This window comes from Streptomyces sp. NPDC094143 (genome assembly GCF_040303825.1).
Taxonomy (GTDB): domain Bacteria; phylum Actinomycetota; class Actinomycetes; order Streptomycetales; family Streptomycetaceae; genus Streptomyces.
Map to the genome: position 1 here is coordinate 48,447 of NZ_JBEOTZ010000017.1, position 113,608 is coordinate 162,054.

The window sequence follows — 113,608 nt, forward strand, 5'->3', positions numbered from 1 at the left end:
CGGCGGTGGTGTCGAGGTGGTGGAAGCCGTGGGCGCGCATGTTCTCGTCGGCCGCGGCCGTCCAGTCCACGGCCGCCTGGAGCACGAACTTCGGCACGAACGTCACCATCGCCATGCCGCCGTTGGCGGGCAGTCGCTCCAGGACGTCGTCCGGGACGTTGCGGGGGTGGTCGCACACGGCCCGCGCGGAGGAGTGGGAGAAGATCACCGGGGCCGAACTCGTGTCGAGCGCGTCCCGCATGGTCGTCGCCGCCACGTGGGAGAGGTCGACGAGCATGCCGAGCCGGTTCATCTCCCGCACGACCTCGCGGCCGAACGCGGTCAGGCCGCCGGCCCGCGGCGCGTCGGTCGCGGAGTCCGCCCAGTCGACGTTGTCGTTGTGGGTGAGCGTCAGATAGCGCACGCCGAGGCCGTACAGGCCGCGCAGGGTGCCGAGGGAGTTGGCGATGGAGTGGCCGCCCTCCGCGCCCATGAGCGAGGCGATCCGCCCCTCGCGGCGCGCGGTCTCCATGTCGGCGGCCGTCAGCGCGGGCCGCAGGTCCGCCGGGTGGCGGGCCATCAGCTGCCGCACGCAGTCGATCTGCTCCAGCGTGGCCGCGACCGGATCGGGCGCGTCCGTGCGGACGTACACCGACCAGTACTGCGCACCGACCCCGCCGGCCCGCAGCCGCGGCAGGTCGGTGTGCAGGTGCTCGCTCTGGTCGACGGCGACGTCCCGGGCGTCGAGGTCGTAGCGGACCTGCTCGCGCAGCGCCCAGGGCAGGTCGTTGTGCCCGTCGACGACCGGGAACTCGCTCAGGAGTTCCCGGGCCGCCTCCCGGGACGTCACCGCCGTCACTTCCCCGCGCCGAAGCCGAAGCCGCCCGTGCCCTCGACCTTGGAGCGCAGGCGCTTGCCCTTCTCGGTGGCCTGGTCGTTCAGCTCCTGCTGGAACTCGCGCATCCGCGTGCGCAGGTCCTCGTCGTGCGCGGCGAGGATGCGGGCCGCCAGCAGACCGGCGTTGCGGGCACCGGCGACCGAGACCGTGGCGACCGGGACGCCGGCCGGCATCTGCACGATCGACAGGAGGCTGTCCATGCCGTCGAGGTACTTCAGCGGCACGGGCACTCCGATGACCGGCAGCGGCGTCACCGAGGCGAGCATGCCGGGCAGGTGGGCGGCGCCGCCCGCCCCGGCGATGATCACCTTGAGCCCGCGGGCGTCGGCCTGCTCGCCGTAGGCGACCATCTCGCGCGGCATGCGGTGCGCGGAGACGACGTCGACCTCGTAGGCGATCTCGAACTCGTCGAGGGCCTTCGCGGCGGCCTCCATGACGGGCCAGTCGGAGTCCGACCCCATGACGATGCCAACAACAGGGCTCATTCGGTGATGGTGCCTCTCAGGTAGCCGGCAGCGTGACGGGCGCGCTCCAGCACGTCGTCCAGGTCGTCGCCGTAGGTGTTGACGTGACCGACCTTGCGGCCGGGCTTCACGTCCTTGCCGTACATGTGGATCTTGAGCTGCGGGTCGCGGGCCATGCAGTGCAGGTACGCGGAGTACATGTCCGGGAAGTCGCCGCCGAGGACGTTGACCATCACCGTCCACCGCGCGCGCGGGCGCGGGTCGCCCAGGGGCAGGTCCAGGACCGCGCGGACGTGGTTGGCGAACTGGCTGGTGACCGCGCCGTCCATCGACCAGTGGCCGGAGTTGTGCGGGCGCATCGCCAGCTCGTTGACGAGGATGCGGCCGTCGCGGGTCTGGAACAGCTCGACCGCGAGGTGGCCGACGACGCCGAGTTCCTTGGCGATGTTCAGCGCCATCTCGGAGGCCTGAAGGGCGAGGGCCTCGTCCAGGTCGGGCGCCGGGGCGATGACCGTGTCGCACACGCCGTTGACCTGCCGCGACTCCACGACCGGGTAGGCGACGGCCTGGCCGTGCGGGGAGCGGACGACGTTGGCGGCGAGCTCGCGGACGAAGTCGACCTTCTCCTCGGCCAGCACGGGGACCCCGGCCCGGAAGGGGTCGGCGGCCTCCTCGACGGAGCCGACGACCCACACGCCCTTGCCGTCGTAGCCGCCGCGGACGGTCTTCAGTACGACGGGGAAGCCGTCACCCTCGGCGGCGAAGGCCGCCACGTCCTGCGGATCGGACACGATCCGGTGCCGTGGGCAGGGCACGCCGATCGCGTCGAGCTTCGCGCGCATCACCCCCTTGTCCTGGGCGTGCACCAGCGCGTCCGGGCCGGGGCGCACGGGAATCCCGTCCGCCTCCAGCGCCCGGAGGTGCTCGGTGGGTACGTGTTCGTGATCGAAGGTGATCACATCGCACCCGCGCGCGAACTCCCGCAGCGTGTCGAGGTCGCGATAGTCGCCGACGACGACATCGCCCACGACCTGCGCGGCGGAGTCCTGCGGGGTGTCACTGAGGAGCTTGAACCTGATGCCGAGCGGGATGCCAGCCTCGTGCGTCATACGCGCGAGCTGGCCCCCGCCGACCATGCCGACTACCGGGAACGTCACGCCCCCCAGGGTATCGGCCGCGCCAGGGTGGCCGGTTTCCGGTCCCTCCCGCCCCGGTCCCGGACCGTCTCCGGCCGTCCACCGGCATCCACAGGAAGATCGCGCACGAGGGTGGTTAGCATGGCTGGGTTGACGCCAACCACGGACGGGGGCCTGCACGACCATGGGACATGGTGCTTCGCGGCTCCGGCGGCTCGTCCACGAGGTCGCCAAGTTCGGCGCGGTGGGCGGGGCCGGCGTGCTGGTCAACCTGCTCGTGTTCAACCTCGTACGGCACGTCACCGACCTGCCGGTGGTCCGTGCGAGCGTCATCGCGACCGTCGTCGCGATCGTCTTCAACTACGTCGGCTTCCGGTACTTCACCTACCGTGACCGCGACAAGTCCCGCCGCACGCGGGAGCTGACCCTGTTCCTGCTGTTCAGCGCGGTCGGGCTGGTCATCGAGAACGGCGTCCTGTACACGGCGACCTACGGCTTCGGCTGGGACACCCCGCTGCAGAACAACGTCTTCAAGTTCGTCGGCATCGGGATCGCCACGCTGTTCCGCTTCTGGTCGTACCGCACCTGGGTGTTCCGCGCGCTGCCCGCCCGGGAGGCCGTGCCGGACGCGGAGTCGATCCTGGAGCGGGAGCGCACCAGGCAGCGGGTGCCGTAGCCGGCCGGCGGGCGGTCGACGGGGCGGTCGGAGGGCCGGCCGGCGGACCGGTCAGCGGATCGTCGGCTCCTCGCCGCCGTCGGCCTGCTTCCGGACGGCCGTGCGGGACAGGAACAGGCCGAAGACCGGGGGCTTGGTCTGCAGCATCTCCAGCCGGCCGCCGTCGGCTTCCGCCAGGTCGCGGGCGACGGCGAGGCCGATGCCCGTGGAGTTGCGGCCGCTGATCGCGCGCTCGAAGATGCGGGCGCCCAGGTCGGCGGGGATGCCGGGGCCCTCGTCCGTGACCTCGATGACGGCCTGGTTGCCGGTGACGCGGGTGCGCAGCGCGACCGTGCCGCCGCCGTGCATCAGGGAGTTCTCGATCAGCGCGGCCAGCACCTGGGCGACCGCGCCGGGCGTGCCCACCGCCTGGAGGTGTCGTTTGCCGGAGCTGACGATGGCCCGGCCGGCGCTGCGGTAGGCGGGGCGCCACTCGGCGAGCTGCTGCTGGATGACCTCGTCGAGGTCGAAGGTGACGGCGGAGCCGGTGCGCGGGTCACGCGAGTTGGTCAGCAGCCGCTCCACGACGTCCGTGAGCCGCTCGACCTGCGTCAGCGCGATCGTCGCCTCCTCCTTCACGGTGTCCGGGTCGTCGGTGAGGGTGATCTCCTCCAGCCGCATGGACAGCGCCGTCAGCGGGGTGCGCAGCTGGTGGGAGGCGTCGGCGGCGAGCCGCCGCTCGGCGGTCAGCATGCGCGCGATGCGCTCGGCGGAGCCGTCCAGCACGTCCGCGACCCGGTCCAGCTCGGGCACGCCGTAGCGCTTGTGCCTCGGGCGCGGGTCGCCCGAGCCGAGCCGTTCGGCCGTCTCGGCGAGGTCGGTCAGCGGCGAGGCCAGCCGGTTGGCCTGGCGGACCGCCAGCAGCACCGCGGCCACCACCGCCAGCAGCGCCACCAGGGCGATGATCAGCAGGGTCCGGCCGACCTCCCGGGTCACCGAGGAGCGCGGCTCCTGGACGGTGACCGTCTCGCCCTCCTCGCCGGGCGCGGTCGCGCTGATGACGTCACCGGGGGGCTTGTCGCCGATCTCGATGGGCGCCTCGCCGGGGATCCGGATCACGGCGTAGTAGCGGTCCTGGGTGACCTGTTTGCGCAGCACCTCCGCGTCGACCTGCTGGGCGACGAAGAGCCGGCTGTCGACGATGCTGGCCAGCCGCACCGCCTCGGACTCCACCCGCTCCTGGGCGCTGTTGCTGATGGTCCGGGTCTCGACGATGACGAGCGAGACCCCGAACACGGCGATCACGACCAGCACCACGGCGAGCGTGGACTGGATCAGTCGGCGGCGCATGTCCTGTTATCCGATCACCGATTACCCGTGCTCCGCGGCTCAGCTCTTCTCGAAGCGGAAGCCCACACCGCGCACGGTGGCGATGTAGCGCGGGTTGGCCGCGTCGTCGCCGAGCTTCTTGCGCAGCCAGGAGATGTGCATGTCGAGGGTCTTGGTCGACGACCACCAGGTGGTGTCCCAGACCTCGCGCATCAGCTGGTCGCGGGTGACGACCCGGCCGGCGTCGCGCACCAGCACCCGCAGCAGGTCGAACTCCTTGGCGGTGAGCTGCAGCTCCTCCTCGCCCATCCAGGCGCGGTGCGACTCGACGTCGATGCGCACGCCGTGGGTGGCGGGCGGCTGCTGGGGCTCGGCGGCACCGCGCCGCAGCAGGGCCCGGACGCGGGCGAGCAACTCGGCCAGCCGGAACGGCTTCGTGACGTAGTCGTCGGCGCCCGCGTCGAGCCCGACGACCGTGTCCACCTCGTCGGCGCGCGCGGTCAGGATGAGAATGGGGATGCTGTGGCCTTCGCCACGCAGGCGGCGGGCCACCTCCAGTCCGTCCATGCCGGGCAGACCCAGGTCGAGCACGACCAAGTCGACGCCGCCCTGCATTCCGGCGTCGAGAGCGGCGGGTCCGTCCTCACGCACCTCGACCTCGTAGCCCTCCCGGCGCAGAGCACGGGCCAACGGCTCCGAGATGGACGCGTCGTCCTCGGCGAGCAGTACTCGGGTCATGTGGTGATGGTAGACCTGCGGGGCCCTGAGCCGGGGTGTGACCGGAAGCCTTGGTTCTTACCGGCTCCACACCGCTTTCTTACGCACCGAGGGAACCGGCACGGACCTGCACCTGTGGGGTGGGATCCTGGTAACGACCTTGGAAACGGGTCGTACGGTTCCCTTGTCACCTGTGATCCGTGTCTCAAGTCCTTCCATATGCGGCGGTGTCCTGCCGTATGGTGAATCGGCGCCTGTAGCACCATGGCGACCTTCGGAGGCAGTTCGCCCTGGAGGTCTCTTTTGTGTGCGGGCCGGTTCGTCGCCGGCCCCCCAAGTGAAACGACCTGTGGCCGGGCCTTGTCGTGCGGCGACGCGCGTAGAGGCGTGCGTCCCGGTGGCGACCGCCCACCGCTTCGTGATCGGAGCGGACCCCCCGCAGGCGTCGGGCGGACGGCCGTACGCACCGGTGCCGGCAACCCCCACCGGGCGCACCACCGCAGTCGCGGAAGGCGCGTCCCGAGCAGCAAGGAACCACCATGGCGTCCAGCCTGACGAAGGACTCGGCCCGCCCGGGCACCCCGGGCCCCGAGAGGACCTTCTTCGGCCACCCCCGCGGACTGGCCACCCTCTTCATGACCGAGATGTGGGAGCGGTTCAGCTTCTACGGCATGCGGGCCCTGCTCGTCGTCTACCTGCTCTCCGGCGGTCCGGACGCCAAGAAGGGCAGCATGGGCGGCGGTCTGGGCATGGACCTCGCCACGACGACGGCGATCTACTCGGTCTACCTGTCGATGGTGTACCTGCTCGCCATGCCCGGCGGCTGGCTCGGCGACCGGGTCTGGGGTCCGCGCAGGACGGTGGCGATCGCCGCGGTCACGATCATGGCGGGCCACCTGGTGCTGGCCCTGCCCGGCGGGCAGGCGCCCTTCTTCGCCGGTCTGGCGCTGGTCGCGCTCGGTTCCGGCCTGCTGAAGGCCAACATCTCCACGATGGTCGGCCACCTCTACGACGGGCCGGACGACCCGCGCCGTGACGGCGGCTTCACGATCTTCTACATGGGCATCAACATGGGTGCCTTCTTCGCGCCGCTGATCATCGGCACCGTCGGCCAGCAGGTCAGCTGGCACCTCGGCTTCGGTCTGGCCGCGGTCGGCATGGGCATCGGTCTGATCGCCTTCCTCCTCGGCACCCGCCACCTGAGCCCGCAGAGCAACGTCGTGCCCAAGCCGCTGGCCGCCGAGGAGCGCACCGCCTGGCTGCGCAAGGGCCTGCTGTGGCTGATCGCCGCGACCGTCTTCTACGGCGTCGTCGGCTTCACCGGTCACTTCACGCTCAACTGGGCGATGATCCCGCTCACCGTGATCGGCCTGGTCATCCCGGCCGGCGTGCTGATCCGCATCAAGCGGGACAAGGAACTCAGCGACGTCGAGCAGTCGAAGATGACCGGCTACATATGGTTCTTCGTCGCGGCGGCCGTGTTCTGGATGATCTACGACCAGGGCGGTTCCACGGTCCAGGCGTTCGGTGAGACCAAGGCCGCGGGCTCGCTGCTCGGCTTCGACTTCCCGTCCTCCTGGTACCAGTCGCTGAACCCGGTCTTCATCATGGCGCTGGCCCCGGTCTTCGCCTGGATCTGGCTGTGGCTGAACCGCAAGGGCAAGGAGCCGAGCACCGTCGCCAAGTTCGCCGCGGCGCTGTTCTTCATCGGCGTCTCGTTCTTCTTCTTCCTGCTGCCGCTGGGCATGGCCGACGGCGACACGCCGGTCAGCCCTATGTGGCTGGTGGGCATCTACCTGATCCAGACGGTCGGCGAGCTGTGCCTCTCACCGGTCGGCCTGTCGGTGACCACGAAGATGGCCCCGGCCAAGTACGCCAGCCAGATGATGGGCGTGTGGTTCCTCGCGGTCACGGCGGGCGACTCGGTGACGGGCCTGCTCTCCAACCCGGCCGTCGGCGGCGTGGACCTGAGCGGCACCGGCGCGGTCGCCGTGGAGGCCGTGCTGGCTGCCCTCGCCGGTATCGCGGTGTACATGTACCGCCGGAAGGTCAAGGCCCTGATGGGCGACGTCCACTGACGCCGGCCACCGGACCGTGACAAGGGCCGCCGCACCGTCGAGGCGCGGCGGCCCTTTCGCGCGCTCTTCGGGTTCCCCGCGCTGACTCATGACCTGCGGGTTCCCGGTGGGCCGGCGTCCGGGGCGCGCCCCACGGCAGGCTGACGGGCGCCGGGGCGCGACGGGTAGGCGCAGGCGGCGGGCGGGGCGGACCGCGTGACCGGGCTGCGAAGGCGGACGGTCCTCGGTTCACCCGTTCTGCCGTACAGAGGGCACTCACTCGGAGAGGGGAGATCCGTGGCCCGGAAGGAAGGAAGGAAGGAAGGAAGGAGAAGGAAGGAAGGAGCAGGCAGCAGGGAGGCCGGGCAGAAAGAAAGCCCCGGCAGCAGGGGAGCCTGGGCGAAACGAAGCCTGGAGCACATGAGCCCCCGAACCGCCGGGCCCTGGAGCACGCGGCCCGGGAACGGTACTGCCGGGAGCGGTACGGCCCGGCCCGGGGAACGGTAGGGCCCGGGATGAACGGGCCGGGTGGCGCGCGGGCCCGCCGTCAGGCCGGTGCGCCCAGTTCCGCCCACACCGTCTTGCCGCCGACTCCCGGGGTGCGCACGACGCCCCAGTCCAGGCACAGGCGCTGGACGATGAACATGCCGTGTCCGCCGGGGCGGCCCGCCCGGTGGGGTGTACGGGGTGCCGGCTGGCCGGTGCCGCGGTCGCTCACCTCTATGCGGATCACCTTGTTGTCGCAGGTGATCTGGAGCCGGTCCGGCCCCTCGGCGTGCAGACAGGCGTTGGTGACCAGCTCGGAGACCACGAGCAGGACGTCCTCGGCGGCGGCCCGCTGGTCGGCGGAGGCGGCGGGCAGCCAGCCCCACGCGTACAGCGCCTGGCGGGTGAAGTCGCGCGCGAGCGGGACGACCCCGCTCTCCCCCTCGAAGCTCAGCCGGCGCACCTGCCGGCCCCCCGGCGGCGCCGCGCCTCCGTCCTGCACGGCCATGCCCTCGCCGGCCGCTCCGGCCGCCGCCACGCCACCCTCGGACGCCCCGGAAGCGCCGCTGGGCTCCGGCCCGCGGTCGCCCGGCGAGTAAGGCCGGGTGGTGCTCATCAGCGCTTCACCTCACCGATTCACCAGTTCATGATTCAAAAGATTCAGTACACAGTCAGTCACGCGGTGCGCGGCACGCCCGGTTTCACAGCACCCCCGGTCACCCCGCGTCCGACAGGCTCAGGATGTCTCCTGCCCGGGCGGACCCGGGGAACACCCCTGTATTGCGCACGAAACCCGTGACGGGGGCAGGACACCGGTCACAGGGGTGCGTCAGGGGCGCGGCAGGCCGTGGCACGCCGGTCAGCCCGACTCGTCGCCGAGGGCCGCCTCAAGCGTGTCATGGACGCTGAAGACCGCATCCGCCCCGGTGATCTCGAACACGCGCGCCACCACCGGCTGCATCCCGGCGAGCGACACACCACCACCGGCGGCCTCGGCCTTCAGGCGCGCCCCGAGGAGCACGTTCAGCCCCGTGGAGTCGCAGAACTCAAGGCGCGCGCAGTCGATGACCAGGCGCTTGAATCCCTTGGCGAGGCAGTCCTCCAGTGGCTCGCGCAACAGATCGGCGGTGTGGTGATCCAACTCACCCGCCGGGGTCACGACGGCACTGGGGCCCTCTTCCCGCACCTCCACCAGAAGCCGGCCAGACTGTGCGCTGCCGACCGTCCCGCGGTCCATGCCGCCTCTCTCTCCCGACGTCGTGACTGTTGCTGACGCCCTCGAACACTACGCCTTCCTCACACACTCCGACACCCGAACAACCACGCACAAACGGACATATGCCCGCAGAGCGCACTTGCGGTCGGCTCACGGAAGCGGGTAGGCCTAGTAAGGACACGTAACCGACACGGCCGGCTTTGGAGGCGCCGCACACCGCAGTGCACGTACTGGCTCCGGCAGCCATATGCCGAGAACGATGGAGGACATCATGTCACCCCGGCTCGACGCATCGCGTACCCAGAAAGCGACGTCGGCACCCCCTCCGGAACATCTGGCACCCATCGAGCACGACGAGACGCTCGTCACACCCGACGACCTGCTCTCCGGACTTCCGGACATCCCCCCGTTCGAGGAAGTCGACGCGGTCGACGCGCGGGCCCTGTCCAAGACCCTCTTCGCGCGGCTGGAGTCGCTGGAGGAAGGGACGCGCGAGTACTCGTACGTCCGCAACACGCTCGTCGAACTGAACCTGGCGCTGGTCAAGTTCGCCGCCTCCCGGTTCCGCTCCCGCAGCGAGCCGATGGAGGACATCATCCAGGTCGGCACCATCGGCCTGATCAAGGCGATCGACCGTTTCGAGCTGTCCCGCGGTGTCGAGTTCCCCACGTTCGCGATGCCGACCATCATCGGCGAGATCAAGCGCTTCTTCCGTGACACCTCGTGGTCCGTGCGCGTGCCGCGCCGGCTCCAGGAGCTGCGGCTCGACCTGGCCAAGGCCGGTGACGAGCTGGCGCAGAAGCTGGACCGCGCCCCGACGGTGCACGAACTGGCCGAGCGCCTCGGTATCTCCAACGACGAGGTCGTCGAGGGCATGGCCGCGTCCAACGCCTACACCGCCTCCTCGCTGGACGCCCAGCCGGAGGAGGACGACTCCGAGGGCGCGCTCGCGGACCGCATCGGCTACGAGGACCACGGGCTCGAAGGCATCGAGTACGTCGAGTCGTTGAAGCCGCTGATCGCGGAACTCCCGCCGCGCGACCGGAAGATCCTGTCGCTGCGGTTCGTCGCCGGCATGACCCAGTCGGAGATCGGCGAGGAGCTGGGCATCTCGCAGATGCACGTCTCGCGGCTGCTGTCGCGGACGCTGGTGCGGCTGCGCAAGGGGCTGACGGTCGAGGAGTGATCCTCACCGGGTGATCGTGTCCTTCGGGGGCGGGCTCATGGCCCGCCCCCAGGCACGTGCGGCCGCCCTTTCCTCACGAGTTGAGGACCAGCGCGGCGGTCGGGACGAGCGGAGCCGTCAGGCTCAGCAGCCAGTAGGTGTGCGGGGCGAGGGCGGTCCGGCGCCGGAGCGGCGCGTTGGCGAGCCACCAGATCAGCCCGTACAGCGTGACGACGGGGACGACGATCACGAGCCAGAGGGCCATGCCGTCGTTCTCCGTGGGTTCCCGCGTGGTCCAGCCGAGCGACGCCAGCGGCCCGTTGACCGCGACGTACCACAGCAGCCAGAACGGCACCACGCCCGGGACGCCGAGCAGGAGGTTCACCAGGAGCGGTGCCGGCCAGTGCCATGCCATGCGTCGGTGACCTCTCACACGACGCGCTCTCCGCGCCGCCAGACCCCGCTCACCAGCGGCACACCCGGCCGGTAGGCGAGGTGGACGTGGCTCGGCGCGTCCAGGAGCACCAGGTCGGCGTAGGCGCCCGGGGTGAGGCGGCCGACGTCGGTGCGGCGCAGGGCCGCGGCGCCGCCCGCGGTGGCCGACCAGACGGCCTCGTCCGGGGTCATCCCCATGTCCCGTACGGCGAGCGCGACGCAGAACGGCACGGACGAGGTGAACGACGAGCCCGGGTTGCAGTCCGTGGACAGCGCGACCGTCGCACCCGCGTCCAGCAGCCGACGCGCGTCGGGCCAGGCGGCCCGCGTGGAGAACTCGGCGCCGGGCAGCAGCGTCGCGACCGTCCGGCTGCCCGCCAGGGCGTCCACGTCCGCGTCGGTGAGGTGGGTGCAGTGGTCGGCGCTGGCCGCGTCGAGTTCGACGGCGAGCTGCACGCCGGGGCCGTGGGAGAGCTGGTTGGCGTGGATGCGCGGGTGCAGCCCCCGGGCCCTGCCCGCGGTGAGGATCGCGCGGGCCTGGTCACCGTCGAAGGCGCCCTGCTCGCAGAAGACGTCGATCCAGCGGGCGTACGGCGCGCAGGCGTCGAGCATCTCGCCGATGACCAGGGCGACATAGCCGGCCGGGTCCTCGGCGAAGTCGGGCGGCACGATGTGGGCACCGAGGTAGGTGACCTCGTCGGTGTGGGCGGCGGCGATGCGCAGGGCGCGGGCCTCGTCCTTCACGGTCAGGCCGTAGCCGGACTTCGTCTCGAACGTGGTGGTGCCCTGGCGCAGGGCTTCGGCGAGGTAACGGGTGACGTTGGCCTCCAGTTCCCCGTCGCTCGCGGCCCGGGTGGCGGCGACCGTGGTGCGGATGCCGCCGGCGCTGTACGGGCGGCCCGACATGCGGGCGTTGAACTCCTGCGTCCGGTCGCCCGCGAAGACGAGGTGGGCGTGGGAGTCGACGAAGCCGGGGAGGACGGCCCGGCCGCCGGCGTCGACCCGATTGTCAGTGGCGGGTGCTTTGCTGTGATCACCGGTCCACACCACGCGGTCGCCCTCGATGACGACGGCCGCGTCCTGGACCAGTCCGAGGGGGGAACCGTCACCGAGGGAGGGGTCGTTGGTGACCAGGGCGGCGATGTTGGTGATGAGCGTGCTTGCGGTGCTCGCGGAGTGGGCGGGGCTGACGGTCGTCGCGTTGCTCATGGCGTCCTTGGTGGCCTGGTCGGCGGTGGGGTCGGGTGCGGGGGCGGGGCCGGGCCGCGCGGGCGGGTGGCCCGGGGTCATCCGCGCAGGGCTGCGACGGCGTCCGCGAGGGCGCGCGGCACGTCCGGGACGAGTACGTGGACCCCGTCCCGCACGACGTGCCGGCCTGCCACGACCGTATGCGACACGTCCGCTGCCGACGCGGCGAATACGGCCGTCTCGGCCCCGAGCCGCGGAAGCGGCCCTGCCGTCCTGACCGAGTCGAGGGCGATCGTGGTGAAGTCGGCGAGCGCGCCGGGCTCCAGGGCGCCCGCCTCGTCCCAGCCGAGGGCCGCGTGGCCGTCGGCCGAGGCCGCCCGCAGGAGGGCCGCCGCCGTCCAGTGACCTCGGGTGCGGGTGCGCAGGCGCTCGTTCAGCTCCATCGCCCGCGCCTCCTCGAACAGGTCGATCACGGCGTGGCTGTCGGAGCCGAGACAGAGCGGGGAGCCCTCGTTCTGCAGGGCGACGGCGGGCCCGGTGCCGTCGGCCAGGTCGCGCTCGGTGGTCGGGCACATGCAGGTGCCGGTGCCGCTGGAGCCGATGAGCGAGATGTCCTCGGCGGTGAGGTGGGTGTTGTGGACGCCGGTGGTGCGCGGCCCGAGCACGCCGTACCGGGCCAGCAGCTGCGTCGGGGTGCAGCCGTGCGCCTCGCGGCAGGCGTCGTTCTCGGCGGTCTGCTCGGACAGGTGCACGTGGAGCGGGGCCCGCCGCTCCTCGGCCCAGCGTGCGACGGTCTCCAGCTGTCCGGCGGGCACGGCCCGTACGGAGTGGATCGCCGCCCCGATCCGTGCGTGATCCCGTTCCTTGAGAAGTGCACAGCGTGCGGCCCAGGCGTCCGCGTCCCCGTCGGAGAAGCGGAGCTGGTGGCGGTTGGGCGGCTGCCCGAAACCGGAGGAGAGGTAGGCGGTGTCGAGGAGGGTGATGCGGATGCCGGCTTCGGCGGCGGCCGCGAGGAGGGCCTCGCCCATGGCGTTGGGGTCGGCGTACCGGGTGCCGTCCGGGGCGTGGTGCACGTAGTGGAACTCGCCGACGGACGTGATGCCGGCGAGGGCCATCTCGGCGTACACGGCCCGGGCGAGCGCGTGGTAGGTGTCCGGGGTCAGCCGGTCGGCCACGGAGTACATGACCTCGCGCCAGGTCCAGAAGGTGCCGGAGCCGACCTGGGCGGTGCCGCGCAGGGCGCGGTGGAAGGCGTGGCTGTGGGCGTTGGCCAGGCCGGGGAGGGTGAGGCCGCGCAGGGGCTCGGCGCCGGGGGGCGGGGCGGCCACTTCGGTCCGGACGGCGGTGATCCGGCCGTCGGCGGTGTCCAGGGCGACGCCCGGCTCGACGTGTGTGCCGAGCCAGGCGTGCTCCAGCCAGTAGGTGCGGCTCTGCTGGGCGGGCGTCACGGGCAGGCCAGTCCTTCCAGTACGTCGGCGAGGGCGAGCACTCCGGTCACGCAGTCGTCCTCGGCGGCGGACTCGGCCGGGGAGTGCGAGACGCCCGTGGGGTTGCGCACGAACAGCATGGCGGTCGGGACGCTTCCGGAGAGGATCCCGGCGTCGTGTCCCGCGCCGGTGCCCAGGACGGGGACGGTGAGCCCCGGGTCCCGGTCCTTGCCGAGAATGCGGGCGAGTTCGTCGCGCAGGGCGTGGTCGAACTCGACGACCGGGGTGAAGGACTCCCGGGTGACGGAGAGTTCGACGCCGTGGGCGGCGGCGTGTTCCCCGGCCGCCTTCCGCACCCCGGTGACCACGGCGTCCAGGCCGTCCTGGTCGGCGGCGCGCGAGTCGAGCCAGCCGCGCACCAGGGAGGGGATGGCGTTGACGCCGTTCGGCTCCACGGCGATCTTGCCGAAGGTGGCGACCGCTCCGGCCAGTTCGGCCTCACGGCGGGCGGCGAGCACCGTCTCGGCGTAGGCGAGCATGGGGTCGCGCCGGTCGGCGAGCCGGGTGGTGCCGGCGTGGTTGGCCTCACCGGCGAAGTCGAACCGCCACCGGCCGTGCGGCCAGATCGCGCTGGCGATGCCGACCGGGTCGCCGGACAGGTCCAGGGCCCGGCCCTGCTCGACGTGGAGTTCGACGAAGGCGCCGATGCGGGCGAGCCGTTCGGGGTCGGGCCCGATCGACTCGGGGTCGTACCCGGCGGCCTCCATGGCCCGGGGCAGGGTCGTCCCGTCCCCGTCGGTCAGCCGGTGGGCGTCCTCCACGGTGAGCTGCCCGGCCGTGAGCCGGGAGCCGACGCAGGCGAGCCCGAACCGGGCGCCCTCCTCGTCGCCGAAGTTGACGATGCCGAGGGGCCTGGTGAACTCCGCTCCCCTGCCGCGCAGTTCGTCGAGGGCGGCGAACGCCGACACGACGCCCAGGGGCCCGTCGAAGGCGCCGCCGTCGGGGACGGAGTCCAGGTGCGACCCGGTCACGACGGCGTCACCCCGGGCGGGGTCGCCGAGCCAGGCCCACTGGTTGCCGTTGCGGTCGGTCTCGTAGGTCAGCCCGCGGAACTCGGCCTGCTCCTTGAACCAGGCCCGGCAGTCCAGGTCGGCGCCGGTCCAGGCGAAGCGGCGGTAGCCGCCGGAGGCGGAGCTGCGGCCGATCGGCAGCAGCTCCGCCCACATGCTGTGGAAGGTCACGCCTGGTCACCCTCGCGCATCGGGATCCGGACACCGCGCTCGCCGGCGACCGACTCGGCGATGTCGTACCCGGCGTCGACGTGCCGGATGACGCCCATGCCGGGGTCGTTGGTGAGGACGCGGCGGATCTTCTCCCCGGCGAGCGGGGTGCCGTCGGCGACCGTCACCTGCCCGGCGTGGATCGAGCGGCCCATGCCGACGCCGCCGCCGTGGTGGATCGACACCCAGGACGCCCCGGAGGCGACGTTGACCATGGCGTTGAGCAGCGGCCAGTCGGCGATCGCGTCGGAGCCGTCCAGCATGGCCTCGGTCTCGCGGTAGGGGGAGGCGACGGAGCCGCAGTCGAGGTGGTCGCGGCCGATGACGACCGGGGCGGCCAGCTCGCCGCTCGCGACCATGTCGTTGAAGCGCTCCCCGGCCTTGTCGCGCTCGCCGTAGCCGAGCCAGCAGATGCGGGCGGGCAGGCCCTGGAAGTGGACCCGCTCCCCGGCCATCCTGATCCAGCGGGCCAGGGACTCGTTCTCCGGGAAGAGGTCGAGGATCGCCTTGTCGGTCTTGGCGATGTCGGAGGCCTCGCCGGACAGGGCCGCCCAGCGGAAGGGGCCCTTGCCCTCGCAGAACAGGGGGCGGATGTAGGCGGGGACGAAGCCGGGGAAGGCGAAGGCCCGGTCGTAGCCGGCCAGCCTGGCCTCGCCGCGGATGGAGTTGCCGTAGTCGAAGACCTCGGCGCCGGCGTCCTGGAAGCCGACCATGGCCTCGACGTGCCTGGCCATGGACTCGCGGGCGCGGGTGGTGAAGCCGGCCGGGTCCTTGGCGGCGTAGGAGGCCATCTCGTCGAAGTCGACGCCGAGCGGGAGGTAGGCCAGCGGGTCGTGCGCCGAGGTCTGGTCGGTGACGATGTCGACGGGCGCGCCCAGGGCGAGCAGCTGCGGGACGAGTTCGGCGGCGTTGCCGAGGACGCCGATGGACAGCGGGCGGCGGGCGTCGCGGGCCTCGGTCGCCAGCCGCAGGGCGTGGTCCAGGTCGTCGGCCTTCACGTCCAGGTAGCGGTGCTCGATGCGGCGCTCGATGGCGCGCGGGTCGCAGTCGATGCACAGGACGACACCGTCGTTCATCGTCACGGCGAGGGGCTGGGCGCCGCCCATGCCGCCGAGGCCGGCGGTGAGGGTGATCGTGCCGGCGAGGGAGCCGCCGAACTTCTTGGCGGCGACGGCGGCGAAGGTCTCGTAGGTGCCCTGGAGGATGCCCTGGGTGCCGATGTAGATCCAGGAGCCGGCGGTCATCTGGCCGTACATGGTCAGGCCGAGCTGTTCGAGGCGGCGGAACTCCTCCCAGTTGGCCCAGTCGCCGACGAGGTTGGAGTTGGCGATGAGGACGCGCGGGGCCCACTCGTGGGTCTGCATGACGCCGACCGGGCGGCCGGACTGGACGAGCATGGTCTCGTCCTGCTTGAGGCCCTTCAGCGTGCGCACCATCGCGTCGAAGGAGCGCCAGTCGCGGGCCGCCTTGCCGGTGCCGCCGTAGACGACGAGCTGGTCGGGGTGTTCGGCGACCTCCGGGTCGAGGTTGTTCTGCAGCATCCGCAGGGCGGCTTCCTGCTGCCATCCGAGGGCGCTCGGTTCTGTGCCGCGCGGCGCTCGGACGGGGCGGGGTCCGGACATGGTCTGCCTCCTGGTGGGGTCTCTCCCGGCGGATGTTGCTGCTCTATTCACATCCTGACCCTATGAATAGAGCTAGTCAATACGTCGGGAGGTCGGCACGGCCGTGGCGTGGATGTTTGGCTGGAAGCATGGGCGCACACATCGAGACGGAAGATCCCGACGGCACGGAGGGCACGGACGGCACGGAGGGCACCGGCGGTTCGGACGGCTCCGGGGCCGCGCGGGCGGCACGGCGGGACGAGGCGGTGCGGGCCGCGGTGGAGCAGGGGCTGCTGGGCCCGGACCGCCCCCTGGTGGGACTGCTGGACGTCGTCGGCATCCGGGAGTCGGCCGCGGAGCTGCGGGCGGCGTTCGAGGCGGTGACCGCGCCGGGCACACCCGTGCTGCACGCCTTCGCGGTGAAGGCCACCCCGCTGGTGCCGGTGCTGCGGCTGCTGCGCGAGGAGGGCGTCGGCGCGGAGGTGGCCAGCCCGGGCGAGCTGGCGCTGGCCCGGGCCGCGGGGGTGCCGGCGGGGATGACGGTGCTCGACTCGCCCGCGAAGACGCCGGCCGAGCTGCGCGAGGCGCTGGACCTGGGCATCGCGGTCAACGCCGACAACCCGCAGGAGCTGGACCGTATCGACGGGCTGATACGGACACGGCCCAGCCGCTCCCCCCTCGGTATCCGGGTGAACCCGCAGGTCGGCGGCGGCGCCATCGAGGCGCTGTCCACGGCGACGGCCACGTCCAAGTTCGGGGTGGCGCTGCGGGACGAGGGGGCGCGGGAGTGGGTCGTGCGGGCGTATCTGGACCGGCCGTGGCTGACCCGGCTGCACACGCACACCGGGTCCCAGGGGGTCCCGCTGTCCCTGATGGCACGGGGCGTGGCGGAGGCGTACGGGCTGGCGGAGGAGATCAACCGGCGGGCCGGACGGCGGCAGGTCGACACCCTCGACATCGGCGGCGGACTGCCGGTGAACTTCGCGTCGGACGCGACGACACCGACGTACGCGCAGTACGCGCGGATGCTGGCCGGGGAGGTGCCGGGGCTGTTCGACGGGCGGTACGGGCTCGTCACCGAGTTCGGGCGGTCGCTGCTGGCCAAGCACGGGACGGTGGTGGCCCGGGTCGAGTACGCGAAGACCTCCGGCGGGCGGGCGGTCGCCGTGACGCACGCCGGGGTGCAGGTGGCCACGCGGACGGTGTACGCGCCGGGGAGCTGGCCGCTGCGGATCGCGGCCTACGACGCGAAGGGCCGGGTGAAGGACGGGCCCGTGGTGGTGCAGGACGTCGCGGGGCCAGCCTGTTTCGCGGGGGACCTGCTGGCTCAGGGGCGGTCCATGCCGCTGCTGGAGCAGGGGGACTACGCGGCGGCACTGGACACGGGGGCGTACTACTTCGCCCACCACTACGGGTACAACTCGCTGCTGCGGCCCGGGGTGTACGGGTTCTGGGCCGGGGGGCGGTTCGCGGTGGTGCGGCGCGCGCAGACCGTGGAGGAGGTCGTCGCGGAGTCCGGTGGGGCGCAGGCGGACGCGCTGACGGAATCGCCGTAAGTGGTGCCGTGGGGCGCGGGGTGCGGGCCTCGTCGTGGCCGGTCGCGCAGTTCCCCGCGCCCCGGGGGGCGTGTCCTCGCCGTCGATCAGACGAGGGCCGGCGTCTTCCTGCGCGTTCCGCCGGGGGCCGGCGTCTTCCTTCGCGTTCCGCCGGGGGCCGCGTCGCCCGCCGCGATGCCCGTGCTGCGGAACGCCTTGACCCGCTTGCCCGTCGGGCGGGAGACCCCCGCGTGCAGCCAGTCCACGCGGACCCACAGCAACACCTCGTCCGCGCGCTCGCGACGGCCCAGCCACGCCGCCTTCAGCCACAGGCCCACCGCGCAGCCGGCCAGCAGCATGCCGCCCGCGGCGGGCAGCGCGAAGGAGGTGCCCAGGGCGGCCGGGAAGGCCGGCAGGAGCCACCAGCGGTGGGCGCGGCGCCAGTTGCGGGCCGTGACCGCGCGGTCCTGGAGCACGTCGTGCTTGCCGGCCCGGGCGGCCGAGGCGGCCAGGGCCGTGTAGCGCTTGCGGCGGGCGGTGGACACCACGGCCGCGGCCAGCAGGAAGAGGGCCGCTCCCGTCAGCACCCCGATGCGGCGGCCGGTGAGCCCCTCGGGCAGCAGGCCCAGTCCGGCCGTCAGCACTCCCAGCCACCACAGCGGGGCGGCACCCGCCCGTACGACGACGGCCACCCGGGCCAGTCCATGTCCTCCGCGCATGTCAGTCAGCCTCCGTCCGGTACCCGAAGCGTCTGAAGAGTGTTGTAGGAGAAGGACGTTAGCGGCGCAACGTGAGACGAGTCTGAGAATCGGGCGCGCTTCGTCAGTCGACGAACAGGCCCCGTGCCGCCGCCTTGGCGTCGAACTCCTCCAGGCGGGCCTGGGCCTCGGGCAGGTCGTCGCACATGGCCTCCAGCAGGACCCGGCCGAGCAGCATCGGGGCGCAGGCCGTGTCGAAGGCGAGGCCGGTGCCGACGGCGGCGGGGATGAGCAGGTCGGAGACCTTGGCGACGGGGGCGAAAGCGGAGTCGGCGACCGTGACGACGGTCAGACCGGTCTCCTTGGCGTGGGCGAGGGCGTCGACGACCTCACGCGGGTGCCGGGGCAGCGCGAAGCACAGCAGTGCGGAGGCGCCGGCGCGGACGGCGGCGTCGATGCGGTCGGCGAGCATCGTGCCGCCCTCGTTGAGCAGCCGCACGTCGGGATGGACCTTGGCGGCGAAGTAGGCGAAGCCGTGGGCCTGGGCGGCCGCCGCGCGCAGGCCGAGGACGGGCAGCGGGCGGGAGGCCGCGAGGAGCCGCCCGGCCCGCCGCACGGGCCCGGGGTCGGCCAGCGCCTCCGCCAGGTGCCGCAGGTTCTCGATCTCGGCCTCGACGGCCTGCTGGTACTCGTTGGCCGACCCGGCCTCCCCCGCGGGCTCCGCCGGGGCGACCTCGCGCAGGTGGCGGCGCAGGGCGGGGTAGCCGTCGAAGCCGAGGGCGACGGCGAAGCGCGTCACGGAGGGCTGGCTGACACCAGCCAGCTCGGCCAGCTCCACGCTCGACAGGAACGGCACGTCGGCGGCGCGGCGCACCATGCTGTGCGCGATGCGCCGCTGGGTCGGCGTCAGCCGGTGGCCCTCGAAGAGCGCCTGCAGCCGCGCGGCAGGGCTGTCGGTCGCGCTCATGGCGTGCTCCCCCTCGCCTATTCAGTAGCTGAGGATTCTGCATGAGCATATGCAGACCGGCAAGCGGCGTCCGGCGCTCCGACGCCGTCCGGCAGACCACCGGTCCGACAGGGGGGCTAACCCCAGTGCGGCCCCGGCCCCGGCTCCCTACCGTGGACGGCATGAGCGGAATCGACGCGCGGGACACCGAGCTGAAGAAGGAACTCGACGCCACGCTGCACGCCCGCAGGGAGCTGGGCGAGGAGTACGAGTCGGCGCTGGTCGACTCCTTCCTGGAGAAGGTCGACCAGCGCATCGACGGCGCGGTCGAGCGCCGGGTGCGCCGGCAGCTCGCCGAGCAGCAGATGCAGACGGCCCGGGACTCCCGGACGCCGGGGGCCACCGACTCCTGGGGCGAGCGCTTCGGCTTCGGAATCGTCTCCCTCGTCCTCGCGGTACCGCTGTCCGCCATCGGCGGCGGCGTGGCCCACCTGCCCGGCCTGCTCGCCGCCTGGGCGGGCATCGTCGGGGTGAACGTCGTGCAGGCGGCCCGCACCAACCCCGGCCTGTTCGGACGCCGCAAACCCTCCCAGGACAGCGGCTGGGATGACTGAAGGGCCCGCCGGCGGTCAGGCCTGCCGGGTCGGCAGTGCCACGATCTGCCGCAGGTTGACCCGGCGCGGCCGGCTCGTCACATAGGCCACGAGGTCGGCCAGTTCCTCGGCGGACAGCGCGCCCACCGCGTCCAGCATGCCCTCCACCTGCCGGGACAGCTCCGCGTCGGAGATGTGCGTGCGCAGCTCGCTCTCGACGAATCCGGGCTCGATGTTGGTGACCCGGACGTCCCGCGGCCCGAACTCGCCGCGCAGCGATTCCGACAGGTAGGTGACGGCCGCCTTGGTCGCGCCGTACACCGCGTAGTTGGGGAAGCTGACGTGCGCGGCGATCGACGAGATGTTCACGAGGTCGGCGGCACGGCCCGCCCGGGCCGCGCCCACCAGGTCGGCGGTGAAGGCACCGGTGATCCGCAGGACTCCGGCGACGTTGGTGTCGAGCATCCGCTGCCACTCGTCGGCGCGCCGGGCCTCCACGGGGTGCGGCAGCATCACGCCGGCGGCGTTCACCACCAGGTCGGCGGGCCCGTACTCGGCGTGGACGCGGTCGACGGCGTCGGCGACGGACGTCTCGTCGGTGACGTCGGCGGCGACCGCCAGGGCCTGTCCGCCGTCGGCCCGGATCTTCCCGGCGAGGGCCGCCAGGCGTTCCTCGCGCCGGGCGAGCAGCGCCACGCGTGCGCCCTCGGCGGCCAGGAGCGCCGCGACGGCCGCTCCGATGCCGCTCGCGGCTCCGGTGACGACGGCGGTGCGGCCGGCCAGGTTCTCGTACGCCATGGGAGTTCTCCTCGGTGGTGGCCGGGGCGTCTCCCCGGCTTCGCCCACCACCCTCGGCGCCACCGGCCGCCGTACCCAGGGTGACGCTTTTCCTGGGTCCGGCAGTACCAGGATCGCCGGGCCCGGGCCGCCTACGCTCGAAGCCATGGACGGAGAACTGGGAGACTTCCTGCGCTCGCGCCGCGCCCGGATCCGCCCGGAGGAGGTGGGGCTGCCCTGCTACGGCCGCCGCCGCGTCCCGGGGCTGCGCCGTGAGGAGGTGGCACAGCTGGCGGGGGTGAGCGTCGACTACTACGTGCGCCTGGAGCAGGGCAGAGGGCCCGGGGGTCCCGCCCGGACGAAGGCGGGGGGCGTCTCCGACGCCGTGCTGGACGCCATCGCGCGGGTGCTGCGGCTGGACGCGGCCGAGCGGGAGTACCTGCGGGCGGTGGCCCGGCCGCAGCGGCGGGGAGCCGGCGGACCGGCCGTGCCGGGGGTGCGCCCCGGGGTCCGGCTGATCCTGGACGGCATGGACCGCAACCCGGCCTACGTACTGGACCACCGGATGAACGTCCTCGCCTGGAACGCCCTCGCGGACGCCGTGCTCGGCTTCGACGGCACCGGCGTCGAGGACCGCAACCTGCCCCGCCGGACCTTCCTCGACCCCGCCGCCCGCGACCTCTACCCGGACTGGGCCGCGATCGCCGAGCAGACGGTCGCCCACCTCCGGCTGAAGGCGGGCCACCACCCGGGCGACGCCGCCCTGGGGCAGCTCGTCGGGGAACTGACCCGCGCCAGCGCGGACTTCCGCCGTCTGTGGGCCGACCACCTGGTCAAACCGTGCGACCACGGCGTGAAGCGGCTGCGCCACCCGGTCGCGGGCCTGCTGACCCTGCCGTACGAGACCCTCACCGTCCCGTCCGCACCCGACCAGACGATCGTGGCCTACGCCCCGGAACCGGGTTCGGAGACGGCGGAGCGCCTGGCGCTGCTGGCGAGCTGGGCGACGAGCCGCACGGGCTGATCCGCCCGGGAGGGCGGTGGCGGCGCAAGGAGATGCGCGGGGACCGCCGCACCCCCGTGAACGAGGGGCGGGACGACGGCGGTCCCCGCGAAGGACGCGGACCTGGTCAGGGCCGGGCCCCCGCGTCCGTGGCGTCGGTGGAGGTCCGGGAGCCGCTCCGGAGGTCCGTGACGCCTACGGCGCCGGCGGGGGCGGGGAGCCGCTCCCGCCCTGCCGACACCCACCAATGTGCAGGACCCGTGTTAAGCGGGTGCTGCGCGGACGTGACGCCCTCGTACCACTTCCGCGAAGTCCACGAAGATCGCGGACGTCACGACTTCACCCGGTACGGGGGCCGTTCACCGGGCGTTCGCCGTCACTTCCCGCCGCGGGCGAGGAAGGACAGCAGATCCTGCCGGCTCACCACGCCGGTCGGCTTGCCCTCGACCAGGACGATCGCCGCGTCCGCCTTGCCCAGCACGGCCATCAGGTCCGCGACCGGCTCACCGGAGCCGACCTGCGGCAGCGGGGCGGACATGTGCTTCTCCAGCGGGTCGTCGAGCGAGGCGCTCTTGCTGAACAGCGCGTCCAGCAGCTCGCGTTCGACCACGGATCCGACGACCTCGGCGGCCATCACGTCGGGGTGCCCGGCGCCCGGCTTGACGACCGGCATCTGCGAGACGCCGTACTCGCGCAGCACGTCGATGGCCTGACCGACCGTCTCCTCCGGGTGCATGTGGACGAGGGAGGGCATGCGGTCGCCCTCCTTGTCGTTCAGGACGTCGCCGACGCGGGCGCTCGGGCCCGTGTCCTCCAGGAAGCCGTAGTCGGCCATCCACTCGTCGTTGAAGATCTTGCTGAGGTAGCCGCGGCCGCTGTCCGGCAGCAGCACCACCACGACGTCGTCCTCGCCGAGCCGCGCGGCGACCTCCAGCGCGGCCACGACCGCCATGCCGCAGGAGCCGCCCACCAGCAGGCCCTCCTCCTTGGCCAGGCGGCGGGTCATCTGGAAGGAGTCCTTGTCGGACACGGCGACGATCTCGTCCGCGACGGTGCGGTCGTAGGCGGTGGGCCAGAAGTCCTCACCGACGCCCTCGACGAGGTACGGCCGGCCGGAGCCGCCGGAGTAGACGGAGCCCTCCGGGTCGGCGCCGATGACCTTGACCTTGCCGTCGCTGGCCTCCTTCAGGTAGCGGCCGGTGCCGGAGATGGTGCCGCCGGTGCCGACGCCCGTCACGAAGTGGGTGATCTTCCCCTCCGTCTGCTCCCACAGCTCGGGGCCCGTGGAGTGGTAGTGGGAGAGCGGGTTGTTCGGGTTGGAGTACTGGTCGGGCTTCCAGGCGCCGGGCGTCTCACGGACCAGCCGGTCGGAGACGTTGTAGTAGGAGTCCGGGTGCTCGGGGTCCACCGCGGTGGGGCACACCACGACCTCGGCGCCGTAGGCGCGCAGCACGTTGATCTTGTCGGTGCTCACCTTGTCGGGGCACACGAAGATGCACTTGTACCCCTTCTGCTGGGCCACGATGGCGAGCCCTACGCCGGTGTTGCCGCTGGTCGGCTCGACGATCGTGCCGCCGGGCTTGAGCGCGCCGCTCTCCTCCGCCGCCTCGATCATGCGCAGGGCGATGCGGTCCTTCACCGAACCGCCGGGGTTGAAGTACTCCACCTTGGCCAGGACGGTCGCCCTGATGCCCTTGGTCACGCTGTTGAGCCTCACCAGCGGGGTGTTGCCGACGAGACTGATCATCGAGTCGTGAAATCGCACCGTTGTCTCCGGATGCCGCAAAAGTTTCGGTCGTAGTGTGCCGCCAGCCTATGACCTCGCCGTCGCCCGTGACGGTCGTTCACTCCCCGTCGAGATTCGACGACCCCCTGTACGGGGCAAGCACTGGGTGTACGGGTTCGAGGAGGTGGCGGCGACGCATGTCGAACATGTCGAGGGCGAGGGTGGCCCGGCGGATCGCGGCCGGCGCCGCGTACGGCGGCGGCGGGATCGGTCTGGCCGGTGCGGCCACCGTGGGGCTGGTGCTGGCCGAGGTGCAGCTGGCCCGGCGCCGGGTGGGCAACGGCACATCGGGACACGTGCCGAACGCGGACGGGTTGTACGGCCGGACGTACGCCGTCTCCTCCGAGCTTCCGCCGCTGCGGCTGACCATGCTGGGTGATTCCACGGCCGCCGGCCAGGGCGTGCACCGGGCCGGGCAGACGCCGGGGGCGCTGCTCGCCTCGGGGGTAGCGGCGCTGGCCGAGCGCCCGGTGGAGCTGCGCACGGTGGCGCTGCCGGGGGCCCGGTCGGACGACCTGGACCGCCAGGTGGCCCTGGTGCTGGCCGGTCCCGGCCCGGTGCCCGACATCTGCGTGATCATGATCGGCGCCAACGACGTCACCCACCGCATGCCCCCGACCCGCTCGGTGCGCTGCCTGGCCTCGGCGGTACGGCGGCTGCGCACGGCCGGCGCGGAGGTCGTCGTGGGCACCTGTCCCGACCTGGGCACCATCGAGCCGGTCCGGCAACCGTTGCGCTGGCTGGCCAGACGGACCTCCCGCCAGCTGGCGGCCGCCCAGACGATCGGCGTCGTCGAGCAGGGCGGCCGCACGGTGTCCCTGGGCGACCTGCTGGGCCCCGAGTTCGCCGCGAACCCGCGGGAGCTGTTCGGCCCGGACTACTACCACCCCTCCGCCGAGGGCTACGCGACGGCGGCGATGGCGGTCCTGCCGACCGTCTGCGCCGCGCTCGGCCTCTGGCCGGCCGAGGAGGAGCGCCCGGACGCCTCCCGCCGCGAGGGCTTCCTGCCGGTGGCGCGGGCGGCCGCGGAGGCCGCCGCGGAAGCCGGTACGGAGGTCGCGGCGGCCATGCCGGCCGGCCCGCGCGGCCCGTGGGCCCTGCTGAAGCGCCGGCGCCGCCGGCGGTTGCCCGAGCAGGAACCGGCGCCCGCGACGCCCTCGGTCTGAAGGCGGGGCGGACCGTCGGCCAAGCAAGCGCTTGGAAACTGCGGCCAGGGTCACACCGCGACACCCGTGACCCGGCCCATACGTACGGGTAACTTCCCAGTCAGCCCTGCCCGACCACCCGGTACGTCAATGGAGCCGTGATGCCCGAAGCCGTGATCGTCTCAGCCGCCCGCTCCCCCATCGGCCGCGCCGTCAAGGGCTCCCTCAAGGACCTCCGCCCGGACGACCTCGCCGCCACGATCGTCCAGGCCGCCCTCGCCAAGGTCCCCGAGCTGGACCCGAAGGACATCGACGACCTGATGCTCGGCTGCGGTTTGCCCGGCGGCGAGCAGGGCCACAACCTCGGGCGCATCGTCGCCGTGCAGATGGGCATGGACCACCTGCCGGGCTGCACGATCACCCGCTACTGCTCGTCCTCCCTGCAGACCTCGCGCATGGCCCTGCACGCCATCAAGGCGGGCGAGGGCGACGTCTTCATCTCGGCGGGCGTCGAGATGGTCTCCCGCTACGCGCACGGCAGCTCCGACATGCCGGGCACCCACAACCCGCTCTTCGCCGAGGCCGAGGCCCGCACCGCCGAGACCGCCCAGTCCGAGGGCTCCACCTGGCACGACCCGCGCGAGGACGGCCTGCTGCCCGACCCGTACATCGCGATGGGCCAGACCGCCGAGAACCTGGCCCGCGCCAAGGGCGTCACCCGCCAGGACATGGACGAGTTCGGCGTCCGCTCGCAGAACCTCGCCGAGGAGGCCATCAAGAACGGCTTCTGGGAGCGCGAGATCACCCCGGTGACCCTGCCCGACGGCACGGTCGTCAGCAAGGACGACGGCCCCCGCGCGGGCGTCACCCTGGAGGGCGTGCAGGGCCTCAAGCCGGTCTTCCGCCCCGACGGCATGGTCACCGCCGGCAACTGCTGCCCGCTGAACGACGGCGCCGCCGCACTCGTGATCATGTCCGACACCAAGGCCCGCGAGCTCGGCCTCACCCCGCTCGCCCGGATCGTCTCGACCGGGGTCTCCGGCCTCTCCCCCGAGATCATGGGTCTCGGCCCGGTGGAGGCGAGCAAGCAGGCCCTGCGGCGGGCCGGGCTGACCATCGACGACATCGACCTGGTCGAGATCAACGAGGCCTTCGCCGCCCAGGTGATCCCCTCCTACCGGGACCTGGACATCCCGCTGGAGAAGCTGAACGTCAACGGCGGCGCCATCGCCGTCGGCCACCCCTTCGGCATGACCGGCGCCCGCATCACCACCACGCTCATCAACTCGCTGCAGTTCCACGACAAGCAGTTCGGCCTGGAGACGATGTGCGTCGGCGGCGGCCAGGGCATGGCCATGGTCATCGAGCGCCTCAGCTGAGCGGCGCACCGTAGCCGCATTACCACCGACCGTGAGGCCGTGGCCCAGAACCCGGGAAACTCCTGGGTTCTGGGCCGTTTTGTGATCCAATCTCCCCCAGGATGTGACCTATCTCCCTCTGCTCCGACAGAAGCCCAGGTCACAGCAGCCCCACCCCCTCCCCCGCGACCGAAGCCCTGTCCGTTTCGTGACGTTACGCACTGACAGTTGGTTAGTCCGCCCTTCAAGCTGATGTAGGAAGTCGGGGGTCGACTTTGAACCGGGAGTACGTCAGTGAGCGCCATGCCGATCGCGTTGCTGGTCACCACGGCCGCCACGGGCGCCGTGGGCGTCGCCGTCCTGCGCACCGTTCTGCAGCTGCGCCGGCAGGTCGCGGCCCTGCACACCGCGCTGGCCGAGAACCGCGCCGCCACCACCCGCGCCCTGCTGCCCGCCGCCCGTACCACCGCCGACACCGAGGAGATACGGGCTGCCGTGGCCGCGGCGCTGGCCGAGGAGCGGGAGCGCGAGCTGGCCGAGGCGCGGGCGTTCTGGGCCGCCCAGGAGGCCCGTGACGCCTCGGACGCGCCCTCCCTGCTGGGCCTGGGCGACACCGACCTGTTCCTGCCCCGGCAAGCCGATCTCGCGGGCCTGGAGCCGCTCGCCGAGTCCGGCGCGGACGCCGACGAGCCGAGCGTGCGGGACACGCCCTCCGAGTCCGCCGAGCTGGCCGCGGCCCGTCGCCGCCACCCCTCCCACCCGGACTTCGTGCCGAATCCGTCGCCCGTCGTGGGCGACCACGAGCGCACGGTGGCCACCCTGGAGGAGCTGGCCGCCTCCCGCGTCGAACTCACGGACGTCCGCCCGGGCCCTCTGGGCACGCTGGACGTGTACGTCTTCGCCGACGGCACGACCCTGTGCATGACCCCGGGCCACCGGGAGACGGCGGAGCGTCTGGCCGCCGCACTCCGGGCCGGGGTGACCCCGATCCTGCTGGGCGGCTCCGGCATCTCCGGCGCGTACACCCTGACGTTCGAGTGCGGCGAGGAGAACGTCTACATTTTGGCGGACCGGGTCATCGCGTCGGTTTGAGGGGCGCGGGGAACCGCGCGACCAGCCACGACAGGGCCGCACCCGCGAACGAAGCTCAGACCCCCGCCCGCTTCTGCGCCTCCTCCACCAACCGCACCGCCTCGTCGACCTCGGCATCGCCGGGAATCACCACCGCCAGATCATGCCCGGCAACGGTGATCTGGTCCGCCGCCGCGAACATCCCCGCGTCCGGCATCTCCCGGGGCTCGATGCCCTCCAGGACCTGCGCCCTGCGGGCCAGCTCGCGGGCCAGTCCGAGAGCCTCGGCGGCAGCGCCCCGCTGCAGCCGGCTCTGGGGCGCGGCCCTCAATCGATCGGCGAAGTGATCCACCGCACGGGTCAGAGGCGTCGTATCAACCACGCCGCGAGCGTACGCGTCGTACCGGGACTGTTGCCAACGGGCGAACACTCAGGCACGGTGACCTGAAGGACCGGCTTACATCCCAGCGTCCGGAGGCGCCGATGTCCCAAGTCTTCTCCGAAGAGACCCACCGCAACATGCTCGCCCGCATCCCCCACTGCACCGGTCGTGAGATCTCCGACTGGTTGCGCACCGTCGAAGAAGGCCCGGCACTCTTCCGCTTCGAGGAAAAGGTCAGCTGGCTCCGGCACGAACACAACCTGGCGTACGGCCACGCCAAGGCGATCATCCACGAGTACGACCTGAGGAGGGCCGCGCGCAAGCTGCTCTAGGCGCGCGCACCGCTCCGGGTCCGTACGCCCGGACGACGAAGGGCCCCGGCCGGAGCCGGGGCCCTTCGCGCACGACGGTGGAGGACTAGTCGCTGCTGTTGAGGATCGAGATGAGCCTCAGGAACTCCAGGTAGATCCAGACCAGCGTCAGCGTCAGGCCGAAGGCCGCGAGCCACGCCTCCTCGCGCGGGGCGCCGTAGGCGACGCCGTCCTCGACCTGCTTGAAGTCCAGGGCGAGGAAGCAGGCACCGAGGATGATGCCGATGATGCCGAAGACGACACCGAGGGCACCGCTGCGGAAGCCGAGGCCGTCACCGCCGCCGAACACCGCGAACAGCAGGTTCACGGTCATCAGCAGGATGAAGCCGAGCGCGGCCGCCATCACGAAGCCGTAGAAGCGCCGGTTGACGCGGATCCAGCCGGCCTTGTAGGCGATCAGCACACCGGCGAAGACCGCCATGGTGCCGATCACGGCCTGCATGGCGGCGCCGTCGGCGATGCGGTTGTCGACGATGTTGGACACCACGCCGAGGAAGACACCCTCGAACGCGGCGTACGTCAGGATCAGCGCCGGCGAGGCCTTGCGCTTGAAGGACTGGACGAACGCGAGGACCATGCCGATCAGCGCGGCGCCGATACCGATGCCGTAGCTGCGGCTGATGTTGGCGTCGTCGACCGGCAGCAGGGCCCAGGAGAGCGCCGCGGTGACGATGAGCACACCGAGCGTGGTCGCCGTGCGCAGGACGACGTCGTCGATGGTCATCCGGCCGGTGGTGACCGGGGCCTGCGGCGGCGCGCCGTGCTGCAGGTCCTGCTGGGCGTAAGGGTTCTGCGCGTACGGGTTCTGCGCGTACGGGTTGCCCGTCGGCTGCTGCGCGTACGGGTTGCCCTGCGTGGCGACAGCGGGACCCCCGGCCTGCGGCGCGGTGTTGAAGCCCGCGTAGCCGTTGTCGCGGCTGAACCCCCGTCGCGAGAAGACCGGGTTTCTGCTCCTCATTTCACTCCTCCATGGCCACACAACATGGCCTTGGCTCAAGAGTAATAGGTAGGCAAAGGAATGACCCTACTGCTTGGGGAGGATCTTTCCCTCGTCGTGCAGCGCAACACGCTACGCCGCTTCGTGATTCCCCCGACCGGAGGGGCTCATTCATCCCTGGTCGAGCGGGAACCCCGTGTAGGCCTCCGCGAAGTCCGTCTCGGCGGCGCGGGAGGAGGCGATCCGCTCCAGCCGGGCCAGCTGGAGCCGGTCCTCGAAGGGCGTGGCCCCGGGAAGGCGGTGCAGCAGGGTCGTCATGTCGTAGGAGAACCGCTCGGCCTGCCAGATCCGGCGCAGGCAGGTTCGCGAGTAGGCGTCGAGCAGCTCGGGTGAGCCGGTCTGTCGCTGGTGGACGAGGGCCCGGGCGAAGGTGACGACGTCGCCGACGGCGAGGTTCAGCCCTTTGGCGCCGGTCGGCGGGACGATGTGCGCGGCGTCCCCGGCGAGGAAGAGGCGGCCGTGGCGCATGGGCTCGTGGACGTAGGAGCGCATGGGGGTGACCGACTTCTGGGTGATCGGGCCGCGCTCCAGGCGCCAGTCGTCGGCGGTCTCGAAGCGGCGCTCCAGCTCGTCCCAGATCTCCTCGTCGCTCCACGCCCCGGCGTCGGTGCCGTCGGGCACCTGGAGGTAGAGGCGGGAGACGGACGGCGAGCGCATGGACAGCAGGGCGAAGCCGCGGTCGTGGCGGGCGTAGACCAGCTCGTCGTGCGAGGGCGGCACGTCGGCGAGGATGCCGAGCCAGCCGAAGGGGTACGTCCGTTCGAACACTCGGGTGAGCCCAGCGGGGATCGCCCGGCGGGACACGCCCCAGAAGCCGTCGCAGCCGACGACGTAGGAGCACTCCAGGACGTCCTCGCGGCCCTGATGCCGGAAGCGGACGCGCGGGGCGTCCGTGTCCGCGTCCTCGACGGCCAGCGCCTCGGCCTCGAAGAGCAGCGGCCCGCCCTGCGCCAGCCGCAGGGCGATGAGGTCCTTGCAGACCTCGGTCTGGGCGTAGACCGTCACGGACCGGCCGCCGGTGAGGCCGGGGAAGTCGACACGGTGGCGCTTGCGGTCGAAGCGGAGTTCGATGCCGTCGTGGCGCAGTCCCTCGCGGTCCATGCGCTCCCCGGCGCCGGCCGCGCGCAGCACGTCCACCGTGCCCTGCTCCAGGATCCCGGCACGCTGCCGCCGCTCGACGTAGGCGCGGTCGTGGCTCTCCAGGACGACCGCGTCGACGCCGGCGTTGTGCAGCAGCCGGGCGAGCAGGAGTCCGGCGGGTCCGGCTCCGATGATGCCGACGGTGGTGCGCATCGGGCGCCTTCTTCCTCGGGTCCGCAGGGCCCGGCTCCCGTGTTCGCGTAGTGAAGAATATTTCACTACTTTCTGATGTGAGTTTCTGACGGCATGGGACCGCTGTCAACGGGCATGCGGTGAACACTTCAACGAAGCATGCAGGGGTCGGAAGGTGCCCGGAGCCGGACTCGAACCGGCACGCCCGCGAAGGGGCAGCGAGGTTTAAGCTCGCCGTGTCTGCATTCCACCATCCGGGCAGGCCATGGGCTCCGCATCGAGGTTCCGAGACTATCGGGACGCATCCCCCGAACAGCGGACGGGCGGACCGATGTTGTCTTATTTTATTGACGTCTGAGGGTGCATCAGCCCGCGGAACGCGCCATCCGCACTTGCCAATAGCCTTACGCGCGCCGGTGGGCGGCGTATGCGGAATGACGGAATTTCACCGCTTGAACGAGGGCACTCCACCTGTTCTCGACACCCGGACGCAGCGGTTCCCGACAGAGGGGCTCTCCGGGGCCGTTCGTCATTCCCAGGTATGACACCGCCGCGCTCCGTCAGACCGAAGTCGGCCCCGAGAACCGGAACTACGGGTGACTACAGGGCGGCGTGGGACCCGGACGATGGAACACGTCCCTCCCGCACACCGCCGTCCGACAGGAGTCCCATCCCGTGACCACCGCATCCCTCGCCGACCGGGCCACCACCGTGGCCGCGCGCGCCACGGATCTGTCGAAGATCTACGGACAGGGTGAGACCCAGGTGGTCGCCCTGGACCAGGTCTCCATCGACTTCCGGCAGGCCGAGTTCACCGCGATCATGGGCCCCTCCGGTTCCGGCAAGTCGACCCTGATGCACTGCGTTGCCGGTCTCGACACCTTCTCCTCCGGGTCGGTGCGCATCGGCGAGACCGAGTTGGGCTCCCTGAAGGACAAGCAGCTGACCAAGCTGCGCCGGGACAAGATCGGCTTCATCTTCCAGGCGTTCAACCTGCTGCCGACCCTGACGGCCCTGGAGAACATCACCCTCCCGATGGACATCGCGGGCCGCAAGCCGGACAAGCAGTGGCTGGACTCCGTGATCGGCATGGTCGGCCTGGCCGACCGGCTGGGCCACCGGCCCGCCCAGCTCTCCGGCGGCCAGCAGCAGCGCGTCGCCGTGGCCCGGGCACTGGCCTCCCGGCCCGAGATCATCTTCGGGGACGAGCCCACCGGCAACCTCGACTCCCGCTCCGGCGCCGAGGTGCTGGGCTTCCTGCGCAACTCCGTGCGGGAGATGGGCCAGACGGTGGTCATGGTGACCCACGACCCGGTGGCCGCGGCCTACGCGGACCGGGTGGTCTTCCTGGCGGACGGCCGGATCGTCGACGAGATGCACCGGCCGACGGCCGAGACGGTCCTGGACCGCATGAAGGCGTTCGACGCCAAGGGCCGCACGAGCTGATCCCCCGCCAGGACCGACAGGACTGAGAAACGCCACCATGTTCCGTACCGCCTTGCGCAACGTCCTCGCGCACAAGGCCCGGTTGCTGATGACCGTGCTCGCCGTGATGCTCGGCGTCGCGTTCGTCTCCGGCACCCTGGTCTTCGCCGACACCCTCTCCCACGCCTTCCGCAACCAGTCGGCGAAGAGCTACGACGACGTCGCCGTCTCCGTCACCTCGCACGCCGACCCGGACAACCCCGAGCAGGAACCGGGCCTGACCGGCAAGTTCCTCGACGAGATCTCCGCCGTGGACGGCGTGGCCGGGGTGTACGGCCGCGTCGAGGGCTTCGCCGGGGTCGCCGACCCCGACGGCAAGCTCATCGGCGTCGGCTGGTCCAACAAGGGCTCCAACTTCGCCCCCGGCAAGGACGGCAAGGACGCCGCCTACACGTTCACCGACGGCTCCGGCCCGGTGAAGGACGACCAGATCGCCCTGGACGAGGAGTCCGCCGCCAAGGGCGAGTACAAGGTCGGTGACCGGGTGCGCGTAGCGACCAACGGCCCGGTGAAGGAGTACACCCTCAGCGGGGTGTTCACCACCGAGGACGGCGCCGTCAACGCCGGCGGCAGCCTGGTCCTCTTCGACACCGCCGTCGCCCAGAAGCAGTACCTGGCGCCGGGCTACTTCGAGAGCGTCACCGTCACCGCCGCCCCGGGCGCCGACGACGCGAGGATCCTGGACGCGGTCAAGCCGCTGCTGCCGGACACCGCCGAGGCGCAGACCGGCCAGGCGCTCGCCGACGAGCAGGCCGAGCAGATCGAGCAGGGCATGGGCAACCTCAAGCAGGTCCTGCTCGGCTTCGCGGGCATCGCGCTCTTCGTCGGGATCTTCCTGATCTCCAACACGTTCACGATGCTGGTCGCCCAGCGCACGAAGGAGATCGCCCTGATGCGCGCCGTCGGCGCGTCCCGCAGGCAGGTCACCCGCTCGGTGCTGGCCGAGGCCGCTCTGGTGGGCCTGGTCGCCTCGGCCGTCGGCTTCGCCCTCGGCATCGGCCTGGCGGTCGGGCTGCGCTCCGGCATGGCCGCGTTCGACATGAAGATGCCGGACGGTCCGCTGGTGCTGTCCGCCACGCCGGTGATCGCGGCGTTCGCGGTGGGCGTGCTGCTCACGATGCTCGCCGCCTGGCTGCCCGGCCGCCGGGCAGCGAAGATCCCGCCGGTGGCGGCCATGAACAGTGTCCACGCGGCGGCCACCACCAAGTCGCTGGTGCTGCGCAACTCCATCGGTGCGGCCGTCACCGCCCTCGGCGCGGCGGGGATCGTGGCGGGTGCCTCGACCGGCGGTGACGACGGCCGGATGTACATCGGGGCGGGCGCGTTCCTCGCGCTGATCGGCGTGATCATCCTGATCCCGCTGCTGTCCCGGCCCGTGATCGCGCTCGTCCGTCCGCTCCTCGTCGGTCCCTTCGGGGTGGCGGGCAAGCTCGCCGGCCAGAACGCGGTCCGCAACCCGCGCCGCACCGGGGCCACCGCCTCGGCCCTGGCGATCGGGCTGACGCTGGTGACCGGCCTGTCGGTGCTCGGCATCACGGTCGGCACGGCCATCGACAAGATGACCACCAACAACATCAAGGCCGACTACATGGTCTCCATGGCCAACGGCGGTGACCTCGACCGGTCGGCGCTGACGGCACTGCAGAAGGCCGAGGGCGTGTCGGCGGTCTCGCCGCAGCAGGACGCCTACTTCCAGGTCGACGGCAAGGACTACGTGTCCGCCTCGGCCGTCACCCCGGGCGACATCGGGAAGGTCCTGACCGTCGACGTCGTCAGCGGCACCGTGGATTCCCTCGCCCAGGGCCGGATCGCGGTCGCCGAGAAGACCGCGAAGAGCCGGGGCTGGAAGACCGGCGACAGCCTCCCCGTCACCTTCGGCGACGACCAGAAGGCCACGCTGACGGTCGGCGCCGTCTACAAGGACAGCGAGTTCCTCTCCCCCGTCCTCATCGACCGGAAGATCGTGGACCGGCATGAGACGAAGCCGTCCATCATGCAGATCTTCGTGAAGATCGACGGCGGCCAGACCGCGGCGAACGAACAGGTCCTCATCGACGCGCTGGGCGACAACCCGGCGATCACCGTGATGGACAAGCAGGACATCCGCGACGAGTTCGGCGGCGCCATCAGCACCCTGCTGAACGTCATGTACGGCCTGCTGGCGATGGCCCTGATCATCGCGGTGCTGGGCGTCGTGAACACCCTCGCGATGTCGGTCTTCGAACGGCAGCAGGAGATCGGCATGCTGCGCGCCATCGGCCTGGACCGGCGCCGGGTGAAGCGGATGGTCCGCCTGGAGGCCGTCGTCATCTCGGTGTTCGGCGCGGTGGTCGGCATCGGTCTCGGGGCGTTCCTCGGCTGGGCCGTCGGCGAGACCTTCGCCGACCAGATCCCGGGGTACGCGCTGGTCCTGCCCTGGGACCGGATCGGGATCTTCCTGGTGCTGGCCGGCCTGGTGGGCGTCCTGGCCGCGATGTGGCCGGCCCGCAACGCCGCCCGGCTGAACATGCTGAACGCGATCAAGGCCGAGTGACCTCGCGGCTCCTGTGAACGCCGAAGGGCCGGGCTCCGCCGTGACGGGCGCCCGGCCCTTCGGTCGTGCGCGGCTCAGTCCGCGGCGGGCACGCCCCAGGTGCGGGCCCGCAACGGCATCCCGGAGGTACCCGATTCCGGGGTCCGGACGGCCAGGACCTGGTTGACGCCGATGCGGTTGCGCTCGAAGGCCAGGGCGGAGGCGGCCATGTAGAGGCGCCAGACGCGGGCGCGGCCGGGGCTGGTGAGCTGGACGGCGCGCGCCCAGTCGGCCTCCAGCCGGGCCACCCACCGGCGCAGGGTGAGCGCGTAGTGCTCGCGGATCGACTCGACGTCGCGCACCTCGAACCCGGCGCGCTCCAGCAGCGCGACGGTGCTGCCGACGGGCTGGAGTTCACCGTCGGGGAAGACGTAGGAGTCGATGAACGCGTCGACGCGGTACGCCGTCTCGTCGCGCTGCGGGCGGCGGGCGATCTGGTGGTTCAGCAGGCGTCCGCCGGGCTTGAGCAGGTCGAACAGGGTGGCGGCGTACTCCAGGTAGCGGTCGGCGCCGACGTGTTCGGCCATGCCGATGGAGGAGATCGCGTCGTACGGCCCGTCGGGGACGTCGCGGTAGTCCTGGACGCGGATCTCGACCATGTCGGTGAGGCCCTCGTCGGCGACGCGCTTGCGGGCGTAGGCGGCCTGCTCCTGGGAGAGCGTGATGCCGATGACGCTCACGCCGTGCTCGCGGGCTGCGTGCACGGCCATCGAGCCCCAGCCGCAGCCCACGTCGAGCAGCCGCTGACCGGGCTTCAGGTCCAGCTTGCGGCAGACGAGTTCGAGCTTGTCGTGCTGGGCCTGTTCGAGGGTGGCGTCCGGGGCGGGCCAGTAGGCGCAGGAGTACACCATGGACGGGCCCAGGACGATCTCGTAGAAGTCGTTGCCGACGTCGTAGTGGTGGCTGATGGCGCGTCTGTCGGTGCGCTTGGTGTGCAGGTGGCGGCGGGGGCTGCGGGTCTCCTCGCGCGGCGGGGCGGGCGGCAGCGGGGAGCCGGCCAGCCGGACGAGTTCGCGTACCGCGGCACGGACCTCCGGCTCGCGCAGGGCCTGGGCGAGGGTGCGGGCGTCCTCGCCGCGCTCCCAGATCAGCCCGGACAGCAGGTCGAGGGTGGCGTAGAGGTCGCCCTCGATGTCGAGGTCGCCGGCCACCCAGGCGCGGGCCAGGCCCAGTTCGCCGGGCTTCCACAGCAGACGGCGCAGGGCTCGGCGGTTGCGTACGACCAGGGTGGGGGCGCCCGGCGGGCCCGCCTGCGAGCCGTCCCAGGCGCGGATGCGCACGGGAAGCGGTCCGTCCAGCACCTGTGCGAAGAGGCTCTGCAGCCGCTGCGCGGCGTCTGCCATGGTGTACACCTCCGATAGGGGTGTCCCCTGCTCGAGCGAGGTCGAGAGCTTGGGGAAGGGGATCCCGGAATGTCCGACACCACGTAAACACCTGCCGCCCGCCGTCGCAGTCCCCGGCACGCGTCATGACTGGGCAAAACCGCTTGTTCGCCCGCCCGGAGGCGCCGGGCGGAAAAACGCCGAAGGGCCCCTCGCACCACGGACGGCGAGGGGCCCTTCCAGGGCAGGGGTGGACCGGAGGTCAGGAGGCCTTGGCCTTCTCCTCGGTCTTCTCCTTCGGCGCGGCGGCGACCGGGGCCGGCTTGGCGGCCTCGTAGAACTCCTCGCGCGGCGTCTCGATGGCGCCGAGCGAGACGACCTCGCGCTTGAGGAACATGCCGAGGGTCCAGTCGGCGAAGACGCGGATCTTGCGGTTCCAGGTCGGCATCGCCAGGCCGTGGTAGCCACGGTGCATGTACCAGGCGAGACGGCCCTTGAGCTTGATCTTCATCTTGCCCATGACGATCATCGCGACGCCCTTGTGCAGGCCGAGGCCGGCCACCGCGCCCTTGTTGGCGTGCGCGTACTCCTTCTGCGGGAAGCCCCGCATGCCGGAGAGGACGTTGTCACCGAGCACCTTGGCCTGGCGCAGCGCGTGCTGGGCGTTCGGCGGGCACCAGGCGTTCTCGTTGCCCGCCTTGCGGGCGGCGAGGTCCGGGACCTGGGCGTTGTCGCCGGCGGCCCAGATGTAGTCGGTGCCCTGGACCTGGAGGGTCGGGGCGCAGTCGATGTGGCCGCGCGGACCGAGGGGCAGGCCGTAGCGGGCCAGGACCGGGTTGGGCTTGACGCCGGCGGTCCAGACGATGGTGTTGGAGTCGACCTCGAGGCCGTTCTTGAGCACCACGTGGCCGTCGACGCAGGAGTCCATGGAGGTCGACAGGTAGACCTCGACGCCGCGGCCCTCCAGGTGCTCCTTGCCGTACTTGCCGAGCTTGGGACCCACCTCGGGGAGGATCTTGTCGGCGGCGTCGACGAGGATGAAGCGCATGTCCTCGCGGGACACGTTCTTGTAGTACTTGGCCGCGTCGCGGGCCATGTCCTCGACCTCACCGATGGTCTCGGCACCGGCGAACCCGCCGCCCACGAAGACGAAGGTGAGCGCCTTGCGGCGGATCTCCTCGTCGGTGGTGGAGTCGGCCTTGTCCAGCTGCTCGAGGACGTGGTTGCGCAGGCCGATGGCCTCCTCGATGCCCTTCATGCCGATGCCCTGCTCGGCGAGGCCGGGGATCGGGAAGGTGCGGGAGACCGCGCCGAGCGCGACCACCAGGTAGTCGAAGGGCAGCTCGTAGGCCTCGCCGACCAGCGGGGAGACCGTGGCGACCTTGCGGTCCTGGTCGATGGTGGTGACCCGGCCGGTGAGGACCTCCGCCCTGGGCAGCACGCGTCGCAGCGGGACGACGACGTGGCGGGGGGAGATGTTGCCGGCGGCGGCTTCGGGGAGGAAGGGCTGGTAGGTCATGTACGACCGGGGGTCGACGACCGTGACGGTCGCCTCGCCGTAACGCATCTTCTTGAGGATGCGCCGAGCTGCGTACAGGCCTACGTACCCACCGCCTACTACGAGGATCCTGGGACGCTCCGTGGTGCTCATGCCATCGAGTATCCACCCGCCTCAGGGGGGTGGCTCGTGCGCCCCTTCACAAGGTTGTTCAAGGGGTGTGCTATCCTCCGCCGCCCGCGTGATCCACGTCATGGTGACAACCGGAACCGTTTGTGCACCGCCCGCCGTTGTCAATGCCGCGTGAGCTGCCTCTCTGGGTCTCGCGAGCCCCTGTGAGGGCCTCCTGGGCCTCGCTCGGGGGACCTTTCCGGCGCCCTCCATACCATGCTTCTGAACATGTTCAAAGGGCCGTTCGGCCCCCGGACGGGTCAACGGGACCCTTTGGATCGCCCGCACGGGCCGAATTCCTTGTGAAGAACTTCACGAACTTTCCCGACGGACTGTCGCCGGGGGGTTCCCGCAGGCCCCCCGGAGACGCTCATTCGTGATCCATGCCTGCTCAGAAGCGGGCCAGGCCACCGACCAGGCGATGCCGTCGAGGGTTTCCCGTGCACGCGTCTCCCGTACGCGACGACGTCCACGCCTGGCTGGTGTACACGGAAGCCGGGGAGGCGGAAGCGGTTCTGGCCGACGGCGGCCCACCGTCTCCATGGCCGAGCTGCTGGCGGACCTGTTCAGCGAGCGTGGTGCGAGCGTGGTGCGAGCGTGGTGAAGGCGCCGCGTGAAGTACGCCTTCCGGTTCACTGCTGCTGCACAGCGGCAGCTTCGGGCCATCAGCCGGCACGATGCCATGCGCATCCTGACCGCGTTGACCGCGCTCGGCGACGATCCGTACCGCGAGGACGCCGATGTCAAGAAGCTCACCGGCCCGTCCGGGCTCTACCGGCTCAGGGTCGGCATGCTCCAGGGTCGCCTACCAGATCAACGATGGTGAGCTCGTCAATTTCGTCGTCAAGGTAGGCGACCGGCGGGACGTGCACCGCAGCCCGTAGGCGGTCAGGCCAAAGACCAGGCGATGCCGTCCAGGATGTCGTGCTCGCTCACGACGACCTCCTCCGCGCCGATCCGCTCCATGATCGACAGCAGTACCAGGGCCCCCGCCCCGATCACGTCGACCCGGCCCGGGTGCATGGAGGGCACGGCCGCGCGCTCGGCGTGGGTGGAGCGCAGCAGCCACTCGGTGATCCCGCGGACCCGCTCCAGGGGGACCCGGGAGTGGTGGATGGCCTCCGAGTCGTACGCGGGCAGCTCCTGGGCGATCGCCGACACGGTCGTCACGGACCCGGCAAGACCCACCAGCGTCCGCGCCTCGCGCAGCGGGACCGTCTCCTCGGCCAGGTCGAGAGCGGCCTCGATGTCCGCCCGCATCGCGGCGATCTGCTCCTCCGACGGCGGGTCGCTCACCACCCCGGCCCGGACCAGGTGCCGCTCGGTCATGCGCACGCAGCCGACGTCCACCGAGCGGGCCGCCCGGACCCGGTCGTCACCGACGACGAACTCGGTCGAGCCACCGCCGATGTCCACGACCAGGTAGGGCGTAGGGAGGTGGTCGCTCCCGGCCAGCTCCTTGGTGGCGCCGGTGAAGGAGAACTCGGCCTCCTGGTCCCCGGTGATCACCTCCGGCTCGACGCCCAGGATGTCCAGCACGCCGCGCACGAACTCGTCCCGGTTCTCGGCGTCCCGGGATGCGGAGGTGGCCACGAACCGCAGCCGCTCCGCCCCGTGCTCCTTGAGGACCGCCGCGTACTCACGGCACGCCGCGAAGGTCCGCCGCAGCGCCTCGGGGGCGAGCCGGCCGGTGCGGTCGACGCCCTGCCCGAGCCGGACGATCGTCATCCGGCGGTCCAGGTCGACGAGCTCACCGGTGGCCGGGTCGGCGTCGGCGACCAGGAGCCGGATGGAGTTGGTACCGCAGTCCACGGCGGCGACACGGGTCACTGGGCGGCCTCCTCGGCACTCGTCACACAGGCACCCTTGCGCCACCACTGCGGCAGCATGGCCAGCGCCTCGTCGCCCAGCGGGTTCACCCCGGGCCCCGCGGCCAGCGAGTGCGCCACCAGCACGTGCAGGCACTTCACCCGGTCCGGCATGCCGCCCGCGCTCGGGAAGTTCTTCAGCTCCTCGATCTCGTCGCGGCGCCGGACGTAGTCCTCGTGCGCCGCCCGGTAGGCCGCCGCCAGCTCCGGGTCCGCGGCGAGGCGCTCGGTCATCTCCTTCATCACGCCGTTCGCCTCCAGCGTGCCGATGGCCGAGTTCGCCTTCGGGCACGTCAGGTAGTACAGCGTGGGGAACGGCGTGCCGTCGGGCAGCCGCGGGGCCGTCTCGACGACGTCGGGCTGTCCGCAGGGGCAGCGGTGCGCGATGGCCCGCAGGCCGCGCGGGGGCCGACCGAGCTGCTGCTTGAAGGCCTCGACGTCCGCGTCGGTGGGCTCGGTGCGCGGGGTGGTCGGCGGGGGCGTTTCCATGACTGTCTTCAGGCTGTCTTTCTGTGGATTGGGGTCACTGACGGGGGCTCGGGCCGCTGACGACCGACGTCGCTTCGCTCACCGGTCGGAGGCGTCGGCCTTGTCGACCCCGTCCCAGACGTTCGCGTACCAGGGGCGGTCGGCCGCCCCGAGGTCGGCGCGCGACTGCTTCGCCGCGTGCGGGTCGATCATGATGAAGCCCGTCTCCCCCGGCATGACGTAGTGCAACCGCTGCCGGATCTGCTGCTCGGCGTACGCGTCGTCCTGCCAGCGCGCCTTGAGGTCGCGCAGCCGTTCGACGCGCTCGCGGGCCTGCTGCTGCTCGCGCCGCAGGTCCTCGATCTCGGCGCGCTGGGAGACGTACTGCCGCATCGGGTAGGCCAGGGCCACGATCAGCGAGCACATCACCAGGGCGAGCAGCGCGGCCCGGCCGGTCAGCCGGGAGCGGCGGGCCTGCCGCTTGGTCTGGGAACGGTAGACCCGGGCCGCGGTCTGCTCGCCGAGCAGCCGGATCCTGGTCGCGGTGGAGAACCGGTCCCGGTCCTTCACGGCCATGTCTGTCCGCCTCCCGCTGCACCGTCATACGCGCGTACGTCCCCGGACACGGTACGGGACCGAGTACGGGGACGTACGTACGACGCTGCCTGTGACGGGCCGGGCCTTTCGGCGATCAGCCCTTGAAGCGCGGGAACGCGCTGCGGCCGGCGTACACCGCCGCGTCGTCGAGGATCTCCTCGATGCGCAGCAGCTGGTTGTACTTGGCGACGCGCTCGGAGCGGGCCGGGGCGCCGGTCTTGATCTGGCCGCAGTTGGTGGCGACGGCCAGGTCGGCGATGGTGACGTCCTCGGTCTCGCCGGAGCGGTGGGACATCATGCACTTGAAGCCGTTGCGCTGGGCCAGCTCGACGGCGTCCAGGGTCTCGGTGAGCGAGCCGATCTGGTTGACCTTGACCAGCAGGGCGTTGGCCGCGCCCTCCTCGATGCCGCGGGCGAGGCGCTCGGGGTTGGTGACGAACAGGTCGTCGCCGACGAGCTGGACCTTGTCACCGAGCTTGTCGGTGATGGTCTTCCAGCCCTCCCAGTCGTCCTCGAACAGCGGGTCCTCGATGGAGACGAGCGGGTACGCGTCGACGAGCTCCGCGTAGTACTCGGTCATCTCGGCCGCCGAGCGCTCCTTGCCCTCGAAGGTGTAGACGCCGTCCTTGTAGAACTCGGAGGCGGCGACGTCGAGCGCCAGGGCGATCTGCTCGCCGGGGGTGTAGCCGGCTTCCTTGATGGCTTCGAGGATGAGGTCGAGGGCCTCGCGGTTGGAGCCGAGGTTCGGGGCGAAGCCGCCCTCGTCGCCGAGGCCGGTGGCCAGGCCCTTGCTCTTCAGGACCTTCTTCAGCGTGTGGTAGACCTCGGCGCCCCAGCGCAGGGCCTCGGAGAAGGACTCCGCGCCGATCGGGGCGATCATGAACTCCTGGATGTCCACGTTGGAGTCGGCGTGCGAGCCGCCGTTCAGGATGTTCATCATCGGCACCGGCAGCAGGTGCGCGTTCGGGCCGCCCAGGTAGCGGAACAGCGGCAGGTCGCTGGCCTCGGAGGCGGCGTGGGCGACGGCGAGCGAGACGCCGAGGATGGCGTTGGCGCCGAGGGAGCCCTTGTTGTCGGTGGCGTCCAGGTCGAACATCGCCTGGTCGATCAGGCGCTGCTCGGTGGCGTCATAGCCGACCAGCTCCGGGCCGATCTGCTCGATGACCGCGAGGACGGCCTTCTCCACACCCTTGCCGAGGTAGCGGTTCGAGTCGCCGTCGCGGAGCTCGATGGCCTCGAAGGCGCCCGTGGAGGCGCCGGACGGGACGGCGGCACGGCCGGTGCTGCCGTCGTCGAGGCCGACCTCGACCTCGACCGTGGGGTTGCCTCGGGAGTCCAGGATTTCCCGGGCTACGACGACGTCGATGGACGGCACGAGCATCTCCTTCTTGATGTGACGCGGGTACGCGGGTCGCGTGGACCCGGCGAGGTGCGGGCCGGTGGCTCGCGACATGAGCCTAACCGGCTCCGGGCGATCGGCCACCGGGTCGCCCACCCCATGGACAGAACCGAGAGTAAATTGTTTCCGAACGGAACAAAGCCGGTTGCCGAAAAAACCCCGCCCCGGTGCGTACGGGGGACGACGCACCGGGACGGGGAGCCCGTGGGGACGGGGATGGGCCGCTGCCTACTTCAGGTGCAGCTGCTGGCCCGGGTAGATGAGGTTGGCGTCCTCGACGATGTCCTTGTTCAGCTGGAAGAGCTTCTCCCAGCCGCCCTTGACCTTCTCCTCGGCCGCGATCGTGCTCAGGGTGTCGCCCTTGACGACCTTGTACTCGCCGTCGCCCTTCTTGACCTTCTTGCCGGTCGGGGTGGTGACGGTCTTCTTGGCGGCCGGGCGCTCCTCGGAGCGGGAGGCCGGCTGCTGGGTCTCGCGGGTCTCGGTGCTCTGCTGGCTCTGGCTCTGGCTCTGGCCCTGGCTCTGCGAGGAGCTGCCGGAGTCGCTGGAGCCGCCACCGGTGTAGCCGGCGCTCGACAGGCCCTTGCCGCAGACCGGCCAGGCACCCTTGCCCTGGCCCGCGAGGACCTTCTCGGCGATCTCGATCTGCTGGGCCTTGGTGGCCTGGTCGGCGGTGGAGGCGTACTTCGTGCCGCCGTAGCCGGCCCAGGTGGAGGCGGAGAACTGCAGACCGCCGTAGTAGCCGTTGCCGGTGTTGATGGACCAGTTGCCGCCGGACTCGCACTGGGCGACGGCTTCCCACTCGGAGGCGGTGGCGGCGGAGGCGTTGCCGGCCGCCATCAGCGGGGCGGCGACGGCGGCACCGGTGACACCGGCGATGGCGATGGCGCGAGTGGCCTTGGACGGACGGCGGTGCGTGCCCTTACCGGAAAACAGCATGGAGAGATCCCCTCACCGACGCCTGCGAGGTGAGCTGTCGGGTTCGGGCCGGTTGAGTTGCCCGGCCGCGTCCCTCGCGGGACACGGCTTCACCCCAAGCCCTTCCGGCCAACCGGCCGGTCGGGCACCTACCTTGGGTCCCCCGCTCCTGCCTACGGCGCTTGACGCGACGACTGTTCCCGTGCGGCCGCTGGCAGGATTCGGCGTTGCGGCAGCCGGGGCTCGCGATGACGAGCGGTCACGACCGTAGACAGGTGATCGGCGGAATTTCAAAGACGATCAGGGCTTCTGAGATCTATCTCTCACCGCACTTATACGGGACATACGGCGCGAAACGTGACGCTAACTCACCCGGTTTCGCGGTGACTTAGGCCCTCGTTTCCGCACTGCCCGAAGGGCTACCCCTCGTCCGCTTCGCCCTCCACCGTGAGCGTCTGACCGGGCTGAACGGGGTCCGCGGCGTCGTCGGCGGTCTTCTCGTCCCCCGTGGCCGGCTCCTGCCATCCGCCGTCGACGGGGAGGGAGTCGGCGATGGACCAGGAACTGTCACCGACACCCACGATGTAGGCGCCTTCGGACGCCTCGCCGGCACTCGTGTCGCCGCGCGAGGCGTGCCGGCCCGAGGAACCGCTCTCACGGCCGCCCGCGGAGTCGGCGCTCTCGTCCGCACTGGGGCCGCGGTGACGGCCGGAGCCGGTGTCCGTGCGGTCCGAAGCGTCACCGGCCGACCGGGAGTTGCCGGAGGCGGCACCCCCGGGCGTGGCCGAGGCCGAGCCGTCCGACGTCCGGCCGGAAGGACGGGAGTCGGGCGACTTGTCGGACTTGGCGGAATCGTCCCGCGAAGTCGATGAGCCGTCAGGCGACGCCGAGCCGGACGGAGAAGGCGACGGGGACGTCGTGGACGCGGAAGGCGAGGAAGAGGAAGAGGAAGGGGACTCGGACGATCCCAGCGAGTCGAGCAGACCGGACGAGTTTGCCGGAGCGGATTCACCGGATTCACCGGACGAACCGGACTCCCCGGTCTCTCCCGACGCGCCCTGCTCGAGGCCGGAGAGCAGCCCGCAGGTGCGCCATGCGCCGACCCCCTGGTCGGCGAGGATTCTCTCCGCCACGGATATCTGCTGGGAGCGACTGGCGAGGTCGGCGCTCGGCGCGTAGTCCAGACCACCGTGGTTCTCCCAGTCCTCCTGGGACAGGGCGAGGCCGCCGTAGTAGCCGTTGCCGCTGTTCTGGCTCCAGGCACCACCCGTCTCGCAGTCCGCGACCCGGTCCCAGGTCGTGCCGTCGGCCGCGCTGGCGCCGGAGGCCCCGAGGAGGGGGATCGCGATGGCGGAGCCGGTCACTCCGGCCGCAACGAGGAGTGCCGGAGCCTGGCGGGGGCGGCGGTGCCGACCGTTCCCGGAGAGCATGCGGAGACCTTTCGCGAGACAGCAGTGACCCACGCGGCGCAGGGGTCCCCGGCCGCGCTGATGGGTGAACGTATCGGCACACGATCACTTGTCACAAGTTCATGCCGTGCAGATCACATGAAGATCACAAAGCTGAGGGCGTGTCACTTCGCGATCGGGGTGAACTCCACCGGCAGGGTGCGCAGCCCGCGCATGATGAGCCCGCCGCGCCATCTCAGCTCGGCCGGGTCCACCGCGAGGCGGAGGTCCGGGAGGCGGGTGAGGAGGGCGGCGAGCGCGGTCTGGCCCTCCAGGCGGGCGAGCGGGGCACCGAGGCAGTAGTGGATGCCGTGGCCGTAACCGAGGTGCTGGTTGTCACGGCGCGACAGGTCGAGCACGTCCGGGTCGGCGAACCGCTCCGGGTCCCGGTCCGCGGCGGCCAGGACGACCAGGACCGGGTCGCCCGCGTCGATCCGCTGCCCACCGATGGTGAGCGGCTGCGTGGCGAACCGCCAGGTGGCGAGCTCGACCGGCCCGTCGTAGCGCAGCAGTTCCTCCACGCCGGTCTCCAGCAGGCCGGTCTCCCCGGCGGCGAGGGAGGCCTGCAGGCGAGTGCGCTGCTCGGGGTGGGTGAGCAGGGCGAAGGTGCCGTTGCCGATGAGGTTGACCGTCGTCTCGAAACCGGCGAACAGCAGGATGAAGGCCATGGCCGCGGCCTCGTTCTCGGTGAGGTGCTCGCCGTGGTCGGAGGCGCGGATGAGGCCGGAGATGAGGTCCTCGCCCGGACCGGGCGCGGCGGGGAGCGCCTCCCGCTTGCGGTGGATGAGGTCGGCGAGGTAGCCGCGCATCTTCTTCACGGACCGCGCCACGCCGCCCCGCGGCCCGCCCTGGTGACGGATCATCATGCCCGCCCAGTCCCGGAAGTCGTCCTGGTCCTCGCGGGGGACGCCGAGCAGGTCGCAGATGGCGTAGATGGGCAGCGGAAAGGCGAACTCGTGAATGAGGTCGGCGCTCCCCCTGTCCGCGAACCCGTCGATGAGCCGGTCGGTGAGCTCCTGCACCCGCGGCGCGAACTCGGCGACCCGGCGGGGCGTGAACGCCTTGGACACGAGCCGCCGCAGCCGGGTGTGGTCCGGCGGGTCGATGTTGAGCAGGTGCGTCATCAGCTCGGCCTTGCGCTCCCCGGGGATGCCGGTCTTGCCCTTGGCGTGCGCGGGTTCGTCGTGGTGCGCCGGGTTCTTGGAGAGCCGGGGGTCGGCGAGGGTCTGCTTGGCGTCGGCGTAGCGCGTGACCAGCCAGGCTTCGACGCCGCTCGGGAGCCGTGTCCTGTGGACGGGGCTGTGCTCGCGGAGCCAGGCGTAGGCGGGGTAGGGGTCGCTCGCGAACTCCCAGGTGAACAGGGCGGGGGCGGGAGTGGGGGACGGAGCGGGCGGGCTGGGCTGGGGCTGGTCGGTCACCCTCCGACCGTATCCGGCCCGCTGCCGCTCCCCCGTGCCGGTCCGCTCAGCCCTCGGCCTGTCTGATCGCGTCCCGGTAGGCGCGGGCCGCCGCTCTCAGGGCCGCCTCCGGGTCCACGCCCTCCGCCTCCGCCCGGACGGCCAGGGCCAGGAGGTCGTAGCCGATGCCCTCCACGGGTGGGAGCGGTATGTCCAGGTTCGCCGTGCGGGCGCGGGACGCCAGCTTGGCGGCGAGGGCCAGGCCGGGCTGGCCCAGGGGGATGCCCTCGGTGACCGAGGTGCGCTGTTTCTCCACCGCCTTGGTGCGCAGCCAGTGGGCTTTGACCTCCTCGGGCGTGGTGGCCGTCGCGTCGCCGAAGACGTGCGGGTGGCGGTGGATCAGCTTGGCGACGATGCCGCCGGCCACGTCGTCGACGGAGAACGGCGCCTCGGGGTCCTCCTCCGCGATGCGGGCGTGGAAGACGACCTGGAGGAGGACGTCGCCGAGCTCCTCGCGCAGTTCGTCCCGGTCGCCCTCCTCGATCGCCTCGACGAGCTCGTACGCCTCCTCGATGCCGTACTTGGCCAGGCCCTTGTGGGTCTGCTGGGAGGACCAGGGGCACTCGGTCCGGATCCGGTCCATGACCTGCACGATGTCGAGCAGGCGGGCGCCCGGCAGGTCGTAGGAGGCGGGCAGCAGCTCCAGCTCCGGCATGGCGAGGCGGCCGGTGCCGGCGAGGCGGGCCAGACCGTCGGTCAGGGCCGGCTCGCCCTCGCCCGTCGCCACGACGACCACCGTGCGGCCGCCGGCGCAGGTGTCGACCAGTTCCTGGGCGGTGGGGGACGCCTCCTCGACCGCGATGCCCGCCTCGCGCAGATAGGGCAGCTGCGGATGCGCGCCGTCCGCGCACAGCACCCGGTCGGCCGCGTGCAGGGCCTGCCAGGCGGGCCAGGACAGCAGGCCGGGGGCGACGCGGTGGCTGGTGGTGAGCAGGACGATGCGGCCGGGGGCGGCGGCCGCGCCGGGGGCGGCCTGCCGGGGGCCCTGGGTGGGTTCGGGGCTGTTGGCGTTCACGGTTCGAAGCTATCCCACGGCGCCGACGGCGCCCGAAGTTGTCCACAGGCCCTGCGGGCGGCCGGGGAGTCGTCCGCGGACGGGCTCGGGCCGGGACGCGAGGGAGGCCCGTGCGTGCGGACCCGGGCCGGAGGCCCATGCGTGCGACCCCGGCCGGAGGCCCATGCGTGCGCCCCGGGGCCGAGGCCCATGCGTGAGATACCGGCCGGAGGCCCGTGCACGCGACCGGATCGGAGGCCCCTGGGACGGGGCGGGGTCGGGGCGCGGGGGCTACATGTTCTGTTGCGTCTGCGCCGTCGTCACGTCACGGACCCACGGCGTCTTGGCGTCGGCGCGGCTGCTCTTCTTGACGTCCCAGGTGCCGTACCGCGGGTTGAGGTCGACGTTCAGCTTCTCGGAGGCCTCGGACAGGGCCTTCCAGAACTCCGGGCGGGTGGTGTCCGTGCCTCGCTTCTCGGCGAGCTTCTGGGCCTCCAGCTGCAGGCGGAGGTTCTCCTCCAGGCGCTGCGGCGGGATGCCGTACCGCTGCAGCCAGGTCGTCTCCAGCGCCTCGGCACCGCCGGCCTGCTCCTCCAGGCCGGACCGCATCTCCTGGATCTCCTTGCGGCTGACGCTCACCCCGGCGTCCTCGGCGGCGCGGTGCAGCACCCGGTCGAGGACCATGGTGTGCAGGGTGTCGCGGGTGAGGGTGCCGGTCCTGGCGATGGCCTGCTGGTACTCGGCGTCGTTCTGCACGGCCGCCCGCTGGGCCGCGCGGACCTCGCCGACCCGCTCCTCCAGCTGGGAGACGGTGATCCGCTGCCCGCCGACCACGGCCGCCGCGCCGGGATGCGCGTCGTTGCCGCAGGCGGTGAGCAGGGGCGCCGCGGCGATCGCGGCGGTGAGGAGGAGCGCGGTGCGACGGCGGCGGTGCAAGGAGACCTCCCGAGGAGATTGTGCGGCGGTGCACAAAGTCTTGCGGTGATCGATGGTAGGCAGTGGCCAGGCTCTGGCCAACCCATTCGACCAACGATTCACCGGGACTTCCGGCACCGCCGCGCCAGTTCCGGCACTGCGGTCAGCCGCGGACCTGCCCCAGCCACTGCAGCGTCCTGCGGATCTCCGCGCCGAGGGGGTGGCCGGGGCCGTGGGTGCGCTCCACGTCGTGCAGCAGCCGGGCCAGCGTGTCGTGGGCGGCGCCGCGGTCGCCGAGGGCGAGCAGGAGGTGCCCGATGCGGCGGCGGACGTCGTGCGCGAGTTCGGGGCCGCCGGCGGCGACGTACTGGTTCTCGTAGTACGGCAGCACCGCACGGTACTCGGCGAGCGCCGCCGCCGGTTCACCCAGCTGTTCGAGGCACTGGGCGGCCTCGTAGCGGAAGCGGAGGGCCTGCGGGTCGGCCTGGCCGGCCTCGGCGGCGCGTTCGTCGGCGAGGCGGCGCAGTTCGGGCAGGGCGCGGCGGAACTGGCCGTCGTCCAGGAGCGTGGCGGCGTACTGCTTGCGCAGGGTGCGCACCACCGGGGAGTGCTCGCCGTGCTGCTGCGCCGCGGCGGGCAGGATCGCGCCGAGGATGTCGACGGCCTGGGTGATGCGGCCCTCTCCGAGGAGCCGCTTGACCTCGTCGACGGCGCGGGCGATGTCCGTCTGCCCGGCGGTCTCGGCGACGGGTGCGGCGGGCGGCGCGGGCTGGGGCGCCGGGGTGCGGGCCCGGTCCGGCCAGGGGGCGTGCGGGCGCAGGAAGGGGCGGGTGGGGTCGAGGGCCGCTCCGGTGGGCGTGCCGCGCGCGGGCAGCAGCGGCTCCAGGTGCTGGTAGACCTCCTGCGCGGAGGCCGGCCGGTGCTGCGGGTCCTTGGCGAGCAGCCGCAGGACGAGGGTCTCCAGGACTTCGGGCACCTCGGGCCGCAGGCGGCGCACGGGCAGCGGCGGCTCGTACAGGTGCCGGTGCAGCACGCCGAGGGCCGTGGAGCCGGAGAAGGGCACGTCCCCGCTGAGCAGTTCGTGCAGGACGATGCCGAGGGCGTACAGGTCCGTGTACGGGCCGACCGCGCCGCCCATCGCCTGCTCCGGGGCCATGTAGGCGGGCGAGCCGATGGGGGTGCCGGTGTGGGTGAGGCGGGTGGTGTCGGCCTCCATGACGGAGGCGACGCCGAGGTCCAGCACGGTGACCGTGCCGTCCTGCTTCACCATCACGTTCCGCGGCTTGAGGTCGCGGTGGACGATCGGCACGGCGTGCACGGCGCTGAGCACGGCGCACAGTTGCGCGGCGACCGCGACCGCCCACGGCCAGGGGTACGGGTCGCGCTGCGCGAGGTGACCGGCGAGGTCGGCGCCGTCGATGTGCTGCATGACGAGGAACAGCTCCTCGCCCTCACTGCCCGCGTCGTGCACCGTGACGAGGCCGGGGTGGTCGACCTGCGCGGTCACCCGGCACTCGCGCACGAAACGGCGGCGCAGCTCCTCCGCGTCCTGGCCGGCCACCTTGTCGGGGCGCAGCAGTTTCACCGCCACGCGCCGGTCGAGGCGCTGGTCGTACCCCGTCCAGACCTGGCCCATGCCGCCCTGTCCGAGGAGCGTGGACAGTTCGTAGCGGCCGGCGACGACACGTCCTGCCGTCGCGGTCATCTGCCGCCCTCGCGATCGCCGTCGCGCCGGTCGTCGCCTTCCTGCCGGCGCAGGTAGTCGCTGAGTTCGTCGAGTTCGGCGCGGACCTGGTCGATGCGGGCGGGGGCGGGGCGATGCGGGGCCGGGGGCGGCTGGACGGGAGCCGGGACCCGGGGCGTGGCGTCGTGGGGCACCGGGGTGTGCGGCGTGGGGAGCTGCGGGACGGGCGTGGAGGCCTGCGCGTAGGACGAGCCGGGGTGCGGATAGCCGTACGGGGAGTGGACGGTCGGCGCGTGGGGCGAGGCCGGGTGGCCGGTGAACTGCCGCCGCTCGCCGTGGTGGCCGATGTCCACGATCAGGAAGTAGATGGCGGCACCGAAGCCGAGCAGCAGGATCAGGCCCAGCGCGATGTCCGTCCGGACGTCCTCCTCGGGCAGGGTGCCGACCACCAGGAAGCACGCGATGGACAGGGGCAGGGTCACCCAGGCCAGCACCCAGTCCAGGGCGCGCCCGCGCAGGACGGCCACCCGGAACAGCGGGACGCAGGCCAGCACGCCGCACGTGAGGAAACCGGCTGCGGCGAACAGCACGCGCAGGGAGATGACCGTTGCCGCGCTGCGGGGAGGCGGCGCCGCGCCGTGGCCGTACATGACTGCTCCTGGACCGGTGTGGCCGATGGGGGACGGATGTGCGAGTGACAGAGCCCGTTGGGAGTCCGAGCGTATAGCCCGACAAGGACAACGGGTCACGGGTTGTACCGAACCGTTGTCGTGCTGATCACGGCCTGGTGCCGGTGCGCTGCGAGGTGGAGCGCGGCTACGCGGTGTACGTCGAGCCCAACGTGTGGATGCGGCACTCCTTCTGGGAACGGCTGGGACACGGTCCTGGTGTGGGCCTTCTCGGACCTGCGCCGCGGACTACGCCCCGACACGGTCAGCGCCATCCCCATCTCCGTCGCGCCCCACGCCCAGGGCAGGGGCGCCAAGCGCGAGGTCGTCGCGAACGCCTACAGCGTGCCGTTCACGCTCGCCGTCGAGGGCCGTGGCGAACTGCTCGGCGCTCTCGTCCTCGGCGAACAGGGCGTACTCGGGGAGTTCGGTGGCGATCCGGGGGTAGTGGGCGGCGCCCACGAGGTCCTGGATCACGAACTCCGGCCAGGTGTCCGCCATTCCCACGACCCGCTCCAGCATGTCGGGACGGTCGGCGAGGCTCGATATCCTCGGCTGCGGGATCTTCGGCTGCGTGATCTCCGGCACGGGAGCACCGTAGGAGGATCCGGTGTGCCAGGCATCGGATTACCGCTGCCGTGCCCGCACAAAACGCGCGCGTTCCTCGGCCGGGAGCCGCTCGGTCGCGTACCGCACGGTGATGCGCGGCAGGTCTTTCAGGTGCTGCTCCAGGAACGCCACCAGCAGGGGCGCGTCCCGGCGGCCGATCTCGCGCAGCATCCAGCCGAGCGCCTTGTGGATCAGCGGTTCCGGGTCATGGCACAGGGCGCGCACCAGGCGGAACGTCGGCGCGAAGCGCCCCTGGCGGATCAGCGCCAGGGTGGCTACGACGGCGATCCTGCGGTCCCAGAGCCAGGGCGAGGCGGCCAGCCCGTCCAGGACGTCCTCGGAGGCCTCGGGCCCGTCCGCCAGCCACGGCCCGAGCACAACGTGGGCGGAGGCGTCCACCAGGTCCCAGTTGTCCACGCACCGGGTGCGCGCGAGGTAGAAGTCGACCAGGTCCCGGCGTTCCGCGCCCCGGGCCGTCCGCATCCGCTCGGCCAGCACCAGCACCCCGGCCAACCGCTCCTCGTGCACACGGCTGCGCAGCAGCGCGTCCACGTCCTCCCGGGTCAGCTCCCGGTGTGCCCGGGCCAGCTCACGCACCACCGGCACCCGCACGCCGAGCAGTTCATCGTCTCCCGGCGGCCGCAGCACCCGCAGCTGCTGGATCCTGATGTCCGGCTCGGCCCCGTCCCGCAGCGCGCTCCGCAGGGCCTGCAGCGCATGGGTCGTCATGTCCGGGCACGGTAGCGCAGGGTGGGCGGGCCGCCGCCGTCAGCCGCCGCACTGCCGCAGCATCATCTCCTTGTCGGCGGACGTCACGGGCAGGTCGTACTTGAGGGACACCTGGGCGAAGCGCACCGAGTAGGCGCAGCGGATCCGCCGGTCGGGCGGCAGCCAGGACGCCGGACCCGAGTCTCCCTTCGCGCTGTTGGTCGGCCCGTCCACCGGGACGAGGTTGAGCGGGTCGTTGGCGATGGACTCCCGCTTGTCCTCCGTCCAGCGCGAGGCGCCCATCTGCCAGTCGTAGGACAACGGCATCACGTGGTCTATCTGCACCTTCATCGCACGGGACTTGGTGAACTCGATGACCTTGCCGGTGTACGGGTCGTGCAGCGTCATGGACGTGACGACGCAGTCGGAGCCCTTACGGAAGCGCAGGTCCCGGCCGTCGCGCTTGAGGAGGTCGTTGCGCGTGTCGCAGCCGTTGTGGGAGAAGGGGACGTCGCGTGGCGCCGAGTCCATCCAGGCGTAGCCGAACTCGTCCCGGTCGTAACCCGTCCTGGGGCCGCGGCCCTTCGTGGCCACCTTCTCGATCAGGGCGCGCGCCTTCGCCCTGTCCTCGGTGGAGGTGATCGTCGCCAGCCCCGGCTTGGTGCCGTCCGGGTTGTCCAGCGGGTTCACGGCCCGGGGGTCCCCGGCGGCCGGGGCACCGGATCCGGAGGCTCCGCTGCCGTCCGCCGGAGGGGCCAGGCCCTCGCAGCCCGTCAGCGCCGCACCGGCGAACACCATGGCGACGGCCAGTGCCGCCCCGCCCCTCAGACGCGTCACCCTGCGCCCCTCCCCTGCTTGCCCGTCCCGCCCTCGCGCGGGCGGCCTGTGTCTGGTCCCACGGTAGCGAGGGTGAGGTTCAGACCACACCGGACCCGAAGGGGCATTCCGGGAGCGGGGCCGGAACCGGGCCCGGGGGCCAGGCCCGGCCCCGGCCCGGAGCCAGTACCGGACCAGGCCCGGACCCGCCTGTCAGGAACCCAGGACCGACGTCAGGAACTCCCCCACCCACGCCAGCAGTTCCCGTCCGACCAGCGGCTTGCCGCCGACCTTCGCCGTCTTCGGGCGCGGTACCAGCACCTGGTGCGCCGCCGGCTTGATGACGGCCCCCGGGTACAGCCGCTTGAGCCGCAGCTCCTGCGACTCGCGCAACTCCACCGGCGCGAAGCGGATGTTGGTGCCCTGCAGCACGATCTCGCCGACACCGCACGCCCGGGCGAACATGCGCAGGCCCGCCACGAGCAGCAGGTTCTCCACGGGCTCGGGCAGCTTGCCGTAGCGGTCGACGAGTTCCTCGCGTACGGCCTTGATGTCCTCCTCCGAGTTGGCGGAGGCGATGGCGCGGTAGGCCTGGAGGCGCAGGCGCTCGCCGGGCGCGTAGTCGTGCGGGACGTGCGCGTCGACGGGCAGCTCGATCTTGACCTCGAGCGGCGGCTCCTCCTCGATGTCGCCGGTCTCCAGCTGGCGCCGGTAGTCCGCGACGGCCTCACCGACCATCCGCACGTACAGGTCGAAGCCGACGCCCGCGATGTGGCCGGACTGCTCGCCGCCGAGGAGGTTGCCCGCGCCGCGGATCTCCAGGTCCTTCATGGCGACGTACATGCCGGCCCCCATCTCCGTGTGCTGGGCGATGGTCGCGAGCCGTTCGTGCGCGGTCTCGGTCAGCGGCTTCTCCGGCGGGTAGAGGAAGTAGGCGTAGCCGCGCTCACGGCCACGTCCGACCCGGCCGCGCAGCTGGTGCAGCTGGGACAGACCGAAGTTGTCGCCGCGCTCCACGATCAGGGTGTTGGCGTTGGAGATGTCGATGCCGGACTCCACGATCGTCGTGGACACCAGCACGTCGAACTTCTTCTCCCAGAAGTCGACGACGACCTGCTCCAGCGCCGACTCGGACATCTGGCCGTGCGCGGTGGCGATGCGCGCCTCGGGGACGATCTCGCGCAGGCGGGCGGCGGCCCGGTCGATCGACTCGACGCGGTTGTGGATGTAGAAGACCTGGCCCTCGCGCAGCAGTTCGCGGCGGATGGCGGCGCCGATCTGCTTCTCCTCGTACGGGCCGACGAAGGTCAGCACCGGGTGGCGCTCCTCCGGCGGGGTGGTGATGGTCGACATCTCGCGGATGCCGGTGACCGCCATCTCCAGGGTCCGGGGGATCGGGGTCGCGGACATGGTCAGCACGTCGACGTTGGCGCGCAGCTTCTTCAGCTGCTCCTTGTGCTCGACGCCGAACCGCTGCTCCTCGTCGACGATGACCAGGCCGAGGTCCTTGAACTTCGTCTCGGAGGAGAACAGCCGGTGCGTGCCGATGACGACGTCGACCGAGCCCTCGCGCAGGCCCTCCAGGACGGCCTTGGCCTCGGTGTCGGTCTGGAAGCGGGACAGGGCCTTCACGACCACCGGGAACTGCGCGTACCGCTCGCTGAACGTGCCGAAGTGCTGCTGCACCAGCAGGGTCGTCGGCACGAGCACGGCGACCTGCTTGCCATCCTGCACGGCCTTGAAGGCGGCCCTCACCGCGATCTCGGTCTTGCCGTAGCCGACGTCGCCGCAGATCAGGCGGTCCATGGGGACCGTCTTCTCCATGTCCTCCTTGACCTCGGCGATGGTGGTGAGCTGGTCGGGCGTCTCCGCGTAGGGGAAGGCGTCCTCCAGCTCGCGCTGCCAGGGGGTGTCCGGCCCGAAGGCGTGCCCGGGGGCCGCCATGCGGGCGCTGTACAGCTTGATGAGGTCGGCGGCGATCTCCTTGACGGCCTTCTTGGCGCGGGCCTTCGTCTTCGTCCAGTCGGCGCCGCCCAGGCGGTGCAGGGTGGGGGCCTCGCCGCCGACGTACTTGGTGATCTGCTCCAGCTGGTCGGTGGGGATGTAGAGCCGGTCGCCGGGCTGGCCGCGCTTGGCGGGGGCGTACTCGACGACCAGGTACTCGCGGGTGGCGCCCTGCACGGTGCGCTGCACCATCTCGATGTAGCGGCCCACGCCGTGCTGCTCGTGGACGATGTAGTCGCCCGCCTCCAGGGTGAGCGGGTCGATGGTCTTGCGGCGACGGGCCGGCATACGGGCGCCCTCGCGGCCGGACGCCTTCTGGCCGGAGAGGTCGGTCTCGGTCAGCACCGCGAGTCTGAGGGCCGGGTCGACGAAGCCGTGGTCGATCGAGCCGCACGCCACGTGCACCACGGACGGGGAGATCTCGCCGAGGTCCCCGTCGAGGCGGGCGGCGATTCCCTCGCTGCCGAGCACCTCGACCGTACGGGCGGCGGGGCCGTGGCCCTCGGTGACGAACACCGTCCGCCAGCCGTCGGCGAGCCAGCCCTTGGTGTCGGCGAGGGCCTTGGCGGTGTCCCCGCGGTAGGTCTCCGGGGCGTGCATGCCGAGCTTGAGGGTGTCGGCGTCGCCCGCCGCGTCAGCGCCATGTGTGAACGTCTCGTCGGCGGCGAACGGCGACACCGACCACCACATCATGTCCAGCTCGCGCGCCCGGTCGCGCACGTCCGCGATGGACCACAGGGAGGCCGCGCCGACGTCGATGGGCGCTTCCCCGCCGCCGGCGGTGGCCGCCCAGGAGGCGTGCAGGAACTCCTGCGAGGTGGCGACCAGGTCCGACGCGCGCGTACGCACCCGCTCCGGGTCGCACACGACGGCCATGGACCCCTTGGGCAGCACGTCGAGCAGCAGCTCCATGTCGTCGACCAGGACCGGGGCGAGGGACTCCATGCCCTCCACGGCGATGCCCTCGGCGATCTTGCCGAGGAGTTCGCCCAGCTCGGGGTGCTGTTCGGCCAGGGCCCGGGCACGCGTGCGTACGTCCTCGGTGAGCAGCAGCTCGCGGCAGGGCGGCGCCCACAGGCCGTGCTCGGCGATCTCCAGGGAGCGCTGGTCGGCGACCTTGAAGTAGCGGATCTCCTCGACGTCGTCGCCCCAGAACTCCACGCGCAGGGGGTGTTCCTCGGTGGGCGGGAACACGTCGAGGATGCCGCCGCGCACGGCGAACTCGCCGCGCTTCTCCACCAGCTCCACGCGCGCGTAGGCGGCGGCGGCGAGGGCTTCCACCACCGCGTTCAGATCGGCGCTCTGCCCGGTCCGCAGCGCGACGGGCTCCAGGTCGCCCAGCCCCTTGACCTGCGGCTGGAGCACGGACCGTACGGGCGCGACGACGACGGAGACCGGGCCGGTCTCGGGGTCGTCGGGGCGGGGGTGGGACAGGCGGCGCAGCACGGCCAGGCGGCGGCCGACGGTGTCGCTGCGGGGGCTGAGCCGCTCGTGCGGCAGAGTCTCCCAGGAGGGGTACTCCACGACGCCCTCGGGCGGGAGGAGGGAGCGCAGGGCGGCGGCCAGGTCCTCCGCCTCGCGGCCCGTCGCCGTCACCGCCAGCACCGGGCGGCCCGTGTCCCGGGCCAGGGCGGCCACCGCGAAAGGGCGGGCCGCGGGAGGGCCGACCAGGTCGACGTGCATGCGGTTGCCGTCTGCGGCGGCCCTGATCGCTTCGGCGAGGGCGGCGTCCTTGACGACGGCGTCGAGCAGACCGTGCAGGCTCATGGGGGGTGTTTTCCGTCCAGGGGGTGGGCAACACGACTGGCCCGACGCGCGCCGCGGGCCGGGGGTATCCAGCGTACGACGCCGCGCGGCCCGGCGTCGGGGCCTGTGGACGACGCCCCCGGGTGCGAGGTGCTCGGCCTCGGTGTCCTGGCCCGGCCGGCCTTGCCGCGCGCACAACCGGCGCCGGGAAGTCCTGGAGTGGACTTCCCGGCGCCGGGTTCCCCGCAACCCCCGTATGCGGTGGTTCCTCGCGGTGACGCGTGACTACTCCGTCGCGATCGCGTTCAGCACGTTCATCCGCCCCGCCCGGAACGCCGGGATCAGTGCCGCGAACAGACCCACGAACGCCGAGCCGAGGAAGACGCCGATGATCGTCGGCCAGGGGATGTCCAGGACCATCAGGCCCTCCAGCTCCAGCAGCTGCTGGGCCGTGGCGCCCCAGCCCATGCCGAGGCCGAGGCCCAGCAGGGCGCCGAAGAGGGCGATGACCACCGACTCCATGCGGATCATGCGGCGCAGCTGGCGGCGGGAGAGGCCGATCGCCCGCATCAGGCCGATCTCCCTGGTGCGCTCCACCACCGACAGGGCGAGGGTGTTCACCACGCCCAGGATGGCGACGATGATCGCCAGGGCCAGCAGGCCGTAGATCATGTTGAGCAGCTGGCCGATCTGGTCCTTCAGGGCGTCCTTGTAGTCGGTCTGGTCGCGCACGGTGTACTGCGGATAGTCGTGCAGGGCCGACTTCAGGGACTTGTAGGCGGCGTCCTGCTGCCCCTCCTTGGCGCTGGCGAAGACCAGCGAGTCCAGCGGCATCTTGTCGGCCGGGACGTACTTGGCCATCGTCGCGATGGAGGTGTACATCGCGCCCGCGTCGATCACGACGTCACTGCTGGTGATCGCCCGGACCGTGAGGTCGGCCGCGGAGCCGTCCTTGAAGGCCACCTTGACCTTCGAGCCGAGGCTGATGCCGTGGTCCTCGGCGAACTTCTCGTGCACGGACATCGAGTCGGGCTTGTAGGCGTCGGGCAGCTTGCCGGCGACGGTCTCGGTGCGCAGGTCGGTCGCGTACGACGGGTCGGCCGCCGTGATCGCCGTGTCCTTCAGGGTCTCGCCGTCGGGGGTGGTGAAGTCGGCCTTGGTCCACTTGTACTCGGTGACCCGCTCCAGCTCCGGCGTCGACTTCATGGCCTCGACCGCCTGCGGGGTGATCAGCTGGCCGCTGTCGGACTGGACGATGAAGTCCGTGCCGACGGTCTTGTCGAGCTGGTCGGTGGCGGAGGCCACCATGGAGGAACCGACCACGGACAGGCACGCCACCAGGGCGAGGCCGATCATGAGCGCGGCGCCCGTCGCGCCGGTGCGGCGCGGGTTGCGCAGGGCGTTGCGCTCGGCCATGCGGCCCACGGGGCCGAACATCCGCAGCAGGACCGCGCCGAGGACGCGGACCACGGCGCCGGCGAGCAGCGGGCCGATGACGACGAAGCCGATCAGCGACAGCACCACGCCGATGCCGAGCCACAGCGAGCCGTCGGTGGCCTTGTCGGCCGCCGCCGCAAGGTACAGGGCGAAGGTGCCGCCGGCGGTGAGGACGGTGCCGATGATGCCGCGGATCCAGCCGGCCTTGGCGTCCGCCGGGGCGCCCGCGTCGCGCAGCGCCGCCATCGGGGAGATCTTGCCGGCGCGCCGGGCGGGCAGATAGGCGGCGAGCACCGTGACGATCACGCCGAGGACGAGTCCGACCACGGGGGTCGTCCAGGCGACGGTGAGGTCGTCGGTGGACAGTTCCATGCCCATCTGGCCCATGAGCTTCATCAGGCCGACGGCGAGGCCGACGCCCGCGCCCACGCCGAGCACCGAGCCGACGAGGCCGAGCAGCAGCGCCTCGGCCAGCACCGAGCGGTTGACCTGCTTGCGGGAGGAGCCGATGGCCCGCATCAGGCCGATCTCGCGGGTGCGCTGGGCGACCAGCATGGAGAAGGTGTTGATGATCAGGAAGATGCCGACGAGGAGGGCGATCCCGGCGAAGCCGAGCATCGCGTACTTCATGACGTTCATGAAGCCCTCGACGTCCTTCTGGTTGGCGTCGGCGGTCTCCTTGGCGGTCTTGACCTGGAAGTCGCGGCCGAGCTCGGTGGTGACGTTCTTCTTCAGCTGTGCGTCGCTGACGCCGGCGGCCGCGGTGACGTTGACGTTGGTGTAGACATCCGGCTCGCCGACCAGGGCCTGCTGAGCGGTCTTCGTGTCGAGGTAGAAGATCGCGGCGCCGGGGTTGGTGACGGTGAAGTCGGCGATGCCGGAGATCTTCGCGGTGTGGTTGCCGACCGCGGTGAGCACGGTGATCTCGTCGCCGAGCTTCAGGCCGTGCTTGTCGGCGGTGTCGGCGTCGACCATGATCTGGTCGCCGCCCTTGGGCGCCGCACCGGAGGTGATCTTCATGGTGCGGGCGTCGGTGGCGTTCCAGCTGCCGACGATGGTCGGGCCGCCGCTGGTGGGCGAGAGGCTGTCCTTGTCGGCGTCGACGACGGTGACCGAGGTGGAGAAGACGGTGCCCTCGGCGGACTTCACGCCCTCGGCCTTGCGCACCTCGCCGAGCACGGAGGCGGGCATGACCGGCGGCTTGCCGTTGTCGGCGGTGGTCTCACCGCTGTCGGAGGCGCCCTTGGCGCTGACCGTGACGTCGGAGGAGGTGGCCGCGAAGAGCTTGTCGAACGTGGTGGACATGGTGTCGGTGAAGACGAGCGTCCCGCAGACGAAGGCCACCGACAGCAGGACGGCGACCGCCGACAGGGCCATGCGTCCCTTGTGCGCGACGAAGTTGCGCATGGAGGTCTTCATGACGGTCATGACGTGCGCCCCCGGGCGTCGAAGTCCTTCATGCGGTCCAGGACGGCCTCCGCGGTCGGCTTGTACATCTCGTCGACGATCCGTCCGTCGGCGAGGTACAGCACCCGGTCCGCGTAGCTGGCGGCGACCGGGTCGTGGGTGACCATGACGATGGTCTGGCCCAGCTCGGTCACCGAGCGGCGCAGGAAGCCGAGGACCTCTGCGCCGGCGCGCGAGTCGAGGTTTCCGGTCGGCTCGTCACCGAAGATGATCTCGGGCCGGGCGGCGAGCGCCCGCGCCACGGCGACGCGCTGCTGCTGGCCGCCGGAGAGCTGGGTGGGCCGGTGCTTGAGCCGGTCGGCGAGCCCGACGGTCTCCACGACCCGCGCGAGCCACTCCTTGTCCGGCTTGCGGCCCGCGATGTCCATGGGCAGCGTGATGTTCTCGATGGCGTTCAGCGTCGGCAGCAGGTTGAACGCCTGGAAGATGAACCCGATCCGGTCCCGGCGCAGCTGCGTGAGCTTCTTGTCCTTCAGGCCGGTGATCTCGGTGTCGTCGAGGTAGATCTGCCCGCTGGTGACGGTGTCGAGCCCGGCGAGGCAGTGCATGAGCGTGGACTTGCCGGAGCCCGAGGGGCCCATGATCGCGGTGAACTGGCCGCGTGCGATGTCCACGTCGACGTGATCGAGGGCGACGACACGGGTCTCTCCGGACCCGTACGCCTTCACGACCTGCCGCGCCCGCGCGGCAACGGCCGTACGCCCTCCAGTACCCCCGTGCCTGGGAATGGTTACAGCCGAAGTCACGGTATGTCTCCTATATCGGTCAGCAAATGGTGAAGACGGTCGCCTGCTCGGCACCCGCGGTGTGCGATGCCGGACCGCGGAACCGTCCGGCGCGCCTCAAGTCTCCCGGTGGGGAGGGGCTCTGCGCCCTGGTGCGCAGCGCAGTCTTTTGCTGTGGAAAACCCCACCCCCGCCGGTGTGTGAACCCGCCCCCCGGCGGCGTAAAGCCAGGTTAAGGAACGCCCCCTCGGCGTCTCGTCCTCCGCCGGTACGAACCCTCCCCAGGTCGTAGTACGGAGGTACCCCTAGGGGCAGTCCACCGAAGGGTGGAGTCCGTCTCAGGGTCGGCTCCTCCCCTCGGCCCATCGAGACTCCACCCTCCCGCGACGTCAGGGTCAAGTGGGAAGCTGTCTGCGGCAGATACGTGCAAGGGGCAGGCACAGGGACGACGGCCCCGGCGAGGGCGGCCGGTGCCAGGGGGAGGGACCCGGGGTGGGCAGCACGAGTCCGGCAGCACAGGAGACCGCTCGGCCCGTCGCGACCGGCCGGCGGGGGGCGGTGGTCGCAGCGCTGATGCTGTCGATGGCGCTGGCGGCGCTGGACTCCACCATCGTCTCGACCGCCGTCCCGCAGATCGTCGGGGACCTGGGCGGCTTCTCGGTCTTCTCCTGGCTGTTCTCCGGCTATCTGCTGGCCGTGACCGTCACGCTGCCCGTCTACGGCAAGCTCTCCGACACCTTCGGCCGCAAGCCGGTGCTGATCGCGGGCTCGGTGGTGTTCCTGCTGGGCTCCCTGCTGTGCGCGCTGGCCTGGAACATGGCGGCACTCATCGCCTTCCGCATCGTGCAGGGCCTGGGCGGTGGCGCCCTGCAGGGGACCGTGCAGACCCTGGCCGCCGACCTCTACCCGCTGAAGGACCGGCCCCGCATCCAGTCGAAGCTGTCCACGGTGTGGGCGGTGGCCGCGGTCGCCGGACCCGGACTCGGCGGGCTGCTCGCCGCGTACGCGGACTGGCGCTGGATCTTCCTGGTCAACCTGCCGGTCGGCGCGGTGGCGCTGTGGCTGATCGTGCGTCACCTGCACGAGCCGGAGCGGCGCGGGGCCCCGCACGCGCGCGTGGACTGGGCCGGCGCGCTCGCGGTGTTCGCCTGCGGCGGGGTGCTGCTGACGGCCCTGGTGCAGGGCGGGGTGGCGTGGCCGTGGCTGTCGGCGCCCTCGCTGGCCCTGTTCGGCACGGGTCTCGCCCTGGTGGCTGTGGTGGTGCTGGTGGAGCGCCGCGCTGCGGATCCGATCATTCCGGGCTGGGTGTGGCGGCGCCGGACGATCGCCGCGGTCAACCTGGCCCTGGGCGCGCTGGGGCTGCTGATGGTCGCGCCGACGGTCTTCCTGCCCACCTACGCCCAGTCGGTGCTGGGCCTGGCGCCCGTGACCGCCGGATTCGTGCTCTCCGTATGGACGTTGAGCTGGCCGGTGTCGGCGGCACTGAGCCAGCACGTCTACCGCAGGATCGGCTTCCGCAACACCGCGATGCTCGGCATCGGCGCCGCGGCCCTGATCCTGCTGGCGTTCCCCTTCCTGCCCTATCCGGGACAGGCGTGGCAGCCGACGCTGCTGATGCTGCTGCTGGGCGCCGCGCTGGGCCTGTTCCAGCTGCCGCTGATCGTCGGGGTGCAGTCGACGGTGGGCTGGGCGGAACGCGGGACGACGACCGCGTCCGTGCTCTTCTGCCGCCAGACCGGCCAGACGGTCGGCGCGGCCGTCTTCGGCGCCGTCGCCAACGGGGTGCTGGCCGCCCGGCTCGGCGGCGCGGGCGACCTCGACTCGGTGACCCGGGCGCTCGACTCGGGCACCGCGCCGGAGGCGACCAGGCGGGCGATCGCCGACGCGGTGCACGCCGTCTACCTGGGCGCCTCGTGCGCTGCGGCGCTGGCGTTCGTGGTGCTGCTGTTCCTCGCGCCCAGGAAATTCCCTGTGCTCAAGGACTGACCGTCCGTACCCTGCGGCCCATGCTGACCCTGGAACGGCTGCGCGCCGACCACGCCGACGTCCTGCTGGCCTTCGAGCGGGAGAACAGGGCGTACTTCGCGCGTACGGTCCCGGACCGCGGGGACGCCTACCTCACACCGGCCGGGTTCGCCGAACGCCACCGGGCGCTCCTGGAGGAGCAGCACGCGCGCGTGTGCCACTTCCATGTCCTCCTGGAGGACGACGTGCTGATCGGCCGCGTGAACCTGCTCGACGTGGCGGACGGCAGCGCCGAGCTCGGCTACCGCGTCGGCGAGCGCGCGGCCGGGCGGGGCGTGGCGACGGCGGCCGTCGCGCTGATGTGCCGGACGGCCGCCGCCGACTACGGGCTGACGTCCCTCACCGCGCGGACGACCCTGGACAACCCCGCCTCCAGGAAGGTCCTGTCCCGCAACGGCTTCACCCCCGTCGGGGAGACGATCCTGAGCGGCCGGCCCGGACTGCGTTACGTGCGCCGGGACTTGGCCTCCACTCTCCCCGAAGCACCCTCGAACGAGGGTCAACGCGGGTAACACCCGAGGTCACGAAGGTAAGCGCATACCGCCCAATCAGTTCGGCCAAACCACCACCACGGGCCTGCTCTCCATCCCCCTGGGCTTCGCCTGCGGCTGGCTGGGCACACCGGCCTCCGGCCGCCGCAGGCCGGAGGAGCAACGCCGTCAGTACGAGGCGGTGGAGGGCTGGATCCTGGCGGGCGCGGTACGCGGGAAAGACTGAGCGGGGACGCCCCGGAGTTCACTCCGCCGTCTGTCCCGCCCAGGCCGCCAGGCTGCTGTGGACATGGTCGATATGGGCCCGCACGCCGTCCCGCCGGTCGGCGTGCTCGCGCAGCAGCCGCTCCGTCTCGCGCTCGACCGCCTCCGCCCGGGCCCGGGCGGCGTCCAGCAGCTCCGCCGCACGTGCCCGGGCCTCCTCCTCCAGGTCGCGGGCCGCGTCCTCCGCGTCGGCGAGAGCCTGCTCCGCCCCGGACAGCGCCCCTTCGGCGCGCGCCAGTTCCTCCGCGTGCCGGGCGTCCAGGGCTGCCGCCCGCCCGGCCTCCTCCCGCTCGGTCTCCTCCCACCGCCCGGCGCGTTCCCTCTCCTGCTCGGCCAGCATGCCGGAGGTGCGCTGCCGCATCTCCCGCAGCGCGGCCAGCGCCTCACCGCGTTCCTCCCCCGCCTCGCGTTCCGCCTCGCCCCGGAGTTCGTCGGCCTCGGCACGCGCCGCGAGCAGCCGCTGCCGGGCCCGCTCGTCGGCGTCGGCGCGTACGGCCTCGGCGTGCGCCTGTGCGGACTCGCGCACGCCGGCCGCCGACGCCCGCGCCCCCTCCACCTGCCGGCGCGCCTCCCGGCACGCCCCCTCCCGCACCGCCGCGGCCTCCTGCTCCCCCAGCTCGAAGAGCCGCCGGGCCCGCTCGCCCAGCGTCTCGTAGGTCTGCGGGCCCAGTCGCGCCACGGCCTCGCGCAGCCGCCCCAGTTCCTCGTCCATCTGCCGTGCGAGCACGGTCAGCCGGGCGGCCCGCTCCCAGGCCGCGTCACGATCCGCGGAGAGGGCCGCGGCGTACGCGTCGACCTGCTCGGGACGGTAACCGCGCCTCCGCACGACCGGAAAGCCGTGCGAGGACACCGATGCGCTGCTCATCCTGGGACCCCTCTCCACCACACCGACGCGACACGCGAGAAATCAGGATGATTTCGCGCACATCTTGGTGGATCAGACGGAAGTGTTCATAACGCGACACTCCGCAAGGGGGCCACAGGCCCCGGCCGCCGTCCGGGCCGCCGGGCCGTACGGCCGTCAGCCCCACGAGAAGGGAGCGTGCCGCCAGGCCGCGACGGCCGCGACGCGCTCCTCGCTCACCCCGGCCGCGCGGAGATCGACGGTGTGTCCGTGGACGCGGGCGCCACAGCCGTCGATCTGACTGGCGCGCAACCCGGCCAACTCCGCCACGTACTGCGCCCTTCAACGTGCCGGGAAGGATCGAACGCCCGGTTATTCATCCGTGCCTGGGATCTTCGTACCGGCACGAGAAGAGCCGGGCCCGGTCGTACGAGCGACCGGACCCGGCTCCTCACGGCACGTCGGCCGCGACACGTCACAGCGTCACAGCAAGCCGTCCCACATCTGCTCCAGCAGCACCGACCACCAGCTCTCCGGCGAACCCAGCGCCGCCGGGTCCAGCGCGGCCAACTGCGCCTGGAAGTCGACCGTCCAGCGACCCGCCTGCTCCTGGTTCAGACCGAACCGCAGCCGCCACATCCGGCCCAGCAGCGCCAGGCAGCGCGCGAACTCCGGCAGCCCGGTGTTCACGAACTGCGGCGGTACGGGCGCCCCGCCCGGCCCCGCCTCCACCGGCACGGCGACGATGTTCGCGGTGCCGTACTGGACGCAGATCGCCTTGCCGAAGTCGCTGCCCATCACCAGGTACGAGCCCGCGTCCGAGGCCGGCTGCACACCGCGCTCGGCCGCCAGCTCGGCCAGCGTCGGCACGGGCCGGCCCGGCTGGGCCTGCGCCCAGAAGAACGGGCCCATGTCCAGCGGCAGCCCGGCCGCGACCAGGGTGTGCGCCACGATCGGCGGCACGCCCTGCCGGGACACGGCCGCCTGCTCGAAGCGGAACACCCCGGGCCCGAACGCCGCCGCCAGCTCCTGCGCGATGCCCTCCGGCGGGATCGGCGGCACCGCCTGCACCGGCGGCAGCGGAGCGCGCACCGGGGCCGGACGCGCCGGGCCGTCCGCCACCTGGTGCAACTCGCCCTGGTGGGCCAGCAGTTGCTGCATGCCTTGCTGCCGGCTCGCGTGATCCGTGCCGTACGGGGCGATGGACGTGATCCGCGCCTGCGGCCACTGCTCCCGGATCATCCGCGCGCAGTACGCGCCCGGCAGCTCGCACGACTCCAGCTCGGTGTGCAGCTCCAGCACCTGGTCCGGGGGCACGTTCATGGCCCGCAGCTCGTGGAAGATCTGCCACTCCGGGTGCGGCGTGCCCGGCGCCGAACGCCGGATCAGCTGCTGCTCGGAACCGTCCTGCGCGCGGTAGCGCAGCACGGCCTGGTAGCCGGGGCCGACCGTGGGCTGCCCGGTGGGCTGCTGCGGATAGCCGTACGCCGGCGGCTGCCCGGGAACGGGCTGACCGGGCGGCGGCATCACGCCGGCCGGCACCGCACCCGGCATGCCGCCGTGCGGCACCTGCGGCGCACCGGGCACGCCAGGGGCGCCCGGGACTCCCGGCGCGACGGGTGGTGCGCCGGGGGCCTGCGGCGGCGGAGGCACGCCGGGGCCGCCCGCGGGGGGCGCGGCCAGCATGGTCTCCGCGTGATGCACGGGCCCCGGCCCCCCGGGCACTCCGGGGGCACCCGGCGGCTGAGGCGCACCGGGCGGGCCGGGCGGAGCGGGCGCACCGGGCACCTGCGGAGCACCGGGCGGATACGGCGCGCCGGGCCCACCCTGGGCTCCCGGGGCACCGGGCGCACCAGGCGGCCCCGGCGGCTGCGGAGGCTGGGGCCCACCCTGGCCCATCCGCCCGGGACCGGCGAGCATCGTGGCGGCGTGATGGACACCGCCGGGCGGAGTCCCACCGGGAGCACCGGGAGGCTGCGGCGCACCGGGTCCAGCCGGGGCACCGTGGCCCCCCTGCACGCCAGGGGTACCAGGGGGATTCGGGGCACCCGGCGGCTGCGGCACACCCGGCCCGCCCGGGGCACCGTGACCACCGGGCACGTTCGGGGCACCGTGACCACCGGGCGCACCAGGCGCGTTCGGGGCGCCCTGGCCACCCGGCACACCCGGCCCGCCGGCGGCACCAGGGACGCCATGGCCACCATGGCTGCCGGGGCCACCGGGCCCGTCGGCGGCAGGGGCTCCCGGCCCCTCCGGCCCGAGCGCCGACACCATCTGCGTGGGTACGTAACCGCCCGCCGGCGTACCCGGCGCTCCGGGGCCCGACGGCGCAGGCGTATCGCCCGGCCGCGCACCGGGCGTTCCCGGGGCACCCGGCGGAGGCGGCATGGCCGGGCCCGCGCCCCGGTTGCGTCCCGGCGGCGGGGTCGCCTTGCTGGTCGCGGCGTCGGCGATGTCCCCGGCGTTCGGCGCGGCCCCCGGCCCGGCCGGCGGCCGCGCCGCACCGGCGGGACCAGCCGGACCGGAAGGACCAGCCGGACCACCGGCCACACCAGGCCCGCCGGACGCGTCCGGCCCCTGTGGATACCCGTACGGCTGACCGGCCCGCGTGGGGGGAGGCGTGCTGCCGTGCGGCACACCGCCCGGCGGCGTCCCCGGCCCACCGGGCGCCGCCGCGCCCGCCGCGTTCGGGTCGTCGATCACCGGCGACAGCGCCGTCGGCGGAAGCCGGCTGCCGCCCGACATCAGGGCCGTCTTGGCGTCGGGTGCCGTCGACGGCGGCGTGTCACCGTCGCTTCCGCTCAGCGGCGGCGCGAACACCGTCGCGGGCAGCGGTACGGAACGGTCGTCACCGGCGTCCCCGTTGGTGTCCGTCCCCGCCCACGGAGTCGCCCCCGCGGGCGCACCCGGCTCGCCCGGCGCACCCGCCACCTCCGGAACCCCGGAAGCGTCCGACGCGGCCTCCGCGTCACTCCCCCCGGCGGCCGGCCACGACGCACCACTCCCCGGCGCGACGGGCACGCCCTCGCCGCCCGAGGCACCCGAGGCACCCGAGGCACCCGAGGCACCCGAGGCACCCGAGGCACCCGCAGAAGCGTCCGCAGCTGCGTCCGCACCAGCCGAAGCCGCCTCCCGCCGGTCCGGGATCCCCAGCTTGTCCGCCGCGTCCTGCAACCACTCCGGCGGCGTCAACAAGAACGACGTCTGGTTCAGATCCACCCGCGCGGGCGCCGCCGGCACCGGCTCGTCCGCCGCGTCGGAACGGCCGTACTCCTCCTCGTACCGGCGGATCACCTCACCCACCGGCAGCCCGGGCCACAGCGTGGCCTCGCCGCTGTCCCGCGCGATCACCAGCCGCTGTGCGCCGCCGTCCGACCGCGGCCCGTCCGCCCGGTCCTCGGCCCACACCACGAACCCGAGGTCGAACTCCCGCACCCGCACCTCACGATGCTGGTACGACGGCAGGTCCCCGTTGATCCACTCTTCCGCGCGCTCCTGCGCCTGTGCGAAGGTCACCATCGCTGACGTCACTCCCCCACGGCCGACGACGACACCGCGTCCACCGGCACCACACGCGCGAACCCGCCGTCCACCATCAGGTTCGCCACCGTCTCCAACTCCGGCGGATCGCCGGCCAGCCGCGACAGGAAGACGTCGAAGTCGTCCCCGCACGGCAGCAGCAGCCGCTCCACCCGCTCCGCCGGCGGCAGCGAGGCATCCACGTCCCGCACGTCGTCGTACGCGCAGAACCACACCGAGCCGATCCGCTCGCCCTTCACCTTCACGGCCAGCAAGCCGCCCTGGACGAAGGAGACCCCCAGGTAGTCCTTGGTCAGATGGTCACGCAGACACTTGTTGACGTACACCAGGTCGTTGACCGCCGCCTCGTCGCGCACCGTGAAGAACGGCTGGTCGATCAGCAGCCCCAGCTCCGCGTCGAGCGCGGCACCCACCGGCGCGCAACCCCCCGCCGCCTTCAGGAACGACCGGTACGCACCCGGCAGCCGGTAGCCCAGGTCCTCCTCGACGCCCTGCACCTGCGACTCCGTCACCGCCACACCCGACTTGGGCAGCCCGAAGTGCGCCGGACGCGTCTCCTGCAACGGCCGCGTGCCCCGCTTGGCATGGTCGACGCCCGACGTGGCCACCCCGCCGTGATGCCGCAGCAGCGCCTTCACCTCGACCGGGACCAGCTCCAGCCGCCGCGAGCCCACCACGTGGTGCCACGTCCAGCCGTGCGGCGTCGCCACCGCGGGCACCGTGTCCCACAACTCGTGCCCGGACGCCGCCAGCGCCATGTTCGCCGACACGTAGTCCGTCAGCCGCAACTCGTCGACGCCGAAACCCTCCGGCGGCTCCGCGATCTCCGCGGCCGCACGCGCATAGGGCGAGAAGTCGGGGTAACCACGCTCGTCCACCCGTACCCCTCTCGGGTGACGGGCCGCCCGGACCGGGTCCGGGAAATGCACGACCTGCCCGGCGTAGGCCGCGTTCGGCGGCGCGGCTTGCTGCCCGAGCCGACCTGTCGTCATGGCGGTTGCCCCCTGCGGCACTCTGTACGACCCGTATCCACCACCTTGGCGCACTACGGCCCGTATCGACTGTCACGTCTTCTGTCTCGACCACGGTGCGCCTCGGCCCACCGTCACCGCACGCGCCCACCTCACGGATCACCCTCCGGTTCACTGCATCGATCCCCGAACGGATCACCGCATCGCCCGCGGTGCCGACAGCCTATGCGGTACGACGACACCGGTCACCGGCACCGGTCGCACCCCCTCCGCCTCCGTGACCAGGCGTCACCCCACCGTGACGCCACGCCCCGGTACGGGCGTGTCGCCACGCCCCAGCTACCGCACGAGCCGCGGCATTTGGCAGTCTGTGACCTCCCGGGGGATGCACGGAGGGGAAGACGATCATGAACGCGACACAGACGGGACCACACACCGGCAGGTCCGCCGACCCACGAAACGGCGCCCCGCGCGACGCCGACCCGCGCCACGACGCCCCGCGCAACGGCGACCCACGAGCCGGCGACCCCCGCATCGGCTGGAGCGCCGCCGAGGCCACCCACACCCCCGTCCTCCTCCACCGCCGCGACGGCATCCTCCCCACCGTCGCCGCCGCCCTCTCCGTCCGCGGCGCCACCCTCACCGGCACCGCCGCCCGCGGCGACACACCCCCCGCCCTGCACCCCCTCGTCCAGGACTTCCTCGACACCCTCACCAGCGCCCAACGCGACCGCTTCACCGGCCGCTGCGCCGAGACCATCCTCATCTCCCGCCACATCGCCGCCGCCGACGCCGCCCGCAGCAAACGCGCCGCCCGCAGACCCATGACCAACGGCGAGGCACGCAAAGCCCTCAAGCACGCCAAACTCACCGCCCGGCGCATCCGCGAGGACGGCGACCCCCTGCACGGCAGCTTCGCCACCCCCTGCCGCGCCTGCACCGCGCTCAGCGCCCACTTCGGCGTCCGCATCGTCGACCCCGCGACCCGGAGTTGACGCGCCCCCACCCCCGCACCCCGCACGACCGGACACTCCAGCGCGCCCACCCCACGCGCCACCCCGTCACCTCGACGAGACGAAGGGCAGATGCACACCGACCGCACCTCTACCACCCGCTTCGCCGTCCCCGTCGACGCCGCCCTGCGCGCCGCCGGCTGGCAACCCGGACGCTGGGACATCAAACAGGCCGAGATCTGGGCCGACGCCCTGCGCGACCACGTCTCCCCCGCCGGCCACCGCCACACCGTCTTCCCCGCGGCCGTCGAGGCCTGGGCCGAATTCGGCGGACTCCACATCACCCCCACCGGCCCCGGCCGCCAGGTGGCCCCCGCCACCCTCCACCTCGACCCGCTGCACGGCCTCCACATGGCCCGCACCCTCGGCGACCTCGGCCGCGCCCTCGACACCGAGGTCTGCCCCCTCGGCGCGGAAACCGACACCCGGGCCCTGCTCGCCATCGACACCGAAGGCCGCGTCTACACCCTCGACCACACCGGCGACTGGTACCTCGGCGCCGACATCGACCGGGCCCTGACCACCCTCATCGCCGGCACCGCACCCGCCCGCCTCACCACCGGCTGACCCGGACCCCGGGACCAGGGCGGACCTACGACGACGGAATCACCGCCGACACCCGGAAACCCCCCGCGTCCGTCGGCCCCGACACGAACACCCCGCCCAGCGCCGCCACCCGCTCCTTCATCCCCACCAGCCCGTTCCCCCCGGACGGCAACCGCGCCGACGACGCCGCCTCCTCCCCCGGCGGCTCGTTCTCCACCTGCATCGCGATCTCCGACACCCGGTGCGCCAGCCGCACGTACGTCTTCGCTCCCGCAGCGTGCTTGTGGACGTTCGTCAACGCCTCCTGCACCACCCGATACGCCGTCTGCTCCACCTCCGGCGCATACGACCGGGGATCCCCCTCCACCGACAGGTCCACCACCATCCCCGCGGCAGCCGACTGCCCCACCAACTCCTCGATCTCCGCCAGAGACGGCCCCTCGTCGTCGGCCACCCGCGAAGCCGCCGCCGCGGCAGCCACCCCCACCGCCGCCAACGGCACCGACGCGGCCGGCACCCGCCGCTCGTTCCCACCGCTGCGCAGCACCCCGAGCATCTCCCGCAACTCGGTCAGCGCCTGCCGCCCCATGTCCCCCACCAGCGCGGCGTTCCTCACCGCCTTCTCCGGATCCTTCCGCGCCACGGCCTGCAACGCCGCCGCATGCACCACCATCAGACTCACCCGGTGCGCCACCACGTCGTGCATCTCCCGGGCGATCCGCGTCCGCTCCTCGTTCCGGGCCCACTCGGCCCGCTCCTCCGCCCGCTCGGCCAGCAGCTGAAGCTCCCGCTCCAGACTGTCCGCCCGCTCCCGCAGGCTCTCCATCAACCGCCGCCGGGCCCCCACGTACAGCCCGAGCAGCACCGGGGGCGCGGTGAAGCCCAGCGACATCGTGATCGCCGCGAACGGCACGAACCAGTCACCCAGGTCCAAGTCCCCCCGGACCATGTCCTGCTGCGTCTTCACGAACGTCACGATGAGCGTCCCCACCAGCGACATCCCCGCCAGCGAGGCGATGATCCGCCGCGGCAGCTCGGCCGCGGCGAGCGTGTACAGGCCGACGATGCCCAGCAGGAAGCCCATCTGGGCCGGCGTGATGGCGATCGAGACCAGCACGACGGCGATCGGCCACCGCCGCCGCACCACCAGCACGGCACCGGCGAGCACACCGAACACCACTCCCGCCGCGACCGGGACCCCCGCGTCCCGGGCGAACGGAATCCCCTCCAGCCCGCACTCCAGCGCGGACACCACACCCAGGCTCACATCGAACACGGCACTGCGCCGCCTGGCCCACCACCACGGCCCTCCCCGGGCCGTCACATGGTCTTCCCCCGTCGCGGTCATGCCTCCAGCCTACGGGCGCCCCCGGCCGGTTTTCCGGTGAGTTTCCCGCACTGGCCCACACCACACTCCGTGACCGTTCGGCTGCGAATCCACCCGATATCCCTCGAACTGCTGAACCGCACACCGTTCGACCCCGGAGCCGACCATTCCGCCCGGACGGTATGCGTATGACACATGCCACCGGCAAATACACCGACTTCGAGGGCCTGCGGGAACGGGCGGTGGCGCTGCGCCGCGCGGGGCTCAGCCTTCGCCAGATCCGTGACGAGCTGAAGATCCACAACAACGACCTCCTCAACCGCCTGGTGAAGGGCGAGCCCCCACCGGTCTGGACGAAACGCCCGAACGCCAAGGACGACCTCCGCGAGAAGGCGAGGGAGCTACGGCTCCGGGGCTGGACGTACGACCGGATCCAGCTCGAGCTCGGGTGCTCGAAGAGCTCGATCTCCCTGTGGGTACGGGACCTGCCGAAGCCGGAGCGCAAGCGGACCTCCGAGGAGGCGTCAGCGATCGCGAGGCGGGGCTGGGAGGCCACCATGCGCCTGCGCGACGAGGAACGACGACACACCAAGGAGACCGCCAGGCAAGCGGTCGGCTCGCTGTCTCCGCGCGAGCTGTTCCTTCTGGGCGTCGGGCTGTACTGGGCGGAGGGCGGCAAGGACAAGCCGTACGACCGCCGCGAGAACGTCTGTTTCGTCAACAGCGACCCCGGAATGATCGAGGTGTTCCTGGCCTGGCTCGACCTGCTGAGCGTGGAACGGCACCGGCTCCGGTTCACCGTGATGATCCACGAGTCGGCCGACGTGGCGGGCGCGGAGAGGTACTGGGCCGACCTCGTCGGCGCCGACGCGACCGCGTTCAACAAGACGACCCTGAAGAAGCACAACCCGAAGACGCGCCGCAAGAACACGGGCGATTCCTATCGGGGTTGCCTGGTCATCAAAGTCCTGAAGGGTGCCGATCTGTACCGTCGCATCGAGGGCTCCTGGTACGGCATAGTGGAGTCCGCACGCACGGCCGATCAGCGAAATCGGACATAGCGCGCACTTCATCCCGGATCGTCTAAGGGTAGGACAAACGGTTTTGGTCCGTTGAATGAGGGTTCGAATCCTTCTCCGGGAGCCCGCAATACACACCAGCTCGGTTCGGGTCCTGACTGGCAAGCCCCAGTCAGGACCCGCACTCATGTCAGGCACAAAACCCCCCGGTATCCTGCGGATGTCACCCCACCCCATCCACAGCCGAAGGGCATCCCGTGAGCGCCAACCGCCCGGCAGCCGTCGTCGTTCTCGCAGCGGGTGAGGGCACCCGTATGAAGTCGGCCACACCCAAGGTCCTGCACGAGCTGTGCGGTCGCAGCCTCGTCGGGCACGTGCTCGCCGCGGCGGGCGAGCTGAACCCCGAGCACCTGGTCGTCGTGGTCGGCCACGCGCGCGAGAAGGTCACCGCGCACCTCGGCGAGATCGCCCCCGACGTCCGTACCGCCGTGCAGGCCGAGCAGAACGGCACCGGGCACGCCGTCCGGATGGGCCTGGAGGAGCTCGGCGGGTCCGTCGACGGGACCGTCGTGGTCGTGTGCGGGGACACTCCCCTGCTGACCGGCGCCACCCTGCGGGCCCTCGCCGAGACGCACGCCGCCGACGGCAACGCGGTCACCGTGCTGACCGCCGAGGTGCCGGACGCGACGGGCTACGGGCGGATCGTGCGGGACGACGCCACAGGTGCCGTCACCGCGATCGTCGAGCACAAGGACGCCACCGACGCCCAGCGGGCGATCCGGGAGATCAACTCGGGTGTGTTCGCGTTCGACGGTCAACTGCTCGCCGACGCGCTGAAGAAGGTGCGCACGGACAACAGCCAGGGCGAGGAGTACCTGACGGACGTGCTCGGGATCCTGCGTGAGGCCGGGCACCGGGTCGGGGCCTCCGTCGCCGGGGACCATCGTGAGATCGCCGGGATCAACAACCGGGTGCAGCTGTCCGAGGCCCGGCGCATTCTGAACGACCGGCTGCTGACCGAGGCGATGCTCGCCGGTGTGACCGTCATCGATCCGGGAACCACCTGGGTCGACGTGACCGTGACGTTCGAGCAGGACGCCGTCGTCCACCCGGGCACGCAGCTGCACGGTGCGACGCATCTGGGCGAGGGCGCGGAGGTCGGTCCGAACGCGCGGCTGAAGGACACCCGGGTCGGCGCCGGTGCGCGGGTGGACAACACGGTGGCCGACGGTGCCGAGGTGGGCGCGGGGGCGTCGGTCGGGCCGTACGCGTACTTGCGTCCGGGGACCCGTCTGGGTGCGAAGGGCAAGATCGGTACGTACGTGGAGACGAAGAACGCCTCCATCGGTGAGGGGACGAAGGTGCCTCACCTGTCGTACGTGGGGGACGCGACGATCGGGGAGTACACGAACATCGGTGCCGCGAGCGTGTTCGTGAACTACGACGGTCAGGAGAAGCACCACACGACGGTCGGGTCGCATTGCCGGACGGGTTCGGACAACATGTTTGTGGCGCCTGTCACGGTCGGGGACGGTGCGTACACCGCCGCCGGGTCCGTGATCACGAAGGACGTGCCGCCCGGTTCGCTGGCCGTGGCCCGTGGTCAGCAGCGGAATATCGAGGGTTGGGTGGCTCGTAAGCGTCCGGGGAGCGCTGCCGCGAAGGCGGCGGAGGCGGCGTCCCGGGAGCCGGGCGGCGAGGGGTGACCGGAAACCGGTGCCTCAAACACGGCGTACGGTGATAAGTGCACACCCGCACCCCCACCAGCTGAGACGGCCTCCGGCAAGCCGGCTGCGAGGTCTCTCGACACCCAGCTGCGACACCTCTGAGGAGACAGTGCTGTGACCGGGATCAAGACGACCGGCGAGAAGAAGTTGATGTTCTTCTCCGGCCGCGCCCACCCCGAGCTTGCGGAGGAGGTCGCCCAACAGCTGGGTGTCGGGGTTGTCCCGACGAAGGCCTTCGACTTCGCCAACGGTGAGATCTATGTGCGTTATCAGGAGTCGGCGCGTGGTGCCGACTGCTTCCTGATCCAGAGCCACACGGCTCCGATCAACAAGTGGATCATGGAGCAGTTGATCATGATCGACGCGCTGAAGCGCGCGTCGGCCCGCTCCATCACGGTCATCGTGCCGTTCTACGGTTACGCGCGGCAGGACAAGAAGCACCGCGGGCGTGAACCGATCTCGGCGCGTCTGATCGCGGACATGATGAAGACGGCGGGCGCGCACCGGCTGCTGACCGTGGATCTGCACACGGACCAGATCCAGGGCTTCTTCGACGGTCCGGTGGACCACTTGTTCGCGCTGCCGCTGCTGGCGGACTACGTGGGCCGGAAGGTGGACCGGGAGAAGCTGACGGTCGTGTCGCCGGACGCGGGCCGGGTGCGGGTCGCGGACCGCTGGTGCGACCGGCTGGGCGCGCCGCTGGCGATCGTGCACAAGCGGCGGGACAAGGACGTCGCGAACCAGGTCACCGTCCACGAGGTCGTGGGTGAGGTGAAGGGTCGCGTGTGCGTCCTGGTGGACGACATGATCGACACGGGTGGGACGATCTGCGCCGCGGCGGACGCGCTGTTCGCGCACGGCGCGGAGGACGTGATCGTGACGGCGACGCACGGTGTGCTGTCGGGTCCGGCGGCGGACCGTCTGAAGAACTCGCGGGTGAGTGAGTTCGTGTTCACGAACACGCTGCCGACGCCGTCGGAGCTGGGCCGGGATCTGGACAAGATCTCGGTGTTGTCGATCGCGCCGACGATCGCCAGTGCGGTGCGTGAGGTGTTCGAGGACGGTTCGGTGACGAGCCTGTTCGACGAGCAGTAGAGATCGTTTTGGGTGCGGCCTCCCCCTCCGAGTAGACTGCTGCAGTTGCTCGGCGAGGGAGGCCGTTCCCGTCTGTGGACGGGGTGCGGTGGTCCGTTATCGACGCGCTCTTCGTAGCAGGCCGTTCGTGGCCGGGTGACCACGTCCGTTTCTGACTTCGAGGAGTGAGTGTTATGTCCGAGGTGAAGATCTCCGCCGCCACGCGCACCGAGTTCGGCAAGGGTGCCGCGCGCCGTATCCGTCGTGAGGACAAGGTGCCGGGTGTTCTGTACGGGCACGGTTCGGACCCGATCCACCTGACGCTGCCGGGTCACGACCTGCTGCTGGCGCTGCGTACGCCGAACGTCCTGATCGCGCTGGACATCGACGGCAAGTCCAACGAGCTGGCGATTCCGAAGTCCGTGCAGCGTGACCCGCTGAAGGGCTTCCTGGAGCACGTGGACCTGCAGCTGGTGCAGCGGGGCGAGCAGGTCAACGTCGAGATCTTCGTGCAGACCGAGGGTGAGCTGGCCCCGGGCGGCAACCTGCTGGAGCACGTGCTGAACGCGCTGCCGGTCACGGCCGAGGCCACCCACATCCCCGAGTCCGTGACCGTCTCCGTCGAGGGTCTGACGGCCGGCGACTCGATCCTGGCCAAGGACATCCCGCTGCCGAAGGGCACGACGCTGGCTGTCGAGGAGGACACCGTCGTGCTGCAGGTCCTCGCCGCGCAGGCCGAAGAGGCCGCGGAGGGCGAGGACGAGGGTGGAGAGGCCGCCGAGGCCTGATCCTCCCCGTCGTCGTTTCGTCGGCCGCTGTTCCCGTGCGGGGCAGCGGCCGACGCGTATGAAGGAGACATGGACGTGACGACCGATGCCGCCGCTCCCTGGCTGATCGTGGGGCTGGGCAATCCGGGGCCGGAGTACGCGGGCAACCGGCACAACGTGGGCTTCATGGTGGCCGATCTGCTGGCGGACCGGGTCGGGGGGAGGTTCAAGCGGGCCGGGCGGGCGCAGGCGCAGGTGGTCGAGGGGCGGGTCGGGCCGCCGGGTCCGTCGAACCGGCGGGTGATCCTGGCGAAGCCGATGTCGTACATGAACCTGTCGGGTGGGCCGGTGAGCGCGCTGCGGGACTTCTACAAGGTGCCGGTGGCTCATGTGGTGGCGGTGCATGACGAGTTGGACATCGATTACGGGATGCTGCGGCTGAAGCTGGGTGGCGGGGACAACGGGCACAACGGTCTGAAGTCGATGACGAAGGCGTTCGGGGCGGATTATCACCGGGTGCGGTTCGGGATCGGCAGGCCGCCGGGGCGGATGCCGGTGGCGGATTTCGTGCTGAAGGATTTCTCGTCGGCGGAGCGCAAGGAGCTGGACTACTTGGTGGACCGGGCGGCGGACGCGGTGGAGTGTCTGGTGATCGACGGGCTGGAGCGGGCGCGCAGTACGTACAACTCCTGACTTGTCGCCCGGCGAGGTTGACGGGTCGTTGAGGCATGGCCAATGATCCCGGCCATGCCTGCCCATGCCCCCTCCTCTCGTCCGGCGTCGGTCGTCGTGCTGCGGTTCGGGCGGTTCGTGGCGATGGGCGCGGTCGCGGTGCTGATCCTGGTCGCGGGGGTGTGGGCGTCGTGGGGTACGGCGCAGCACGTGATGCTGACCAAGGGCCGGGAGCAGGGCACGGTCGATGTGGCGCGGTGTGGGGAACAGACCTGCTGGGGCCGGTTCGCGCCGCGGTCGGCGGGGGCGCAGCCGCGGTCGAGGGTGGTGCTGGAGCGTTCGGTCGCGGTGGAGCGGGGCCGGACGTACGCGGTCGTGCTGAAGCCGGGCGGTGACGAGGCGGTGCGGTCGGGTCCGGCGGGTGTGCTGTACGCGTGGGTGCCGCTGGGTGGTGCGTTGTTGCTGGCGTCGGTGGTGGTGGCGGGCGGGTTGCTGCGGACGCGGGCGGCGTGGGTGCTGGCGTTGTCGGGTGTGGCGTTGCTGACGGCCGCTTTCGTGGCTGTCCGGCTTTCGTGACTGTCTGAGGGGTTGGGGTGTTCTCCAGGTCTGTGGAGGGGCCCGAGTGTTGTGTGTTCGTGATTGACGTGCTGCCGGGCTTGGCTGGAAGCTGAGCCGCCCCCTCCACATCTTCCCGTCACTTCTCGAAGATGGACTACGTCCCCATGCGAAGCCTCCCCCGCCTCGGCGCCGTCTGCGCCGCCGCCTCCACCGCCTTCCTGTTCGCTCCCGCCGCGCACGCCACTCCGCCCGGTGACAACGGCACGGTCAAGATCCATGACGCCGCGACGGGCGAGGAGTTGCGCCGCAACGAGCCGCACGTGTGCACGTTCTACCTGGACGCCTTCGGTTTCGACGGCGGTCAGCGGGTCGACTGGCACATCGACGCGATCCCCCCGAGTGAGAACAGGGGGGAGACGGTGGAGTCCGGTGCTCTGACGCTGGACGGCGAGGGGCACGGCCGCAGCGAGGACCTGTCGCTGCCCGACGGGCACTACAAGCTGTTCTGGAACTTCGACGGCGAGAAGGGCGCGGCCAAGCACAAGGTGTTCTGGACGGACTGCGAGGACGAGGAGGAGCCCGGCGGTCCGGCGCCGTCCGGGTCGGCGTCGGCGTCGCCGTCGGCCGGGGTCTCCGAGGCTCCGTCGGGCGAGCCGGGTGAGCCGAGTGCTTCGGTGTCTCCGGGTGCGTCGGCCGGCGGGGGCGCGGGTGCGTCGTCGTCGCCGTCGGCGCAGGGCGTCGCGGGTGGTGATCTGGCCGAGACGGGCAGCGGGGCCCCGGTGGGTCTGCTGTCGGGTGCGGCGGCGGTGCTGCTCGCGGCCGGCGGGTTGCTGGTGTTTTGGCGCCGGGGTGCGCGGCGCGGCTGAGGTGTGAACGGGACGTGCCCCCGGGCCTGTCGGGCTCGGGGGCACGGTCGTGTCCGGGCTGGGGTTCAGCCGGTGTTGCGCAGGCCGGCCGCCACGCCGTTGACGGTGAGGAGCAGGGCGCGGGCGAGCAGCGGGTCGGGGGTTTCGCCCGCCGCGGCCGCGTCGCGCTGCCGCTTGAGCAGGGCGACCTGGAGGTAGGAGATGGGGTCGAGGTAGGCGTCGCGGATGGCGAAGGTCTGCTTGAGGACGGGTTCGGCGTCGAGCAGTTCGTTCTCGCCGGTGACCCGGAGGACCTCGGCGACGGTCAGTTCGTGTTCGGCCTTGATGGTGTCGAAGACGTGCTTGAGCTCGTCGGGGACGAGGGTGTCGACGTAGTGCTGGGCGATGCGCAGGTCGGTCTTGGCGAGGGTCATCTCGACGTTGGAGATGAAGTTGCGGAAGAAGTGCCACTGGCCGTACATCTCGTCGAGGACGGTGTCGAGGCCGGCCTCGCGCAGGGCCTTGAGGCCGGAGCCGACGCCGAACCAGCCGGGGACGATCTGCCGGGACTGGGTCCAGCCGAACACCCAGGGGATGGCGCGCAGGCCGTCGAGCGAGACGCCCGAGCCGGGGCGGCGGGAGGGCCGGGATCCCAGGTGCAGGTCGGCGAGCTGGTCCACCGGCGTCGAGGCGAGGAAGTACGTCGGCAGGTCGGGGTCCTCGACGAGGCTGCGGTAGGCGGCGTGGGCGGCGTCGGAGACGACGTCCATGGCGGCGTCCCAGCGGGCGAGGGCCTCGGTGGACTGGCGGGGCGCGGTGTGCAGCGCGGATGCCTGGAGGGTGGCCGCGACGGTGAGTTCGAGGTTCTCCCGGGCCAGGGACGGGATGAGGTACTTGTCGGAGATGACCTCGCCCTGTTCGGTGACCTTGATCTCGCCTTCGAGGGTGCCCCAGGGCTGGGCGAGGATGGCGTCGTGGGTGGGGCCGCCGCCGCGGCCGACGGTGCCGCCGCGGCCGTGGAAGAGGCGCAGGCGGACGCCGTAGCGGTGGGCGACGTCGCGCAGGCGGCGCTGGGCGCGGTGGATCTCCCACTGGCTGGTGGTGATGCCGCCGAACTTGGAGGAGTCGGAGTAGCCGAGCATGACCTCCTGGACGTCTCCGCGCAGCGCGACCAGGCGCCGGTAGGAGGGGTCGGAGAGCATGTCCTCCAGGATGGTGTCGGCGGCCTTGAGCTCGTCGGTGGTCTCCAGCAGGGGGACGATGCCGATCTTGGCCCAGCCGGCGTGGAGGTCGATGAGGCCGGCCTCGCGGGCGAGGACGGCGGCGGCGAAGACGTCGTCGGCGCCCTGGCACATGGAGATGATGTAGGACTCGATGACCTCGGGTCCGAAGACTTCCAGGGCCTTCTTGACGGTCTGGAAGACGCCGAGGGTCTTCTCGCCGGGCGCGTCGACGGGCGCGGGGGTGGGGGCGAGGGGGCGCCGGGACCTGAGTTCCTTGGCGAGGAGCTTGGCGCGGTACTCGCGGGGCATGTCGGCGTAGCGCCAGGACTCCTCGCCGAGGCGGTCGAAGAGCTGGCCGAGGGCGTGGTGGTGGGCGTCGGCGTGTTCGCGGACGTCCATGGTGGCGAGCTGGAGGCCGAAGGCGGCGAGGGTGCGGATGGTGCGGGCGAGGCGGCCGTCGGCGAAGAGGCCGCCGCGGTGTGCGCGCAGGGAGTCCTGGACGATCCGCAGGTCGGCGAGGAGTTCGCCGGTGCCGAGGTAGTCGCGTCCGGCCACGTGGGGGGTGCCGTCGGCGAGGCGCTTCTTGGTGTTCTCCAGCTTCTGCCGGATGCAGGTGGCCTTGAGCCGGTAGGGCTCCTCGGCGTTGAGGCGCTTGTAGCGGGGGCTGATCTCGGGGAGGTTCTCCAGGTCGGTCTGGAGGGAGGTCAGCAGTTCCTCGGTGGCGCCGGCGTAGCGGATGGAGTTGGACAGGAAGCCGCGGAGTTCGTCGATGGTCTCCAGGGCGTCGTTGATGCCGTGCTCGTGCTGGAGGATGAGGATGTCCCAGGTCACCTGGGGGGTGACGTTGGGGTTGCCGTCGCGGTCGCCGCCGATCCAGGTGCCGAAGGTGAGGGGGCGGGTGTCGTCGGGGAGCTTGACGCCGGCCCGCTCCAGTTCGGCGGTGAGGTCCTCCAGGACGTCGCCGACGGCGCCGGCGTGGAGTTCGTCGAGGTAGTAGATGGCGTTGCGGGCCTCGTCGGCGGGCTCGGGGCGCACGACGCGCAGTTCGTCGGTCTGCCAGACGAGGTCGATGTTCTCGGCCAGGCGGATGTCGAGGCGGCGGCGGTCGGACTCGATGACCGGGGTCTCCAGGAGCGCGGCGATGCGCCGGAGCTTGTTGAGGACCGACCGGCGTGCGGCTTCGGTGGGGTGGGCGGTGAAGACGGGGCGGACGTTGAGGTTGCGGACCGTCTCGCGCAGGTGTTCGGGGTCGGCGTCCTTGAGGCGGTCGGCGGTGCGGGCGAGGAGTCCGCCCTCGGCGGCGCGCCGGGCGCGCAGCTCGCGGCCGCGGTGGACCTGCTCGGTGACGTTCGCCAGGTGGAAGTAGGTGGAGAAGGCGCGGACCAGCTTGGCCGCGGTGTCGAGTTCGGTGCCGCGCAGCAGCTCGGCGGCGGCCTCGCCGTCCTCTCGGGTGAGGCGGCGGACCTTCTCGACGAGTTCCAGGAGCTCGGGGCCCTCCTGCCGGACGAGGGTCTCTCCGAGGAGGTCGCCCAGTCGGCGGATGTCGGCACGCAGCTCACTGCTCGTCGTCGTGGTCTGGTCGTCGGCACTGCTCACAGGTGCGGCTCCTTGCAGTGTTGAAGCTCGTCTGGGAGGGGTACCCGAACGGCGTCTCGCGCGGCGGGCGCCGCTTACGGGGCCGGACGTCCGGGAAGAAATCAGAGCGGACCGCGCTGTCCGACCGACTCAAGGATAGGTGTCGGGCGGGACGCGCAGGCTGTCGGGCTCTTGCCGCGCAGCGACGCACTGCCATACTTACGATGCCGTAGGTTACGGAACCGTAGGGAGCACTGCACGGATTCCCGTGGCCCGGCTACTCCTTCCTCAACCACATACCCCCCAGGGGACGCGTATGACCAGTAGTTCCGACGTGATCGAGGACGCCGCGAAGGCGCCCGGTCAGCCCACCGACGCCGCAGCGGACTCCGCGACGCTGGGCGGCGAGAAGAAGCGGTCCATCGAGCAGATCGCCCTCCTCCTCTTCATCACCGTTCCGTTCCTCGCGCTGCTGGCGGCCGTACCGCTGGCCTGGGGATGGGGGGTGAGCTGGCTGGACCTCGGTCTGCTGGTGTTCTTCTACTTCCTGGGGTGCCACGGCATCACGATCGGGTTCCACCGTCACTTCACGCACGGTTCCTTCAAGGCGAAGCGGCCGCTGACGATCGCGCTGGCGATCGCGGGGTCGATGGCGGTCGAGGGGCCGCTGGTGCGCTGGGTGGCGGATCACCGCAAGCATCACAAGTTCTCCGACGCGGAGGGCGACCCGCATTCGCCGTGGCGGTTCGGCGAGACGCTGCCGGCCCTGATGAAGGGCCTGTGGTGGGCGCACATCGGCTGGATGTTCGACGAGGAGCAGACGCCGCAGGAGAAGTACGCCCCGGACCTGATCAAGGACAAGACGCTGCGCGCCATCTCCCGCCAGTTCGTGCTGTGGACGGTGGTGTCGCTGGCGCTGCCGCCGGTGATCGGCGGTCTGGTCACGATGTCCTGGTGGGGCGCGTTCACCGGGTTCTTCTGGGGTTCGCTCGTCCGGGTGGCCCTGCTGCACCACGTGACCTGGTCGATCAACTCGATCTGCCACGCGGTGGGCAAGCGCCCCTTCAAGTCGCGTGACCGTTCGGGCAACGTGTGGTGGCTGGCGATCCTGTCCTGCGGCGAGTCCTGGCACAACCTGCACCACGCCGACCCGACCTCGGCGCGGCACGGTGTGATGCGCGGCCAGCTGGACTCCTCCGCGCGGCTGATCCGCTGGTTCGAGATGGCCGGGTGGGCGTACGACGTGCGCTGGCCGTCACGCTCGCGTATCGATTCACGGCGTACCACCGGGGAAGGTGACTCCCGGCGCGGGAAGGAGCCCGTCGAGGCGGCATGATGGTCGCTGTGGCGACCGACTCGAGCAGCACCCCGAGCAATGACAAGCCGCGGCGAGCGCGTCGCACCCGGATGACCGGTGCGGAGCGCCGCCAGCAGCTGCTGGAGATCGGTCGCACGCTCTTCGCCGCCAAGGGGTTCGAGGGCACGTCGGTGGAGGAGATCGCGGCGAAGGCCGGGGTCTCCAAACCGGTGGTCTACGAGCATTTCGGCGGCAAGGAAGGGCTGTACGCGGTCGTGGTGGACCGCGAGATGCGCCGCCTGCTGGACATGGTGACCGGCTCTCTCACGGCCGGTCACCCGCGCGAACTGTGCGAGCAGGCGGCCTTCGCTCTTCTGGACTACATCGAGGAGTACACGGACGGCTTCCGCATCCTGGTCCGTGACTCGCCCATCCCGCAGTCGACCGGGTCGTTCGCCTCGCTGATCTCGGACATCGCCACCCAGGTGGAGGACATCCTGGGCCGGGAGTTCAAGAGCCGCGGCTTCGACCCCAAGCTGGCCCCGCTGTACGCCCAGGCCCTGGTGGGGATGGTCGCCCTGACCGGCCAGTGGTGGCTGGACGTGCGCAGGCCGAAGAAGGCCGAGGTGGCCGCGCATCTGGTGAACCTGGCGTGGCACGGCCTGGACGGCCTGGAGGCCAAGCCGCATCTGATAGGACGCCGCAAGGCCTAGGCCACCGGCCCACGTGCGTGGGTTCGTCAGCCCTCCTTGCGCGCCACGGCGAAGACCCGCCGGAACGGGAACGGCGTGCCGTGCGGGCCGGCCGGATAGGCCTCGCGCAGGGCCGCCCGGTACTCGGCGAGGAAGCCCTCCCGGCCCTCCGGGTCGTCGGCGAGCGCCGTGAGCACGGGCCGCAGCCCGGTCCCCTTCACCCAGTCGAGCACGGGATCCTCACCCGGCAGCAGGTGCAGGTACGTCGTCTCCCAGACGTCGGCGTCACAGCCCAGGGAGTTCAGCCGCTCCAGGTAGGCCGCGGGGGTGTGGACGGCGTCGGCGTGGCGCAGGGTGCCGGCGAGCCGGTCGCGCCAGCGCGGTGAGCCGGCGAGTTCGCGCATGAGCCGGTGGCTGGGGGCGTCGAAGTTGCCGGGGACCTGGAAGGCGAGGACACCGCCGGGTTTCAGCCCGGCGACCCAGTCGGCGAAGCGTTCGACGTGCCCCGGCACCCATTGCAGCGTGGCGTTGCTGACGATCAGGTCGTACGGCTCGCCGGGCGTCCAGGTGCGGGCGTCGGCGGGGGCGAAGTCGAGGCGCCCGCCGCCGGGGGTGGGGCCCTCGTGGTCGACGTGGGCCCTGTCGAGCATCTCGGGCGAGTTGTCGTAGCCGGTGATCCGGGCGGTGGGCCAGCGGTCGGCGAGCAGCGCGGTGACGTTCCCGGGGCCGCAGCCGAGGTCGGCGACGCGGGGCGGCTCGCCGGGCAGGTCGGGGACGCGGGCGAGGAGGTCGGCGAAGGGCCGGGCGCGGTGGGCTGCGTGGCGCAGGTACTGGGCGGGGTCCCAGGTGGGGGCGGCTGCGGGCATGGGGCCTCCTGGTGTCCTTCGGGGTGACCGTACGGCGGCGGTACGGGACGCACACCCAGCGTGATCGCGAGATATCTCGATGTCAAGATATTGGACATCAAGAGACTCTACGTCGACACAACCACTACACTGATCGTCATGGAGGACGAGGTCGACCGGCTGGTCGCAGCATGGCGCCGGGAGCGCCCGGACCTCGACGTGGAGCCGCTCGAGGTGCTCAGCCGTGTGAGCAGACTGGCCCGGCACCTGGACCGGGCGCGCCGCCTGGCCTTCTCGGAGCACGGCCTGGAGCCGTGGGAGTTCGACGTCCTGACGGCCCTGCGCCGCGCGGGCACGCCGTACCAGCTCTCGCCCGGACAGCTCCTCACCCAGACGCTGGTCACCTCGGGCACGATGACGAACCGCATCGACCGCCTGGCGAAGAAGGGCCTGGTGGAGCGTCTCCCCGACCCCAGCGACCGCCGGGGCGTGCTCGTGCGGCTCACGGACGAGGGCCGGGACCGCGCGGACCAGGCCCTGGCGGGGCTGCTGGACCAGGAGCGCGCGATCCTCGCCGAGCTCACCCGGGCCCAGCGCGGCGACCTGGCCGGGCTGCTACGCCAGCTGACCGCCCCGTTCGACAACATCCCCGGCTAGGTCGACGGGCCCCACTCCGGCCCGCCGGGCGAGGGCCACGGCGGCGAGCGTCGAGTGGACACCGAGCTTGCCGAGGACGTTCTGCATGTGCGTCCGCACGGTGTGCGGCGACAGATACAGGCGTTCGGCGACGGCCTTGCGCCCCAGCCCCGCCACCATGCACCGCAGCACTTCGCGCTCACGCGGAGTGAGGGACTCCACCAGCCGCTCGCTCTCCGTGCGGTGCTTGCGGGCGGCGGTCAGCTCGCGCAGGACGCCGGTGAGCAGGGCGGGCGGCAGATGCGTCTCGTCCCGCAGCACGCCCCGGATGACGGTGAGCAGCCGGGACAGTGAGCAGTCCTTGGCGACCCACCCGGAGGCACCGGCCTGCAGGGCGAGCGCGGCCCGGCGCGGGTCGTCCTTCTCGGCGAGCACGACGATCCGTACGTTCGGCTGCGCGGAGCGCACGCCCGTGACGAGGGATATCCCGTCCACGAGCCCGTCCTCGTTGCCCTCCTGCACGGGCACGGCGGGGCGCGCGCCCGGCACCTTGCCGCCCAGGTCGGCGTCGACGAGCAGCACGTCGAACCGGCGCCCCTCTGCGACCGCGCGCTCCAGGCTGCGCAGCGCGGCGGGACCGCTGCCGGCGGCGGAGACGTCGACGTCGGGCTCGGCGGCCAGGGCCGCGGCGAGTGACTCGGCGAAGATGCGATGGTCGTCGACGACCAGGACTCGGATGCGAACCACGAAACCCCCTTACCCGAGCTCTCGGAAGAGCAGGGGATACCCCATCGTCGGGAGACGACACCGCACGGGTACGACCCCGGAGTGTGCGTCCGCTGCGCCTGTCCGTCCGTCCTTGCCGCAGCCTGACCGGGGCGCCGCGGCCGCACGGCCGCCGCCGTGCAGGAACCGCTACCCCCACTCCGGGTGTCGTACCCGGCTGTCTCGCCCCCTGAGCGGCACCGGCCCCCACCGGTGCTGTTCATCAGGGTACGGGCGGGGGCCCGGAGCGGAAGGTTATTTGCAGAACTGACTGTCCGGCACGTTTATGGTGTGCCGCATGTTTCGTCTTGAGACAGAAGTCGACAAGGCCCGACGTGATCTGCTCCGCACGCGTCTGCGGGATGCGAACACGGCCGCCTCTCCGATCCTGCGCGCCCTGCGCGGAACACCGGACGAACGGGACGTCCCGTTGCACGTGTGGGCTGTGAACGACACCGACGGCGAACTGGCCGGCGGCCTGGTCGGCCACACGTGGGCGACCTGGCTGCACGTGACGTACCTGTGGGTGGACGAACGCCACCGGGGCCGGGGCCTGGGCACCCGGCTGCTCGCGCGGGCGGAGCGCATCGCCGCGGGAGAACGCGCCTGCCGCGCGGCCCGCCTGGAGACCTGGGACTTCCAGGCCCCTCGCTTCTACGGGAAGCAGGGGTACGAGGTGGTGTGCGTGGTGCCGGACTATCCCCCGGGGATCACGGAGTACACGCTGGTGAAGAGGCTGGCCTGACCCGGGATGGCTGGGCCGGCGCCCTCCGGGGAGGGAGGGCGCCGGGCTGGTGAGGTGGGTCAGCGCAGGCGGCGGGCCCCCGGTGAGGGGACCGCCTCGAAGACGCGGGGGGTCTGGAAGTCCGCCGCGGCGAAGGCCTCCGTCACCGCCTTCGTGAGCGCGTCCACGTCCCCCTCCTCCGCCAGGACGATCGCCGAGCCGCCGAAGCCGCCGCCGGTCATGCGGGCGCCCAGGGCGCCGGCCGCCAGGGCCGTGTCGACGACCAGGTCCAGCTCCGGGCAGGAGATGCGGAAGTCGTCGCGCAGGGAGGCGTGGCCCTCGACCAGGACCGGGCCGATCGCGCGGGTCTCGCCGGATTCCAGGAGGGCAACGACCCGTTCGACGCGTTCGTCCTCCGTGACGACGTGGCGGACCAGGCGGCGGACCTCCTCCTCGTCGCCGAGGCGGGCCAGGGCCTCGTCCAGCTCGCCGTAGGGGATGTCGCGCAGCGCGTCCACGCCCAGCAGGGCCGCGCCCTTCTCGCAGCCCGCGCGCCGCTTGCCGTACTCGCCCTCGCTGTGGGAGTGCTTGACCTGCGTGTCGACGACCAGCAGGCGCATGCCCTCGGCCGCCAGGTCGAAGGGGATCTGCCGCTGGGAGAGGTCGCGGGTGTCGAGGAACAGCGCGTGCCCGGCCTCGCAGCACGCCGACGCCGTCTGGTCCATGATGCCGACCGGGGCGCCGACGTAGACGTTCTCGGCGCGCTGGCACAGGCGGGCCAGTTGCCAGCCTCGCAGGCCGAGGGAGAACAGGTCGTTCAAGGCCAGGGCGATCACGACCTCCAGGGCCGCCGACGACGACAGGCCCGCGCCGGAGGGGACGGTGGAGGCGAGGTGGATGTCCGCGCCCGTCACCGCGTGGCCGGCCTCGCGCAACGCCCAGACCCCGCCCGCCGGGTACGCCGTCCAGTTCTTGTCCGACCCGGGGGCGAGGTCGTCGACCCGGAGTTCGCTCACGCCTGACTCGACGTCCGCCGAGTGCAGCCGCAGCACGCCGTCCGCACGGCGTGCGACCGCCGCCACCGCCTGGTGCGGCAGGGCGAACGGCATCACGAAGCCGTCGTTGTAGTCGGTGTGCTCGCCGATGAGGTTGACGCGGCCCGGCGCCGCCCACACCCCGTCCGGCTCGGCGCCGTAAAGCTCGCTGAACCGGGAGGCGACCGTCTCCGCCACAGCCTCGCTCATGCCTGACCCCTGACCCTTCCGTACGTTCTAGTTGCCGCGCCGCTGCGCGAAGTCCCACGCGTCCGCGACGATTGCCGCGAGATCCGCGCGGGACGGGTTCCAGCCCAGCTTCTCGCGGGCCGTGGCGGCCGACGCCACCAGGACCGCCGGGTCGCCGCCCCGGCGGGGGGCGACCACTTCCGGGATCGGGTGGCCGGTGACGCGGCGGACCGTCTCGATGACCTCGCGGACGGAGAAGCCGTTGCCGTTGCCGAGGTTGCAGATCAGGTGCTCGCCGGGGGTGGCGGCCTTCAGGGCCAGCAGGTGGGCCTCGGCCAGGTCGGCGACGTGGATGTAGTCGCGCACGCAGGTGCCGTCCGGCGTCGGGTAGTCGTCGCCGTAGACGGAGATCGCGTCCCGGCGGCCCTGGGCGACCTGGAGGACCAGGGGGATCAGGTGGGACTCGGGGTCGTGGCGCTCGCCGTACTCGCCGTAGGCACCGGCGACGTTGAAGTAGCGCAGCGAGACCGCGCCGAGGCCATGGGCGGCCGCCTCACCCGTGATCATGTGGTCGACCGCGAGCTTGGAGGCGCCGTACGGGTTGGTCGGGGAGGTGGGCGCCGACTCGACGATCGGGACCTGCTCGGGCTCGCCGTAGGTCGCCGCCGTGGAGGAGAAGACCAGCGTGCGCACGCCCGCCTCGCGCATCGCGGCCAGCAGGGCCATCGTGCCGCCGACGTTGTTGTCCCAGTACTTCTCCGGCTTCACGACCGACTCGCCGACCTGCGAGGACGCCGCGAAGTGCAGGACGCCGTCGAAGGACGCGTCCAGCCACTTGGCCGCGTCGCGGATGTCGCCCTCGACGAAGGCGGCCCCCGCGGGGACGCCCTCGCGGAAGCCCGTGGAGAGGTTGTCGAGGACGACGACCTCGTGACCGGCCTCCAGCAGGTGCTGGGCGACCACACTGCCGACGTATCCCGCGCCGCCCGTCACCAGGTACTTCCCGCTCATGAACTCGCTACCTCTCGCAGTCGCTCGGCCGCGCGCTCCGGCGGCACGTCGTTGATGAACACGTTCATGCCGGATTCGGAACCCGCGAGGAACTTCAGCTTGCCGGAAGTGCGGCGGATGGTGAAAAGCTCGAGGTGGAGCGCGAAGTCCTCCCGCACGACCCCGTCGAACTCCTCCAGCGCGCCGAACGGGGCCTGGTGCCAGGCCGCGATGTACGGCGTCGGGGGCTCGTTCTCACCGAAGATCCGGTCGAAGCGCCTCAACAGTTCCAGATAGACCTTGGGGAACTCTGTGCGTGCCTCCTCGTCCAGACCGAGCAGGTCGGGCACGCGGCGCTTGGGGTACAGGTGCACCTCGTACGGCCAGTGCGCCGCGTACGGCACGAAGGCCACCCAGTGGTCACCCTCCAGGACGACCCGCTCGCCGGCGAGTTCGCGTTCCAGGACGGCGTCGAAGAGGTTCTCACCGCCCGTCATCTCCTTGTGGGCGGCGACCGAGCGGAGCATCAGGGCGGTGCGCGGGGTGGTGAAGGGGTAGGCGTAGATCTGCCCGTGCGGATGCTGGAGCGTCACACCGATCTCGGCACCCCGGTTCTCGAAGCAGAACACCTGCTCGACGGAGGAGAGATGGGACAGCTCCGACGTACGGTCCGTCCACGCGTCCAGCACCAGGCCTGCCTGCTCCTCGGAGAGGCCGGCGAAGGAGGCGTTGTGGTCGGAGGTGAAGCAGACGACCTCGCAGCGGCCCGAGTCGCCGGCGAGCGAGGGGAAGCGGTTCTCGAAGACCACGACGTCGTACGAGGAGTCGGGGATCTCGCTCAGCCGGTCGCCCTCGGAGGGGCACAGGGGGCACTCGTCGGCCGGGGGGTGGTAGGTCCGCCCCTGGCGGTGGGAGGCGATGGCGACACAGTCGCCGAGCAGGGGGTCGCGGCGGATCCCGGACGTGGTGACGGTGCGCTCCAGCGGTCGGCGGTCGGCCGCACCGCGCACGCTGTCGTCACGCAGGTCGTAGTAGATGAGCTCGCGACCGTCGGCCAGCCGGGTCGAGGTCTTCTTCACGCCGGACTCCTCATCCTTCAAACATAACCGAACATATCAAAACACCACTCCTCTCAACCGTCAACATCACAATCCAACAAAGAGCATCACCCGACGTGTTCAATTGCTGAACGCGGACACGTAGATTCCGCGAGGTATCGGTTCGCGCGACAAAGCGAGGGCTCATGCAAACCCCCACATTCCTGGCAGCCGAGCTACGGCTCCCCACCAACTGGCTCGACTACACCATCCTCGGGATCTACTTCGTCGTCGTCCTGGGCATCGGTTTCGCCGCCAGACGTTCGGTGAAGACCAGCCTCGACTTCTTCCTCTCCGGCCGCTCCCTGCCCGCCTGGGTCACCGGTCTGGCGTTCATCGCCGCCAACCTGGGCGCGACCGAGATCCTGGGCATGGCCGCCAACAGCGCCCAGTACGGCGTCTACACGACGCACTGGTACTGGATCGGCGCCATCCCGGCCATGGTCTTCCTGGGCCTGGTCATGATGCCCTTCTACTACGGGTCCAAGGTCCGCTCGGTCCCCGAGTTCCTGCTGCTGCGCTTCGACAAGGCGGCGCACCTGCTCAGCTCGGTCCTCTTCGCCTTCGCCGCCATCCTCATCGCCGGCGTGAACCTCTACGCCCTGGCCATCGTCGTCGAGGCGCTGCTGGGCTGGCCGGAGTGGGTGGCGATCGTGGTCGCCGGCTTCTTCGTCCTGGCCTACATCACCCTCGGCGGCCTCTCCTCGGCCATCTACAACGAGGTCCTCCAGTTCTTCGTGATCCTGGCGGCCCTCATCCCCATCACCGTGCTCGGCCTGAAGAGCGTCGGCGGCTGGGACGGCCTGTCCGACTCCCTCACCGAGTCCCGCGGCGGCGACTTCATGACCGCCTGGGGCGGCACGGGCATCGGCAGCGACAACCCGCTCGGCGCGAACTGGCTGACCATCGTCCTCGGCCTCGGCTTCGTCCTGTCCTTCGGCTACTGGACGACGAACTTCGCCGAGGTGCAGCGCGCCCTGTCCGCGAAGAACCTCTCGGCGGCCCAGCGCACCCCGCTGATCGCCGCGTTCCCGAAGATCTTCATCGTGTTCCTCGTGATGATCCCGGGCCTCGTCGCCGCCGTCCTGGTCCCGAAGATCGGCACCGCCGGCTCCGACCTGCAGTACAACGACGCGATCCCCTACCTGATGGAACAGCTGCTGCCCAACGGTGTGCTCGGCATCGCCGTCACCGGCCTGCTCGCGGCGTTCATGGCGGGCATGGCGGCCAACGTGTCGTCGTTCAACACGGTGTTCACGACGGACATCTGGGCCAAGTACGTGGTCCGGGACCGCGAGGACGAGTACTACGTGCGCTTCGGCCGCATCATCACCGCGATCGGCGTCATGGCCTCCATCGGCACAGCGTTCCTGGCGTCGTCCTTCTCGAACATCATGAGCTACCTCCAGACGCTGTTCTCCTTCTTCAACGTGCCGATGTTCGTCGTCTTCATCATCGGCATGTTCTGGAAGCGGGCGTCGATGAAGTCCGGCTTCTGGGGACTGCTCGCGGGCACCACCGCGGCGATGGTCAACTACTTCGTCCTCTACAAGCAGGACATCATCGACATCCCCTCCGACCAGGGCGCCAACTTCGTCTCGGCGATCGCGGGATTCGTCGCGGGCGCGGTCGTCATGGTGGCGGTGTCGCTGTTCACCGCGCCGAAGCCCGCCCAGGAGCTCCAGGGGCTGGTCTACGGCACGACCTCGCCCGGCATGACGGAGCCGCCGGCGCCGGGGGACGAGGCCTGGTACCGCAAGCCGGCACTGCTCGGCTGGGGCGCGGTGATCCTGGCCGCGGCCTGCTACATCCCGTTCTCGTTCTGACCCAGGAAGGCTGACAGAACATGTCCGAGTTCTACTCCGAGAAGGACGTGCAGCGGGAAGTCACCGAGCTGCAGGGCAAGTCGGCGACCGCAGCGCGGCTGTTCGACATCCGGCGGATCATCGGTGGGCTGTTCGTGGTGTACGGCGTGATCGTCACGATCGCGGGGCTGACGGCGTCCGACGCCGACATCGACAAGGCCGAGGGGGTGAACATCAACCTGTGGACCGGGCTGGGGATGCTCGCGCTGGGGTTGTTCTTCCTGGTGTGGCTGAAGCTGAGGCCGGTGGCTCCGCCGCCGCCCGGGGTTGAGCCGGAGGGGGACGAGCGGGTGGAGTAACCCGCCGTCGTCAGGTGCTCGGCGTGGGTGCCGCCCCCAGCGGCACACATGCCCGCAGCTCAGCGGGACTGGGCGCCCGCCCCCGCCCGCCGCCACCCGCCGGACGACGCAAGGGGCCGTGTCGGGGGGTGTCCGCCCGCAGCGGTTGGCGCGTCAACGGAGAGCGAGTCGGTTCGCAACCCCATCGCGCCGTTCCGAGGACGGACACCCCCCGGCGCGGCCCCGACCCCACCACCGGCGCGCAGGCGAAGGTCCCGCACCCCCACCCACCGTCAGGCGAAGGCCCCGCACCCCCACCCACCGTCAGACGAAGCCGCACCCCCACCCGGCGTCAGACGGTCACCGCTCTCGCGGCTCCCGCCGTACCGGCCCCGCCCGGTCCAGCAGGCCCGTGCGGGCCGCCAGGGCCGCCGCCTCCAGGCGGGAGCCGACGCCGAGTTTCATCAGGACGCGCTGGACGTGCGTGCGGGCCGTGGACGGTGCGATGCCCATGCCCGCCGCGATGACCCGCGTGTCCTCGCCGTCCGCGACCCGGACCAGGACCTCGACCTCCCGCGGCGTGAGCATCGACAGCAGCCGCTGCCCCTCGTCGTCCGGCTGCGCCGCCGGGTTGAGCAGCTCACCGAACGCCCCCTGCAGCAGCTGCGGCGCCACCGCCGCCTCCCCCGCCCGGGCCTTCATGATGGCCCGCTCGACACCCTCTATGCGCTCATCGTGCCGCACGTAGCCGGAGGCCCCCGCCGCGAACGCCGCCGCGATGCCCCGCGGACTCGGCACCGGGCCCAGCACCAGCACCGCCACCTGCGGCCGCTCCCGCTTGATCTTCACCACGGGGTCGAAGATCCCCGGCTCGGCCGGCGTGGCCGTCCCCAGCAGGCACACCTCGGGCGCCCGCGTGATCACCAGCTCCGCCGCCCCCGCGGCCGGCGCCGCCGCGGCCAGCACCCGGTGCCCCCGCAGCTTCAGCGCCGAGGCCAGCGCCTCCGCCAGCAGTCGGTGGTCGTCGACCACCATGAGCCGCACTCCCATCGAGCAACCCCCCAGTCACCCAGTCCCCCCATGGAAGCCCCCCGGCTCCCCCGCCTTCATGCCCCCGGAAGCTACACGCTTGTTCGACGTTGCGCTCCCCCTACCGGCGAGAATCGCCCCGGATCGCCGAAATTCCTCTCATTCGAGGTTGACCGGGCCAAACGCGAACGGTCCCGCCCCTGAAGGGACGGGACCGCACCGGCCATCGGTCGATCAGTAAACGATCACAAGACGATCAGCTCGTGCCGAAGCCGACCGCGAGGTACTCCTTGTCCAGCCCGGCGGACCGCTTGCTCGCGTACACCTTGGATATGTACAGCTGCCCGTCGCCGAACAGGAACTCGGAGTAGTCCGGCGACATGCTGGTCTCCACGTCCCGCACCTGGTCCGTCGCGGGGTTCTCCAGCAGGGTCGTCTGCTTGAAGCTGCCCCCGTCGATGCTCACGATCTGCCCGCCCTTGTCGTACGGCGGGCGCTTGTAGGCGATGACGTTGCCGCCGTCCATGCGCAGCGGCGAGATCGTGTAGCCGTCGCCGGCGTCGGCCCGCTGCCCGGTCTGCTTGCCGGTCGCGAGGTCGAAGGCGACGATCTCGTTGGTCTGGCTGTACTTGCCGGTGCCGTCGTGCTCCTCGGTCGGCAGGTAGAGCCGGTCGTTGCCGACGGCCAGCTGGTTGCAGTACTCGATGCGGGTGATGCCCTCGCAGCGGGCCGCGAACTGCTCGCCCGGCGCGGAGATCCGGGTGCGCAGCTTGCCGGTCTTGTTGTCGATGGAGAAGAAGTCGGAGATGCCGCTGCCGTCGCCCGCCGAGTCGCCGACGTCGGCGGCGACCACGAGCGGGTTGGTCGACACGACGCTCGCGTACTCGATGCCCTCGGCCATCTTGTACTCCGAGATCACCTTCCCGGACTTCGGGTCGATGGTCTGGATGTGCAGCTGCCGCTGCTCGTACGAGCCGCACTTGCGCACCGCGACCAGCTTCTCGCCGCCGCCGTACCCGGCGTCGTAGCAGGAGTCGCTCGGCTTGGGGCTCCACAGCAGCTTGCCGGAGACGTCGTAGGCGGCGCCGCCGCTGGTGCTGCCGACGGCGATGGTCTTGCCGCTGATCGTGACGTTGTCGAAGGTGACCGGGTCGCCGCCGACCTCGACCGTCTTGGTCCACAGCTTCTTGCCCGCGTCGAGGTCGATCAGGGCGATCTGGCTGCACCCGTGCGAGGGATCGGCCTTGGTCGGCATCGCGGGCTGGTAGAGGATCGCCGTCAGGCCGTCGTCGGTGACGTGCCGGCTGGCCTGGCAGACCGGGCCGTCCAGCGGGATCGACCAGAGTTTGCCGCCCTCGGTGCGGTCGTAGCCGACGAGTTCGGCGATGCCGCTCTTGACGTACGCCTTGCCGGTGAGCCACGAGCCGGAGACGACGACCGTGCTGTCGTTCTTCACCTCGGGCATCGGGACCTGGAAGAGGACCTTGGCGGCGGGGTCGTCGGGTGCCTTCTCCTTGCCGCCGGAGGAGGTGCCGCCCTTGCCCTCGGTCGTGCCGCCGGTGCCGCCGCCGGAGCTGGCCGTGTCGTCCTTCTTGCCGTCGTCCTTGGACGAGGAGTACCAGACGCCGCCGCCGATGATCAGGGCGATCGCCACGACCGCGGCGACGATGATGGCCACCTGGGCGTTGAACTTCCCGCCGCCGCCCGGCTGTCCGGACTGCGGCTGGAGCGGCACGGTGACCTGCGGGTAGCCGTACCCGGGCTGCTGTCCGTATCCCGGCTGCCCGTATCCCGGCTGCCCGTAGGGCACCGTCGGCGGCTGCCCGTACGGCCCCGGCTGCTGACCGGGGTAGCCGTAGCCGGGCGGGGCCTGCGGGGGCTGGGCCGGCTGGGGGACGCCCTGCGGATAGCCGTACCCCGGCTGCGGTTGCTGCGGCGGAGCGGCCGGCGGGGGCGTCTGCGGGGCCTGCGGGTAGCCGTACCCCGGCTCGGGCGCCTTGCCGAGGTTCGGCCCGCCGGCGGGCGGCGGGGTCTGCGGGGGCTGGGGCTGGTCCTGCGGCGGCCCGAACCCGCCCGCCTGCGGGGGCTGCTGGGGCGGCGGCGGGGGCTGGGTCATGACGTGAGCACCTCGGGGAAGGGGACGGGCGGCGAAGGGCGTGCGGGGAGGGGAAGGATCACTTGCCGTAGGCGAGCATCAACTTCTCCTTCGTGTCGTCGTTCCCGCTCAGCCGGGTCGTGGAGATGTAGAAACGTCCGTCGACCCAGTCGATGTCCTTGGAGAAGAACCCGTCCTCGATGTCCGCCGCGCCCTGCGGGTTCTGCAGCAGCCTGGCCGGCTTGTGGCTGCCGCCGCCGGTCGGGATGGCGATGATCTGGCCGCCCGCGTCGTACGACGGCTGCACATAGGCGATGAGCTTGCCGCCCTCGACCTTCATGGGCAGCATCGACTCGTCGGAGGGGGACTTCACCCGCCACTTCTCCTTGCCGTCGGCCAGGTTGACCGCGACGATCTCGTTGGCGCCGGTGGTCGCCTCGGTCGGCAGGTAGAGCGTGTCGCCGTCGACGGCGACACCCTGGCAGCCCTGGAGGTCGCGCTCCAGGATGGCCCAGCCGCACTCGGGGGCGAAGTCCTCGTCGAAGCCGACCTGGGAGCGGAACTTGCCGCCGGAGGTGAAGGTGGAGATGTTCCAGGCCTTCTTGTCCTCGTTGGTGCTGTAGACGACCAGCGGGCTGACCGAGTAGGTGCGCGCGACCCGCCAGCCCTTGTCGAACGGCTGGGTCCACCTGGCCTTGCCGGTCTTCGGGTCGAGCTCCTGCACCTCGTCGTGTTCCTTGCCGGTGCCCGCGCCGCAGGAGGAGACGGCGATCAGCTTCTCGCCGCCGGCGAACGCGGAGGGGAAGCAGGAGTCGCCGTAGCGCTTCTTGTCGAAGAGCTTGTCGCCGTTGGTCACGTCGTAGGCGGTGCCGGACTGGGAGCGGCCCACCATCAGCGTCGTGCCGGTCAGGGACAGCTCGACGGAGAGGGTGGAGTCGAACAGGGCGCCGTCGGCGACCTTCTCCGTCCAGCCCTTCTCGCCGGTGTCGAGGTCGATCTCCTGCAGCTGGTTGCACTTGGCGCGGTCGCTGCTGCCGCTCATGTAGGCGACGACGATCTTGTCGTCGGCCGTCTTCTGCGGGGTCGTCGCGCAGATCTTCTGCGGGAAGGTGATGGTGTCCCAGGTGGGCTTGCCGTCACCGACGTCGAAGGCGAGGAGCTGCTTGTACGCCGCCTTCACCACCGTCTTGTCGGTGATCCACATGCCGGGGGCGTCGGCGCCGGAACCGGGCGCGTCGGGCGCCTCCTTGTACCAGAGGACCTTGGCCTCGCCGGCCTGGCGGCCCTCGTTGAGGTTCTCCGGGTCCTCGCCGCCGTCGCCGTCACCGTCACCGGGGTTGACCGGCGCGGAGGCGTCGCCCTTGGGGTCGTCGCTCTGCCGCGCGACCGGCTTCTTCTCGCCCTCGCCGCTGTCGCCGCCGGTGACCGCCCAGACGGTGCCGCCAACGACCAGCAGCGCGGCGACGGCCGCACCGATGATCATCGCCGGCTTGCCCTTGAAGGGGTTGCGGGAGCCGCCCGGCGGCGGGGTGCCCGGCGCGCCCGGGAAGTGGGGCTGCTGCGGGTAGCCGTAACCGGGCTGGCCGTACGGGCCGGCCTGCTGCGGCTGGCCGTACGGGCCCGGCTGCGGCTGCCCGTAGGGGCCGGAGGCGTACGGTCCGGGCTGGCCGTAGGGGCCGGGCTGCTGCGGGGGCTGCTGCGGGTAGCCGTAGCCGGGCTGCGGCGGGCCCTGCGGGGGCGGTGGGGTCTGGGGCGGGCCCTGGGGCGGCGGCGGGGTCGGCGCCCCGAAACCACCGCCCTGCGGCGGCGGGTCCTGCGGTGCTCCAAAACCACCGTGCGGTGGCTGACTGGGCGGCTGAGTCATCAGTCGCTCCCCCCGTTTCACTCATTTTTAGCCACGCCCTGAGGTACGCGATGGGCTCAGAGTCGCTTCATGAAGTTCCAAGACGGCTCTTTCTATCACCCCGTTCCCACGGCGGACCGGGCCGTCTCACCCCCTGTTCCCAAGGGAGGACCGGCCCGTGATGCCGCCGTTATGCGCCTTCACGCACCCTTCACGCGTCCTCGGCCAGTTCCAGCCAGCGCATCTCCAGCTCCTCGCGCTGACCGGCCAATTCCCTCAGCTCGGCGTCCAGTTCGGCCACCTTCGCGAAGTCCGTGGCGTTCTCGGCGATCCGGGCGTGCAGCTTGGTCTCGCGCTCGGAGACCTTGTCGAGCTGCCGCTCGATCTTCTGCAGCTCCTTCTTGGCGGCGCGCTGGTCGGCGGCACTCCTGTCCGGGGCGGCCGACTGCTGCGGCGCGGGGACGGAGGCGGCCGCGGCCTCCTCCATGCGCTGCCGTCGCTCCAGGTACTCCTCGATGCCGCGCGGCAGCATCCGCAGGGTGCCGTCGCCGAGCAGCGCGAACACCCGGTCGGTGGTGCGCTCGATGAAGAACCGGTCGTGGGAGATGACGATCATCGAGCCGGGCCAGCCGTCGAGGACGTCCTCCAGCTGGGTCAGCGTCTCGATGTCGAGGTCGTTGGTGGGCTCGTCGAGGAAGAGGACGTTGGGCTCGTCCATGAGCAGGCGCAGCAGCTGCAGCCTGCGGCGCTCACCGCCGGAGAGGTCGCCGACGGGCGTCCACTGCTTCTCCTTGCTGAAGCCGAAGGTCTCGCACAGCTGCCCGGCGGTCATCTCCCGGCCCTTGCCGAGGTCGACGCGCTCGCGCACCTGCTGCACGGCCTCCAGCACCCGCGTGTTCGGGTCGAGTTCGGCGACCTCCTGGGAGAGGTAGGCCAGCTTGACCGTCTTGCCGACGCGGACGCGGCCGCCCACGGGCTGGGCCTCCCCGTCGGTGCGGGCCGCCTGGGCCATGGCCCGCAGCAGGGACGTCTTGCCCGCGCCGTTGACGCCGACCAGTCCGATCCGGTCACCGGGCCCGAGCTGCCAGGTGACGTGCTTGAGCAGGACCTTGGGGCCCGCCTGGACGGTGACGTCCTCCAGGTCGAACACGGTCTTGCCGAGCCGCGAGGACGCGAACCGCATCAGCTCGCTGCTGTCCCGGGGCGGGGGCACGTCCTTGATGAGCTCGTTGGCCGCCTCGACCCGGAAACGCGGCTTGGACGTACGGGCCGGGGCGCCGCGGCGCAGCCAGGCCAGCTCCTTGCGGACGAGGTTCTGCCGCTTGGTCTCCTCGGTGGCGGCGATGCGCTCGCGCTCGGCCCGGGCGAAGACGTAGTCGGAGTAGCCGCCCTCGTACTCGTAGACGGAGCCGCGCTGGACGTCCCACATGCGCGTGCAGACCTGGTCCAGGAACCAGCGGTCGTGGGTGACGCAGACGAGCGCCGAGCGGCGGTTCTGCAGGTGCCGGGCGAGCCAGGCGATGCCCTCGACGTCGAGGTGGTTGGTGGGCTCGTCCAGGACGAGCAGGTCCTGCTCCTCGATGAGCAGCTTGGCGAGCGCGATGCGGCGGCGCTCACCGCCGGACAGCGGCCCGATGACCGTGTCGAGCCCCTTGGGGAACCCCGGCAGGTCCAGCCCGCCGAACAGGCCGGTCAGCACGTCCCTGACCTTGGCGACGCCGGCCCACTCATGGTCGGCCAGGTCGCCGATGACCTCGTGGCGGACGGTGGCCTCGGGGTCCAGGGAGTCGTGCTGGGTGAGGACGCCGGTGCGCAGGCCTCCGGAGTGCGTGACGCGCCCGGTGTCGGCCTCCTCCAGCCGGGCGAGCATCCGGATCAGCGTGGTCTTGCCGTCGCCGTTGCGGCCGACGACGCCGATGCGGTCCCCTTCGGAGACGCCGAGGGAAACACCGTCGAGCAGGGCACGGGTGCCGTACACCTTGCTGACGTTCTCGACATTGACCAGGTTGACGGCCATTTCGCTCCTGACGAGGGGGATGGATCGACCCTCCAGGGTAGTCGGGCCGCGGGGTGCTCCGGCCGGCGTGTTCAGGAGGGGGCGGTGGTCTCCTGACGGCGCTGGTACCGCCGGACGTCCAGCAGCCTCTCGTCGAACGGCAGCTCCGGGTCCGCAGGGCCGATCCGGTGCTCGGCCTCGACGCGGCGCGGATCGTCGCGGTGGGCCAGGCCGGAAACGGCGCAGACGCGGACCGGTTGCGACTCGTCGTGGGTGAGCGCGACCAGCGCATCCCCGCCGCACGTCATCAACGCCCGGCCACCGTCGCCCCGGGTGCCGGGCCCGACGCCGTGCGCACCGTGCGGCACGTCCCGGACGCCACCAGGGCCTGCGCCACCGCGGCCGCCGACTCGGGGTCGCGGACGAGGAACGCCGTGGTCGGGCCGGAGCCCGAGACCAGGGCCGCGAGGGCGCCCGCGGCGCGGCCCGTGGCCAGGGTGCCGGCGAGTTCCGGGAAGAGGGACAGGGCCGCGGGCTGCAGGTCGTTGGTGACGGTGGCGGCGAGTGCGTCCGGGTCGCCCTTGGCGAGTGCGGCGATCAGTTCCCGCGAGGCGACGGGCGCGGGGATGTCCCTGCCCTCGCCGAGCCGGTCGAACTCGCGGAACACGGCCGGGGTGGACAGGCCCCGACCGGCCATGGCGAACACCCAGTGGAAGGTGCCGCCGACCTCCAGGGGCGTCAGCCGCTCGCCCCGCCCGACGCCGAGAGCGGCCCCGCCGACCAGGCTGAACGGCACGTCGCTGCCCAGCTCGGCGCAGATCTCCAGGAGTTCCTCGCGGGTGGCGCCGGTCTGCCAGAGCGCGTCGCAGGCGACCAGGGCGCCGGCGCCGTCCGCGCTGCCGCCCGCCATGCCACCGGCGACGGGGATGTCCTTGGCGATGTGGACGTGCACGTCGGGGCTGCGGCCGTACCGCTCGGCCAGCGCGATCGCCGCGCGCGCCGCCAGGTTCGTCCGGTCCAGGGGGACCTGGCCGGCGTCGGGGCCCTCGCAGGTGACGCGCAGTTCGTCGGCGGGGGTGACGGTGATCTCGTCGAAGAGGCCTACCGCGAGGAAGACGTTGGCCAGGTCGTGGAAGCCGTCGGGGCGGGCGGCGCCCACCGCCAGCTGGACGTTGACCTTGGCGGGGACGCGGACCGTGACGCTCACGCGGTCTCCTTCTCCTGGTACCGGTTCGCCTTGTGCTCGGCGATGCGCGCGAACTCCTCGACGGTCAGGGACTCGCCCCGGGCCTGCGGCGAGACCCCGGCGGCGACGAGGGCCTGCTCGGCGGCGGCCGCGGAACCGGCCCAGCCGGCCAGAGCGGCCCGGAGCGTCTTGCGGCGCTGGGCGAAGGCCGAGTCGACCACGGCGAACACCTCGGCCTTCGACGCGGTGGTCCTGATCGGCTCGGTCCGGCGCACCAGGGAGACCAGGCCGCTGTCCACGTTCGGCGCGGGCCAGAAGACGTTCCGGCCGATGGCTCCGGCGCGCTTGACCTCGGCGTACCAGTTGGCCTTGACCGACGGGACGCCGTACACCTTCGAGCCGGGGGCGGCGGCGAGGCGGTCGGCGACCTCCGCCTGGACCATCACCAGGGTGCGCTCGATGCTCGGGAACCTGTCGAGCATGTGCAGCAGGACCGGGACGGCCACGTTGTAGGGGAGGTTGGCGACCAGCGCGGTCGGGGCGGGGCCCGGCAGGTCGGCGACGTGCATCGCGTCGGAGTGGACCAGTGCGAACCGCTCCGCGCGCTCGGGCATGCGGGCCGTGATGGTGGCGGGCAGCGCGGCGGCGAGGACGGCGTCGATCTCCACGGCCGTGACCCGCTCGGCGACCTCCAGCAGTGCGAGGGTGAGCGACCCGAGCCCCGGGCCGACCTCGACGACGACGTCCTCGGGCCGGACCTCGGCGGTGCGGACGATGCGGCGGACGGTGTTCGCGTCGATGACGAAGTTCTGTCCGCGCTGTTTGGTGGGGCGTACGCCGAGGGCCGCCGCGAGTTCGCGGATGTCGGCGGGGCCGAGGAGGGCGTCGTGGGCGGGGCTGGTCACGGGGACAAGGGTACGGGGGTTTTGGGCCCGCCTACCCGCGCAGCCGGCCCCCGCAGTGCGGCCAGGGGCTCGCCCCGCGTCGCACGTACAGCTTCTTCGCCCGGTACGTCTGTTCCGCCGCCGGGGCGTCCTGGGGGCGGCCCCGGCCGCCGAGCGCCTGCCAGGTCCGGGTGTCGAACTGGTACAGGCCGCCGTAGGTGCCGGAGGGGTCGACCGCGTCGGGGCGGCCACCTGACTCGCAGGCCGCGAGCCCCTGCCAGTCGAGGTGGTCGGCGCTCCGCACGGAGGCGGGGCGCGGCTTGGTGCCGACCCTGACCAGCTGCGGACGGGGCTCGCGCACCACCTCGGCCCCGATCCGGCGCGGCTTCTGTCTGACGCCGTTGACCGTGCGCAGGGAGTAGGTGATCCGGCGCAGGCCCGGCTCGCCCGCGCGGTCCACGACCTCGGTGCCCCGGAACAGCTCCGGATCCTCCGTCCACCGCACCTGGAAGGGGATCGGCTCCTCGCGGACCTCCCTGCCGGCGGTGATGCGCAGCACGGTGACGGTCTGCCCGTCGCGCGGGAAGCTGCCCTGCGGGACGGACGTGGCGTCCTGGCCGCGCAGGGTGATGCCGGCCTCCTCGACGGCTTCCCGCACGGTCGCCGCGTTGGTGCGGACGGTGCGGGCCCGGCCGTCCGCCATGATCGTGACCGTGCGTTCGGTGCGCACGTCCAGCGCGAGCCCTTCGCGGCCGATGCGCCGGGAGCGCGAGGTGGACACGTACGCGCCCTCCTGGCGCACCCCCAGCTGCCGGAGTGCCCCGCCCACCGTGCGGGCGGTGGTCCACACCTGGCGCCGGTGTCCGTCGAGGGTGAGCCGTACCGGGCGGGCGTAGTGCACGGCGATCTCGTCGCCGCTGGTGAGTTCCGTGCCGGGGCCGGGCGCCACCACGTCGTGGGCGCCGATCTCGACGCCCTCCTCGGCGAGCAGCTCGGTGACGTCGTCGGCGAAGGTGTGCAGGGTGCGCGCCTTGCCGTCGACGTTCAGCTCGACGGCCTTGTCCTTGGCGACGAACGCCGTGGTGCCACCCGCGAGGAAGGCGACGACCAGGGCTTGCGGGAGCAGCCGCCGCAGAGGGCTGTCGGGGCGCTCGGCGTACCGCGCCTTCCGCCGGCGCGCGGGCCTGCGGTGCGAGCCGACGCGCGCCGCGGCGCGCGATTCGGCGCGCGGTTCGGCGCGGGACTCCGCACGGGACGCGGCGCGTGTTGCGGCGCGTGATGCGGCGCGTGTTGCGGCGCGTGATGCGGCGCGTGTTGCGGCGCGCCCTCCCGGAGTGGTGGGCTCCGGCTCCTCGGGGAACGCGGCTGCCGCCTGCCCGTCCGGGCCGCCGACGCCCTGGCGGGGCAGCCCGGGCAGGGGCGGCGTCTCGTAGGCGGGCCGGTAGGTGTCCTCGTGGGCACCCGGCGCCCCGGGGGTCCCGTAGCCCAGCGTGTCGGCGCTGTGCGGATCGGCGGGCGGCGCGTCGAAACCGCCGTACACGGGATCCGCGTAGGCCGGGCCATACGTCTCGTACGTCTCGTACCGCGCGTTGCTCACGCCGACACGCTCCAGGGGCCGAGGGGTCCAGAGGGGTCCGGATCAGGCCCCAGAACCTAGCGGAGCGGTCGTCACTCTCCAAAGCGACGCGACTACGCACAGTCGTACAGCCGGGCGGCGCGGTGGCCGCGGGGGTCAGTAACCGAACGCGCGTGCCGTGTTCGCCCCGAGCGCCGCGGCCAGGGCGTCCTCGTCGACGCCGCGCACGGCGGCCATCGCCCGCACGGTGAGCGGCACGAGGTAGGGGGCGTTGGGCCGCCCGCGGTAGGGCGCCGGGGTGAGGAAGGGCGCGTCCGTCTCCACGAGGAGCAGCTCCAGCGGGGCGACCGCCACCGCGTCCCGCAGGTTCTGGGCGTTCTTGAAGGTGACGTTGCCGGCGAAGGACATGAAGTAGCCCGCGCTCGCGCAGATGCCGGCCATCTCGGCGTCGCCGGAGTAGCAGTGGAAGACGGTCCGCTCGGGGGCGCCCTCCTCCTTCAGCACGCGCAGCACGTCGGCGTGGGCCTCGCGGTCGTGGATGACCAGGGCCTTGCCGTGCCGCTTGGCGATCTCGATGTGGGCGCGGAACGACCGCTCCTGCGCGTCCTTGCCCTCGGGCCCGGTGCGGAAGTAGTCGAGGCCGGTCTCACCGACGCCCTTGACCTGCTCCAACGCGGCCAGCCGGTCGATCTCGGCGAGCGCGTCGTCCAGGGCCGCCTGCCCGCCCGGTGCCCGCGCGCCCTGCCGCGACCAGCCGTCGGGGTCGCCGTGGACGATCCGGGGCGCCTCGTTCGGATGCAGGGCGACCGTCGCGTGGACGGCCTCGTACGCGGCGGCCGTGTCGGCGGCCCAGCGGGAGCCCTTCAGGTCGCAGCCGACCTGCACGACCGTCGTCACCCCGACCGACGCCGCCTTGGCCAGCGCCTCCTCGACCGTGCCGGACTGCATGTCCAGATGGGTGTGGGAGTCGGCGACGGGCACCCGCAGGGGTTCCGGCAGCGGGGGCGCGGCGTGCTTGTCGGAGTCGTTCGAAGGCATGCCCCGATCCTACGAAAGGGCGACGCCCTCCCCGGCGGGGGAGGAGCGGGGAGGGCGTCGGCAAGGAGAGCCGGACAGGTCAGCTCACCTTGCGCTGGAAGGGGTGCAGCAGGTCGGACAGGTGCCAGTGGTGCTGCGCGTGCGGCTCGGCCAGGCCCTCGGCTTCCGGGGTGGGCGCCTCGACGGGCCCGGCGGGCGGCGGCACGCGGTGGGACCGGTGCGCCGCGTCACGCGCCGACGCGACCCGCCCGGGCCGCATGATGCGCACGACATGCCCGTCGCAGTTGTGGCAGGCGGGCCTGCTCAGCGGGGAGGGCACGATCTTGCCGTCCGCGACGTAGAGGACGAACTCGTGGCCCGTGCCGTCCGTGTGGTGCTCTATCTCGTACGACTGCTCCCACCCGTGCCCGCACCGCATGCAGGCGAAGGAGTAGGACTCGTTGACGACGGCGGTCGCACCGGCGCGGAGCACGGTCCGCCCTGCGATCTCACTCATGCCGGCTCCTGGTTCCGCTGAGGCGTGAGAGCGGTTCGGCCCTCGCGGTCCAGTGGACTCCTCAGCCGGTCCGAAGGCAGCAGACCTGTCGACTGTTGGCCCCGTTTTGGGCGTCCCTTGCCCTGGGCCCCCGGCGCTTTTACCCCCGCATGGGGCGCCCGCTCAAATGACAAGCGCCCTGCTCAGGAGGTGGCCGACGCCCCGTCAGGGGCGCGGGGAACCAGGCTGTCAACCCCACACCACCTGCGCCCCGCGAGCACCCCGGGCCCCACCTCGAACCCGGTCAGCCCGTCGCGTTCTTCGCGGCGACCACGGCATCGAAGACAACCCTCTTGGGCACACCGGCCTCCACCGCCACCGCGGCGATCGCCTCCTTGCGCCGCTCCCCCGCCTCCTCCCGCACCCGCACGCGCCGCACCAGCTCCTCGGGCCCCACGTCCTCCGGTCCCTGCTCCGGCGCCCCCTCCACCACGACGGTGATCTCCCCGCGCACACCCTGCGCGGCCCAGTCGGCCAGCTCGCCGAGCCCGCCCCGCCGCACTTCCTCGTAGGTCTTGGTCAGCTCCCGGCACACCGCGGCCCGCCGCCGCGCCCCGAAGACCTCGGCCATCGCCGCCAGCGTGTCGTCCAGCCGGTGGGGCGCCTCGAAGTACACGAGCGTCCGCCGCTCCCCGGCCACCTCGCGCAGCCGCCCGAGCCGCTCCCCCGCCTTGCGCGGCAGGAACCCCTCGAAGCAGAACCGGTCCACGGGCAGCCCCGACAGCGCGAGCGCGGTGAGCACCGCGGACGGCCCGGGCACGGCCGTCACCCGCACGTCCCGCTCGACCGCGGCCGCGACGAGCCGGTACCCCGGGTCGGACACGGACGGCATCCCCGCGTCCGTGACGAGCAGCACCCGCGCCCCGCCCACCAGCTCCTCGACCAGCTCCGGCGTCCGCGCGGACTCGTTGCCCTCGAAGTACGACACCACCCGGCCCCTGGGCGTGACGCCGAGCGCCTGGGTCAGCCGGCGCAGCCGCCGTGTGTCCTCGGCGGCGATCACGTCGGCCCCGGCCAGTTCCTCGGCGAGCCGGGGCGGCGCGTCCGCGATGTCGCCGATGGGGGTGCCTGCGAGTACGAGGGTTCCGATCACGCTCCCATCCTCCCAGGGGCGGGAGACGCGCACTCCTCCCAGGGGCGGAGGATGCGGACGCATACCGGCCATGCACGGGACTCACACAGCACGGTTCCCTACGATGGCGCGGTGACCAGTACCGCGTCCTCCACGGACACCCCGCAGGGCCAGGCGCCGCACGAGCAGCGGCCGCCCTGGCAGCAGCGGCTGCGCCGCTTCGGCTACCAGGGGCAGCCCAGCAGCGACGCCCGTGACGTCCGTGACCGCCTGGTGCCGCCGTACACCGAGCCCTCGCCGCGCCTGTGGGCGGCGCTCGGCGTCCCGCACAAGCAGGCGGGGCGGCTGGTGCGCTGGTCGGGCTGGATCGGCCCGCTGCTGGTCACGCTGCTGGCGGGGGTGCTGCGGTTCTGGAACCTGGGCAGCCCCAGGGCGGTGATATTCGACGAGACGTACTACGCCAAGGACGCCTGGGCGCTCGTCCACCGCGGCTTCGAGGTCAACTGGGCCAAGAACGCCAACGACCTGGTCCTGTCGTCGGGCGGGAACGTCCGGCTCCCGACCGACGCGGCGTACGTCGTGCATCCGCCGGTCGGCAAGTACGTCATCGGGCTGGGCGAGCTGCTGTTCGGGTTCGACCCGTTCGGCTGGCGGTTCATGACGGCCCTGCTCGGCACGCTGTCGGTGCTGCTGCTGTGCCGGATCGGCCGCCGGCTGTTCCGCTCCACGTTCCTGGGCTGCCTGGCGGGCGCGCTGATGGCGCTGGACGGCCTGCACTTCGTGATGAGCCGCACGGCGCTGCTCGACGGCGTGCTGATGTTCTTCGTGCTGGCCGCGTTCGGCTGTCTGCTGGTCGACCGGGACAAGGCCCGCGAGCGGCTCGCCGCCGCGCTCCCGGCGGACCCCGACGGCCGGGTCCGGCCCGACCGGCACGCCGCGGAGGCGACCCGCCTCGGATGGCGCCCCTGGCGCTGGGCGGCGGGCCTGATGCTGGGGCTGGCCATCGGCACGAAGTGGAACGGCCTGTACATCCTGGCCGCGTTCTGCCTGATGGCGGTGTTGTGGGACGTCGCCTCGCGCCGGGTCGCCGGTGCGCGGCACCCGTACAGCGCGGTCCTGCGCCGCGACACGGGCCTGGCGTTCCTCGCCACGGTGCCGGTCGCCCTGGTCACCTACCTCGCCTCCTGGACCGGCTGGATCCTCTCCGCGACGAACGGCTCGGGCGGCTACTACCGCAACTGGGCCGCGACCGACGGCAAGGGCGGCAGCTGGACCTTCCTGCCCGACTGGCTGCGCAGCCTGTGGCACTACGAGCACCAGGTGTACGAGTTCCACGTCGGGCTGTCCTCGCCGCACACCTACCAGTCCAACCCGTGGAGCTGGCTGGTCCTCGGCCGCCCGGTGTCGTACTTCTACGAGTCCCCGGCGCCCGGCAAGGACGGCTGCCCCTCCGACGCCGGCGAGAAGTGCGCCCGCGAGGTCCTGGCCCTCGGCACGCCCCTGCTGTGGTGGGTCGCCTGCTTCGCTGTGCTGTACGTGCTGTGGCGCTGGTTCTTCCGCCGCGACTGGCGCGCGGGCGCCATCGCCTGCGGCATCGCGGCCGGTTACCTGCCCTGGTTCATGTACCAGGAGCGCACGATCTTCTTCTTCTACGCCGTCGTCTTCCTGCCCTTCCTGTGCCTGGCGGTGGCGATGCTCCTGGGCGCGATCACCGGACCGCCCCGCTCCTCGGACACCCGCCGCGTCGCGGGCGCCACGGCCGCGGGCGTCCTGGTCCTGCTGATCACCTGGAACTTCATCTACTTCTGGCCCCTGTACACCGGCCAGGCCGTCCCGATCGACGACTGGCGGTCGCGGATGTGGCTGGACACCTGGGTCTGAGCCGTTATTCGGTCAAGTAATCGAATCAGCTGCGCCTTGTGTCGCCCCGTGCGCCTAGAGTGCTCACGGATCGAGCTTCTGAACGCGTTCAAAGGACCGCGTGAGGCTCGCACGGGGAGGGGACGGCCCAATGGGCAAGGGGTCAAGGCCGCCGCCATAGGCGGCGTGTTCGCGGTGATGCTGGGCGGGGCCGGATACGGCACCTACAACATCATGAGTGCGCTGAACGGTGACGGGGGCGGCAGCGGGGTGGCCGCGGAGAAGAAGTCGGGGCCGCCCGGGAAGGACGAGGTCGAGAGGACCACCGACAGGTTCTTCGCCGCCTGGGAGCAGGGCGCGGTCTCGACGGCGGCGTCGTACACCAACAACGACGCGGCCGCCGAGCAGCTGCTGACCGCCTTCGAGGACGAGGCGCACATCAGGGATGTGAAGATCACGCCGGGTGCGGCCCGGGGTACCACCGTGCCCTTCACGGTGAAGGCGAAGGTGGCCTACGACGGGAAGTCCAAGCCCCTGAGCTACCAGAGCCGGCTGACGGTCGTGCGCGGGATCACCACCGGCCGGGCCCTGGTCGACTGGCGGCCGTCCGTCGTGCACCCCGAGCTGAGGAAGGACGACACCCTCGTCACCGAGGAGTCGGCCGCCCCGCCCATCGAGGCCGTGGGCCGTGACGGCTCCGAGCTGACGAAGGAGAAGTACCCCTCCCTCGGCCCGGTCCTGGACGCCCTGCGCGACAAGTACGGCGAGAAGGCCGGCGGCACCCCCGGCGTCGAACTGGTCGTCCGGCACACCGCCGGGAACGCTCCCGACACCCCGCTGCTCACCCTCGCCGAGGGCAGGCCGGGCAAGCTCGCCACCACGATCAGCCCGAGCGCCCAGGCGGCGGCCGAGCAGGCGGTCAAGCGGTTCGCCCAGTCCTCGGTGGTGGCGGTCAAGCCCAGCACCGGCGAGGTCATGGCCGTCGCCAACCACCGCACGGACGCCTTCAGCGCGGCCTTCCAGGGCCAGGCGGCACCCGGCTCGACGATGAAGATCATCACCGCCGCCATGCTCATCGACAACGGCGTGACCTCGATGAACGGCCCGGCTCCCTGCCCCGACACCGCCGTGTGGCAGAGCCAGACGTTCAAGAACCTGACGGGCATGGCGCCCAACGAGAACGCCACGCTCGCCAACAGCTTCATGCGCTCCTGCAACACCGCCTTCGTCAAGCTCATCGACGAGGAGCCGCTCACCGACGCCTCGCTGGCCCAGGAGGCCGAACAGCGCTTCGGGCTGGGGCGGGATGACTGGAGGACCGGCATCGCCTCCTTCGACGGCAGCGTCCCGGCGGCCGGCGGCCCGGACCGGGCGGCCGGCGCCATCGGGCAGGGGCAGGTGCAGATGAGCCCGCTGAACATGGCCTCGGTGACCGCCACCGCCATCACCGGCACCTTCCGCCAGCCCTACCTCGTCCCGCCCGGTCTGGACGACCGCCGGCTGGCCCGGGCGCAGGGCCTGAAGGCGAGCACCGCCGCCCAGCTGAAGCAGATGATGCGGCTCACCGCCACCCGGGGCACCGCGCAGGAGGCCATGCGCGGGCTCACCGGCGACATCGGCGCCAAGACCGGATCGGCCGAGGTCGACGGCAACGCGAAGTCCAACAGCTGGTTCACCGGCTTCCGGGGCGATATCGCGGCGGCGGCCATGACCGAGGAGGGCGGGCACGGCGGCGACGCGGCCGGGCCGATTGTCGCAGCCGTGCTACGAACGGGTGGCTGATCTCACCTGTGCCGGACGGGACTCTAGGGTGGTGGCCGTCGTTGGGACGGCTGAGGGCGACGGGGACCCTGGGGATTCACGGAGGACAGAACAGCAGTGGGCAACAGAAGGCGCGTCGCCGAGCGACGGAAGACGAGTCCCGCCGTGATCGGCGGGATGATCGCCGTGGTCGTCGTGGGTGCCGGGGCCGGAGCCTACGCGCTGTACGGCGGTGGCGCCGCGGCCGACGACGGGACCCGCGCGTCCTCGGACGGCAAGCCCGAGGTGAAGACCGGGCCGCTGTCGGCCACCGAGGTCACCACCGCCGCCCGCGCCTTCCTCACCGCCTGGCAGTCCGGGAAGCTCCCGCAGGCCGCGGCCGCCACCGACGACCCGGCCGCGGCCCGGGCCCTGCTCACCGGCTACACCAAGGACGCCCGCGTCAAGGACGTCACCCTCACCCCGGGCGTGCGCACCGGCGACAGGGTGCCGTTCTCGGTCAGGGGCACGGTGGCCTACAAGGGCACCGAGAAGCCGCTGGCGTACACCGGCGCCCTCACCGTCGTCCGCCGCGCGAGTGACGGAAAGCCCCTGGTCGACTGGCACGCGGCGGTCGTCCACCCCGACCTGAGGGACGGCGACCGGCTGGTCACCGGCGAGGCGGGCACGCCTCCGGTCAAGGCGCTCGACCGCGACGGCGGCGAACTGACCAAGGAGAAGTACGCCTCGATCGGCCCGATCCTGGACGGCCTGCGCGAGAAGTACGGCAAGAAGGCCGGCGGCAAGGCGGGCATCGAGCTGCGAGTCGTGCGCGGGAAGGCCGCCCAGGCGAAGGACCTGTCCGACAAGACGCTGCTGGAGCTGAGCGAGGGCACGCCGGGCACGGTGAAGACCACGCTGGATCCGGCGCTCCAGGCCGCCGCCGAGAAGCAGGTGGCGAAGAAGGCCCGGTCCTCGGTGGCCGTGGTGCGGGTGTCGACCGGCGAGATCCTGGCCGCCGCCAACGCCTCCCCCGGCTTCAACACCGCCTTCCAGGGCTCCCTGGCCCCCGGCTCCACGATGAAGGTCGTCACCTCGTCGCTGCTGATCGAGAAGGGCCTGGCCTCGGCGGACAAGAAGCACCCGTGCCCGAAGTACTTCACGTACGGGCACTGGAAGTTCCAGAACGACGACAAGTTCGAGATCAAGGACGGCACGTTCAAGGCGAGCTTCGCCCGCTCCTGCAACACGGCCTTCATCAGCCAGGCGCCCAAGCTGAAGGACGACGACCTGACCAGGCAGGCCCAGCAGGTGTTCGGCCTGGGGCTGAACAACTGGGCGATCGGGGTGCCGTCCTTCGACGGTGCGGTGCCGGTGCAGTCGGCGGCCCAGATGGGTGCCTCGCTGATCGGGCAGGGCGGGGTGCGGATGAACCCGCTGAACATGGCGTCGGTGTCGGCGACCGTGAAGGCCGGCACCTTCCGCCAGCCCTACCTGGTCTCCCCGGAGGTGGACGGGCGCAGGCTGGCGACGGCCTCGCGCACGATGTCGGCGGGCACGCTGTCCCAGCTGCGCGAGCTGATGGCGTACACGGCGGCGGCCGGCACGGCGGCCGAGGCGATGGCCGGGGTCGGCGGGGACGTCGGCGCGAAGACCGGGTCCGCCGAGGTCGACGGGCAGAAGAAGCCCAACGGCTGGTTCACGGCCTACCGGAACGACCTGGCGGCCGCGGGCGTGGTCCAGCAGGGCGGGCACGGCGGCTCCACGGCCGGCCCGATCGTCGCGGCCCTGCTGAAGGCGGGCGGCTGAGCCCCGGGCCCCGGGGCTAGTGCGTCACCGGTTCCACGGCGGCCGTGTACGTCCGCCGCAGGAACCGCAGCAGCGCCTGCCGCTCGAACTGCACCACCGACACGCCCTGCGCGGAGTGCAACTCCACGATGGCCTGCACCCGGCCGCAGGGCCACACCCGGACCTCGCCGCTGCCCGCGGGGGCCCGCAGCCCTTCCTCCAGCAGCCGGCGGTCGAAGGCCCACTCCCGCCCCCCGGCCCCGGGCAGGGCGATGCGCACGAGGCGCGGGTCGTGCTCGGGGTCGTACCGCAGGGTGACCGGTATCGACTCCAGCTCGTCGGTCAACGGAACCGCCGCGTCCGTGACGATGTGGGCTCGCGCGTACTGCTCGACTACGGACATCGGACGGTCCCTTCACCGTGCGTTGTCTCCGGAGAGAAAGTGCGTCGGCCCCCTCTCCAATGTCGCATATTTTCCGGATTGCACCCCTTGAGGCGCACATATCACGGATGAGATAAAACGAGGAGGACGCTCTTGCATATCGTTCGCATCTAGCCACATCATCGAACGGTGCATGTACCTGACGGATTCATCAACGCCCCCACCTCTGCGGCCACCGGTGTGATCGCCGCGGGCGCCGTCGCCGTGAGTCTGCGCGGCGCACGGCGTGAGCTCGACGAGCGCACGGCGCCGCTGGCCGGTCTCGTCGCGGCGTTCATCTTCGCGGTGCAGATGCTCAACTTCCCCGTCGCGGCGGGGACCAGCGGCCATCTGCTCGGCGGTGCGCTGGCCGCGATCCTCGTGGGCCCGTACACGGGTGTCCTGTGCGTCTCCGTCGTGCTGCTCATGCAGGGCATCCTCTTCGCCGACGGCGGTCTGACGGCGCTCGGCGTCAACATCACCAACATGGGGATCGTCACCGTGGTGGTGGCCTACGCCCTCTTCCGCGGCCTGGTGAAGGTGCTGCCCCGCTCCCGCCGCTCGGTCACCGCGGCCTCCTTCGTCGCCGCCCTGGTGTCCGTGCCGGCCGCCGCCCTGGCCTTCACGCTGATGTACGCCGTCGGCGGCACCACCGACGTCTCGATCGGCAAGGTCGCCACCGCCATGGTCGGCGTGCACGTCCTCATCGGCCTCGGCGAGGCCGTGATCACCTCGCTGACGGTGGGTGCCGTCGTAGCCGTACGGCCGGACCTCGTGCACGGGGCGCGCGGGCTGGAGCAGAAACTGAAGCTGCGGGTGAACGGCGAACTCGTCGACGTACCGGGCACCGAGCCCGCGCCCGTCGCCGCACGCGCCTCACGGCGCACGCTGTGGATCACCGGTCTGGTCACCTCGCTCGTCCTCGCCGGATTCGTCAGCTTCTACGCCTCCGCCGACCCGGACGGCCTGGAGAAGGTCGCCTCCGACCACGGCATCGACAAGAAGGCCGAGGAGCACACCGTCGCGGACTCCCCGCTCGCCGACTACGGCGTCAAGGACGTCGACGACGCACGCCTGTCCGGAGGGCTGGCCGGGGTCATCGGCGTGGGCGTGACGGTGGTCGCGGGCACGGGCGTGTTCTGGGCGGTTCGCCGCCGGCGCACGGCGGACACCTCGCCGTCCGCCGTGGAGCAGCCCTCCGTGGAGCGGTCCACCGCGAAGAGCGTCTGACATGGGTGCCGGGCACGCGCACAAGCTCTACCGGCACGGGCACTCGCCCGTGCACGGCCTGCCGCCGCACACCAAGCTGGCCGCCGTGTTCGCCTTCGTGGTGGTCGTGGTGTCGACACCGCGGGAGGCCATGTGGGCGTTCGGGCTGTACGCCGTGCTGCTGGGGGTCGTGGCGTACGTCGCGCGCGTGCCCGCCGCCTTCCTGCTCGGGCGGCTGCTGATCGAGGTGCCGTTCGTGGCGTTCGCGGTGCTGATGCCGTTCGTGGCTGAGGGCGAGCGGGTCGAGGTGCTCGGGCTGTCCCTGAGCGTGAACGGCCTGTGGGGCGCCTGGAACGTGCTCGCCAAGGGCACGCTCGGCGTGGCCGCGTCCGTCCTGCTCGCCGCCACCACCGAACTGCGCGAACTGCTCCTCGGCCTGCAGCGGCTCAGGCTCCCGCCGCTGCTCGTGCAGATCGCGTCCTTCATGATCCGCTACGGCGACGTCGTCACGGACGAGATGCGGCGCATGCGGATCGCCCGGGAGTCGCGCGGCTTCGAGGCGCGGGGCGTGCGCCACTGGGGCGTGCTCGCCAAGTCGGCGGGCGCGCTGTTCATCCGTTCCTACGAGCGTGGTGAGCGCGTGCACCTGGCCATGCTCAGCCGCGGGTACGCCGGTTCCATGCCGGTCATCGACGAGGTGAGCGCGTCCCGGGCGCAGTGGTCGTACGCGCTCGCCCTCCCGGGCGCCGCTCTCGCCGTCTGTCTGCTGGGATGGACCCTGTGACTGCTTCCCTTGAGGTCTCCGGCCTCGCCTTCGCCTACCCCGACGGGCACCAGGCCCTGTTCGGGGTCGACTTCTCGATCGCCCGCGGTGAGCGGGTCGCCCTGCTCGGGCCGAACGGCGCCGGCAAGACGACCCTGGTGCTGCACCTGAACGGCATCCTCACCGGCGGCGCCGGCACGGTGAGGGTCGCCGGGCTGCCGGTGGACAAGCGGAACATGGCCGAGGTCAGGCGCCGGGTCGGCATCGTCTTCCAGGACCCGGACGACCAGCTGTTCATGCCGACGGTCCGCGAGGACGTGGCGTTCGGGCCGACGGCGGCCGGGTTGAAGGGCCCGGAGCTGGAGCAGCGCGTGGACCGGGCGCTGGAGCGGGTCGGCATGGCGCAGTTCAAGGACCGGCCGCCGCACCACCTCTCCTTCGGGCAGCGCCGCCGGGTGGCCGTCGCGACCGTGCTGGCGATGGAGCCGGAGATCCTCGTCCTGGACGAGCCCTCCTCCAACCTCGACCCCGCCTCCCGCCGCGAGTTGGCCGACATCCTGCGCTCGCTGGACGTGACGGTGCTGATGGTCACCCACGACCTCCCCTACGCGCTGGAGCTGTGCCCGCGCTCCCTGGTCCTCAGCGAGGGCGTGATCGCGGCGGACGGCCCGACCGCCGAGCTGCTCTCCGACGATGAGCTGATGCGGGCGCACCGCCTGGAGCTGCCGTTCGGCTTCGATCCGCGTTCCGTGCCGGCCGCGCCCGCCCGTCCGTGACAATGGGCGCGTGACGAACGAGGAGAGCGACGCGTCGCTGCTGCTGGACCAGCAGTTGTGCTTCGCGCTGTACGCCGCCCAGCGCGCGGTGACGGCCGCCTACCGTCCGCTCCTCGACGACCTCGGCCTCACCTATCCCCAGTACCTCGTCCTGCTCGTGCTCTGGGAGCGCGGCGAGACCTCGGTCAAGGAACTGGCCGCGGCCCTGCGCCTCGACTACGGCACCGTCTCGCCGCTGCTGAAGCGGCTGGAGTCGGCGGGTCTGGTACGGCGTGCGCGGTCGGTGCGGGACGAGCGGTCGGTGCGCGTGGCGGTGACTGGGCGCGGGGAGGAGCTCCGCGAGCGGGCCGCCCGCGTGCCCGGGGCGCTGCTCGCCGCCACGGGCCTCGACGCGGCCCAGGTCGCGCGGTTGCGCGCGGAGCTGGGACTGCTGGCGGAGCGGGCGGACGCGGCGGCGGACCGGGCCCGCTGATCCCGCAGTCGGGTTACCCCCGGTTGCCCACCCCCTGGCGCCCGCGGCAGGTTACTGGTCAGTACCTTGTGCGCGATGTACTTGCGCGCATCTGTTCCTGGGGAAGGCCCGCCATGACCGAAGCCACCGCTGCCACCGCCGAAACCACCGGAGACACCCGGCCCACGAAGATCAGGTACGTCGCCGAGGCCACCGCCCACGGCGGCCGCGAGGGCTACGTCACCAGCCAGGACGGACGGCTCGACCTCAAGGTCGCGATGCCTCCGCAGCTCGGCGGCGACGGCAACGGCACCAACCCCGAACAGCTCTTCGCGGCCGGCTACAGCTCCTGCTTCCACAACGCCCTGATCCTGGTCGGCAACCGCGAGGGCTACGACCTCACCGGCTCCACGGTCTCCGCGAAGGTCGGCATCGGCCCCAACCGGCAGCGCGGCTACGGCCTCGCGGTCGCCCTCGCCGTCTCCCTGCCGGTCGTCGACCCCGACCTCGCGACGCGGCTGGTGGAGACGGCCCACGAGGTCTGCCCTTACTCGAACGCGACCCGCGGGAACATCGACGTGACCATCCTGCTTGGGTGAAGGGGAGCGAACCGGCGGAACGAGGAGGAGTACGGACGTGGACGTGCACGGCACAGTGGCCGAGGGCTTCGAGCCGGTCAGGGAAGCGTTCGTGCGGAACTTCGAGTCCCTCGGGGAGCGGGGCGCGGCGGTCGCCGTGCTGCGGGGCGGGCGCCCGGTCGTCGACCTGTGGGCCGGCACGAAGGACGTCGACGGCACGGCCCCCTGGGAGCGGGGCACCGCCCAGGTGGTGCGCTCCGCGACGAAGGGCGTCGCGGCGGCCGTCCTGCTGCTGCTGCGCCAGCGCGGGCTGCTGGACCTGGACGCGCCGGTGGGGCACTACTGGCCGGAGTTCAAGGCGCAGGGCAAGGAGCGGGTGCTGGTCCGGCACGTGCTGAACCACCGGGCCGGGCTCCCGGTCCTGGACCGGCCCCTCACTCCCCAGGAAGCCCTCGACCCGCTGCGGGGCCCGGCGGCCGTCGCCGCGCAGGCCCCGGTCTGGGAGCCGGGCACCGACCACGGCTACCACGCGCTGACCTACGGCTGGCTGGTCGACGAATTGGTGCGGCGCGTCACCGGCCAGGGCACCGGCGAGTGGCTGGCCGCGCAGGTCACCGGCCCGCTCGGGCTCGACCTGTGGCTCGGCCTGCCGGCGGCGGAGGCGGGGCGGGTCGGGCGCGTGGGCCGCGTCGAGGGCCCCGAGCCGGCCGGCGGGCTGCGCGCCCGCCCCAAGCGCTCGGTCACCGAGGCCTACGGGGACCCGGAGTCCCTCACCCGCCGCGCCTTCGCCGCCATCACCCCGTTCCCGGAGCAGAACGACCCCGCCTACCTCGCGGCGGCCCTGCCCGCGACCAACGCCGTCGCGACGGCGGACGGACTGGCCCGCTTCTACGCGGCGCTGATCGGCGACACCGCCGGTGCCGCCCGGCTGT

The 113,608-nt window shown here is 71.9% G+C and carries 99 protein-coding genes, 2 tRNA genes, 1 pseudogene and 1 riboswitch (1 of these 103 running past the window's edge); of the genes and pseudogenes, 40 read left to right on the forward strand and 62 right to left on the reverse strand.

The annotated features are described in order from the left end of the window. The 3 genes from ABTZ58_RS21995 to ABTZ58_RS22005 all read right to left on the reverse strand — a co-directional run. Window positions 1–829: dipeptidase (locus tag ABTZ58_RS21995; RefSeq protein WP_351359149.1), on the reverse strand; the 829-nt coding region annotated here is incomplete at its 3' end. A 5-nt stretch (window positions 830–834) separates the two neighbouring features. Further along, on the reverse strand, window positions 835–1,362 hold the full coding sequence (gene purE / locus ABTZ58_RS22000) for a 5-(carboxyamino)imidazole ribonucleotide mutase (RefSeq protein ID WP_351359152.1): 528 nt from the start codon (window positions 1,360–1,362) through the stop codon (window positions 835–837). Further along, complete coding sequence (locus ABTZ58_RS22005; RefSeq protein WP_351359155.1) at window positions 1,359–2,498, reverse strand: 5-(carboxyamino)imidazole ribonucleotide synthase; 1,140 nt, start codon at window positions 2,496–2,498, stop codon at window positions 1,359–1,361. Before ABTZ58_RS22005 ends, purE begins: the two co-directional genes overlap by 4 nt. Window positions 2,499–2,661: 163 nt before the next feature. Between ABTZ58_RS22005 and ABTZ58_RS22010 the strand changes: the two genes are divergently transcribed. Then, window positions 2,662–3,153, forward strand: coding sequence for a GtrA family protein (locus tag ABTZ58_RS22010; protein WP_351359158.1), 492 nt, complete (start codon window positions 2,662–2,664; stop codon window positions 3,151–3,153). Between the two features lie 51 nt (window positions 3,154–3,204). On the opposite strand, the gene ABTZ58_RS22015 is transcribed toward ABTZ58_RS22010, so the two are convergent. Together ABTZ58_RS22015 and ABTZ58_RS22020 are read right to left on the reverse strand one after the other, a co-directional pair. Further along, window positions 3,205–4,482: a sensor histidine kinase gene (locus ABTZ58_RS22015; RefSeq protein ID WP_351359161.1), complete on the reverse strand. Its 1,278-nt coding sequence runs from the start codon at window positions 4,480–4,482 to the stop codon at window positions 3,205–3,207. A 39-nt stretch (window positions 4,483–4,521) separates the two neighbouring features. After that, entirely contained in the window at window positions 4,522–5,199 is a 678-nt protein-coding gene (locus ABTZ58_RS22020; protein ID WP_030250389.1) for a response regulator transcription factor, read from the reverse strand. A gap of 518 nt (window positions 5,200–5,717) precedes the next feature. Between ABTZ58_RS22020 and ABTZ58_RS22025 the strand changes: the two genes are divergently transcribed. Continuing rightward, window positions 5,718–7,256 (forward strand): peptide MFS transporter, encoded by a 1,539-nt coding sequence (locus ABTZ58_RS22025; protein WP_351359165.1) that lies wholly within the window; start codon window positions 5,718–5,720, stop codon window positions 7,254–7,256. Window positions 7,257–7,782: 526 nt separating this feature from the next. On the opposite strand, the gene ABTZ58_RS22030 is transcribed toward ABTZ58_RS22025, so the two are convergent. Both ABTZ58_RS22030 and ABTZ58_RS22035 read right to left on the reverse strand, forming a co-directional pair. After that, the gene (locus tag ABTZ58_RS22030; RefSeq protein ID WP_351359168.1) at window positions 7,783–8,337 is read right to left on the reverse strand and encodes an ATP-binding protein; all 555 of its coding nucleotides are present in this window, start codon (window positions 8,335–8,337) and stop codon (window positions 7,783–7,785) included. 243 nt (window positions 8,338–8,580) lie between these two features. After that, the gene (locus tag ABTZ58_RS22035; protein ID WP_351359171.1) at window positions 8,581–8,958 is read right to left on the reverse strand and encodes an STAS domain-containing protein; all 378 of its coding nucleotides are present in this window, start codon (window positions 8,956–8,958) and stop codon (window positions 8,581–8,583) included. Between the two features lie 238 nt (window positions 8,959–9,196). Between ABTZ58_RS22035 and ABTZ58_RS22040 the strand changes: the two genes are divergently transcribed. Then, window positions 9,197–10,123: an RNA polymerase sigma factor SigF gene (locus tag ABTZ58_RS22040; RefSeq protein WP_351359174.1), complete on the forward strand. Its 927-nt coding sequence runs from the start codon at window positions 9,197–9,199 to the stop codon at window positions 10,121–10,123. Between the two features lie 73 nt (window positions 10,124–10,196). On the opposite strand, the gene ABTZ58_RS22045 is transcribed toward ABTZ58_RS22040, so the two are convergent. Genes ABTZ58_RS22045 through hutU form a run of 5 tightly spaced genes read right to left on the reverse strand, consistent with a single transcriptional unit; the run spans window position 10,197 to window position 16,054 of the window. After that, entirely contained in the window at window positions 10,197–10,517 is a 321-nt protein-coding gene (locus ABTZ58_RS22045) for a hypothetical protein (protein WP_351359177.1), read from the reverse strand. A gap of 14 nt (window positions 10,518–10,531) precedes the next feature. Further along, entirely contained in the window at window positions 10,532–11,827 is a 1,296-nt protein-coding gene (gene hutI, locus ABTZ58_RS22050) for an imidazolonepropionase (protein ID WP_351359180.1), read from the reverse strand. Beyond that, window positions 11,824–13,173, reverse strand: a complete 1,350-nt coding sequence (locus ABTZ58_RS22055) for a formimidoylglutamate deiminase (protein WP_351359183.1) — start codon at window positions 13,171–13,173, stop codon at window positions 11,824–11,826. The genes hutI and ABTZ58_RS22055 overlap by 4 nt, the downstream gene beginning before the upstream one ends. After that, a complete protein-coding gene (locus ABTZ58_RS22060; RefSeq protein ID WP_351359186.1) occupies window positions 13,170–14,393 on the reverse strand; it encodes an allantoate amidohydrolase in 1,224 nt (407 codons plus the stop codon). Before ABTZ58_RS22060 ends, ABTZ58_RS22055 begins: the two co-directional genes overlap by 4 nt. Then, entirely contained in the window at window positions 14,390–16,054 is a 1,665-nt protein-coding gene (gene hutU, locus ABTZ58_RS22065; RefSeq protein ID WP_351359189.1) for a urocanate hydratase, read from the reverse strand. The genes ABTZ58_RS22060 and hutU overlap by 4 nt, the downstream gene beginning before the upstream one ends. Window positions 16,055–16,182: 128 nt before the next feature. Between hutU and ABTZ58_RS22070 the strand changes: the two genes are divergently transcribed. Next, a complete protein-coding gene (locus ABTZ58_RS22070) occupies window positions 16,183–17,589 on the forward strand; it encodes a type III PLP-dependent enzyme domain-containing protein (RefSeq protein ID WP_351359192.1) in 1,407 nt (468 codons plus the stop codon). Window positions 17,590–17,675: 86 nt separating this feature from the next. Here ABTZ58_RS22070 and ABTZ58_RS22075 read toward each other — a convergent pair whose 3' ends face one another. After that, entirely contained in the window at window positions 17,676–18,287 is a 612-nt protein-coding gene (locus ABTZ58_RS22075) for a hypothetical protein (RefSeq protein WP_351359195.1), read from the reverse strand. A gap of 103 nt (window positions 18,288–18,390) precedes the next feature. Next, window positions 18,391–19,233, reverse strand: coding sequence for a MurR/RpiR family transcriptional regulator (locus tag ABTZ58_RS22080; RefSeq protein ID WP_351359198.1), 843 nt, complete (start codon window positions 19,231–19,233; stop codon window positions 18,391–18,393). Between the two features lie 161 nt (window positions 19,234–19,394). Between ABTZ58_RS22080 and ABTZ58_RS22085 the strand changes: the two genes are divergently transcribed. Continuing rightward, window positions 19,395–19,826, forward strand: a complete 432-nt coding sequence (locus ABTZ58_RS22085; RefSeq protein WP_351359201.1) for a hypothetical protein — start codon at window positions 19,395–19,397, stop codon at window positions 19,824–19,826. Between the two features lie 15 nt (window positions 19,827–19,841). Here the strand turns inward: ABTZ58_RS22085 and ABTZ58_RS22090 are convergent, their stop codons facing one another. Continuing rightward, on the reverse strand, window positions 19,842–20,603 hold the full coding sequence (locus ABTZ58_RS22090; protein WP_351359204.1) for an SDR family oxidoreductase: 762 nt from the start codon (window positions 20,601–20,603) through the stop codon (window positions 19,842–19,844). 145 nt (window positions 20,604–20,748) lie between these two features. On the opposite strand from ABTZ58_RS22090, the gene ABTZ58_RS22095 reads away from it, so the two are divergent. Beyond that, the gene (locus tag ABTZ58_RS22095; RefSeq protein ID WP_351359207.1) at window positions 20,749–21,606 is read left to right on the forward strand and encodes a helix-turn-helix transcriptional regulator; all 858 of its coding nucleotides are present in this window, start codon (window positions 20,749–20,751) and stop codon (window positions 21,604–21,606) included. Window positions 21,607–21,961: 355 nt separating this feature from the next. Here the strand turns inward: ABTZ58_RS22095 and ABTZ58_RS22100 are convergent, their stop codons facing one another. Next, on the reverse strand, window positions 21,962–23,350 hold the full coding sequence (locus ABTZ58_RS22100) for a cystathionine beta-synthase (RefSeq protein ID WP_351359210.1): 1,389 nt from the start codon (window positions 23,348–23,350) through the stop codon (window positions 21,962–21,964). 158 nt (window positions 23,351–23,508) lie between these two features. Between ABTZ58_RS22100 and ABTZ58_RS22105 the strand changes: the two genes are divergently transcribed. From ABTZ58_RS22105 to ABTZ58_RS22115, 3 genes are all read left to right on the forward strand, one after another. Continuing rightward, the gene (locus ABTZ58_RS22105; protein ID WP_351359213.1) at window positions 23,509–24,537 is read left to right on the forward strand and encodes an SGNH/GDSL hydrolase family protein; all 1,029 of its coding nucleotides are present in this window, start codon (window positions 23,509–23,511) and stop codon (window positions 24,535–24,537) included. Between the two features lie 140 nt (window positions 24,538–24,677). After that, window positions 24,678–25,895 (forward strand): acetyl-CoA C-acetyltransferase, encoded by a 1,218-nt coding sequence (locus tag ABTZ58_RS22110; protein WP_351359216.1) that lies wholly within the window; start codon window positions 24,678–24,680, stop codon window positions 25,893–25,895. Window positions 25,896–26,168: 273 nt separating this feature from the next. Continuing rightward, window positions 26,169–26,966: a hypothetical protein gene (locus ABTZ58_RS22115; RefSeq protein ID WP_351359218.1), complete on the forward strand. Its 798-nt coding sequence runs from the start codon at window positions 26,169–26,171 to the stop codon at window positions 26,964–26,966. Window positions 26,967–27,021: 55 nt separating this feature from the next. On the opposite strand, the gene ABTZ58_RS22120 is transcribed toward ABTZ58_RS22115, so the two are convergent. Continuing rightward, window positions 27,022–27,327, reverse strand: a complete 306-nt coding sequence (locus ABTZ58_RS22120) for a hypothetical protein (RefSeq protein WP_351359221.1) — start codon at window positions 27,325–27,327, stop codon at window positions 27,022–27,024. A gap of 101 nt (window positions 27,328–27,428) precedes the next feature. Between ABTZ58_RS22120 and ABTZ58_RS22125 the strand changes: the two genes are divergently transcribed. Continuing rightward, window positions 27,429–27,659: a DUF4287 domain-containing protein gene (locus tag ABTZ58_RS22125; protein WP_059424410.1), complete on the forward strand. Its 231-nt coding sequence runs from the start codon at window positions 27,429–27,431 to the stop codon at window positions 27,657–27,659. 85 nt (window positions 27,660–27,744) lie between these two features. Here the strand turns inward: ABTZ58_RS22125 and ABTZ58_RS22130 are convergent, their stop codons facing one another. The 3 genes from ABTZ58_RS22130 to ABTZ58_RS22140 form a co-directional block, all read right to left on the reverse strand. Further along, entirely contained in the window at window positions 27,745–28,656 is a 912-nt protein-coding gene (locus tag ABTZ58_RS22130) for a Bax inhibitor-1/YccA family protein (RefSeq protein WP_351359224.1), read from the reverse strand. Window positions 28,657–28,806: 150 nt separating this feature from the next. Continuing rightward, entirely contained in the window at window positions 28,807–29,988 is a 1,182-nt protein-coding gene (locus tag ABTZ58_RS22135; RefSeq protein WP_351359227.1) for a 4-hydroxybenzoate 3-monooxygenase, read from the reverse strand. A gap of 155 nt (window positions 29,989–30,143) precedes the next feature. Then, window positions 30,144–30,227: transfer RNA gene (locus ABTZ58_RS22140), tRNA-Leu, on the reverse strand. Between the two features lie 415 nt (window positions 30,228–30,642). Here ABTZ58_RS22140 and ABTZ58_RS22145 point away from each other — a divergent pair. Then, complete coding sequence (locus ABTZ58_RS22145) at window positions 30,643–31,413, forward strand: ABC transporter ATP-binding protein (protein WP_351359230.1); 771 nt, start codon at window positions 30,643–30,645, stop codon at window positions 31,411–31,413. Between the two features lie 37 nt (window positions 31,414–31,450). Beyond that, window positions 31,451–33,985 carry an ABC transporter permease gene (locus tag ABTZ58_RS22150; protein WP_351359233.1) on the forward strand — a complete coding sequence of 845 codons (2,535 nt, stop codon included), beginning with the start codon at window positions 31,451–31,453 and terminating at the stop codon, window positions 33,983–33,985. A gap of 74 nt (window positions 33,986–34,059) precedes the next feature. On the opposite strand, the gene ABTZ58_RS22155 is transcribed toward ABTZ58_RS22150, so the two are convergent. Continuing rightward, complete coding sequence (locus ABTZ58_RS22155; protein WP_351359236.1) at window positions 34,060–35,367, reverse strand: class I SAM-dependent methyltransferase; 1,308 nt, start codon at window positions 35,365–35,367, stop codon at window positions 34,060–34,062. A gap of 241 nt (window positions 35,368–35,608) precedes the next feature. After that, window positions 35,609–36,997 carry an NAD(P)/FAD-dependent oxidoreductase gene (locus ABTZ58_RS22160; protein WP_351359239.1) on the reverse strand — a complete coding sequence of 463 codons (1,389 nt, stop codon included), beginning with the start codon at window positions 36,995–36,997 and terminating at the stop codon, window positions 35,609–35,611. A 631-nt stretch (window positions 36,998–37,628) separates the two neighbouring features. Here ABTZ58_RS22160 and ABTZ58_RS22165 point away from each other — a divergent pair. Continuing rightward, window positions 37,629–37,899 (forward strand): annotated as a pseudogene (locus tag ABTZ58_RS22165) (type II toxin-antitoxin system RelE family toxin). Between the two features lie 4 nt (window positions 37,900–37,903). On the opposite strand, the gene ABTZ58_RS22170 reads toward ABTZ58_RS22165, so the two are convergent. The 17 genes from ABTZ58_RS22170 to ABTZ58_RS22250 form a co-directional block, all read right to left on the reverse strand. Continuing rightward, entirely contained in the window at window positions 37,904–38,845 is a 942-nt protein-coding gene (locus ABTZ58_RS22170) for a Ppx/GppA phosphatase family protein (protein ID WP_351359242.1), read from the reverse strand. Beyond that, window positions 38,842–39,372: a DUF501 domain-containing protein gene (locus tag ABTZ58_RS22175; protein WP_351359245.1), complete on the reverse strand. Its 531-nt coding sequence runs from the start codon at window positions 39,370–39,372 to the stop codon at window positions 38,842–38,844. Before ABTZ58_RS22175 ends, ABTZ58_RS22170 begins: the two co-directional genes overlap by 4 nt. A 78-nt stretch (window positions 39,373–39,450) precedes the next feature. Continuing rightward, a complete protein-coding gene (locus tag ABTZ58_RS22180; protein ID WP_351359248.1) occupies window positions 39,451–39,927 on the reverse strand; it encodes an FtsB family cell division protein in 477 nt (158 codons plus the stop codon). 115 nt (window positions 39,928–40,042) lie between these two features. After that, window positions 40,043–41,323: a phosphopyruvate hydratase gene (eno, locus tag ABTZ58_RS22185; protein WP_094053598.1), complete on the reverse strand. Its 1,281-nt coding sequence runs from the start codon at window positions 41,321–41,323 to the stop codon at window positions 40,043–40,045. Window positions 41,324–41,575: 252 nt separating this feature from the next. Next, complete coding sequence (locus tag ABTZ58_RS22190) at window positions 41,576–42,286, reverse strand: transglycosylase family protein (protein WP_351359251.1); 711 nt, start codon at window positions 42,284–42,286, stop codon at window positions 41,576–41,578. 4 nt (window positions 42,287–42,290) lie between these two features. Beyond that, window positions 42,291–42,456: riboswitch (cyclic di-AMP (ydaO/yuaA leader) on the reverse strand. Between the two features lie 228 nt (window positions 42,457–42,684). Then, window positions 42,685–43,695 (reverse strand): transglycosylase family protein, encoded by a 1,011-nt coding sequence (locus ABTZ58_RS22195; protein ID WP_351359254.1) that lies wholly within the window; start codon window positions 43,693–43,695, stop codon window positions 42,685–42,687. Window positions 43,696–43,838: 143 nt separating this feature from the next. Further along, window positions 43,839–45,131, reverse strand: a complete 1,293-nt coding sequence (locus ABTZ58_RS22200) for a cytochrome P450 family protein (protein ID WP_351359257.1) — start codon at window positions 45,129–45,131, stop codon at window positions 43,839–43,841. A 46-nt stretch (window positions 45,132–45,177) separates the two neighbouring features. Beyond that, window positions 45,178–46,185, reverse strand: coding sequence for a nucleoside triphosphate pyrophosphohydrolase (locus ABTZ58_RS22205; RefSeq protein ID WP_351359259.1), 1,008 nt, complete (start codon window positions 46,183–46,185; stop codon window positions 45,178–45,180). 270 nt (window positions 46,186–46,455) lie between these two features. After that, a complete protein-coding gene (locus ABTZ58_RS22210; RefSeq protein ID WP_351359262.1) occupies window positions 46,456–47,100 on the reverse strand; it encodes a SurA N-terminal domain-containing protein in 645 nt (214 codons plus the stop codon). Window positions 47,101–47,242: 142 nt separating this feature from the next. Then, window positions 47,243–48,784 (reverse strand): serine/threonine-protein kinase, encoded by a 1,542-nt coding sequence (locus ABTZ58_RS22215; protein ID WP_351359265.1) that lies wholly within the window; start codon window positions 48,782–48,784, stop codon window positions 47,243–47,245. Continuing rightward, entirely contained in the window at window positions 48,781–49,413 is a 633-nt protein-coding gene (locus ABTZ58_RS22220) for a hypothetical protein (RefSeq protein ID WP_351359268.1), read from the reverse strand. Before ABTZ58_RS22220 ends, ABTZ58_RS22215 begins: the two co-directional genes overlap by 4 nt. A 267-nt stretch (window positions 49,414–49,680) precedes the next feature. Further along, complete coding sequence (locus ABTZ58_RS40240) at window positions 49,681–50,019, reverse strand: hypothetical protein (RefSeq protein WP_502996113.1); 339 nt, start codon at window positions 50,017–50,019, stop codon at window positions 49,681–49,683. A gap of 39 nt (window positions 50,020–50,058) precedes the next feature. Continuing rightward, window positions 50,059–50,769, reverse strand: coding sequence for a DNA alkylation repair protein (locus tag ABTZ58_RS22230; protein ID WP_351359271.1), 711 nt, complete (start codon window positions 50,767–50,769; stop codon window positions 50,059–50,061). A gap of 39 nt (window positions 50,770–50,808) precedes the next feature. Continuing rightward, window positions 50,809–51,585, reverse strand: coding sequence for an HNH endonuclease family protein (locus tag ABTZ58_RS22235; RefSeq protein ID WP_502996114.1), 777 nt, complete (start codon window positions 51,583–51,585; stop codon window positions 50,809–50,811). 192 nt (window positions 51,586–51,777) lie between these two features. Then, window positions 51,778–55,335: a transcription-repair coupling factor gene (gene mfd, locus ABTZ58_RS22240; RefSeq protein ID WP_351359273.1), complete on the reverse strand. Its 3,558-nt coding sequence runs from the start codon at window positions 55,333–55,335 to the stop codon at window positions 51,778–51,780. 264 nt (window positions 55,336–55,599) lie between these two features. Beyond that, window positions 55,600–58,179 carry an ABC transporter permease gene (locus tag ABTZ58_RS22245; RefSeq protein ID WP_351359276.1) on the reverse strand — a complete coding sequence of 860 codons (2,580 nt, stop codon included), beginning with the start codon at window positions 58,177–58,179 and terminating at the stop codon, window positions 55,600–55,602. Further along, window positions 58,176–58,964, reverse strand: coding sequence for an ABC transporter ATP-binding protein (locus tag ABTZ58_RS22250; protein WP_351359279.1), 789 nt, complete (start codon window positions 58,962–58,964; stop codon window positions 58,176–58,178). The genes ABTZ58_RS22245 and ABTZ58_RS22250 overlap by 4 nt, the downstream gene beginning before the upstream one ends. Before the next feature lie 471 nt (window positions 58,965–59,435). On the opposite strand from ABTZ58_RS22250, the gene ABTZ58_RS22255 reads away from it, so the two are divergent. Together ABTZ58_RS22255 and ABTZ58_RS22260 are read left to right on the forward strand one after the other, a co-directional pair. Then, window positions 59,436–60,929 carry an MFS transporter gene (locus ABTZ58_RS22255; protein ID WP_351359281.1) on the forward strand — a complete coding sequence of 498 codons (1,494 nt, stop codon included), beginning with the start codon at window positions 59,436–59,438 and terminating at the stop codon, window positions 60,927–60,929. Between the two features lie 20 nt (window positions 60,930–60,949). Then, window positions 60,950–61,480 (forward strand): GNAT family N-acetyltransferase, encoded by a 531-nt coding sequence (locus tag ABTZ58_RS22260; RefSeq protein ID WP_351359284.1) that lies wholly within the window; start codon window positions 60,950–60,952, stop codon window positions 61,478–61,480. 223 nt (window positions 61,481–61,703) lie between these two features. Here the strand turns inward: ABTZ58_RS22260 and ABTZ58_RS22265 are convergent, their stop codons facing one another. From ABTZ58_RS22265 to ABTZ58_RS22280, 4 genes are all read right to left on the reverse strand, one after another. Next, the gene (locus tag ABTZ58_RS22265) at window positions 61,704–62,588 is read right to left on the reverse strand and encodes a cellulose-binding protein (RefSeq protein WP_351359287.1); all 885 of its coding nucleotides are present in this window, start codon (window positions 62,586–62,588) and stop codon (window positions 61,704–61,706) included. A 156-nt stretch (window positions 62,589–62,744) separates the two neighbouring features. Further along, complete coding sequence (locus tag ABTZ58_RS22270) at window positions 62,745–62,897, reverse strand: carboxymuconolactone decarboxylase family protein (RefSeq protein ID WP_351359290.1); 153 nt, start codon at window positions 62,895–62,897, stop codon at window positions 62,745–62,747. 153 nt (window positions 62,898–63,050) lie between these two features. Then, entirely contained in the window at window positions 63,051–66,086 is a 3,036-nt protein-coding gene (locus ABTZ58_RS22275) for an SUKH-4 family immunity protein (RefSeq protein WP_351359293.1), read from the reverse strand. A gap of 8 nt (window positions 66,087–66,094) precedes the next feature. Next, on the reverse strand, window positions 66,095–67,099 hold the full coding sequence (locus ABTZ58_RS22280) for an SMI1/KNR4 family protein (protein ID WP_351359296.1): 1,005 nt from the start codon (window positions 67,097–67,099) through the stop codon (window positions 66,095–66,097). Window positions 67,100–67,485: 386 nt separating this feature from the next. Here ABTZ58_RS22280 and ABTZ58_RS22285 point away from each other — a divergent pair, with 386 nt between their 5' ends. Together ABTZ58_RS22285 and ABTZ58_RS22290 are read left to right on the forward strand one after the other, a co-directional pair. Continuing rightward, a complete protein-coding gene (locus ABTZ58_RS22285) occupies window positions 67,486–68,073 on the forward strand; it encodes a YwqJ-related putative deaminase (protein ID WP_351359299.1) in 588 nt (195 codons plus the stop codon). Between the two features lie 90 nt (window positions 68,074–68,163). Beyond that, the gene (locus tag ABTZ58_RS22290) at window positions 68,164–68,658 is read left to right on the forward strand and encodes an SUKH-3 domain-containing protein (protein WP_351359302.1); all 495 of its coding nucleotides are present in this window, start codon (window positions 68,164–68,166) and stop codon (window positions 68,656–68,658) included. A gap of 25 nt (window positions 68,659–68,683) precedes the next feature. On the opposite strand, the gene ABTZ58_RS22295 is transcribed toward ABTZ58_RS22290, so the two are convergent. Beyond that, window positions 68,684–69,985 (reverse strand): sensor histidine kinase, encoded by a 1,302-nt coding sequence (locus ABTZ58_RS22295; protein ID WP_351359305.1) that lies wholly within the window; start codon window positions 69,983–69,985, stop codon window positions 68,684–68,686. 167 nt (window positions 69,986–70,152) lie between these two features. On the opposite strand from ABTZ58_RS22295, the gene ABTZ58_RS22300 reads away from it, so the two are divergent. From ABTZ58_RS22300 to ABTZ58_RS22335, 8 genes are all read left to right on the forward strand, one after another. After that, window positions 70,153–71,025 carry a hypothetical protein gene (locus ABTZ58_RS22300; RefSeq protein WP_351359308.1) on the forward strand — a complete coding sequence of 291 codons (873 nt, stop codon included), beginning with the start codon at window positions 70,153–70,155 and terminating at the stop codon, window positions 71,023–71,025. A gap of 11 nt (window positions 71,026–71,036) precedes the next feature. Then, window positions 71,037–71,107 (forward strand) — tRNA-Gln (locus tag ABTZ58_RS22305). 133 nt (window positions 71,108–71,240) lie between these two features. Next, window positions 71,241–72,689, forward strand: a complete 1,449-nt coding sequence (gene glmU / locus ABTZ58_RS22310; protein ID WP_351359310.1) for a bifunctional UDP-N-acetylglucosamine diphosphorylase/glucosamine-1-phosphate N-acetyltransferase GlmU — start codon at window positions 71,241–71,243, stop codon at window positions 72,687–72,689. Window positions 72,690–72,824: 135 nt separating this feature from the next. Next, window positions 72,825–73,805 (forward strand): ribose-phosphate diphosphokinase, encoded by a 981-nt coding sequence (locus ABTZ58_RS22315; protein WP_351359313.1) that lies wholly within the window; start codon window positions 72,825–72,827, stop codon window positions 73,803–73,805. A 173-nt stretch (window positions 73,806–73,978) separates the two neighbouring features. Continuing rightward, window positions 73,979–74,572 (forward strand): 50S ribosomal protein L25/general stress protein Ctc, encoded by a 594-nt coding sequence (locus ABTZ58_RS22320; protein WP_351359316.1) that lies wholly within the window; start codon window positions 73,979–73,981, stop codon window positions 74,570–74,572. 69 nt (window positions 74,573–74,641) lie between these two features. Continuing rightward, on the forward strand, window positions 74,642–75,244 hold the full coding sequence (pth, locus tag ABTZ58_RS22325; RefSeq protein ID WP_351359319.1) for an aminoacyl-tRNA hydrolase: 603 nt from the start codon (window positions 74,642–74,644) through the stop codon (window positions 75,242–75,244). Window positions 75,245–75,298: 54 nt separating this feature from the next. Next, a complete protein-coding gene (locus tag ABTZ58_RS22330) occupies window positions 75,299–75,799 on the forward strand; it encodes a hypothetical protein (RefSeq protein WP_351359322.1) in 501 nt (166 codons plus the stop codon). Window positions 75,800–75,945: 146 nt separating this feature from the next. After that, a complete protein-coding gene (locus ABTZ58_RS22335) occupies window positions 75,946–76,647 on the forward strand; it encodes an LPXTG cell wall anchor domain-containing protein (protein WP_351359325.1) in 702 nt (233 codons plus the stop codon). Between the two features lie 65 nt (window positions 76,648–76,712). On the opposite strand, the gene ppc is transcribed toward ABTZ58_RS22335, so the two are convergent. Continuing rightward, the gene (gene ppc, locus ABTZ58_RS22340) at window positions 76,713–79,445 is read right to left on the reverse strand and encodes a phosphoenolpyruvate carboxylase (RefSeq protein WP_351359328.1); all 2,733 of its coding nucleotides are present in this window, start codon (window positions 79,443–79,445) and stop codon (window positions 76,713–76,715) included. A 295-nt stretch (window positions 79,446–79,740) separates the two neighbouring features. On the opposite strand from ppc, the gene ABTZ58_RS22345 reads away from it, so the two are divergent. Both ABTZ58_RS22345 and ABTZ58_RS22350 read left to right on the forward strand, forming a co-directional pair. After that, window positions 79,741–80,760 (forward strand): acyl-CoA desaturase, encoded by a 1,020-nt coding sequence (locus ABTZ58_RS22345; protein ID WP_351359331.1) that lies wholly within the window; start codon window positions 79,741–79,743, stop codon window positions 80,758–80,760. Then, the gene (locus ABTZ58_RS22350; protein WP_351359334.1) at window positions 80,757–81,434 is read left to right on the forward strand and encodes a TetR family transcriptional regulator; all 678 of its coding nucleotides are present in this window, start codon (window positions 80,757–80,759) and stop codon (window positions 81,432–81,434) included. Before ABTZ58_RS22345 ends, ABTZ58_RS22350 begins: the two co-directional genes overlap by 4 nt. A 26-nt stretch (window positions 81,435–81,460) precedes the next feature. Here the strand turns inward: ABTZ58_RS22350 and ABTZ58_RS22355 are convergent, their stop codons facing one another. Continuing rightward, window positions 81,461–82,279: a trans-aconitate 2-methyltransferase gene (locus tag ABTZ58_RS22355; protein WP_351359337.1), complete on the reverse strand. Its 819-nt coding sequence runs from the start codon at window positions 82,277–82,279 to the stop codon at window positions 81,461–81,463. Between the two features lie 138 nt (window positions 82,280–82,417). Here ABTZ58_RS22355 and tamR point away from each other — a divergent pair, with 138 nt between their 5' ends. Further along, complete coding sequence (tamR, locus tag ABTZ58_RS22360) at window positions 82,418–82,915, forward strand: MarR family transcriptional regulator TamR (protein ID WP_309093749.1); 498 nt, start codon at window positions 82,418–82,420, stop codon at window positions 82,913–82,915. On the opposite strand, the gene ABTZ58_RS22365 is transcribed toward tamR, so the two are convergent. Next, the gene (locus ABTZ58_RS22365) at window positions 82,874–83,641 is read right to left on the reverse strand and encodes a LuxR C-terminal-related transcriptional regulator (RefSeq protein WP_031117914.1); all 768 of its coding nucleotides are present in this window, start codon (window positions 83,639–83,641) and stop codon (window positions 82,874–82,876) included. The two genes, tamR and ABTZ58_RS22365, sit on opposite strands and share 42 nt — an antisense overlap. Window positions 83,642–83,945: 304 nt before the next feature. On the opposite strand from ABTZ58_RS22365, the gene ABTZ58_RS22370 reads away from it, so the two are divergent. After that, on the forward strand, window positions 83,946–84,404 hold the full coding sequence (locus ABTZ58_RS22370) for a GNAT family N-acetyltransferase (protein ID WP_351359342.1): 459 nt from the start codon (window positions 83,946–83,948) through the stop codon (window positions 84,402–84,404). A 59-nt stretch (window positions 84,405–84,463) separates the two neighbouring features. Here ABTZ58_RS22370 and galK read toward each other — a convergent pair whose 3' ends face one another. From galK to galT, 3 genes are read right to left on the reverse strand one after another with little or no spacing between them, the layout of a single operon-like run. Then, a complete protein-coding gene (gene galK, locus ABTZ58_RS22375; protein ID WP_351359344.1) occupies window positions 84,464–85,627 on the reverse strand; it encodes a galactokinase in 1,164 nt (387 codons plus the stop codon). A 27-nt stretch (window positions 85,628–85,654) separates the two neighbouring features. Then, window positions 85,655–86,617, reverse strand: a complete 963-nt coding sequence (gene galE / locus ABTZ58_RS22380) for a UDP-glucose 4-epimerase GalE (protein ID WP_351359347.1) — start codon at window positions 86,615–86,617, stop codon at window positions 85,655–85,657. Then, window positions 86,614–87,675 (reverse strand): galactose-1-phosphate uridylyltransferase, encoded by a 1,062-nt coding sequence (galT, locus tag ABTZ58_RS22385; protein ID WP_351359350.1) that lies wholly within the window; start codon window positions 87,673–87,675, stop codon window positions 86,614–86,616. The genes galE and galT overlap by 4 nt, the downstream gene beginning before the upstream one ends. A 164-nt stretch (window positions 87,676–87,839) precedes the next feature. Between galT and ABTZ58_RS22390 the strand changes: the two genes are divergently transcribed. Then, window positions 87,840–89,519, forward strand: coding sequence for a sodium:solute symporter family protein (locus tag ABTZ58_RS22390; protein ID WP_351359353.1), 1,680 nt, complete (start codon window positions 87,840–87,842; stop codon window positions 89,517–89,519). A 20-nt stretch (window positions 89,520–89,539) separates the two neighbouring features. Then, on the forward strand, window positions 89,540–89,857 hold the full coding sequence (locus ABTZ58_RS22395; RefSeq protein WP_351359355.1) for a hypothetical protein: 318 nt from the start codon (window positions 89,540–89,542) through the stop codon (window positions 89,855–89,857). Window positions 89,858–90,196: 339 nt separating this feature from the next. On the opposite strand, the gene ABTZ58_RS22400 is transcribed toward ABTZ58_RS22395, so the two are convergent. The 11 genes from ABTZ58_RS22400 to rsmI all read right to left on the reverse strand — a co-directional run bounded on the left by ABTZ58_RS22400 (window position 90,197) and on the right by rsmI (window position 103,111). Further along, window positions 90,197–90,886 carry a helix-turn-helix transcriptional regulator gene (locus tag ABTZ58_RS22400; protein WP_351359357.1) on the reverse strand — a complete coding sequence of 230 codons (690 nt, stop codon included), beginning with the start codon at window positions 90,884–90,886 and terminating at the stop codon, window positions 90,197–90,199. Between the two features lie 235 nt (window positions 90,887–91,121). Further along, the gene (locus ABTZ58_RS22405) at window positions 91,122–92,981 is read right to left on the reverse strand and encodes an outer membrane protein assembly factor BamB family protein (RefSeq protein ID WP_351359359.1); all 1,860 of its coding nucleotides are present in this window, start codon (window positions 92,979–92,981) and stop codon (window positions 91,122–91,124) included. A gap of 58 nt (window positions 92,982–93,039) precedes the next feature. Then, window positions 93,040–94,824 (reverse strand): outer membrane protein assembly factor BamB family protein, encoded by a 1,785-nt coding sequence (locus ABTZ58_RS22410; protein ID WP_351359362.1) that lies wholly within the window; start codon window positions 94,822–94,824, stop codon window positions 93,040–93,042. Window positions 94,825–95,014: 190 nt separating this feature from the next. Next, a complete protein-coding gene (locus ABTZ58_RS22415; protein ID WP_351359365.1) occupies window positions 95,015–96,820 on the reverse strand; it encodes an ABC-F family ATP-binding cassette domain-containing protein in 1,806 nt (601 codons plus the stop codon). Window positions 96,821–96,891: 71 nt separating this feature from the next. Beyond that, complete coding sequence (locus ABTZ58_RS22420) at window positions 96,892–97,107, reverse strand: hypothetical protein (protein ID WP_351359368.1); 216 nt, start codon at window positions 97,105–97,107, stop codon at window positions 96,892–96,894. After that, complete coding sequence (locus ABTZ58_RS22425; RefSeq protein ID WP_351359371.1) at window positions 97,107–98,006, reverse strand: 4-(cytidine 5'-diphospho)-2-C-methyl-D-erythritol kinase; 900 nt, start codon at window positions 98,004–98,006, stop codon at window positions 97,107–97,109. The genes ABTZ58_RS22420 and ABTZ58_RS22425 overlap by 1 nt, the downstream gene beginning before the upstream one ends. Further along, a complete protein-coding gene (gene rsmA, locus ABTZ58_RS22430) occupies window positions 98,003–98,890 on the reverse strand; it encodes a 16S rRNA (adenine(1518)-N(6)/adenine(1519)-N(6))-dimethyltransferase RsmA (RefSeq protein ID WP_351359374.1) in 888 nt (295 codons plus the stop codon). Before rsmA ends, ABTZ58_RS22425 begins: the two co-directional genes overlap by 4 nt. A gap of 31 nt (window positions 98,891–98,921) precedes the next feature. Next, the gene (locus ABTZ58_RS22435) at window positions 98,922–100,466 is read right to left on the reverse strand and encodes a resuscitation-promoting factor (protein ID WP_351359377.1); all 1,545 of its coding nucleotides are present in this window, start codon (window positions 100,464–100,466) and stop codon (window positions 98,922–98,924) included. Window positions 100,467–100,601: 135 nt separating this feature from the next. Next, complete coding sequence (locus tag ABTZ58_RS22440) at window positions 100,602–101,483, reverse strand: TatD family hydrolase (RefSeq protein ID WP_351359380.1); 882 nt, start codon at window positions 101,481–101,483, stop codon at window positions 100,602–100,604. 79 nt (window positions 101,484–101,562) lie between these two features. Continuing rightward, entirely contained in the window at window positions 101,563–101,979 is a 417-nt protein-coding gene (locus ABTZ58_RS22445; RefSeq protein ID WP_351359383.1) for a hypothetical protein, read from the reverse strand. Between the two features lie 283 nt (window positions 101,980–102,262). After that, complete coding sequence (gene rsmI / locus ABTZ58_RS22450) at window positions 102,263–103,111, reverse strand: 16S rRNA (cytidine(1402)-2'-O)-methyltransferase (protein WP_351359386.1); 849 nt, start codon at window positions 103,109–103,111, stop codon at window positions 102,263–102,265. Window positions 103,112–103,222: 111 nt separating this feature from the next. Between rsmI and ABTZ58_RS22455 the strand changes: the two genes are divergently transcribed. The 3 genes from ABTZ58_RS22455 to ABTZ58_RS22465 all read left to right on the forward strand — a co-directional run bounded on the left by ABTZ58_RS22455 (window position 103,223) and on the right by ABTZ58_RS22465 (window position 108,499). Then, window positions 103,223–104,971, forward strand: a complete 1,749-nt coding sequence (locus ABTZ58_RS22455; protein WP_351359389.1) for a dolichyl-phosphate-mannose--protein mannosyltransferase — start codon at window positions 103,223–103,225, stop codon at window positions 104,969–104,971. 177 nt (window positions 104,972–105,148) lie between these two features. Further along, on the forward strand, window positions 105,149–106,732 hold the full coding sequence (locus tag ABTZ58_RS22460; protein ID WP_351359479.1) for a penicillin-binding transpeptidase domain-containing protein: 1,584 nt from the start codon (window positions 105,149–105,151) through the stop codon (window positions 106,730–106,732). A gap of 96 nt (window positions 106,733–106,828) precedes the next feature. Beyond that, entirely contained in the window at window positions 106,829–108,499 is a 1,671-nt protein-coding gene (locus tag ABTZ58_RS22465) for a penicillin-binding transpeptidase domain-containing protein (protein WP_351359392.1), read from the forward strand. 16 nt (window positions 108,500–108,515) lie between these two features. Here the strand turns inward: ABTZ58_RS22465 and ABTZ58_RS22470 are convergent, their stop codons facing one another. Next, entirely contained in the window at window positions 108,516–108,881 is a 366-nt protein-coding gene (locus ABTZ58_RS22470; RefSeq protein WP_351359395.1) for an SsgA family sporulation/cell division regulator, read from the reverse strand. A 168-nt stretch (window positions 108,882–109,049) separates the two neighbouring features. Between ABTZ58_RS22470 and ABTZ58_RS22475 the strand changes: the two genes are divergently transcribed. The 6 genes from ABTZ58_RS22475 to ABTZ58_RS22500 form a co-directional block, all read left to right on the forward strand. Further along, entirely contained in the window at window positions 109,050–110,129 is a 1,080-nt protein-coding gene (locus ABTZ58_RS22475) for an energy-coupling factor ABC transporter permease (RefSeq protein WP_351359398.1), read from the forward strand. A gap of 1 nt (window position 110,130) precedes the next feature. Continuing rightward, the gene (gene cbiQ / locus ABTZ58_RS22480; RefSeq protein ID WP_351359401.1) at window positions 110,131–110,892 is read left to right on the forward strand and encodes a cobalt ECF transporter T component CbiQ; all 762 of its coding nucleotides are present in this window, start codon (window positions 110,131–110,133) and stop codon (window positions 110,890–110,892) included. Next, window positions 110,880–111,647, forward strand: coding sequence for an energy-coupling factor ABC transporter ATP-binding protein (locus ABTZ58_RS22485; RefSeq protein WP_351359404.1), 768 nt, complete (start codon window positions 110,880–110,882; stop codon window positions 111,645–111,647). Before cbiQ ends, ABTZ58_RS22485 begins: the two co-directional genes overlap by 13 nt. A 10-nt stretch (window positions 111,648–111,657) precedes the next feature. Next, window positions 111,658–112,119 carry a MarR family winged helix-turn-helix transcriptional regulator gene (locus ABTZ58_RS22490; RefSeq protein ID WP_351359407.1) on the forward strand — a complete coding sequence of 154 codons (462 nt, stop codon included), beginning with the start codon at window positions 111,658–111,660 and terminating at the stop codon, window positions 112,117–112,119. Window positions 112,120–112,232: 113 nt separating this feature from the next. Then, on the forward strand, window positions 112,233–112,697 hold the full coding sequence (locus tag ABTZ58_RS22495; RefSeq protein ID WP_351359410.1) for an organic hydroperoxide resistance protein: 465 nt from the start codon (window positions 112,233–112,235) through the stop codon (window positions 112,695–112,697). 37 nt (window positions 112,698–112,734) lie between these two features. After that, window positions 112,735–113,608: the 5' portion of a serine hydrolase domain-containing protein gene (locus tag ABTZ58_RS22500; RefSeq protein ID WP_351359413.1), read on the forward strand. It continues 299 nt past the right edge of the window; the window shows 874 of its 1,173 coding nt (coding positions 1–874); its start codon is at window positions 112,735–112,737; its stop codon lies beyond the right edge, outside the window.

Excerpts from the sequence above, each read along its gene's own strand:
- purE (WP_351359152.1), bottom strand. The coding sequence starts at position 1,362 with ATGAGCCCTGTTGTTGGCATCGTCATGGGGTCGGACTCCGACTGGCCC.
- ABTZ58_RS22010 (WP_351359158.1), top strand. The coding sequence starts at position 2,662 with ATGGGACATGGTGCTTCGCGGCTCCGGCGGCTCGTCCACGAGGTCGCC.
- ABTZ58_RS22015 (WP_351359161.1), bottom strand. The coding sequence starts at position 4,482 with ATGCGCCGCCGACTGATCCAGTCCACGCTCGCCGTGGTGCTGGTCGTG.
- ABTZ58_RS22020 (WP_030250389.1), bottom strand. The coding sequence starts at position 5,199 with ATGACCCGAGTACTGCTCGCCGAGGACGACGCGTCCATCTCGGAGCCG.
- ABTZ58_RS22025 (WP_351359165.1), top strand. The coding sequence starts at position 5,718 with ATGGCGTCCAGCCTGACGAAGGACTCGGCCCGCCCGGGCACCCCGGGC.
- ABTZ58_RS22030 (WP_351359168.1), bottom strand. The coding sequence starts at position 8,337 with ATGAGCACCACCCGGCCTTACTCGCCGGGCGACCGCGGGCCGGAGCCC.
- ABTZ58_RS22035 (WP_351359171.1), bottom strand. The coding sequence starts at position 8,958 with ATGGACCGCGGGACGGTCGGCAGCGCACAGTCTGGCCGGCTTCTGGTG.
- ABTZ58_RS22040 (WP_351359174.1), top strand. The coding sequence starts at position 9,197 with ATGGAGGACATCATGTCACCCCGGCTCGACGCATCGCGTACCCAGAAA.
- ABTZ58_RS22045 (WP_351359177.1), bottom strand. The coding sequence starts at position 10,517 with ATGGCATGGCACTGGCCGGCACCGCTCCTGGTGAACCTCCTGCTCGGC.
- hutI (WP_351359180.1), bottom strand. The coding sequence starts at position 11,827 with ATGACCCCGGGCCACCCGCCCGCGCGGCCCGGCCCCGCCCCCGCACCC.
- hutU (WP_351359189.1), bottom strand. The coding sequence starts at position 16,054 with ATGTCCGGACCCCGCCCCGTCCGAGCGCCGCGCGGCACAGAACCGAGC.
- ABTZ58_RS22070 (WP_351359192.1), top strand. The coding sequence starts at position 16,183 with ATGGGCGCACACATCGAGACGGAAGATCCCGACGGCACGGAGGGCACG.
- ABTZ58_RS22075 (WP_351359195.1), bottom strand. The coding sequence starts at position 18,287 with ATGCGCGGAGGACATGGACTGGCCCGGGTGGCCGTCGTCGTACGGGCG.
- ABTZ58_RS22080 (WP_351359198.1), bottom strand. The coding sequence starts at position 19,233 with ATGAGCGCGACCGACAGCCCTGCCGCGCGGCTGCAGGCGCTCTTCGAG.
- ABTZ58_RS22085 (WP_351359201.1), top strand. The coding sequence starts at position 19,395 with ATGAGCGGAATCGACGCGCGGGACACCGAGCTGAAGAAGGAACTCGAC.
- ABTZ58_RS22090 (WP_351359204.1), bottom strand. The coding sequence starts at position 20,603 with ATGGCGTACGAGAACCTGGCCGGCCGCACCGCCGTCGTCACCGGAGCC.
- ABTZ58_RS22095 (WP_351359207.1), top strand. The coding sequence starts at position 20,749 with ATGGACGGAGAACTGGGAGACTTCCTGCGCTCGCGCCGCGCCCGGATC.
- ABTZ58_RS22105 (WP_351359213.1), top strand. The coding sequence starts at position 23,509 with ATGTCGAACATGTCGAGGGCGAGGGTGGCCCGGCGGATCGCGGCCGGC.
- ABTZ58_RS22110 (WP_351359216.1), top strand. The coding sequence starts at position 24,678 with ATGCCCGAAGCCGTGATCGTCTCAGCCGCCCGCTCCCCCATCGGCCGC.
- ABTZ58_RS22125 (WP_059424410.1), top strand. The coding sequence starts at position 27,429 with ATGTCCCAAGTCTTCTCCGAAGAGACCCACCGCAACATGCTCGCCCGC.
- ABTZ58_RS22130 (WP_351359224.1), bottom strand. The coding sequence starts at position 28,656 with ATGAGGAGCAGAAACCCGGTCTTCTCGCGACGGGGGTTCAGCCGCGAC.
- ABTZ58_RS22135 (WP_351359227.1), bottom strand. The coding sequence starts at position 29,988 with ATGCGCACCACCGTCGGCATCATCGGAGCCGGACCCGCCGGACTCCTG.
- ABTZ58_RS22150 (WP_351359233.1), top strand. The coding sequence starts at position 31,451 with ATGTTCCGTACCGCCTTGCGCAACGTCCTCGCGCACAAGGCCCGGTTG.
- ABTZ58_RS22155 (WP_351359236.1), bottom strand. The coding sequence starts at position 35,367 with ATGGCAGACGCCGCGCAGCGGCTGCAGAGCCTCTTCGCACAGGTGCTG.
- ABTZ58_RS22160 (WP_351359239.1), bottom strand. The coding sequence starts at position 36,997 with ATGAGCACCACGGAGCGTCCCAGGATCCTCGTAGTAGGCGGTGGGTAC.
- ABTZ58_RS22175 (WP_351359245.1), bottom strand. The coding sequence starts at position 39,372 with ATGGAAACGCCCCCGCCGACCACCCCGCGCACCGAGCCCACCGACGCG.
- ABTZ58_RS22180 (WP_351359248.1), bottom strand. The coding sequence starts at position 39,927 with ATGGCCGTGAAGGACCGGGACCGGTTCTCCACCGCGACCAGGATCCGG.
- ABTZ58_RS22190 (WP_351359251.1), bottom strand. The coding sequence starts at position 42,286 with ATGCTGTTTTCCGGTAAGGGCACGCACCGCCGTCCGTCCAAGGCCACT.
- ABTZ58_RS22195 (WP_351359254.1), bottom strand. The coding sequence starts at position 43,695 with ATGCTCTCCGGGAACGGTCGGCACCGCCGCCCCCGCCAGGCTCCGGCA.
- ABTZ58_RS22215 (WP_351359265.1), bottom strand. The coding sequence starts at position 48,784 with ATGACCGCGACGGCAGGACGTGTCGTCGCCGGCCGCTACGAACTGTCC.
- ABTZ58_RS22220 (WP_351359268.1), bottom strand. The coding sequence starts at position 49,413 with ATGTACGGCCACGGCGCGGCGCCGCCTCCCCGCAGCGCGGCAACGGTC.
- ABTZ58_RS22230 (WP_351359271.1), bottom strand. The coding sequence starts at position 50,769 with ATGACGACCCATGCGCTGCAGGCCCTGCGGAGCGCGCTGCGGGACGGG.
- mfd (WP_351359273.1), bottom strand. The coding sequence starts at position 55,335 with ATGAGCCTGCACGGTCTGCTCGACGCCGTCGTCAAGGACGCCGCCCTC.
- ABTZ58_RS22245 (WP_351359276.1), bottom strand. The coding sequence starts at position 58,179 with ATGACCGTCATGAAGACCTCCATGCGCAACTTCGTCGCGCACAAGGGA.
- ABTZ58_RS22260 (WP_351359284.1), top strand. The coding sequence starts at position 60,950 with ATGCTGACCCTGGAACGGCTGCGCGCCGACCACGCCGACGTCCTGCTG.
- ABTZ58_RS22265 (WP_351359287.1), bottom strand. The coding sequence starts at position 62,588 with ATGAGCAGCGCATCGGTGTCCTCGCACGGCTTTCCGGTCGTGCGGAGG.
- ABTZ58_RS22275 (WP_351359293.1), bottom strand. The coding sequence starts at position 66,086 with ATGGTGACCTTCGCACAGGCGCAGGAGCGCGCGGAAGAGTGGATCAAC.
- ABTZ58_RS22280 (WP_351359296.1), bottom strand. The coding sequence starts at position 67,099 with ATGACGACAGGTCGGCTCGGGCAGCAAGCCGCGCCGCCGAACGCGGCC.
- ABTZ58_RS22285 (WP_351359299.1), top strand. The coding sequence starts at position 67,486 with ATGAACGCGACACAGACGGGACCACACACCGGCAGGTCCGCCGACCCA.
- ABTZ58_RS22290 (WP_351359302.1), top strand. The coding sequence starts at position 68,164 with ATGCACACCGACCGCACCTCTACCACCCGCTTCGCCGTCCCCGTCGAC.
- ABTZ58_RS22295 (WP_351359305.1), bottom strand. The coding sequence starts at position 69,985 with ATGACCGCGACGGGGGAAGACCATGTGACGGCCCGGGGAGGGCCGTGG.
- ABTZ58_RS22300 (WP_351359308.1), top strand. The coding sequence starts at position 70,153 with ATGACACATGCCACCGGCAAATACACCGACTTCGAGGGCCTGCGGGAA.
- ABTZ58_RS22320 (WP_351359316.1), top strand. The coding sequence starts at position 73,979 with ATGTCCGAGGTGAAGATCTCCGCCGCCACGCGCACCGAGTTCGGCAAG.
- pth (WP_351359319.1), top strand. The coding sequence starts at position 74,642 with ATGGACGTGACGACCGATGCCGCCGCTCCCTGGCTGATCGTGGGGCTG.
- ABTZ58_RS22330 (WP_351359322.1), top strand. The coding sequence starts at position 75,299 with ATGCCTGCCCATGCCCCCTCCTCTCGTCCGGCGTCGGTCGTCGTGCTG.
- ABTZ58_RS22335 (WP_351359325.1), top strand. The coding sequence starts at position 75,946 with ATGCGAAGCCTCCCCCGCCTCGGCGCCGTCTGCGCCGCCGCCTCCACC.
- ABTZ58_RS22345 (WP_351359331.1), top strand. The coding sequence starts at position 79,741 with ATGACCAGTAGTTCCGACGTGATCGAGGACGCCGCGAAGGCGCCCGGT.
- ABTZ58_RS22350 (WP_351359334.1), top strand. The coding sequence starts at position 80,757 with ATGATGGTCGCTGTGGCGACCGACTCGAGCAGCACCCCGAGCAATGAC.
- ABTZ58_RS22355 (WP_351359337.1), bottom strand. The coding sequence starts at position 82,279 with ATGCCCGCAGCCGCCCCCACCTGGGACCCCGCCCAGTACCTGCGCCAC.
- tamR (WP_309093749.1), top strand. The coding sequence starts at position 82,418 with ATGGAGGACGAGGTCGACCGGCTGGTCGCAGCATGGCGCCGGGAGCGC.
- ABTZ58_RS22370 (WP_351359342.1), top strand. The coding sequence starts at position 83,946 with ATGGTGTGCCGCATGTTTCGTCTTGAGACAGAAGTCGACAAGGCCCGA.
- galK (WP_351359344.1), bottom strand. The coding sequence starts at position 85,627 with ATGAGCGAGGCTGTGGCGGAGACGGTCGCCTCCCGGTTCAGCGAGCTT.
- galE (WP_351359347.1), bottom strand. The coding sequence starts at position 86,617 with ATGAGCGGGAAGTACCTGGTGACGGGCGGCGCGGGATACGTCGGCAGT.
- ABTZ58_RS22390 (WP_351359353.1), top strand. The coding sequence starts at position 87,840 with ATGCAAACCCCCACATTCCTGGCAGCCGAGCTACGGCTCCCCACCAAC.
- ABTZ58_RS22395 (WP_351359355.1), top strand. The coding sequence starts at position 89,540 with ATGTCCGAGTTCTACTCCGAGAAGGACGTGCAGCGGGAAGTCACCGAG.
- ABTZ58_RS22400 (WP_351359357.1), bottom strand. The coding sequence starts at position 90,886 with ATGGGAGTGCGGCTCATGGTGGTCGACGACCACCGACTGCTGGCGGAG.
- ABTZ58_RS22405 (WP_351359359.1), bottom strand. The coding sequence starts at position 92,981 with ATGACCCAGCCCCCGCCGCCGCCCCAGCAGCCCCCGCAGGCGGGCGGG.
- ABTZ58_RS22410 (WP_351359362.1), bottom strand. The coding sequence starts at position 94,824 with ATGACTCAGCCGCCCAGTCAGCCACCGCACGGTGGTTTTGGAGCACCG.
- ABTZ58_RS22415 (WP_351359365.1), bottom strand. The coding sequence starts at position 96,820 with ATGGCCGTCAACCTGGTCAATGTCGAGAACGTCAGCAAGGTGTACGGC.
- ABTZ58_RS22420 (WP_351359368.1), bottom strand. The coding sequence starts at position 97,107 with ATGACGTGCGGCGGGGATGCGCTGGTCGCGCTCACCCACGACGAGTCG.
- ABTZ58_RS22440 (WP_351359380.1), bottom strand. The coding sequence starts at position 101,483 with ATGCCTTCGAACGACTCCGACAAGCACGCCGCGCCCCCGCTGCCGGAA.
- ABTZ58_RS22445 (WP_351359383.1), bottom strand. The coding sequence starts at position 101,979 with ATGAGTGAGATCGCAGGGCGGACCGTGCTCCGCGCCGGTGCGACCGCC.
- ABTZ58_RS22460 (WP_351359479.1), top strand. The coding sequence starts at position 105,149 with ATGCTGGGCGGGGCCGGATACGGCACCTACAACATCATGAGTGCGCTG.
- ABTZ58_RS22470 (WP_351359395.1), bottom strand. The coding sequence starts at position 108,881 with ATGTCCGTAGTCGAGCAGTACGCGCGAGCCCACATCGTCACGGACGCG.
- cbiQ (WP_351359401.1), top strand. The coding sequence starts at position 110,131 with ATGGGTGCCGGGCACGCGCACAAGCTCTACCGGCACGGGCACTCGCCC.
- ABTZ58_RS22485 (WP_351359404.1), top strand. The coding sequence starts at position 110,880 with ATGGACCCTGTGACTGCTTCCCTTGAGGTCTCCGGCCTCGCCTTCGCC.
- ABTZ58_RS22495 (WP_351359410.1), top strand. The coding sequence starts at position 112,233 with ATGACCGAAGCCACCGCTGCCACCGCCGAAACCACCGGAGACACCCGG.